Genomic DNA, 113,151 nt, shown 5'->3' on the forward strand with positions numbered 1-113,151 from the left:
ACACCGCCGCTGCGTCCGCGACTACGAAACCCGACCCGACCACCACGAAAACATGGTGTACATCGCCCTCATCGCTACCATGTCACGACGACTGGCCAAACTTGCCTGAGTTTTCAAACACGCTCTCAGGGACCGGGGTGAGGTTTGCAGGCTCGCTCGTCGGGGACCGGGGTGGGGTTCGCAGGCTCGCTCGTCGGGGACCGGGGTGAGGTTCGCAGGCTCGCTCCTCAGCCTCGATCTTTCATGTGGTGGTGGGTTGGGGGTTTCGGCGGCTGGGTGTGGGGTTGGTGTGGTGTGGGTGTGGGTGATCGCCGGCGCTGGTGTTCGCCGGTTCTTCGGGTCCTGGGTTGAGGGGCAGGGGCTGCTGTGTGGTGTGTCAGGCGGCGTGCAGGGCGGTGTAGCCCTGGTAGATGAGGTCGTTGTAGGGCCAGCCGCGGGGTAGTCGTAGCAGGTGGCGTCGGCCGGTGTGGATGGTGCGTCCGGCCACGGCGAGGATGCATAGGCGCATGCGTTTGGGTTCGAAGAGGCGCGCGGGGTGGTGTTCGGGCCAGCATAGGGTTTGGGTCCAGGCCAAGAGTTCGGCGGCCAGGCAGACGATTTCGAGCCAGATCTGGTTTTTGGTGAACTCGTGGAAGGGCAGGTTGGCCATGCCGGTGTCTTTGAGGTTGCGGATGCGGTCTTCGGCGCGGGCGCGTTGGCGGTGGCGTAGTTCCAGGACCGGCAGGGTCCAGCCGGTGCCGCGGGTGTTGGTGGCGAACGCAGTGTAGCGGCGGCCGTCGATGTCGGTCAGGCGTAGTTGGGCGCCGGGGTCGGGGTATTCGCGGCGCACGATGACGCGCATCCCGGCCGGCCAGGGGTCGGTGGGGTCGGCGGCGGGGACGATCAGGTCGGTGAGCTCGGCGACCTGGGCGCCGTTGCGGGGTTGTTCGTCACCGTTGAACGCATCGCGCCAGGCCTGCTCGGGCAGCGCGGCGATGGCGGTTTTGACGTTGTCGTAGAGGGTGAACCCGATCGAGTACGCGAGTTTCTCGGCGCGCAGGAACCTGAGGAATTTTTTGGAACAGCCGCCGGCGTCGGTGCGGAGCAGCACCTGGGGGCGTTCGGCGGCGGGCAGTTGGGCCAGCGCGGCGGTCGTGGTGTTGATGTGCAGGTCGGCGCCTTGTGGGGAGGCGCCGCCGCGGCGTAGATCGATGATCAGTGGTTCGCCGGTGCCGTACTGGCCGTGATCGACGAACGCGCACATCGGGGAATGCCCGAACTGGCGTTTGTAGGTCAGTTGGGCGTGTTCTTTGAGTGAATGCGCACCGATGGTGGTGGCGTCGAGATCGACGATCACCTGCCCCCCATCGCGGGTGCCGGGTGTTCCGGCCAGCGGGCGCGCCCGCGTCCATACCCGGGTGCGGGCCGCGGCACGCGCGGCGCGGATCGCCGGTAGCGCCGTGCTCAGGTCGTCGGCCAACACGCTGATCAGCCGGGAGAACGTCGCATCCGAGGCCACCGGCCCGAACAGGTCGGGTTGGGCTCGCACGATCGCCACGTCGGCCGCGCAGTCACCGCCCAGAGCCAACGCGATCGCCAGATCCAGCAGCATCAGGCCCGGATCATGGGTGGCCCGCGGCGAGGTCCACGGCGCCAACGCCGCCGATAACGCCTCGTCCAGGCCCGCGACCTGCGCCGCGTCACGCAGCAGCAACGCCCCCGACGAACTCGTCAGCGACTCGCGGCGTTGATCATCGACAACCAGACGGGGATAGCGGTTATGCTTCACCTGCGAAGTGCCTTTCTGCCAGGAATTATTGTGTTGTGGAGATTCAATAATCCCTTGCCAGGTAGGCACTTTCGCATTTCCCACGCCGAACACCCCAAACAAACATGAAAGATCCAGGCTCAGGGACCGGGGTGAGGTTCGCAAGCTCGGTCCTCAGGGACCGGGGTGAGGTTCGCAGGCTCGCTCCTCAGGGACCGGGGTGGGGTTCGCAGGCTCGCTCCTCGGGGACCGCGGTGAGGTTCGCAAGAGGAGATACACGGGGGAAGAACTGTCCGGCGAGTCAATCCTGCAGGATCACCAGCTCCCGCGTGGCACGGGTCATCGCCACATATCGGTCCACCGCGCCGGTGATCCCGGAACCGAAACGCTCCGGATTCACGAGGACGACGAGGTCGAACTCGAGGCCCTTGGCGTGCTCGGGTGACAGCGATCGAATTCGCGACGTGCCCGCGAATTCCGGATCGCCGATGACGCAACCGATTCCCTCGTCATTGTCGGCCAGCCACGCGTCGACGACCGCCCGCAGGTCGGACGTGTCCCGTTGTGCGACAGGGATTCCGCTGCTCCGGATGGAGGTCGGCACGTTCGCGTCGGGAAGTGCCGCGCGGATCACCGGCTCCGCCTCGACCATCACCTCCTCCGGCGTCCGGTAATTGACGCTCAGCGATGCCATCGTGACGTGGCGGAGTCCGACGCGCTCGAGTCGCTCGCGCCACGATTCGGTGAATCCGCGTCGCGACTGAGCCCGGTCGCCGACGATGGTGAAACTTCGCGAGGGGCAGCGCGACAACAACATCTGCCATTCCGCATCTGTCAGCTCCTGCGCCTCATCGACGATGATGTGCGCGAAGGGCCCGGCGAGCAGGTCCGGTTCCGGGTGTGCGACAGCCGATTCGTCGACGAGGCTGTCGCGCAGATCGCCCTGGCGCAACATGCTCATCAGGCCCTCGCCGTCGTCGTAGGTGTTCGAGTCGATGAGGTCCGACACCACGTCATCCATGCGTTCGCGCTCGGCGGCCAGCACGGCGTCGCGCCGACGTCGACGACGTGACGACTCCGGATCGCCCAGCCGCCGGCGCGCTGCGTCCAGCAGAGGGAGGTCCGACATGGTCCACTCGTAGGGGGCATCTCGTTGCAGTGCGGTCACTTCTTCGCGAGACAGCCACGGAGCGCACATCCTGAGAAATGCCGGCACCGACCACAGGTCCGCGATGAGGTCCGTCGATTCGAGAAGTGGCCATGCCCGGTTGACCGCCTTGGACAGTTCAGCGTTCTGCCCCAACGACTTTCGTAGCATGGTGACAGACACGTCCGGGTTGCGGTGCCTGTCGAGCACGGTGGTGACCAACTCGTCCCAGATCTGATCGCGGGCCTCGTTGTGCGGTGTGCCCGGTTCGACGACGTCGAAGATGGCGCGCCAGTCCGTCGCGCGGAGTGTCACCTCATCCCAGTAGGTCTCGACGACGAAGCTCTCGTTCGGGGGCTCCTCGTACCATCTCGCTGCGGTTTCGACGGCGTCCACCATCCGGGCGTCCGACTTCAGTTGCACGACCAAGGGATCGGAGTCAATCGTCGCGCTGTCGCCTTCGGGCAGCATGTCGCGCAAAGTGCATGTCTGCACGCCTTCCTCGCCCAGGCTGGGCAGGACGTCGGCAACGTAGGCGAGATACGGGTCGTGTGGACCGACGACGAGCACTCCACCCCGGTTCCCGGCAAGTCGTGGATCGGCGTAGAGCAGGTAGGCGGCGCGATGCAGGGCGACCACGGTCTTGCCGGTTCCGGGACCGCCGTCGACGACGAGCGCGCCACGCGATCCGGCGCGGATGATGGCATCCTGATCGGCCGCGATGGTGCCCAGCACATCGCGCATGCGCGGCGAACGGCTGGTCCCGAGACTGGCGATGAACGCGGAATCGTCGTCGAGCGCGACGTGCCCGTTCAGCCCACCCGGCGTGAACACCTCGTCCCAGAAATCTCTGATCCGTCCGTGCGCCCAGCGGTAGCGGCGGCGGCTTGCCAACCCCATCGGGTTGGCGGAAGTCGCCGCGAAGAAGGGCTCCGCCGCCGGCGTGCGCCAGTCGATCAGCAGCTGCTCGCCGCTCGGATCGGTCAGGCCGAGTCGGCCGATGTAGCGGGATGCACCGTCCTCGCCGACCATCCGGCCCAAGCAGAGGTCGAGGCTGAAGCGCCGCAGGGTCCGTAGGCGCTTGGTGACCTCATGGATCTCCAGGTCACGTTCGATGGCTTGCTTGCCCTTGCGGCCGGGGGCCTTCAGCAGGACATCGAGGCGCTCGGACAGTTCGGCGATCGACTCCGCCATCCGCCGGCTCATGGCACGGAAATGGCGTTCATCGTCGACGACAAACGCCGGGTCCGCCTTGGCGGGGTGATCGAGGAGATTGAACACACCGGTGGTGTCAGGGGTCATGTATGCGGCTCCAGGCAATGGTCAGAAGTAGGTGTTCAGCTGCGAGGACACGATTCTGCACCGCCACGGGGGCCTTGCCGCAAGCCCCCATCCACGCTATAAGTTAGAAGGGGCAAGGGGATTCGTTCAGTCCGCAATCATCGGCCGATCGGCCAACTCACACTTCTCCGAACCGTACCCGCACCGTGGGCGTCGGAGGCTGACGTTCGGCCGCGACCTCGGCCAGCGCCTCGCGGAACGCGACGACCGCGGGATGCCGCGCCCGGCCAGCACGAACGGCCGTGTAGAGGATGCGCTGCGGATCACCGGGCAGCGCGACCAACAGCGTCCCCGCCAGCCGCTCACCCTCCATCAGTCCGGTGGTGAACGCCAGGGCGTGCCCGGTCCGTACCAGGTGGGCATGCAGCACCGGGTCCGGACCCTCGAACCGGACATGCGGCTCGAAGCCGGCGGCCCGACAGGTCGCGCGAGCCCAATCGCCGCTGGCCGTACCGGGCGGGTCCAGCGCCCACGGCGCGTCGCCGAGCTCGGCGATCGTGGTCGGCTGCCGAGCATGCGGTCCGTGCGCCGGGATCGCGAGATGGATGGGATCGCGCACCAGATCTGTGCGATCGGTGCCGGCGCGCACCGGGTCCGGCAGGCCCGGGTACTCCTCCCCGAGGATCACGTCGAAGTCATGCGACAGCAGCCCGCTGTAGGCCGCGTCGACCTGCCGCTGGGTGATCTCCACCTGCAGGTCCGGGTGTCGTCGGCCCAGGAGCGTCAGGACCGGCGGAGCGATCTCCAGGACCACGGACTGAAACGACGCGATTCGCAGTGTGCCGCGCACCGCCGGGAGGGCGGCGGCAAGTTCTGCTTCCGCCTCTTCGAGGCGTGCCAGCACGACATCGGTATGGCCGACGAGGGCGATCGCGTCGTCGGTGAGCCGTACCCGGCGTCCCACGTGCTCGAGCAGCGTCACCCCCGTCTCGCGTTCGAGCAAGGTCAGTTGCTGGGAGATGGCCGAGGGACTGTAGGAGAGGGCTTCGGCGACCTGGGCAAGGGTTCCCCGCAGGTGCAGCTCACGCAGGATGCGTAGGCGCGAGACATTGAGCATCGACTTCCTCCCCAATAGGTAAGTAGAACTGATGATGAATGGGAAGAAACATTCACTGGACTGATGATAACCACCGGGGGATCCTGACAAGATGAGTTTTCGGTGGAGGTGGTCGTGATGGCCTCGCGTGCGGCAGTGGCGTCGCGCGTTGGTGACCGCACCGGGCCGGCGGTCGGGCTGATCCTGGGTTCCTGCGTGTCGTTGCAGTTCGGTGCCGCGCTGGCGGTGCACCTGTTCCCGGCCGTCGGTTCGTGGGGAGCCACATTCTTGCGGTTGGCGTTCGCCGCGATCATCCTGCTGGCCGTGATCCGGCCGTCGGTGCGTGACTGGACCGCTCGCCAATGGCGCTCGGTGATCCTGTTCGGCGTCGTGATCGGCGGTATGAACGGCGCGTTCTATGCGGCCATCGACCGACTGCCACTCGGGGTCGCCGTCTCGATCGAGTTCCTCGGGCCGTTGGTCCTGGCCGCCGTGCTGTCGCGCCGACCGGTTGATTTCGCCTGGGTGTCGCTCGCCCTCATCGGCATGGGCATGCTCGGACTCGAGAGTTTCACGAGCGCGGAGTCGCTCGATGTGGTCGGCGTCGGACTGGCGCTGGTGGCGGGAACGTTCTGGGCAGGCTACGTCCTTGCCAGTTCACGGGTGGGGCAGAGCATTTCGGGCACCGACGGCCTCGCGGTGGCGTTGGTGGTATCGGCGGTGGTCGTCGCCCCGATGGGTATCTCGGGGGCCGCCGCGGCATTGACCGATCCGACGATCATCGTTTTCGCACTCGGCGTTGCACTCCTGGCGTCGGTCATCCCCTACACGCTTGAGCTCGCCGCGCTACGTCGTCTGCCGAAACATGTCTTCGGCGTGCTGCTCAGTCTCGAACCGATCGTCGCGGCATTCGCGGGCTGGGTGCTGCTGCACCAGCCGATCGGGGCCTTGCGACTGGCTGCGATCACGTTGGTGATCCTGGCCAGCGTCGGCACGACCGTCACCGCGTCGAGAGTGCGCCGCGGCTCCAGAAGGCCTCGGCTGAGGCAAGTCTCAGTGCGGCAGCACAGCGGACCAGCCGCCGTCGATCATCAGGTTGGTGCCGGTGACGTAGCCCGATTCGTCGGAGGCGAGGAAGACGGCATAGTTGACGACGTCGGTGGGTGTGCCGATTCGGCCCAGTGGGATGGCCGAGGCGATCTCACGCATCGGGTGGCGGTCGTCGAGCAGGGTCGACTCCGACTGCGGGGTACGGATCATCCCGGGGCTGATGCAGTTGGCGCGGATGCCGACGGCGGCGCCCTCGGCGGCGAGTTGCTTGGTCATCGCGATGACGGCGCCCTTCGACGCGGTGTGTGCGAGACGGGTGTTGGTGACCGATCCGGTCACTCCGGCGGTTGAACCGACCAGGATGATCGAACTCGACTCCGCGGCGCTCAGGTATTTCCACGCGTGCTTGATCGGCAGGAACACCAGGTCGATCTCGTGGGACATGACGAACTGCCAGTCCTCGAGATCGATCTCGGGCACCGGCGCGAACGTACAGAGACCCGCGTTGGCGTACAGGATGTCGATGTGTCCGGCCGCCGCGCCGACGTCGTCGATCCAGCGGCGCACCGCGTCGTCGTCGGTCAGATCGACCGGATGGGTGCCTACCATCCGCCCACCGGCCGCGGTGACCAGTTCGACGGTCTCGGCGCCGCCGGCAATGTCGACGTCGCAGCCGTAGACGGTGGCGCCTTCGGCCGCGAATCGCGATGCGGCCTCCCGCCCCTGGCCGCCGGCGGTTCCGGTGATGACGGCGACCTTGCCGTCGAGGCGGCCCCGTGCTGGTGAGGCGGCGCTCATCGGGTGCTCCCGGCGAGCAATGCGTCGGAGATGGACTTGACGCCACCGTGTGACGTGGCGCCCCCGTCGACGGTGATCTCGGCTCCGGTGGTGTAGGCGGCGGCATCGCTGAGCAGGTATTCGACGGTACCGGCGACCTCATCGCGGCTCCCGGCGCGGCCGAGGGTGGTCTCGGCCACCGACGAAGCACGGAACTCGGGGGCGGCGGCGGCCGTCATCGGGGTGTCGATGAACCCGGGGTGGACGATGTTCACGCGTATCCCTCTGTCGCCGAGTGCAAGTGCGGCCGTGTGCGTCAGCCCACGCAGCGCCCACTTACTGGTCGTGTAGGCGACGGGGTAGTGCCCGGTGAGGGCGGCGATCGACCCGATGTTGACGATCGATCCACCCGCCGGCATGACCGGCGACAACGCCTGGATCGCCAGCGTCGGCCCGATGACGTTGACGGTGTAGGCGGCTGACATGTCCTCGACCGTCACGGTATCCAGGCGAGCGCGGCGGGTGATCCCGGCGCAGTTGACCAGGCCGTGGATGCCGGCGGTACGCAACTCGTCGGCCAGCGACGCCCACCGGTCGGGGTCGGTCACGTCGAAGGGGCGAACTCCAGTGCCCGGTGAGCGGTCGAGACCGACAACCTGTAATCCCGCTGCGGCCAGACGATCGGCGATCGCAGCTCCGATTCCTCCTCCGGCGCCGGTCACCACGACGGTTCGGACGCCGGTTCGTTCGCGGTCGGACATCGAACACCTCCTCGATCACGCTCAGAGTGCGTGCACGCCGACCCATTTGGGAACAGTCGATTGCCGATAGTCGCTATTGATCACACCTATGGTGAGGTGGATGCATCAGGGTTGTGGAGCTTCGGTGGTCGCTGCTCACCGGGTGTCTCAAGTCGACGCGATCTCCTCGACGACCCCGCGCATCCATTGATGGGCGGGATCTGTCGAGTGAATCGGATGCCACCACAATGCTTCTCGCAGCGGCGCGACATCGCCCGGGCATTCCATGACGCGAATACCGGCCAGTGGGCTCAGCCTGTCGGCGAGCGACTGCTGCAGCAGAGCGATCCGCCGGGTTCCGGTGACGAGGAAGGGAATCGCGAGAAACGATTCGACCACCACCTCGATGGTGGGCTCGACGCCGAGGATCTGCAGCTGGCGCAGGGCCGGGGTGAACGCGGTGGGCCCGTGAAAGGTCACCACCCACGGGGATCGGCGGAGATCGTCGAGGGTGAGTTGGTCTCCGAGGTCGGGGTTGTCGACCGAGCAGATCACGACCCACTCGTCGGTCGGGAAGTCGATCGACGGGGTTCCGGTGATGAAACCATGTGGCATCACGATTCCGTCGACCGCGCGAAGGGTGTCGTCGGCGTGATCGACTGCGTACGGTGTGTTCTGCTCGAGTCGAAGTCGTGCTCCCGGCGCTCGTTCGTGCAATATCCTCGCCAGCGGCTCGCCGACCCGCAGTGCCCCGTAGTCGGTCACGACGAGTGTGAAGGTTCGGTCGGCGGAGGCGGGATCGAAGGTCGGGGCGGCCTCGAACACCCGCTGGACGGACTGGATCGCGCTGGCGGTCAGTGGCCGCAAATTGGCGGCCAGGGGCGTCAGTTCGTAGCGATTGCCGGTGCGCCGCAACAGTTCGTCGTCGAAGTGTCGGCGCAGTCGGCCCAGTGAGGCGCTGGTGCTCGGCTGGCTGACCCCGAGACGCTCGGCGGCTCTGGACACATTGCGCTCGTCCAGCAACGCATCCAGCGCGACCAGCAGGTTCAGGTCGAGGTTGCGCAGCTGACGGGCCCCGCCGGCCGGCTTCGAACTATCAGTCATGACTATAGAGACTATCGGTGATTCGGTATTCCCTAATAGTGATCGGCGACTCATTGTGGGTGGGACCACATCAACAGGAGTTCTCACGATGTCATCTCTGAACGTTCTCGTCATCGGCGCCGGTGTCGCCGGGACCGCCACGGCGATCCTGCTCGCCGAGCAGGGTGTCGCCGTCGACCTGGTCGACGTCAAGCCCGACGTATCCACGCTCGGCTCCGGGATCACTCTGCAGGGCAACGCATTGCGTGTCCTTCGTGAAATCGGCGTGTGGGCGGAGGTTCGAGCCGAGGGCTACGCCTTCGACACGCTCGGCTTCCGAACGCCCGATGGCACCCTGCTCGCCGAACTGCCCGACTCGCACACCGGCGGCAACGATCTGCCGGCCACGATGGGCATGTACCGGCCCACGCTCGCGCGCATTCTCGTGGAGCGCGCCGCATCCGTCGGGGTCAAGGCCCGGTTCGGTGTCACCGTCACCGCGCTCGACCAAAGTGATCGCGAGGTGGCGGCCACGTTCGACGATGGGACCAGCGCCCGGTACGACCTCGTCGTCGGCGCCGACGGCCTGCGCTCGGCGACGCGTGCCCAGATCGGGATCGACGCGACGCCGCAGCCGACCGGGATGGGAATCTGGCGCGTGTTCGCGCCTCGCCCGGAGTCGGTGACCCGGACCGAGCTCACCTACGGTGGCGCCTGCTACATCGCCGGTTACTGTCCGACCGGTCACGACAGTCTGTACGCCTACCTCGTCGAAGACGTTCAGGATCACAGTGCTCTGAGCCCGGACGAAGCACTCGCCGAGATGCGGTTGTTGGCCGCCGAGTATCACGGCCCGTGGGACGACATCCGTGCAGGGATGACCGATCCGTCTCGAATCAACTACACGCGCTTCGAATCCCACGTGGTCGAGGGACCGTGGCATCGCGGCCGCGTGGTGCTCATCGGCGACGCGGCACACAGTTGTCCTCCCACGCTCGCGCAAGGTGCCGCGCAAGCGCTGGAGGATGCGTCGGTGCTGGCCGATGTCATCGGCAGGTACGACGCGATCGACGGCTCCATGTGGGCGGAATTCCATGCGCGACGCTTCGACCGCGCCAAGGCCGTCGTCGACGCCTCGGTCCAGCTCGGCCGCTGGATGCTCGACCACGAGCAAGGCGATGTCCCCGGCCTCATGGGTCGTATCGCCGCCATGCTCACCGTCCCAGCCTGATTCCGCACAAACATCCCACCCGGAGGAGATCATGACCACCGAAACGGTTCACGAATCCGCACCAGGCGCGCCGACCGACTACGCGTTCACCCACCTGCGCCACGTCGGCATCGCCGTGCCCGATTACCAGCAGCAGATCGACTTCTACACGAACAACTGGGGTCTCACCGAGATCGGCACCGACGGTGATGTCACCTACCTCGCCGCAGAGGGCTCACCGGAACGCTACGCGGTGCGCGTCCGTAAATCGGCCGACAAACGCCTGGACCTCATCTCGTTCGGTGCGGCCGACGCCGGCGCTGTCGACGACCTCGCCGTGCGCCTGGGCCGCGACGGCGTCGACCTGATCGGCGAACCGGACACACTCCAGACACCCGGCGGCGGTTACGGATTCCGCTTCTTCGATGCCGATGGCCGCACCATCGAGGTCTCCGCTGACGTCGGCGTGCGAACACACCGGAAAATCGAAGAGGGGGAATCGATCCCGGTCAAGCTGTCGCACGTCGTCATCAACAGCCCGGACCCGGAGAAGACTGTTGCGTTCTACGAACGCCACTTCGGATTCCGCGTCTCCGACATTCTCATGCACCCCCGGATGGGCCGGATGATGTGGTTCATGCGCACCAACGTCGCTCACCACTCGCTGGCGATCGCGCGCGGCCCACACGCTGCACTGCACCATGCCTCGTTCGAACTGCGTGGACTCGACGAGTACATGCGCGGCACCGGCCGGCTCCTGCGATCGGGCGCGGAGAAGATCTGGGGGCCCGGCCGACACATGGCCGGCAACAACACCTTCTCGTACTTCCTCGATCCCAACGGGAACACGATGGAGTACACGACCGAGCTCGAAACCCTCGACGAGGACACCTGGCACCCGCACCTGTACGACTTCAGCAACCCGGAGGTCGCCGATCAGTGGGGAACCGCGAACGCCATGAACGAATTCGTTGCCAGCAAGTCGTTCAATGACCCCGACAAGGGACTCTTCGTCGCCCCGCCCGTGTGAACGGCGGCGCTCCCCGAGGAGCACGGCGCCGGCCGGGCGTCGTTTCCCCGCGGTCCCGGAGGAGCGAGGCGCCAGCTGAGCGTCGTCGTCCCCCGGTCCCTGAGGAGCCAGAGGGCAGCCGAGCGTCGTCGTCCCCCGTGATGAGCCGCCGAGCTTGCGAGGTTGCGTCGTCCCCCCGGTCCCTGAGGAGCCGCCGAGCTTGCGAGGCTGCGTCACGAAGGGCCGCCCTTCGTGACGACCCTCCGCTAGCGCTCCGGGTCTCCTCAGGGACCGGAGACGGGGACGACCCCCCCGACCGAAGTCGCTCGCTGAGGAGCGATGCGCCAGCCGGGCGTCGCCGCCCCCGGTCCCTGAGGAGCCGCCGAGCTTGCGAGGCTGCGTCACGAAGGGCCGGACCCCAGAAAGGAACATCATGAAATTCGCAACCGTCACCGTCGACGGTGCATCACGTGCCGCGGTCGTCGCCGACGACGCCGTCCACCTGCTGCACCGGGGCCGGACGATGCTCGACGTCATCCGCGGCGGACTCGACGCGGCGTTGGCCGAAGGGGCGCGCGCCGTCGACCACGGCCAGGTCATCGCGTTGGCAGACGCGACATTCGAGGCACCGTTGCAGCCCCCCACGATCCGCGACTTCGTCACGTTCGCCGAACACGTCGAGGGTGTGCGGGCCTCGATGGAGGGTCAGAACGACGTCCCGGACGCCTGGACCGACGCGCCGCACTTCTACTTCACCAACCCCTACACCGTCACCGGGCCCGACGCGGTCGTGCGTGCGCCGGGCGGTTCGGTACAGCTCGACATCGAACTCGAGGTGGCGGCCGTCGTCGGCAGCGCGGGCAGCGATGTGACCGTGGAGGCGGCCGGGGACCTCATCTTCGGTTACACGATCCTCAACGACTGGTCGGCCCGTGACCTGCAACGACGTGAGATGGAGATAGGGCTCGGCCCGGCCAAGGGGAAGGACTTCGCGAACTCACTCGGTCCGGTCATTGTCACCGCCGACGAGTTCGCCGACCACGTTGATGCCGAAGGCTTCCTGGACCTGGCGTGCACAGTGCGGATCAACGGCGAGACAATCGGTACCGACGTCACCGCCAACATGGGCTGGTCGTTCCCGTCGATGATCGCGTTCGCCTCCCGCAACAGCGCCGTCCGCCCCGGCGACGTCCTCGGTTCGGGCACAGTCGGAAACGGTGGATGCCTCGCCGAATTGTGGGGTCGGCGTGGAACTCTCAACCCGGCACCGCTACAGGACGGGGACGTCGTGGAATTGACCGTGGAGGGCATCGGTACGTTGCGCAACGTCGTCGGCGAGCCGAGGCCGGCATCTGCCGGACTGCCCGCCCCCCGGATGACCGACCAGGACCGTCGTCGCGCCGAGCATGCTCCGCGCGAACTCGCGGCGTCCGCCATTGCAGGAGAAGCTCATGACCGCTGACATCACGACCTCGTCGACCACCGCGCTCGACCGGACCGATCCGGAGGGCGCCATCGCCGCGGCGGCGCAACGATGCTCCAACTGGGGACGCTGGGGCGACGACGACGTCCACGGCACGCTCAACCATGTCACCGCGGCCGATCGGATTCGCGCCGCCGGATTGGTCCGTACCGGCGAGACACTCAGCCTTGCATTGCCGTTCGACATGAATGGTCCGCAGAAGGGATGGCGTAGACGTACCAACCCGGTGCACACCATGCTCGACACCGGAGTCGACGCCGAAGCCGGGTTGCAGGGGTTCCCACACGGCATCGGTGGCGCCGACGACGTGATCGCCATGCCCCTGCAGTGCTCGACACAGTGGGATGGGCTGGGACACATCTTCGATCACGGGCGGGCCTGGAACGGTCGCCGCTCGGGTGCCGTGGTGACGTCGGAAGGTGATCAGGTGACCGGCATCGAGACCGCGGCAGAGCGCATGGTGGGTCGCGGTGTGCTCCTCGACGTCGGTCGGGTGATCGGCGACGACGGCGAACTCCCTGACGGTTTCGCGATCACCACCGAGCATCTCGAGCAGACGATCGCCGTTCAGGGAGCGACTGCGTCAATCGGACGTGCCGACTTCGTATGCGTGCGGACCGGTCAGCTCACCCGCGCCCTCCGCGACGGGTGGGGAGACTACGCCGGCGGAGCCGCGCCCGGTCTCTCGTTCACCACCGCCGACTGGTTGCACGATCATGAGATCGCCGGGATCGCCACCGACACCTGGGGATTCGAGGTTCGTCCGAACGAGTTCGACGTCGCCTTCCAGCCGCTGCACCAGGTGGTGATCCCGCATATCGGGCTTTACATCGGTGAGATGTGGAACCTCGACGCCCTCGCCTCCGCCTGTGCCGCAGACGGCCGGTACGAGTTCATGCTCGCCGCACCGCCACTACCCATCACCGGCGCCGTGGGCTCGCCGATCAACCCGATCGCCATCCGCTGAGCGGACCGGCTCACCCCAGCAACGATTTTCGATTCACCACAACAGGAGCAAGTGAAATGTTCGAATACTTCAAAGACAACAACTACGTCTGGAACTTCGCCGTCGTCGGCACGTTGAACAGCATGGGCCGCATCGACGAGGTCGACCGGGCCTGCCGTCCGCTGCTCGACATCGCTTCCGGTAACGAGGACGCGGGTACGGATGACTTCCTGCGGACCTGGACCGACATGGTCGACCGGCTGGTCGCGGCCGCCGAGGAGGACGAGCGCAAGGGCCACAACCGGACCGCCGGTCAGGCCTACGCCCGCGCGGCCAGCTATCTGATCTCGGCGGAGCGGATGCAGAAGGCGGGAACTCCGGAGCGAGAAGGCACCTATCAGCGCTGTATGGCCTTGCTGGAACGCTCCTTCGAGCTCAACGATCCGCTGACCCGTCGGGTCCAGATCCCCTTCGGCGACACCACACTCCCGGCCTACTACACCCGGCCGGCCACCGCCGATGGTCGTCCGACACCGGCGATGATCATGTGGAACGGCCTGGACAGCACCAAGGAGCACCAGTACCTGTCCGAGCACAGCCTCGAACTCGCCGCGCGCGGCATCGCGACGTTGATGGTCGACACCCCGGGATCGGGAGAGGCGTTGCGTGAGCAGGGCCTGACCTCGCAGGTGAACACCGAGGAATGGGCCGCTGCATGCGTGGATTTCCTCGAGAACGACCCGACGATCGACGCGTCACGGATCGGTATCGTCGGCTGGTCGCTCGGCGGCTACTACGCGCCGCGTGCGGCGGCGTTCGAGAAGCGTCTCGCGCTGTGCGTCGCCTGGGGCGCCAACCACAACTGGGGCAAGGTGCAGCGTCGGCGTGTCGAGCGTGAGGGCGAGCGTCCGGTGCCGCACTACTGGGACCACGTCATGTGGGTGTGGGGCGAGACCGATCTCGAGACCTTCCTCGACAAGGCCGACGACGTCCACCTCGACGGTGTCGTCGAGAACATCACCGTGCCGTTCCTGATCGCGCACGGCGCCAACGACCGACAGATTCCACTCGAGATGGCCCAGCGTTCCTACGATCAGGCGGTCAACAGCCCGAAGCGGGAGCTGCGGATCTTCACTCCCGAGGAAGGCGGCGCCGAGCACATCGGTCTCGACGACCTCGGGCATGTCAGCAGCTTCGTCGCCGACTGGGTGGCCGACACCTTCGCCGAACTCGGTGCGGCCGAAGGTCGTTCGATGGAGGTAGCCGCCGGCGCTCAATGATCTGCCCGCATCCGTGGTCTCGATACGCGACTCACTACGTTCGCTGCTACTCGACCAGCGGGGGCCTTTCCGTTGGTCGGTTGGCGACTGACTTCGTTTGCTGCTGTTCGACCGGCGGGGGCCTATCCGTTGGTCGGTTGGCGATTTACTTCGTTTGCTGCTATCCGGCCGGCGGGGTCTCTCCGTGGTCTCGATACGCGACTCGCTACGTTCGCTGCTACTCGATCAGCGGGGGCCTTTCCGTTGGTCGGTTGGCGATTTACTTCGTTTGCTGCTATTCGATCAGCGGGGGTCCATCCGTTGATCGAGTGGGTTGCGAGCCGCTAGGCGAGGAGCCGTATCGAGATCGCCGGGGGCCATCCGAGGATCCACTGGACTGGGGAATCGTGGCCGCGCATGTTGACCACTAGTGTTGCGGTATGCCGAGCCTGTTCATCCGCGCCCTGCAAACGCATCAGTGGATCTATGAGCATTCGGGTGGCTGGGTCGGTCACCGACTCCTGCTTGGCAACCCGACCCTGCTGCTGCGTCATACGGGCCGACGCACGGGTCAAACGCGGTGTTCCGCTCTCACCTACGCCAAGGATGGCGACACTTACTTGGTCGTCGCGTCGAACGGGGGCTCTCCGCGCCCACCGGCCTGGTTGGGGAATCTCACCGCGCATCCCGCGTGTGAGATCCAGGTCGGTCGTCGGCACCTCTCGGTGACCGCTCGGCCGACCTTCCCCGACGATCCGGACTACGCGCGTCGATGGGACATCGTCGATCGGGTGAACAAGGGCCGATACCGCGGCTATCAGCGAAAAACGTCACGTCCGCTGGCCATCGTCGAATTGCGTTACGGCCAAGATTCAGGCGAATGAGGGTGTATCCGGCAATCGACGCGTACGGTGAAATTGCTTGCAGCAGCGTCGAGCAGAACATACACCGGCCATCGGAGGCTTACCTTGATCATCCTTGGCATCATCCTTCTTGTTCTCGGCTTCATCTTCAGCATCCAAATCCTGTGGATACTCGGCATCATCCTGCTGGTGGTCGGCGCGATCCTGGCCATACTCGGGGCCACCGGGCGCGCGGTCGGCGGGCGCAAGCACTTTTACTGAGCAGGCGCCGCTCGGATACCGTTACTCCTGATCGAACCCGTCCATCCACTTCGCCGTCGGCAACGAAGAACTGTGTGACCGCGGCGCAGCCGCGGATCACAGACGCGGTGCGGTGAATGGAGGACGGGTTGATGGCCGAAGATCTCGTGGTACTCGTAGACGCCGAGAAGCGGCCGCGCGGGACGGCGTCACGCATCAGCGTGCACGGGCCGGACACCCCGCTTCACCTGGCATTTTCGTGTCACATCGTCGATGGTGCGGGCCAGATCCTGATGACTCGCCGCGCGCTCACCAAACGCACGTGGCCAGGTGTCTGGACCAACTCGTACTGCGGCCACCCACGTCCGGGTGAGGCAGTCGAGGACGCGGTGCGTCGCTACGCGCCACGCGAGCTGGGGATGCAGGTCAGGTCGCTGACCTGCATCCTGCCGGACTTCCGGTACCGAGCCGTCGACGCCGGCGGAGTCGTGGAGAACGAGGTCTGTCCGGTCTTCGTCGCCCAACCGACCGGACCGCCCAAGCCCAACCCCGATGAGGTGATGGATTTCATCTGGGCGTCCATCGACGACGTGCGTGTGGCAGCAGAGCGAACACCGTGGGCGTTTTCTCCGTGGTTTGTCGACCAGATGCGGGTGCTCGGGCCCGATTCGTATCACTGGCTCGCGGGGTGATCGCCATGACCTCATCCGTGCGTCGCACCACGCCCGATGTGCATTCGTTGCCCTACCGTCACTATGACGTCGTCGCCGAAGAGAGCGCGGCGCTGGTCATCCGGTCCTACTCCTCGTCGTTCGGGCTCGCGTCTCGACTGCTCGCCGCACCGATCCGTCGTGATGTGCACAATATCTATGCCCTCGTGCGGCTGGCCGACGAAATCGTCGACGCGCCGCGGCCCGGTCAGAGTGTCACACAGCGGCGGGCGGCACTGGACGCATTGGAGGACGAGACCCACGCGGCCATGTCCACCGGGTCCAGCACCAACCTCGTGGTGCACGCGTTTGCGCGAACCGCGTCAAGGGCCGGTATCGATACGGCGCTCACCGCGCCGTTCTTCGCGTCGATGCGAGCCGACCTCGACCAGTCCGTGCACGATGCGGAAAGCCTGGGCACCTACATCTACGGGTCCGCGGAGGTCGTCGGCCTGATGTGCGTGCATGCGTTCCTCGCCGACGAGCCCCACCGGAAAGCGCGCTACGACCAGCTGGCGCCGGGCGCCCGCCGACTCGGCGCGGCATTCCAGAAGATCAACTTCCTTCGCGACCTCGGGGAAGACAGCCACGACCTGGGGCGCCGATACCTGTTCGGTCTGGACCCCGACCACCCGTCCGACGAGGCCTGGCAGTACTGGCTCGACGACATCGACCGCGACCTCGCGGTCGCCGCTCGCGCCATCCCACTCTTGCCGAGCGGAACCCGGATCGCCGTCTGCACCGCGCACGACCTGTTTGCCGAACTTGCTCGACGACTACGCGAAACACCGCCGGATATGGCGTGTCGCAATCGAATTCGGGTACCCAAGCCCGGCAAGGCGCGAATCGCGGCGGCGGCAGCACTACGACGCGGAATGCCTCGGCGAGCGCAGGCGGCCCCGGCATCGGCGGTGGGCGCGTGAGTGCGGGTCCGAAGCGAGTGGTCGTGATCGGGGGCGGCGTGGCCGGACTGGCGACAGCGGCGCTCCTCGCGGCGGATGGCCACGACGTGGAACTCGTCGAGAAGAACTCGAATCTGGGTGGCCGCGCTGGATCGTGGGAACACGACGGCTTCCGTTTCGACACCGGACCGTCGTGGTGGCTGATGCCGGAGGTGTTCGATCACTTCTTCGAATTGCTCGGCACTTCCACCGACGAACAGATCGACCTCATCCGGCTTGACCCGGGCTACCGGGTGTTCTTCGAGGGTATCGAGGAAAGTGTCGACATCACCGACGATGAGGCGCGTAACCGGGCGGTGTTCGACGATCTGCAGCCGGGTGCCGGGGCGGCGTTCGCCGAGTATCTCGCGTCGGCTCGGCGTGCCTACGACCTGGCGGTGAAACGCTTCCTCTACACCAACTTCGACTCCGCGAAGGCCTTTCTGGGCCGCGATGTGCTGGTGAACGCTCGCGAGCTCGTGGGCCTGCTGACCCGAACACTGGACGAGCACATCGCATCTCGCTTCACCGACCATCGCATCCGGCAGATCCTCGGATACCCCTCGGTGTTCCTCGGGTCGTCGCCGGAACGCACACCCGCGATGTACCACCTGATGAGTTGGCTCGATCTCGCCGACGGCGTGCGCTACCCCGACGGTGGATTCGTCCGACTGGCCGAGGCGTTGGAGAAGCTCGCAGTGGAACGTGGCGTGCGGATCCACACCGATACCACGGCCACCGCGATCCACACCGCACGCCCAGACGGCCGGGCGAAGATCGGCCGCCGTCGTGCAGCGGTGGCCGGTGTCGCAGTCCGTGACGGTGCAGGGCAGGCGCGGGTGCTGCCGGCGGACGTGGTGATCGGTGCGGCGGATCTGCATCACATCGAGACCCGGTTGCTGCCGCCCGAGCAACAGACGTTCGACCAGAAGTGGTGGGGTCGCGCCGTTTCCGGTCCCGGTGCCGTGTTGGTGTTCCTCGGTGTGCGTGGCGGTATGGGTGAACTCGCCCATCATTCGTTGTTCTTCACCAGGGACTGGACCACGAACTTCGACGCGATCTTCGAAAGCCCCACGCGTGTACCCGATCCTGCCTCGATCTATGTGTGCCGTCCGTCGGCGACCGACGAGACGGTTGCCCCACCGGGCCACGAGAACCTGTTCATCCTCGTGCCCGTTCCGCCCGACCCCGGACTCGGCGGCGGGGGAGTCGACGGCGCGGGCTCCGAGGTGGTCGAGCAGACCGCCGACCGTGCGATCGACCTGGTCGCGAAGTGGGCCGACATTCCCGACCTGCGCGATCGGATCACGGTCCGAAAGACCATGGGGCCGGCCGACTTCGACCGCGACTTCAACGCCTGGTGTGGGGGCGCATTGGGGCCCGCTCACACGCTGCGCCAGAGTGCGTTCTTCCGGGCGACCAACCGGTCGCGCAAGGTGGACGGCTTGTTCTACGCGGGCGCGAGCACGACTCCCGGGATCGGGCTGCCGATGTGCCTGATCAGCGCGGAACTCGTGCGCAAGCGACTGCGCGGAGACCGATCTGTCGGGCCGTCGCGTCGGTGACCCTTCGCTCGTTCGCTGGAAGTTGCTGCGGAGAAGGAGTTCCCGGTCCCTGAGGACGGAAGTGCTAGCGGAAGGTGAGTTTCTCGATCCCTGAGGAGATCCGGAGCGCTAGCGGAAGGTGAGTTTCTCGATCCCTGAGGAGATCCGGAGCGCTAGCGGAGGATCGTCACGAAGGGTCGCCCTTCGTGACGCGTCGCTCGTTCCTCGCGAGGCTCCTCAGGGAGCGGGTGGTGACGCATCGCTCGTTCCTCGCGAGGCTCCTCAGGGAGCGGGGCGGTTGCGAATTCGCTGGAGGTTGTGGCCGGGGTGAGTTTCCGATCTCTGAGGGCGGAAGTGCTTGCGGAGGGTGAGTTTCCCGGTCCCTGAGGAGATCCGGAGCGCTAGCGGAGGATCGTCACGAAGGGTCGCCCTTCGTGACGCGTCGCTCGTTCCTCGCGAGGCTCCTCAGGGGGTGAAAGGGGTGACGCCTTGCTCGTTTCTCGCGAGGCTCCGCGGGGAGCGAGTGGTGACGCTTCGCTCGCTAGCCGCAGCGCTCAGGCCGACCCGATCAGCTCGGCGACGATCCGCGCCGACAGCATCACCAGAGGCAGCCCACCGCCGGGGTGTGCCGACCCGCCGACGAGGTAGAGGCCCGGCACCGGGGAAGCGTTGCGGGGTCGCAGGAATGCCGCCCGGGCGCCGTTCGATGAGGTTCCGTAGATGGAGCCGCCCGGCGTGAGGGTCCGACGCTCGAGGTCGGCTGGAGTCAGGATCATGCGGTGGCGCACCGAGGTTCGAATGTCGAGGCCGCGTTCGGCCATCACGCGCAGCACGAGGTCCGCGTAGCTGTCCGCCAGACCCGCGCGATCCCAGTCGACGCCGGCGGCCGGGTCGTGGCGTGGTGCATTGACCAAGACGAACCACGAGCCCGTTCCAGGGCCGGGGACGATCGCCGGATCGTCGGGGGCCGAGATGTAGACGGTCGGCCGCTCGACGGGACGCGGAGGGCCGTCGAAGCCGAACACCGCATCGAACTCGGCGTCGTAGTCCTCGGCGAACAGCACGTGGTGATGGGGTTGGTCGGCGGGCGGGGCGTCGAGCGCGAGCAGCAGGACGAATCCGGACAGCGACGCGGTGGACCGCCGGATACGCGCTGCCGGGCGGGCCGCAGCCTTGGCGCGGACGAGACGCTCGTAGATCTGCTGAGCATCGGCGTTGGCGACCACCAGGTCGGCGGACCGGTGCGCACCGTCATCGAGCACCACACCATCGACCCGACCGCCACCGTCCACGGTGATCTCCCGGACGCCGGTCTCGACCTCGACGCTGCCGCCCAGCTCGATCAGCCTGTCCTGCAACACCGTTGCGATACGTCCGAGGCCGCCGGGCACATACCAGGATCCCCAGGCCTGTTCGGTCCACGGCACCGATGCGAGCGCCGCAGGCGCCCGTCGGGGATCGGATCCGGTGTAGGTCGCATAGCGATCCAGCAGCATGCGCAACCTGGGATCGCGCAGGTACTGCCGGCCCAGTCCCCGCAACGTTCGCCAGGGTGCGATAGTCGCGATATCGGTCGGGCGCGCGTGACGCAGCATCGACCCCACCCCGAGCGGGGATTCCAGGAACGGACCGTGCGTCGCCGACCAGATGGCCTGTGCCCGACCGAGAAACGTCGACCACTGTGCCCCGGAGCCGGGTCCGAGTGCGGCGTCCAGTGCACTCGGTATCTCGTCGAGAGTGCCCGGGAGATCGAGTCGGGTGCTGTCCGGAAACCGGTAGCGTGCCGCCACATCGAGCCGCTCCAACGGCAACACCTCGTCGAGCGGGGCCCCGGTGGCGGCCAACAGATCCGCGAGGATGTGGGGCATCGTCACCAGGGACGGCCCGGTGTCGAACACGAATCCGTCGTGCCGCACCACGCCCAGCTTTCCGCCGACCTCGGGTGCCTGCTCCAGCACGGCCACCCGATGGCCGAGGGCCTGCAACCGCACCGCCGCGGCGAGACCGCCGACCCCGGCGCCGACAACGACGACATCCGTCATGCGTGAACCTCGAGGGCTCGGCCCTTCCATCGCAGCGATCCCCGCTGACGTGCCACCACGGAATCGGCGGTGAGCACACTGAACGCGATGATCGAGGCAGGGTGGGCGAGCACGTCGGGCCAGCATCGTCCCCCGGTTTGTCGGGCCACGACTCCCCGCGACGCGACACCGGCGACGTACCCGAGCAATCCGATCCGCGAACCGCGCAGCGCCGCCAGCGCGGGCAGTACGTACACGATGTTCAGCAGGGCCGTCACGGCGACGGTCCCGGGTAGCGATCCGAATGCCGACCACAGCGACTTCCGGTAGCCGGCACGGACTTCGCGCCACCCGTCATACATCCGGCAGGTGGCGACGTCGCTGCCCTCGGCGACCACCCCGCGACCACCGGATCGTTTGAGCGTGCGCAGCAGAGCGATGTCCTCGAGGACCTCGGCGCGGACAGCGGCATGGCCACCCGCACGCCGATACGCGTCCGCGTCGACCAGCAGCAGTTGCCCGTTCGCGGCCGCCAGCGACGGCCGCGCCGACGTCTCGGCTGGCCCGAGTGGCAGCGTACTCATGAACGACCACTGCAGCAGCGGCTGCACCAGACGCTCGACGAGACCGTCGACCTGCTGGCGCGGATACGGGGACAGCAGGTCGAGTCCGCTCTCACGCAGGACGGCCGCCGACGCGACAAACGCCTGCGGCGCAACCCGAACATCAGCGTCGACGAAGGCCAGGATTCCGGTGCTCGTCGCATGCTCGGCCAGTTGGTGGCAGGCCCATGGTTTGCCGAGCCAGCCAGCCGGGGTCGGGCGCCCACCGTGTACCTCGATGCGCGGGTCGGCAGCGGCGAGCGCCGCGAGCGCGGCGCCGGTGCCGTCGGTGGATTCGTCGTCGATCACCACGACCCGGGCGGGTCCCGGCCACCGGGCGACGGCAGCGGAGATGGCCGTGAGACAGGCGACGACATTGGCGGATTCGTTGCGCATCGGCACGAGGACGGTGAGCGGTTCCGGTGCCGGTACTGCCCGCGGGTCGGGTCGTCGGATGCGTCGTGTGTTGTCGAGGGTCAGCGCCAGCGATGCGAGTGCACCCCAGGTGCCCACGTGAACCAGGCTGCGCCACAGATCAGTTCGTTGCACGGGTGTCACCTCGGAACAGCTTGATCGCCAACGGAACCGCGACGACACCCATCAGCACACCACCGACGATCGCCACCGGGGGCCGCCCGAAGAACAGCGCGTGGGCGATCACCGACGACACATACGTCCACAGATAGATGGTGATCGGCAGCGTGTCCGCGCCGATGTCGGTGGGTGCCGGGGCACTGATCAGTCGGTCCAACGCGACCATCATCAGAAACGACACCAGCAGCCAGCCCAGGAAGTTGGTCACCGGAATGCCGGCCACGCCGGGGAGTGCGGGATGCGGGCTCGCCCAGATCCAGTGGCCCTGGTCCACCATCTGCGGATCGAGGAACACATCCCACGCGGTCAGCGCCCATGCCCCGACCACGGCGGTGAGCAGGCGACCGTTTCGGCCGACGAGACGACGTGCGACGGCCAGTGCCGGCCAGGCCATCATGATCCAGGCGAGCGGAACCAGCGCCGGCACCCCGGCCACCTCGAGGCCCAGCGTGCCGGTGTAGGTGTACTGGCCGAAGGGGATTCCGGTGTGGACGCCCACGGTTTCCGCCAGGAGGCCGCCGCCGCCCGCGACGACCGCCAGGGCGATCGCCGACCGCACTCCGCGGCTGACGACGACATGGGCGAGCACGGCGCCGGTCAGGAACAGCACGCTCGCCGCCGTGAGGAGCGAGGTCCCCCCGTCGGTGTACGGGAACGCGGCCTGCACGACGAACGCACATCCGAACAGCATCCATCCGGCCCACATCCGTGGTTGGGCCGAACCCCTCGCGGGTGCGCTCGCCGGACTGCTCGCCGTCCGGAACATGAACGGACTCACCGCTTGTCGCTCTCATACTCGCCGGTCATGTCGATCACCGCCAGGCGCGCGAAGAACTCCTCGGCGTACCAGCGCGCGGGCTCGGTCCGCCGCACCGCCGACCTGTGTGCGCGTGACCGGTAGGCGAAGTCGGTGAGATCGGCGGTGGAATCCCAGATCGAGAACGTGCCCTGCAGGCCGATCGGTGCCTCGCCGACGCCCAGCGCGAACATCAGTCCCGGCGCGTTGCTCAACTCGGACACCACCGGCGGGACCGAACGCCAGAAGGAGACCATCCGGGTGGGCCGCAGCCTGGCACGGGTGATGGCCGCGACCGGACCCGACCAGGTGGTGTCGGTCGGATGGTCGCCGAACGGTTCGACACCCGCCCAACGTCCACGGGATCGCAACGGTCGCATACGGACCCGCAGTTCCTCGCGGCTCGCCATCCGCCAGTCGTCGATGACGGCACTCTGCCCGCCCGCATCGGCGGCGGCGTCGTCGTCCCAGACAGTGAGCAGCGCCCAGTGCCGCGGATCGGCATCGCGCGGGGTGAAGCTGCGTGCCGACCCCGTCCCCAGGAGTTTGGCGAAGCGCAGACCCGGTAGGTCGCGCATCCGCCGACGATCCATGGCCATACGACGAAGTGCCGGCCCGACACGGTCCACACCCCAGACCCGTAACTCCACCGCCGGTGCGGTCATGCCGAACGCCACACGCACCGGGTGACCAGGGCGGTCAGTGCGTGACGGGCCACCTCGTCGATCTCGACCCGGTCGATGCGATCGAAGGCTTCGCCGGCGAGCTGGGTGATCCGGTCCTCCACCATGTCGACCGCTCCGGTGTCACGAAGCACCTCGCATACTTGCGCCACCTGGCAATCGGTGACGTCGGGATTGCCCAGGCTGTCATCGAGGATCCGCCGCTGCACCCGTCCGGCGTGTTCTTCGGCGAGGCCGATCAGCAAGGTGCGTTTGCCTTCTCGGATGTCATCGATCGTGGGCTTGCCGGTCACCTGCGGGTCCCCGAGGACGCCGAGGAGGTCGTCGCGCAATTGAAAGGCCTCGCCGGCGGCCAGGCCGATGTCGTCGTAGGCGGCGAGAATGTCGGCATCGGCGCCGGCCAGCGCACCACCCATGCGCAGCGGGTGCGAGACGGTGTACTTGGCGCTCTTGAACCGCAGGACCAGCCGTGCAGTCGTGACCGACGTCCACGCGCGGGTCTGGGCGTCGACGTCGAGAAACTGCCCGGCGATCGCTTCGTCGCGCATCGTCGACCACATCCGGCGTAGTGCGTCGCGGGTCGGACGCTCGAGGCCGGCAACACCGTCGGTGAGGACATCGTCGGACCAGGTGAGGCAGAGGTCGCCGACCAGGATGGCCACGGCCTCGCCGTAGGCTGCGGCGTCGCCGGACCGCCGGCCGTGGTGGTGGAGATCTGCGAAGTGGCCGTGCACGGTGCGCAGTCCTCGGCGGTGATCACTGTGGTCCATGACGTCGTCGTGGACGAGTGCGGCGAGGTGAAACAGTTCGATGGCGGCTGCCGTCTCGACGGCGCCCGGCGGCAACTCGCCCGCAGCGGCGCCTCGCGCACCCCACAGGCAGAAGGACGCGCGCAGACGCTTGCCGCGCGAGGCGGCCCGCTCGAGGGCTGCGGTCACCTCCGTGAGGTCGCCGTGCACGCCGGTGAGGACGGCGGCATGACCGTCCAACTGCTCGCGCAACAGGGCGTTGACCTGCGCCAGGTCGCGTTCACCGAGCGCGCGGATCGTACTGTCGCGGCGCTCTCCGGCGTCCGGGGCGGCGGCCACCGTGCCTGTTTGCGCACGCGGATGCTGGGTATGGATCGGCGTCACGGCAGGTGTTCGGAGCCGACGGCCAAATGGATGACCGTATGCGGGGAGATCGGTGGCCGGCGGTGTCGCGCCCAACTCAGTCCGCGAGTATCTCGGCGAGCATGTGCATGGCGGCGACGGTGGAGAGGCTGCGGACGTTGGCCCGGTCCCCGGGGAAGTAGCGCGTCCGCGTGGTGGTCGGTCGTCCGGCGACGGCCACACCGAAACAGACGGTGCCGACCGGCTTCGCATCGGTGCCACCACCCGGGCCGGCCACGCCTGTCGTGGAGACCGCGACGTCGGCGCCGAGGCGACGCACGGCACCGTCGGCCATCGCCGCGGCCACCTGTTCACTCACGGCACCGTGTTCGGCGATCAGCTCGGCGGGGACATCGAGCTGACCGGTCTTCGTCTCGTTCGCGTAGGCAACCACCCCGCCCACGACGTAGGCCGACGATCCGGGGCGATCGGTGAGGCGAGCCGCGACCATCCCGCCGGTGCACGATTCCGCGGTGGCGACGGTGCGGCCGGACAGGGCCGCGGCGACGAGATCGTCGATCGTCGAGCCGTCGGTCGAGAAGACCTGGTTCCCATGATGTTCGCGGATCACGTCGGACAGGTCGCGGTAGGCGCCCGCGGCGGCGTCCGGGAAGCGCGTGACCATCTCCAGTTCACCCATGCGCAGGCAGGTGGTGATCTCGAGCTCGGCGAATCCGGTCACCTGTTGTTCGGCCAGTCGCAGCGTCGCCGCGAGGTCGGGCTCGGACAAGCCGTACCCGCGGATGATCTCCTGCTGCAGCTCGATGCGGCCCGCCAACGCGTCGGCCACGGGCGCGGCGGCCATCGCCGCGGGCCACATCGCGCGCAACTCGCGGGGCGGCCCGGGGAGAACGAGGATGGCCGGCGTCGACCGGGCGTCGCCGGTGGTGGCCGGCACGGCGACTCCGGGGGCGGTACCGGTCGGCGGGATCGGTGTGGCGCCGACGGGAACGAGCGCCTGCTTGCGGGTTCCCGCACGCAGATTCTCCGAATCCGGGTCGGCGTTCCGGCGGCGCATCCACGCCCCGATGATGTCGGCGATATGGGCCTCGAGTTCGGTGTCGAGTTCGAGCGGACGCCCGCAGAACTCGGCGACCGCGGCAACGGTGAGGTCGTCGGCCGTCGGTCCGAGACCGCCGGTGGTGACGATGAGATCGACATGCTCATCGGTCAGGAACTGCAGCTGCGCGATCAGGTCGGCGGGCCGATCACCGCAGATGGTGATGTGTGCGACGTCGACCCCGGCATCCAGCAGCTGTCCGGCCACCCACGGACCGTTCCGGTCGGTGACCCGCCCCGACAACACCTCGGTCCCGGTGACCACGATCCCCGCGCGCACGCTCACCCGGTCGACTCTATCCATCGATCACCGGTGAGTCGCCCACTCAGGTGTGCTCGTCGACGATCACGCGACCTTTTGGATGTAGGTGACGATGCGATCGACGCTGATCAGTTCGCGGGTGTCCCGATGCGGGATGCGGATGTCGAAGACCTCTTCGAGCTGGACGGTCAGGTCGATCGCGGAGATCGAGTCCAGCCCGTACTCCGACAGCTCGGTATACGCGTCGAGAGCGGTGGGTGGCAGCCACAGCACGTCCGCGATCGCCTCTCTGACCAGCGACACGAGATGCTCTTTCGTCATGATGGTTCGTCCTCCCCCGAGAGCCACAATGATGGTGAGTCAACTGACTGATCCGGAGCCTAGCGCGGAAGTGCCGTGGATCACAACGTGCGTTGAGGAATGGTCGATCAGTGCAGCCCGCGCGCCGCCACCGCCTCGAGTACCGCCATCGGCGCCTTGTACGGTTCATCGGCGCGCGGCCAGTGCACGATGACGTCGGTGAAGCCGAGCTCGGTGGCGCGGCCCACCATCTCGTCGAAGAGTTCGACGCTCTCGAGCGCGTTGCGGGGTGAGGCGTCGAGGCTGAGATAGCGGTCCATCGGGCCACGACCGCCGACGGCCAACGCGTCGTCGAACACCGCGCAGTTCCGGGCGATGCCGGCGAACCAGTCCTCCAACGACGATGCCGCGGTTCCGGTGGTGACCCAGCCGTCCCCGTTGCGTGCGGCGAAACGGACGTTGCGCGGGCCGTTGCCGGCCAGCAGCAGCGGCACGCGCTCCCGGACACTGCCGCCGACCAGGCGCATGTCACGTGAGCTGTAGTACTCGCCGTCGAACGTCACATGGTCGTCGCGCAGCGTCCGGTCGAGCACATGAGTGAATTCCCGGAAACGATCGACGCGTTGCCCGACGGTGAGTTCCGGCTGGGCGAGCAGCGTGTCGTCGGGGGTGCCGCCGACGCCGAGCCCGAGCAGGAAGCGGCCGTCGGAGATGTCGGCGAGCGTCTGCACTTCGCGGGAGAACGACACCGGATGGCGAAAATTCGGTGACACCACGAACGCGCCCAACGCGATCCGCTCGGTCACGCCGGCGGCCGCGGTCAGCGTCGGGATGCAGGAAAACCATCGAGAATCGGGGAGCCCGCCCCAGACGAGGTGGTCGTAGGTCCACGCGTGGTCGAAACCCATCTCCTCGGCTCGTTGCCACAGGGGTCGCGACCGGGACCACCGCTGGTCGGGCAGGATGCAGATTCCGAAACGCATGGTGGCACGCTACCGGTCGCGCGGATACCCCTCCAGCATCAGTGTGCTCACCGCGGTCAATGCCTCGGTCCACGCCGCGGCCATCGCAGGTGTCCAGGCGTCCCCGCCGATCTCGGCCATCGCCGAGATCATGCACTCGCCGACGGCGTCGAACATGGGTGCGGTGACCCCGAGTTCGGCGTGGCGCCGTCCCAGTGAGCCGAGTTCCGATGTCAGCCAGTCACCGTCGTCGAGATGATCGAGTACCGAGACGATGGCGGTGCGCAACATCGCCGCTTGAACCCGTGTGTCGCGCCCGAACATCGGCCGCACCGAGGGATAGCGCTCGAACAGGATGTCGTAGAACCGGATGGTCAGCCCGTTGTCGGGCAGATCCACCAGGGCGAGGCTGTCTTCGAGAACTTTGTTGTCCACGGCTCAGGGCTTCTCGTGGTCGTGCCCGATCGGCTGCTGCCGTTCGGAGGGCTCGTGCAGTTCGGCCATCTCACTCTTGAACACCCGCAATGACCGCCCGAGGCCGCGGGCGGCATCGGGAAGGCGGCCGGCGCCGAAGAGCACGACGAACGCCACTCCCACCAGGACGATGTGCCAGGGTTGCAATGCCCCCATGTCGTTCTCCTCACTCCTCGACGTGAATCATCCGGTGCGACTGCGGGACCGGACGGTGTGGCGGCCGCGTCCGACGCGCCCGCCACACCACCGATCCCCACCACCGCGGCGCAGGTCCGACGGCGCCACGCATCCGGCGCCTCATCCCTGCCCCCGACATCCGAACCGGTTGGACCGGTAGGTGTTCAGCGATAGCCGCCCGACTGCTTGCCGCCGCTGTTGCCGGGGTAGTGCGGGTTGTTGATGACCGGCATCTGGATGTTGATCGGCATGTGCAGTTCGGACATGTAGAAGAGCACGAACTGTCGCAGGAACTCGTCGAAGAGCCAGTACGCCTCTTTGGGCACGCCGACATTGAGAGCGCCCTCCCGTACGGCCACATAAGGGCCCCAGGCGGTCTCCAGCAGCGGGGTCCACACGGGCTCCCGGGGGATGTCGAGCCAGCCGGCGATCTTGTCGCCCAACATGAATCGGGTCAACGCCCCGAGGACTCCGCGGGACAGCAGCGAGAGGTCGAGGTTGTAACCGAGGCCGAGCAGGATGTCGGCGAGCTTCTTGCCTTCCGGCGTCGGCGCCAGGATCGGGTCGAGTACGTGCTTGGCCTGTGAGTCGGCCGCCGCCCACGACTTGGGGATGTACTGATCCTGCACACCGAGCATGTGGGCGCTGACCTGCCAGGAATGCAGGAAGCCCTCCGACTCGTCCGGCGCGATCGGCACATTCCACTTCTGCAGGTTGCGCATCACCGTGGTGGGCAGGCTGTGCCAGGTGACCATGATGTCGGCCTGGCTGATCGGCGTCTTCTCCGGAGCCGCGTGTTCCCACCACGGGGATTGCGGCAGGAGGTGGCGCACCGCGGCATGGGCCAGGCGGGTTTTCACGCAGGTCACGACCATCTCGCCGTCGGGCTGATAGGCGTTGAGTGAGCCGATGTCGTAGCCGAGTTTCGCGGTCTTGGTGATGCGGTCCTTCATGTCCGCGCCGCCCTTGGAGTAGTAGACCGCGCGCGCCTCTTTCGGGATGACGGTGCTCATCATGCCGCTGGCGAACCCGTAGAGCACGCCGAGATAGGTGCCGCGTTTCTCGTTGAACTTCACTGCGGTCGCCAACTTGCCACGATCGGTCCACGACGGAAGCTGACGCGCATGCTCCATGAAATCGCGCAGTTCCTTGGGCAGCCCGGCCGGCAGCGGCTGCCCGTTCTTCGTCCACGATCGGAGCAGCCGGTTGACCTCGGGCACCTGTCCCCGGTCCAGCAGTCTGGCGACCACGGGGTCGGCGTCGTCATCCCAGACACCTTTGGGGTCCGCGCCGCTGCCGCGCCCCGGCAACGATTCGGCCGGCGACCATGTCCAGGGTGACGCCTGTGTGACGGTGGCCAAAGCGCCCACCGCACCTACCGTGCCGCCTGCCTTCAACAGAGTTCTCCTGTTGACGTTCTCCATCTTTCTCACTCCCGTCTATCGCCACCCGACTCGATGACGCGATGTAACAATCGCTGTATCGCTGTTTCATAGGTGTAGCACGGAGTGATTCTGGATACACACGTTTTCGGATGATTGGAGCGATGCGCGGTATGCTTCGCCAACGAGGGGCGGAGGAGATCGAGTGAAACCTGGCCAGGCCGCCACGCCGCTGGAGCTGCAATCTCCATCGCCGCAGCCGCAGTCGTTGCTGCAGCGGGCATACGTGGCCGTGGTCGGGGGAGACCTGCACGAACCCGACGACGATCCGACCCGGACCCGATTGCTCGACGCTGCGTTCGAGCAGTTCTGTCGGATGGGTATCCAGCGCTCGTCGATGGAAGAGGTCGCCCGTCGCGCCGGACTGTCCCGGATCACCATCTACCGGAAGTTCGACACCAAGGACGCGCTCGTCGAGCAGGTGATCCTCCGCGAGTTCCGACGCTACTTCCTCCGGTTTCTCGCCGACATCGAGAAGGCCGACACGGCGGCGGAACGGGTCGTGCTCGGCTTCGTCAGCTCCCTGCGCTCGATCCTGAGCAACCCCCTCATCGGCGGTCTTCTCGAGACCGAGCCGACCCTGTTGGCCGGGTCGATCGGAGCCGACGACGGCCGAATGCTGGTGGCCGTGCGCCAATTCGTCGCACAGCAACTCCGCCGGGAGCAGGACGCCGGGAACATCGACCCCGACCTCGACACCGAGTTGACCGCCGAGATGATGGTTCGTATCTCGAACTCGTTCCTGACGGTGCCCAGCCAACTGATCGATGTGCACGACGACGAACAACTGGCCGACATCGCCCGTCGATATCTCGTCCCCATGCTGGATTCCGGTCCGTCGATGCCTCGTTGAACCGGCCACGGGACGAGGCGAGATGACACACAGGCGAATCTGCTCGATGGCCGTCATCGCCCTGACCTCCGCCGCGCTGATGCTCGTCGCACCGACCACTGATGTGCTCGCGGCGCCGTTTCGGACCACTGCGATCGCGCCTGATCTCGCGGCATGCACGGCCGACCAGAAACCGTCGAGGAACACGGCGTGCGCGGCGGCGATGACCCAGTTGTGGCTCGCGCACCGGGGCAGGTCCGGCGTCGTCCGCGAGACCGTGCGGGTCGACAACCCGGCGTTCGGGCTGTCGTGGAATCCGCAGAACCGCGACATCTGCGTCTACGCCGAACTCGGCAAGCTGCTCAACCTCGGGCTGCACCACTGTGATCGGATCACCTTCGTCAACCCGGAGACCGACGCGGACCTGATCTCGACCCGCACTCGGGCGATCGCCACCTTCCTGCACGAATCGAGTCACGGCGTCCAGGAGGCGGCGGGTCTGAAACCGGTGTCCACCACCATTTTCGGTCCCGCCGACGAGCTGCGGCGACTGGAACTGGCGAGCGACTGCTGGTCGGGTGCGGGCATGGCCTGGCTGGTCACCGATGGTCGCCTCGGCGCCGCCGACCTCGCCGAGGCGACCGCGTTCATGTACGCGCTGCCCGACAACGCCACGCACGGAAACGGCGACGACCGTGGGCAGGCGTTCACGCGGGGCATCGCCGAAGGCCCGGCGGCCTGCGATCAGATTCTGAGTACGCGTGTCTACACTTAGCTCGACGACGACACCCGCGCATCCGCAGAGGGAGACATGACCACCGCTTACGAATTCACCGCAGCCGACATCGACGGCAACACCGTTCCGCTGTCGACCTTTGCCGGGCTACCGCTACTCATCGTCAACACCGCGTCGAAGTGCGGGTTCACGCCGCAGTACGAGGGTCTGGAGGCGCTCAACCGGCAATACGGCGACCAAGGGCTGCGCGTGCTCGGCTTCCCGTGTGACCAGTTCGCCCATCAAGAACCCGGTGACGCGGAGGAGATCAAGAACTTCTGCTCGCTGACCTACGACGTCAGCTTCCCGATGTTCGCCAAGATCGACGTGAACGGACCCGACGCACACCCGCTGTATGCCTGGTTGCGATCCGAGAAGCGCGGACTGCTGGGCGGACGAATCCAGTGGAACTTCACCAAGTTCCTCATCGGCCGCGACGGCAAGGTCGTCGACCGCTTCGCGCCGACCACCAAGCCGGAGAAGCTGACGGGCGCGATCACGAAGGTGTTGTGACGCGGTCCCTCACGAGATCAGCGTTGCCAGCGCGACGTCGGGATCACCCAGGCGCGCGGTGTCGACCGGCCGGCCCGACGAGATCAGTGACTTGATGTCCTCGAGCTGATCCCAGACGTTCACCTGCATGCCCGCCTGGACGTGCGCGTCGTCGTCGAGCCAGAACACCACGAACTCACGTCCCTGGACGTCACCGCGGAACACGACCTTCTCGTACCCGGACGTACTGCCGGTGAACTCCATGCCGAGGTCGTATTGATCGGTGAAGAAGTAGGGCAGATTGGTGTATTCGGCGTCGCCGCCCAGCATGTTCACGACCGCGATCGCCGGCTGGTTCAGGGCGTTCGCCCAATGCTCGGTGCGCACCCGGGTCCCCAGAGTCGGATGCTCGGCATTGGCGATGTCACCGACGGCGTAGATGTCCGGGTCGCTGCTGCGCAGACCGGCGGTGACGAGGACACCGCCGCCGCCGGTTTCGAGGCCGGCCGTCTCGGCCAGTTCGAGATTCGGTATCGCGCCCGCCGCGACCAACACCAGGTCGGCGTCGACCGTGTCGCCTCCGGCGAGTCGCAGGCCCTGCGCGTGGCCGCCGCCGTCGTCGGTCATCACGGCCTCGACCTCGACCCCGGTCCGCAGGTCGACGTCGTGGGCGCGATGGAGGTCGGCGAACACCTGCGCCACCTCGGCACCCAGTGCGCCGAGCAGCGGCTGTGGTGCGGCCTCGGCGACCGTCACCTGTGCGCCACGCTCGCGGGCACCTGCCGCGACCTCGAGGCCGATCCAGCCGCCGCCGACGATCGCGACGCGGGAACCGTCATGGATCGCCGCGTTCAGCTTCTGGGCGTCGTCGATCGTGCGGAGGTGGTGAACGTTGTCGGCGTCCGCCCCGGCGAGATCGAGATGCCGTGAGCGAGAGCCGGTGGCGAGCAACAGCTTGTCGTAGCTCACGGTGGAGCCGTCGGGCAGCTGCACGGTCTTCGCGGACGGGTCGATCTTCTCGATCGTGGTACCGGGGCGTAGGTCGATCCTGTTGTCGCGGTACCACTCCCCGTCGTGGACGGTGAAGTCGGCGAGTTTCTTCTTGCCGGCCAGGAATTCCTTGGACAACGGCGGTCGTTCGTACGGCAGGTGTTCCTCGGAACCGAAGAGGATCACATGTCCGTCGAAGTCGTGTTCACGCAGTTCCTGAGCGGCTTTCGCGCCGGCCAGGCCGCCTCCCACGATCACCATGGTTGTCATGAGCGTCGCCTCCCTCGTGCTTCGGGGCAGATCTCTGTTCTGCCTGCGCTGTTGGGATCGTGTCTCACCTTACTCGGGTGCACGCCGCGGCACGGTTGTCTCCAGGTAATGCCCGAGCGGTCACCGGCTGCCCCATCGCGCCAGCGATTCCACGGTGGTGATGTGATCGACGCCGAAGGCCGCGGCGCCGTACAACGGTCCGTCGTCCCCATATATCCCGTCCAAAACTGCTGGGGGAGAGTCTTTTCGATACGACATGAGACCGGCCCGGTAGGCGTCGTCGAAGGATTCGCGCGCACCGGCCCGCAGCGGTGCGGCCAGCCCGCCGAGCGTGACGACGTCGGGGTCGTGGATGTTGACCAGTCCGGCGACGCCTCGACCGAGTGAGGCGGCGACTGCGGCGAGGGCCGCGCCGGTGCGGGTGTCGGCCACGGATGAGCCGCGGTACTCGTCGAGGACCGTGTGCATGTAGCCGGGTGCGTTCTCCGGTGGTGGGTCGCCGCGATGTTCGGCGAGGGCACGCCCGTCCAGCGTGAGATCCCAACATCCGTGGGCGCCACAGGGGCACAGTCGCGACGGATCGCCGAACGGCACATGGCCGTACTCGCCGGCGCTGCCGTGCGCCCCGGTGGCGGGTACGCCGTCGACGATGAGCGCCCCGCCGATCCCGGTGGTGATGATCAGATGCAGGGCGGTGCCGACGCCGCGGGCCGAGCCGGTCCGCGCCTCGGCCAGACCCGCGAGTGTCGCGTCATTGCCGACGAGGACCTGCAGCTCGACGTCGGCGGGCAGATCCGACGTCAACCGCGACAGGTCCACGTCGCGCCACCCGCGCCGGGTGAACTGCACGAGGCGATCGTCTCGGACGGTGCCGGCGACCGACACCGACACCGCCCGCACCCGGTCGGCCTCGCGCACATGGATCGCCCGGATCGCCTCGGCCATGTCGGCGAGTACCCGCTGCGGGTCGCGACCCAGGTCCGGGGTGCTCGCCTCGATGTTCGGGGCCCCGGTGATGTCGGCGGTCGCGACCCGCCAGCCGGTCGTCGTCAGGTCCGCGGCGACGACGACCGGTCCGTTCGGGTGGGGACGAAGAACGGTGGAGGGCCGGCCGCGTCCGTGGGCGGGGGCGGGACTCTCATCGAGGAGTTCGATGCGGCGCATCCGGCTCAGCAGTTCGGTCGCCGCGCCACTGCCGATGCCCAGCTCCTGAGCCGCCGAGGCGCGGGTGATACCCGGCTGCGTGCGGACCAGATCGATCAGCCGCGCGGCGGTGAACCAGCGCGCCGGTGTCGCGCTGCTCGGCTGTGAGGTCACCGGGTCATCCTCCCATTTTCATTAAACTCTGATCACGAGTATATTCGTCGCGTGGCCATCTCCACCGACTCGACCTCGACCCGGCGCGGTGTTCGTCAGAACCTGCCCGCGTTGATGGCGCTTGCCCTCGCCGGGTGCCTCGCCGTCACCACGGAGATGCTCCCGGTGGGTCTGCTGCCGGCCATCGGCGACGCCTTCGACGTCGACGAGCAGACCACCGGTCTGCTCGTCATGGTCTATGCCGCGATGGTCGCGATCTTCTCGGTGCCGCTCACGATCGCGACCCGACGGCTCCCGCGCAAACCGCTGATCCTGGCCACGGTGTGTGCCTACCTCCTGAGCAACCTCATGATCGCGGTGGCGCCGACGTTCGCGTTCCTCGCCGCAGGGCGGGTGGTCGGGGGGCTCTCGCACGCGCTGTTCTTCTCGGTCTGTATCGGTTTTGTGCCGCTGCTCGTCGAACGTGGCCAGGTGGGTCGCGGCCTGGCGCTCGTGTCCGGTGGGGCCACCGCCGGTTTCGTGCTCGGCGTCCCGGTGTCGACGACTCTCGGCTCGTTGGTGGGATGGCGGGTGGCGTTCGCGATCCTGGCGGTGTTCGCGGCGATCACCCTAGTGCTGGTCGCGCGGACGCTGCCCGCGGTGGGCGGGGCGCCGGCCGGCCGGCGAATTCTCCCTCCTGGGACGCGAACGGATCTCGGTGTCGTCGTCGCGTCCAACACCCTGACCTTCGTCGGGCAGTACACGCTGTACACCTACGTGACGGTGGTGTTCCTGACCGCCGGCGCACACGAGGCGTCGATCGGCCCGATCCTGCTGCTGTGCGGGGTGTGCGGTCTCGTCGGACTCGCGTGCCTCGGCCGCACGATCGATCGCCATCCCCGCTCGACGGTGCTGGCCGTTCTGGGGTTGCTGGCGGCCGCAATGCTCGGTGTCTGGGTGACCCACGAGTGGCTGCCGGCACTCGTGCTCGCGGTTGCGCTGTGGAACGGGGTGTTCGGTGGTGTGCCCTCGATGTACCAGTCCGCCGCGGTCCGGGCCATGCCCGACGCCCCGGAGATCGCCGGGGCCTGGATCAACTCGACCTCCAATGTCGGCATCGCCCTGGGTGCGGTGATCGGTGGTGCGCTCCTGACGACGGCCGCGGGCACGTCGGCACTGGCGTGGTTCGGGTCGGCGCTGGTGGTCCTGGGACTGGGCGTCGCCGTGGTGGGGACGAGAGCGTTCCCGCACGCCACCGTCAGCCGGTGATCAGGGCCCACAGTCCATCGGCGCCCACGTCCAGCGCGGCCGACGCGACGATCTCATCCCAGTGGTGTGTCGAACCGAACTCCGATCGCCAGGCGAGCGCGGCCAGCGTGAACTCGTGGAGGCGATGCTCGCGGGTCGTCCCGATCGCGCCATGCACCTGGTGGGCATTGCGGACCGCCACCGACGTGGCCTGACCGACACACGAACGCGCCACGGCAACAGCGAACTCCAGGTTCTCGCCGGTCCAGTCGCCGCGCACGGCCGAAGCGAGTGCGGCCTCGGTCGCGGCCCGTGCGAGTGAGGTCTCGGCCGCGATGTCGGCGATCAGATTCGTGACGGCCTGGAACCGTGCCAACGGCCGACCGAACTGGTGGCGCTCGGTGGCATGAACCACCGTCAGCTCCAGGGTGCGTTCGAGCGCTGCGCAGATCTGGACGGCCCGCGCCAGCGCGCCGCGGAGCACGAACTGGCCGGCGATCGATTCGTCGAGGTGTGTCCCTGTCAACGCGGCGATGTCGGTGGTGACGGTGTCGCGTGGTTCGCCGGCGACATTGGTTCCGGGCCTGATCGTGAGATCCGCGGCCGGCACATCGGCGAGAAGAGAGGTGTCACCGGATCGCCAGATGACCACGACTCGTTCCGCGCTCGCCGCCCAGCCGACGTCGCGTGCGACTCCGTGCTGGTCGAGGATGCAAGCGGTGCGTCGTCGGTTGTCGATCGGTAGGCCGGCAGTCTCCAGGAGCCAGCCGGCGAGCAGATCGTGTTCGACGATGGGCGCCGACACCCCGTGCGTGGCGGCGGCGGACAACAATTCGGCGGAGGCGAACCAGTCGGCGCCACTGCCGCCGGTGTCCTCACTGCCGGTCAGCCGGGCGAGGCCCACCTCGGACAACTGCTCCCACAGTTCGAGGTCCCATGCGGCCGAGCGGGTTTCGGTGTCGGCGCCGGAGGTCTTCTCGCGATGAGAGGCGAACACCGCCGACATCATGTCGACGAGGTCACGGTCGACGGCGGTCATCAGCGCAACCCCAATCCGCGCGCGATCACACCGCGCAGCACCTCGTTCGTGCCGCCGCGCAACGTGAATCCCGGGCGTTGCACCACCGCGGCGTCGACCATGCGGGCGAAATCGTCACCTCCAGGCGCCGCGGCGTCGCGGAGCTGGTCGGCGAAGTCGGCGATGTCGCCCTCACCGGTGGTGCCCAGGACTTTCACGACGGCCGCGGCGGTGTCCGCGGGTTCGTGACGGGCGAGCGCACCGGCCACCGCGCTCGACATCTGATGCAGTGCGGCGATGCGGGCGACGTGCCTGCCCAGGTCGGGATGCGATGGCACCGCGCCTGTCCGCATCTCGTCGACCGTCTCGGCGAGCAGCGGAAAGGTGGACAGAAATCGTTCCGGCCCACTGCGTTCGAATGCCAACTCGGAGGTCACCTGCGTCCAGCCCTCGCCGATGGTGCCGAACACCATGTCGTCGGGCACGAACACGTCGTCGAGGATCACCTCGTTGAAGTGATGGCTGCCGTCCATCGACCGGATCGGGCGGATGTCGATCCCGGGCCCGCGCAGGTCGACGATGAACTGGCTCAGACCGCTGTGGCGATGAGCCGGGTCGAGCGGCTCGGACCGGGTCAGGCAGATGAATGCCTCGGCCCGGTGGGCGCCGGAGGTCCAGACCTTGGTGCCGGTGATCGACCACCCGCCATCGACTCTGGTGGCCCGGGTGCGCACGCTCGCGAGGTCGGAGCCCGAGTCGGGTTCGCTCATGCCGATGCCGAAGAAGCAGGTGCCGGCGGCGATGCGGGGCAGGTACCGCTGCTTCTGCGCCTCGGTGCCGTACTTGAGGAGGGAGGGCACGATCTGACGGTCGGCGATCCAGTGCGCGGCGACGGGTGCACCGGCGGCCAGGAGTTCTTCGGTGACGACGAAACGCTCCACGAAGCCGCGCCCGCGCCCGCCGTAGTCGACGGGGACCGTCATGCCCAACCAGCCGCGTTCCGCGAGGGCCGCGGTGAACTCCTCATCCCACCCCGTCAGCCAGCTGTCGACCCGGCGCCCGATGCGACCGGCGGCGCGCTGCTCGTCGACGAACTCGCGGACCTCGAGGCGTAGGGAATGGAACTCGGACGGATCGTCGACGGTCTGTGGGACCAGACGGAGTTCGGACATGTCTTGGACGATAACCCGAGCCGCGATCCGTGCCGGCATCGTCGCTCCCCCGTTCCGGATGCGCTCCTTCGATCGAGGGAGCAGATTCGCAACGGAGGAGCGAGGTCGGGACGACGCGGCAGGACGGGTCAGGGTGGCGATCGCCGATATCCGGGCAGTCGTCCTCGATACCGGCGATCATGGGATGACGTGACACGAAAGGCGGGCGATGAACGGGCGGACGATCGCGACGGCGGCATTGGGACAGTTCAAGAGGGCGCGGGTGGCGTACCTGAAGCTGCGGGGACAGACACCCGACAGTGTCGCCGAGCAGCGGGTGGTGAGCGGGACGTCGTGGGACGAGTTCTGCGACACGCTCAAGTCGGCCGGGGCGGCGATCGTCTTCCCCGGCACCCCGACCGACCCGCTCACCCAGGCCGAGGGCTACCGCTACCTCAGTCGACTCACCCGTGCCGGCCTCGAGGCCTTCGTCGAATACGCCGACCCGAAGGCCCCGGTCCTGCGCCGCATGATCCACGAGACGGCGAAGATGGGGTCGGACAACCCGGACAACTACTACATGAACGCCACCATCGACGGATCTCTCGAGTACCGCATCACCGGGACCCGCGGAACCGTCGACTATCTGGGCTTCGGTACGCAGGAGGGCAATTACGGCGAGGGTGGGCAGATGCCGACCACCGGCTACGTGGAGGCCGCCGACCTCGAGATCGGGCCGGACGGCCACTTCGAACTCATCCTGAGCGCCACCGAGCACGACGGCAACTGGTTGTCGATGACACCGCAGACCGGCCTGTTGATCGTGCGGCAGACGTTCGCCGACCGCAGCACCGAGGTCCCGGCGGATCTGCGGATCGAACTGCTGACCGGCTCGGCCGCGCCTGCCCCGCTCACCCCGGCGCAGCTGGATGCCGGTCTGGGCAAGGCGAGCCTGCTGGTTGCCGGAGCCTCGATGTTGTTCGCCAAGTGGGCGCGCGACTTCTCCCGGCACACCAACGAGCTGCCGATGTTCGACCCGGAGCGCTCGACCAAGGCCGGCGGCGACCCGAACATCATCTACTACCACAGCTATTGGCGGCTGGGCCCCGACGAAGCGTTGGTCATCGACAGCGAGATCCCGGACTGCGACGGCTGGAACTTCCAGCTCGACAACCACTGGCTGGAGTCGCTCGACTACCGGTATCACACGATCCACGTCAACAAGCACACCGCGACCTACCGCGACGACGGCTCGGTACGGATCGTGGTCGCCCACAAGGATCCGGGTGTGCCGAACTGGATCGACACCACCGGACACGACTGCGGCGCCATGACGTTCCGGTGGATCCGCGCCGCGCGACACCCGCAGCCGCGCACCCGCGTGGTCACGACCAGCGAACTCGCACAGCTGGATTGACCGGGCCGGTCGCGATGAGTGCCTCGTTCACACCGTTCCGGCGTCGGCCGGTGCGCGCGATCAACCGCGTCGGCCGGATGCTCGATGCGCGTGGTGTGTCGGTCGTGGACCTGTCTGCCGACTGCCTGCGGCGACGCGCGCAGAGGGCCACCGGACTACCGTGGGTCGACGATGCGCAGGCCGACGAGGCCCTCGATGTGTTGTGCGCGTCGATCGTCGAGGAATCGGAGCTGAGCCTGTTCGGGGCGCTGGTGATCCGCGCGCGTCTGCACGGCCTTCTCACCACTCGCCTGCGGGTCGCTGATCTGATCCGACGGGAACCGTCGATCCTGCGGACGGACATCTCCCCGCCGATCGTGATCGCCGGCCTCCAGCGCAGCGGAACGACGATGCTGCATCGGCTCATCGCCGCCGACCCGGAGATGCGCGCGGTCGGATCGTGGGAGGTCATTCATCCGCTGCCGCGGAAGCGGGAGAAGGCCGGCAAACCGACAGTTCGGGTGGCACAGACGACATTGGCCGAATGGTCGCTGCGCTATCTGAATCCCCAGTTCTTCGCGATCCACGCGGTGGAGGCCGACGGCCCGGAGGAAGACGTTCTGCTGCAGGAGTATTCGCTGCTGTCGCAGGTGCCGGAGGCCATGCTCGACGTGCCGTCCTACGCCTTGTGGCTGCAGCAGCAGGACATGCGGGCATCCTACGAATACCTCAAGACGCTGCTGCAGATCCTGCACGCGCAGAATCCCCGACCCCGCTGGGTGCTCAAGACCCCGGCGCACCTGGAGCATCTCGACACCGTGCTCGACGTGTTTCCCGAGGCCGTCATCGTGCAGACCCACCGCGATCCGCTGCGCACCACCGCGTCGTTCTCCAGTATGCTCGCACACGGTCATTCCATGTTCAGCGACCACGTCGACGCAGAATCCGTTGCCCGGCATTGGCTTGACCGCAACGGCGCGATGGTCGACCGTGCGCTCGACGTGCGTGCTGCACGACCGGACGTGTTCGTCGACATTCACTATGAGGATCTCATCGACGATCCGATGGCCCAGGTGAAACGCATCTACGACGCCGCCGGATTCGATCTCACCGACACCATCCGCACTCGCATGGACGAGCATCGTGCCGGGCACGCCCAGAATGCCCACGGCGTACACACCTATGCGCTTTCCGACTTCGGCCTCACCGAGGACGAGGTCAACGCGGTGTACGCCCGCTACCGTGCCGCATTCAATCTCTGACCCCGGCTGAGTGCAACACGGTTCGGTGAGGCGCCGGCCCGAGATTACGAGCGTCACTACTCGCTCCCTGAGGAGCCTCCGAGCTTGCGAGGATGCGTCACGAAGGGCCTCGTCACGCTCGAGCGTGCACGCGTCACCCCCCGCTCCCTGAGGAGCCTCCGAGCTCGCACGCGTCCCCGCTCCCTGAGGAGCCTCCGAGCGTCCCCCCGCTCCCTGAGGAGCCTCCGAGCTTGCGAGGATGCGTCACGAAGGGCATCGTCCCGCCCGAACTACCCCACCGGCCAGCTGGTGCCGGTGAGCTTCTCGGCCGCGGCCCACAGACGCGCGGCGTTCTCGAAATCGCATGCCGCCGTCGATCGTCCGAACAGCACCGGTTCACCGCGCAAGGCCCAGATGCCGTCGACACCAACATAGCTGCCGGGGGCGATGGGGTGTGTCAGGCAATACAGAGTGGTCGCGGCGCCGGCGTCGATGTCGTTGGCGAATCGTGTTGCGGCACCCTGCACCACCTTGTGAGCGATTCCCAGGTGTGGCTTGTTCGAGATGTTGGAGGCCACCCAGCCCGGCGTCGTGAGCATCGCCGTCACCGGCGAACCGGCTGTACGCAGACGGCGATCGAGTTCGAGGCCCCACAGCATCACCGCGAGTTTCGATCGTGCATAGGACCGCGGCGGGCTCCAGCGCGCCCTGCTGAGGTCGAGATCGTCGGGGTCGAGTTCCTTGGCGCCACGATGGGCGTCGGAGGCCACGCAGACGATCTGACGTTCGATGCGCGGCAGCAGCAGGTTCGTCAACGCGAAGGGCCCGAGGAAATTCGTACCGATGCCGAGTTCGAAACCGTCGGTGGTCTGTCGGTGCTGATGAGGGAAGACGCCGGCATTGTTGATGAGGTAGTCGATTGAACCGTCGAGCCTCTCGGCGAAGGCGCGCACAGACGACAGGTCGGCGAGGTCGAGTGGGAGGACTTCGCAGTCGCCGCCGAACTCGCGGGCTCGTTGCTCGCCGAGCTCGACGTTGCGTACGGCCAACACGACGCGGAGGCCGGCCCGGGCCATGGCGCGGGCCGTCGCCAAGCCCAGGCCGTTGGTCGCTCCGGTGACGACGGCGCGTCGGCCGGCGAGGGCTGTCAGTTGGTCATCCATGACACGAGGGTATTGGCGACAGGACACAACCGTCACGACTCGCTCCCCGAGGAGTCTCGCGAGGCGCCGCCCTTCGTGACGCATCCTCGCAGGCTCGGAGGCTCCTCAGGGATCGGGGGAGGCATCCTCGCAGGCTCGGAGGCTCCTCAGGGATCGGGGAGGCATCCTCGCAGGCTCGGAGGCTCCTCAGGGATCGGGGGAGGCATCCTCGCAGGCTCGGAGGCTCCTCAGGGATCGGGGGAGGCATCCTCGCAGGCTCGGAGGCTCCTCAGGGATCGGGGAGGCATCCTCGCAGGCTCGGAGGCTCCTCAGGGATCGGGGGAGGCATCCTCGCAGGCTCGGAGGCTCCTCAGGGATCGGGGGAGGCATCCCCGCACGCTCGGAGGCTCCTCAGGGAGCGGGGGGGGGGATCCTCGCGGCTCGGGGCTCCTCAGACCCAGGGTGGAGGGTGGTTCGCGAGTTCGTTCTGTCAGAACAGCCGGGACTCGCGTACCTCGGCCGGTTCCTCGAGCTCCAGCAGGTGTCGTTTGCGCTCGAGCCCGCCGCCGAATCCGGTGAGGGAACCGTCGGCACCGATGACCCGATGGCACGGGATGATCACGCCGATCGGGTTCTGTCCGACAGCGCGGCCCACCCGTCGGGCCAGCGCGGGATCGCCGAGTCGTGCTGCGATCTCGCCGTAGCTGACCGTGTGTCCGAACGGAATCTGACGCAATACGGCCCACACCTGTTCCTGGAAGTCGTCGCCGTCGGTACGCATCGGCAGATCGAAGGTCGAACGGTCGCCGGCGAGATACTCCTGCAGCTGGTCAGCGGCCGGGCCCAGAACGGTGTCGTGACGGGCCTCCACGGCGTCGCCGAGTGAGGAGGTGTCAGTGGGTGGGAAGCGGCATCCGACCAGTTCGGCGCCATCGGCGACCAGCGTGAGATCACCGAGGACGGTGAGGATCGTCGCGTGTCGTCTCGGGCCCATCACGCTCTCCTTGCTCGGCTCCTCATCACACTACGACGTCGCTCTGACAGTGCACCGTTGTCGCCAATGAGACGAATTGGTAAATTAGTCTCATGTCCACCACGACGGAGGCTGCCACATCTGCACCGGTGCCCGCACCCCCCCGACGGCATCGCGCCGCCGACGAACGGGGACGCAGGATGGGACGACTGCTCCGGATGTACTGGCGTCTGACCGAGCCGACCGAAGCAGAATTCGATCTCCTCGGGCGTCGCCTGTTGATGCGCGACGAACCGGCCGCCGCGCTCGTGCGGGCAATGCGGCTGCCCACAGACGACCCGGGCCGGCTCACGATGGCCCAGTTCCAGGAGGCGCTCGAGTCGGGGGTGTCCGACGACAGCCCGCCGGCGCTGCGGACCTTCTTCGATCTCGTCGAGGACACACCGGCCTGGGTCGACGCCGAGCTGTGCGAACGCGGGGCCACCGTGTTCCGCCGATTCGGCCAGAACGCCGACGACGTCCTTCTCCAGCTGTCGTTGATCGGTGGCTACCGCTTCGGCGGGCCGGTCGATCTGCTCGCCGAGACCGGCGGATTGTCCGGAGGCACCACCAAACGGCGCCTGGGCGAGACCCAGACGTGGGCGATCGCGGTCGGGCAACCGGGAAGTATGCGGCGACATAGTGATGGTTGGAAACTGACGGTGCACGTCCGCCTGATGCACGCGCTGGTCAACGAGGCCTTCGAACGCAACGGCCGGTGGGACAGCTCCGAGTGGGGGCTGCCGATCAACCAGACCGACCTGGCGTCGACACTCAATCTGTTCAGCGGTGCGCTGATGATGGGCGTGCGGGCGCTCGGCGTGCCGATCTCGCACGACGATTCACGGGCTTTGATGCATCTGTGGAAATACGTGGGGTGGCTGATCGGCGTCGACGACGACTGGCTGTTCGACGACGAACGCGATCAACACCAACTGAGCTACGCGATCCTGCTGTCGCAGACCGACGTGACCGATGCCGGTGCGCAACTCGCGAACGCGCTCGTCGACGTTCAGAAGGATCTGCACTATCGCCATCTGCCGGCGCTGTCGGCGGGCTACACGCGCGAGCGGCTGCTGAGCATGTTAGAGGGCTTTCTGGGCAGTCATGGCATGCGTGATCTTCGCCTGCCGCAACGCCTTCCGTGGGCGTTCGGGGTGGCGTGGGTGCGCAACACGATCAGCTATCGACTCATCGGCCACACGCCGGTGGGTGGCCGCTATCTCGAGTGGCGGGGACAGAAGGCGCGCCAGCGAGCCCGTTTCCGGCACTTCGGGGAAGGTGGCGCCGAGATCGGAGCGCTCCCCGTCGGCACACACGGCTGAACAGACCACCGGCCCACACTGTCGGTCGGGCCGGCGGTATCACCCGTCGGCTGCGGACGCTGTTGTGGCCGGCAGATGCCCGCTCGCCACGTTGCGGGCGCTGGTGGAGCGATGCAACGCGGCGACCTCGGCGTCGACGCGACCGAGGTGGCGAGCGGCGACATCGGCGAGCTGCCGGTCCATGATGCGGGACGCCAGGACGGGTTTGAGCCAGGCCGTGACCGCAATCCACCGCGGGACATAGACGCGGCGACTGCGCTGCGCCAGTCCCTTCGTCATCGCGGCCGCACAGTCATCGAGGGAGACGATCTTGCGCATCGACGTCGGAAGTTCGTCGAGAACGGCGAAATACGACGGCAGATCCGCGGCGATGTCCGCGACGAGCGGTGTATCGATCATCAGCATGTGAGCCGACCCCACGGCGACGCCTCGATGCCCGATCTCGGCGCGCAACGAGGTGGCGAGATGCTCCGTCGCCGCCTTGGTTGCGTTGTACGGGGACTGGCCCAACAGGGGAATGAACGCGGCAGCGGAGGAGACGATGAGGATGTACCCCTGACGTTCGATCACCGACGGCAGCGCGGCACGGAAAGTGTGGAAGACACCCTTCAGGTTGACATCGACGACGCGCGCGAAGACCGCCGGATCCACCTGTTGCAGAGAACCGTACGACGCGATGCCGGCGTTGGCGAGCACCAGGTCGATCCCACCGAATCGTGCGATGCCCTGTTCGACGGCGTCGCGCACCTCATCGAAGTCGGTGACATCGACGCGGTGGGCCACCGCGTGATCCGCGCCGATCTCGTCCGCAAGTTCGCGCAGCGGTTCGTCATCGATGTCCAACAGGATGAGATCCGTGCCGCGCTGGGCGAGCGACAGCGCGGTGGCCCGGCCGATGCCGCTCGCCGCGCCGGTGATCAGCGCGACCTTCCCGGACAACGAGGCCAGCGCGGCCGTCGACGAACGTTTGCGCAGCACGGGCATGGTCGGCTCCTCGCGGAGAATCGTCGGACCGTGCCAGTATGCCCGTCGGTGCGTTACCTGTACATGCTGGTGAGGACGGCTAAACAGCACGATCTACATCGGCGCTACGTGTACTTGTCGACATACGCCGCCATCGTCTCACGCTGATACCGCGACACCTCCGCGGCGTTCTCGTTCTCCGCGAACACCGACGACACCATCACGGTGTCGTCGCGGTCGTAGAAGCCGAGCGAGGCGAGCCCGCCGAAGAACTCATCCCAGTCGACGTCGCCATCACCGATCTTGAGGTGCTGATGCACGCGTACCGCGTTGCCGGGCGGATTGGTGATGTAGCGCAAACCATGTGACCGATGATGATCCATCGAGTCGGCCACGTGGACGAGGCGGAGCCGGTCGCCGGCGGCCGCCATGATCTCGGACATGTTGCCTCCCATGTGGAAGGTGTGACAGGCCACGTAGACCATGCCGAGATTTGGCGAGTTCACCCCTCGGATGATCCGGAGTGCTTCGAGACCGTCCTCGACGAAATCGTCGGGGTGCGGATCGATCCGGACGTCGATGCCCTCCCGCTCGATGATCGGCATCAACTCCTCCATCGACCGGAAGAACGCGCGCTCGGATTCCTCGGGAAGTTCGGGCCGGCCGGAGAATTCGGTGTTGATGACGTTGACACCCAGGTCGACGGTGATCTGGATGACGCGCTTCCAGTTACGCACCGCGGCTTCGCGCGCATCCTCGTCCGGCCCCGACCAGCGCAGCACCGGCAACACCGACGCGATGCCGACGTCGGCGTCGGCGCAGGCCTTGCGGAATCGGGCGACGAGGTCGTCGTCGGCGCGGGGGTGATTGAAGAACGGGATGAAGTCCCGGTGCGGGGTCAGCTGAAGGTAGTCGTAGCCGAGATCGGCAACGAGAGCGGGAAACTCCAGCAAGTCGTGGCTGTGGTGGAAAGGGGTGGGGTCCAACGCGATCTTCATCAGCGGGTGCCCTTCTCGGCGTAGTCGGCGATGGCGTCGATGTTGCTCTTGTCGATGAATGCCGGCCCGGTCAGCGTGGGAAGTCCACCACCGATCACGTTGCGGTTGTTGAGATACAGCCACAGCGAATCAACCGCCAGGTAACCCTGCAGGAAGGGCTGCTGATCCACCGCCCACTGCACCGAGCCATCCTTGATGGCGGTGACCAGGGCCGCGTTGGTGTCGAAGGTGGCGATCTTCGCGTCACTGCCGGCGTTGTCGGCGGACGTGACCGCCGTCAGCGCGATCGGTGCGCCCAGGGTGATGATGTGATCGATACTCGGGTCCTCCTGCAGCTTGGCGGCAATGGTGGACTGGACGCTGGGCAGATCGGTCCCGTTGACATTCAGGTTCTGTACATCACCGGCACCGGACATGCCCTTCTTCACTCCCGCGCAACGGGACTCGAGCGCGACATTGCCCTGGTCCTGGATCACGCAGATCACCTTCTCGGCACCCTCCTGCTTGAGCCGCTGACCGGCCGCCTCGCCGGAGACCTGTTCATCCTGACCGAAGAAGGACTTCGCGCCCATGGCCTTCCAACTGTCGATGCCTGCGTTGAAGGCGACGACCGGCAGGCCTGCATCGGCAGCCTTCTTGACGTTGGGCGCCAACGCCTCCGGCTTGGCCAGCGTCACCGCCAACGCATCGACCTTGCTGTCCAAGGCGTTCTGGACGAGGTTCGCCTGATTGGGCGCCTCCAACTCCGACGAGTACTTGAGATCGATGTTGTCCTTGGCCGCAGCGGTTTCCGCACCTTTGCGGATGAGGTCCCAGAAGGTGTCGCCGGGCGGGCCGTGGGTGATCATCGCAACGGTGAAACGGGGGGTGTCGGCAGAGCCGGCGTTCATCCCTCCGCCACTGGAATCCGGTTTGCCACCGGTGGACGAGCAGGCGGTGATCAGGGCCAGAGCGGCGATTGCGGAACCGGATACGCGCAGCAGTCTGCCACGCATCTGTGAGCGGCTGGTCTTCATCGTTGTCTCTTTCGGGTGCCCGGTCTCAGTGGACCAGGGTGGAATTGGCGGACTGCAGACTGTCGGCCGCGACCCGCAGCCCCTCGAGCGCGTCGAACTCGACGTCCTCGTGTTCGATGTTGACCCACATGTTCGGGTCGACCTTCTCCAGTGCTTGCAGGAACCGGCCCCAGAAGTCGACGTCGTGACCGCGTCCGACGGCGACGAAGTCCCACGCCGAATCCTCCGGCCACTTGTTGACGACGTGCTTGCCGCCCAGGCCGGTCGGGTTCTCCGACAACGGGATACGGGTGAAACGCTCGTCGAGGACGCCGTAGATCTTGCAGTTGTCGTTGATCCGGGTGTCCTTTGCCGCGGCGTGGAAGACCAGGGGCCCCAGCCATTCGATGGCGGCGACCGGGTCGATGCCCTGCCAGAACAGGTGCGACGGATCCATCTCGGCGCCCACGTTGGTGGCGCCGACCTTGTCGACCAATCGCTTGAGCGTGGGCGGGTTGAACACCAGGTTCTGCGGGTGCATCTCGATCGCGACCTTCACCCCGTGCTCCCGGGCCAGAGCGTCGATCTCCCGCCAGAACGGCACCGCGATCTCGTCCCACTGGTAGTCCAGCGAATCCAGGTACCCCGAATCCCAGGTGTTGACGTGCCAGGCGGGCCACTGACCGCCAGGATGTGCCTGCGGCAGGCCGGACATGGTGACAACACGGTCGACACCGAGCAGCCCGGCCACGCGGATCGCCTTGCGCAGGTCGTCGGCATCCTCGGGGCCGACCTCGGGGTCGGGATGCAGCGGGTTGCCGTTGCAGTTCAGGCCGGCGATCGAGACGCCGGTGCCGTCGAAGGTGGCCAGGTAGGCGGCCGCGGTGACCGCGCCGGACAACAGATCGTCGACCGGCAGGTGTGGGGTGGGCAGGAATCCGCCGGCATTGATCTCCGCACCGGTCAGGCCGAGGGAGCCGATGATCTCCAGGGCCTCACGCAGTGGCTTGTCGTGCAGGATCGCGGTGTAGACGCCGAGTTTCATTGTTCGTAGACCTTTCGAAGTGTGTGCTGGGAGGGTTTTCAGGAGATCTTCACGGTGGCGCCACCACCGAGGGCCGATTCGGTGATCGCCGCGACGGTGCGCATGCTGTGCACGCCGGTGGCGAAATCGGGGACCGGGGAGAGACCGCCGTCGATGCCGGCGACCTGGTCGAGGAAGGCGCGTGCCTGATAGGCGAAGAACTCCGCCTTGCCGTGGCCGACGCCGCCGGCATCCATGGGTAGACCGCTGCGGATGTAGGGGTGGTCGGGTCCGATGATGACGCGGCGCGGACCGGACAGCTCGGGGCGGTCGCCGACCACGGAGATCTCGTACTCGCTCGCGCGGAACAGCTGCCACGACGCAGACCCCTGTGAGCCGAAGAGTTCGAAACCGAGGCCGTCGGGCAGCGCGTGGGCGACGCGCGAGGCAGAGAAGGTGCCGACGGCGCCGTTGGCGAAGGTTGCCGTGAAGGTTGCGACGTCCTCGTTCTCGACGGGCGCCATCTCACCGGTGACCTCGGCCTTCGTGTGCCCGTACGTGGTGCCGACGGGAACGGGACGTTCGGTGATCACGGTGCCGAAGGTGGCCCCGCTGACCTCGGTGATCGGTCCGCACACGAACTCCGACAGATCGATCAGGTGACTGCCGACGTCGGCGAGAGCACCGGTGCCGGGTCCGCCGCGGTAACGCCAGGTGATCGGCGAGGTCGGGTCCAGCCCGTAGTCGCACCAGTAGTGGCCGTTGAAGTGCACGAGATCGCCGACGGTTCCGGTAGCCAGTTCACGGCGGATCTGTTCCACGGCGGGTGAGCGGCGGTAGGTGTAGCCGACGCCGGCGACGGTATCGGCTACCTCCGCGGCCGCGAGCATCGCCTCGGCGTCCGAGGCGGAGCCGGCCAGTGGCTTCTCGCACAGAACGTGTTTGCCTGCGGCAAGCAGTCCCTCGACCATCTCGCGGTGCAGGTGATTGGCGACGACGACGCTCACGACGTCGATGTCTGCTGCGCCGGCGATCGCCTTCCAGTCGTACTCGGCCCGCTCGTAGCCGTAGCGTTTGGCGGTGTCGTCGGCGACGGCCGGATTGGCGTCGGCGATGGCGACAAGTCGCACGTCGGGTCGGTCGGTGCCGAACAGGGTGCTCGCCATCCGGTAGCCCGCCGCGTGGGCGCGGCCTGCCATTCCGCCACCGATCACGGCGACTCCGATCGATTTCTGGGTCACTGGGTCGGCTCCTTCTGCTGTGCCGGCGATACCGGCGTGGTCGATGTCTCAACTTGTCCGGTCTACTAAACCGGTCTAGTTCAGCTACTATGAGCCGAGTCACAGGGGTCTGTCAAGCCCTCGCCGGATCGATCAGTGCACACGAGAGGAACGTTGGTGAACGCGTCGAGTCGACCGACCATGCAGGACGTCGCGGACAAGGTCGGCGTGTCCAAGGCCACCGTGTCGCTGGTGTTCCGCAAGGCCCCCGGCGTCGGAGACGCGACCCGGCACGCGGTGCTCCAGGCGGCCGAGGACCTCGGGTACCGGATGAACCGGGCCGCCGCCCTGATGACCGCCCGGCGAACGCATCTCATCGGCGTGGTCGCACAGATCCGCAACAGTTTTCACTCGGAGATCGTCGAAAGCATGGTCGCGGCAGCGGATATCGCGGGCTACGAGATCGTGCTGGGAGCGGTCACGCCCACCCATGATGAGGCCCGGGTCATCGAGACCCTGATCGACTTTCGTTGTGAAGGAATGCTTCTCATCGGACCTGAATTGGAGACCAAGGCGATCTCGCAGCTGGGCGAGCGGGTGCCCACGGTGGTCGTCGGGCGGCGTATCGGCGCGGCGTCGGTCGACGTCGTCCGCAGCAATGACGGCCGGGGGATCGGTGGGGTCGTCGACTACCTCGCGGGGCTCGGCCACCGGCGCGTCGTGCATGTCGCCGCCGGTCCGGGCGTGATCGCCGCGGACCGTCGCAACGGGTTTGTCCGCGCCATGGAGCGCAACGGCCTACAGGCCGATGGCGCTGTCGTCGACGGCGGCGATTTCACCGAGGAGGCCGGGATGCGGGCTGCCCGCTCCATCCTCGGCGGATCGTCGGCCGGCCCGACCGCGATCGTCTGCGCCAATGATCGCCAGGCCGTCGGTGTGCTCGACGTGTTGCGCCGGGCGGGCCTGGATGTGCCAGGCGAGGTGTCGGTGACCGGATACGACGACAGCGTGCTGGCGCGGATGAGCAATGTGGATCTGACGACGGTGAGTCAGCAGCCGAGGGCGCAGGCCTTCCAGGCGATCGACGATGTGGTGGGACGACTCGACGGCAATCGGACCGAACGCAGCGCATCCACGCTGATGCCGAAACTGGTGGTCAGGGCCACCACGGCCATGCCGCGCACCGATCGGGCCCTCGACGCGACGTCGGAGTCGCGATAGTTCCGATGCGGCGATCTCGCGATTCCGGCGGTGAGCTTGGGACGATAGTGTAAGTTTGTCTCAATCCCGAGACGGGGACGAGGAGGTCCCATGGTCTGTTGCGTGGTCGCGGCCTTGATGGTGCTGGTCATCCACCGATTGATGCCCTGGCGAGTCGGCTCCGACGACGGCGGATTCGCGCCGATGGCTGTGCGCCCGGCGCCCGTGGAGCGGCGACGTCATGTCGGCAGCGGACAGTCAGTTGCGTGGCTCACCCGGCGAGATGCGGCGCGCTCGTGGACGGCACGGTTCGCAACTCTTGCCATCGCCGCCTACCTCCTGGGCGCCGGAATCCTGGTGGTGAGCGACGCTGCCGCGGACACCGGAGCCGCGGGTTTCTGGGTGCTGCGCTCCGCCGTGCTCGCCGTGCTGGCGTTGCTCCTGTTGCGCGTCTCGATCCGCGTCCGGCGTAGCGGTTGTGACCCGTCGACGAGGCGTGAGATCGCTGGGTATGCCTGCCTCGCAGCCGGCGTCACGTTTCTTGCGCTGATGATCATCGACATGCACGTCGTGCACCTCTATCACGTCCACATCGCATCACTGCACACGGCGATGCAGGGACTACCGCTCGTCGCTGTCTTCACCGGCATGCTTCTCGTCGCACGGCCCAGACTGCCCGCCACGCCGATCCCGCGCACTCGCGGAGGCGCGCCGAACTTAGGATGACCTTGTCCGACAGAACTTCTCCCAGTATCGCCGTGATCGAATCGAGCGTCGACGACCTCGCCTCGCAGCGGTATCTGCTCGATCTCGCCTTGCAGCCGATCGACCGTTTCGACGGATTCACCCGGCTCGAGCAGATCGGCGGCAGCGCGCTGCGGTATCAGCTGAACTACGTCGGCTATGCCCTGTCGATGGCGCAATACACGCGCACGCCGGCGTTCACCGGGTATCTCGCCGAGGCACAGGCAAACATGATCCACAAGATGTGCGACAAGCGCGTCTGGGGGTATTGGGCGGCAGAGCGACTCGCCGGCTATCTGCGCTGGAATCCGGACCCGATGGTGTTCGCCAACGTCATGTACACCGGGTTCTTCGCCGCGATGCTTTCCTTCTACGAGACCATGAACGACGACCGCGGGTTCGACGACGACGGCGCTCTGCCGTTGGTGTGGAGTCGGAACACCACGTACGACTACGGTTTCGGCTCCGTCGCCGCCGCCATCGAGCGGAACATGCGCGCAAGCAAGCACACGCTGTATCCGTGTGAGCCGCACCTGGTCTATCCGATGTGCAACACCATCGCGGTCACCGGGCTGGCCGGCTACGACCGGCTGCACGGCACGGATCTGACGGGTGATCTGGTCGACCGGATCCGTGACTCCTTTCACCGCAACGGCTATCTGTTGCCCAGCGGGCGCTTCCGCTTCGGTCTGGGCCCGGCCGGACTCAAATTGCCTCCGACGCTCTCCAACGACGCGGTCATGACCTACTGGCTCAATTGCGTGATGCCCGACCTCGCCCACGAAACCTGGGAGACGCTGCGGGAACGTCGTGTCTGGGTGCGCAACGGCCGGGCGCACCTGGTCACGGCACCGATCGACAATCTCGATGTCGGGTCCTATCGCATGGGGGACGCGTGGGCCTGGGTCAACGTGGCATGCGCGGCACGTGAGATGGGTGACACCGAGATCGCCGATGCCGTCTCGTCGAGCATCGACGACCGATTCGACTCCGAGTACAGCGACAGCGGCGCCCGGAAGCTCTCTGGTGTATCCACCTGGGCCAATTGCGCTTTCGCCTTCTCTCGGTTCATCGCGGAGAACTCTCTGCGTGGCCTGGCCAACGGTGACCTACCCGCCGAATGGCGGAGCGGACCGATCCTGTCCGAGGCGCCGTATCCGGATGTACTCGTCGCGAAGGCCGTCACGGACGGACGAGCGTTGGACCTTGTTCTCCGGCCGGGCAATGGGGGTCGGCACACCGCTGTGCGGATCTCGCGACTGATACCGGGCGGCCGGTATCGAGTGATCGGCGCGGACGGTGCCGAGGTCGTCGCGGACGCAGCCGGAGAGGTTCTTCTCGGGGTCACCGTGACCGGTCGGCACGAGGTCCGTATCGAACCCGAATGACGGGGCGAGCGCGCCTCACCCGGTGCACAACTCGCGTGTGTCGATGGGGATCAGCGGTTGTGGATCGATCGCCTGATGTGGGTACCCTCCGGCGGCCTCGAGTGCGTGAAGCACGCGCACCAGGAGGGCGGTCGGTGCTCCGACAAGTCCGTCGTTGCAGCGGGTTTCGGTTGTGCGCGTGTGGGCCACCTCGGTGATGGGCAGGTGTCCGCCCGCGGGCACATCGGAGGTGCTCCAGGGAGAGCATGCCGCGACGCCGAGTGTGACCACTCCGGCCGTCGCCACCATTCGCCAACCTGCCGCGGAGTGCGATCTTCCTGGTGCCCAGCACACTCCGTTCGCGTGTGAGGTCGAGAGGATGTTCATGAGAAAACGCTAGTTCCGAAATGCCGGCCGGCCATGCGTAGTGGGCTACCCCAAAATCTCGCGGTGTGTCGCGATTACTCAGGCGCCCTCAGCTGCGGGGCTGTCCCGACGAGATGTACCTGCGCGGACTGGCGCCCATCTCCTGGGCGAAGGCGGCGACGTAGCCGGACGGCGTCGAGTAGCCGCAGTCCACCGCGGCTCGGGTGACCGAACCGAAATCGTTCAGGACCGTCAATGACGCGAGAATCCGGGCGCGGCGGCGCCAGGCCCCGACGCTGATGGCGGTCTCGGAGCGCATCATCCGCTCGAGCGTGCGGCGAGACACGCCGACGCGGTGAGCGAGTTCGTCGGTGGTGGCAGCGGGGTCGGCGAGCGCGGCGTCGGCGAATGCGCGTGCGGGATTACGCGTCGGGATCGGCAGCGCGAGGTCGGCGGATTCCCACTGCGCCACCTGGTCGAGCAGCACGGTGGCGAGCGCGGCGTCGACGGGCCTCGTCGAATAGAGCGGAGCGACCCGGACGATGTGATGCAGTAGCGCCCGACCGAAGGCGGGCACGTGCATCGTCCGCGCCCGGTCGTTGCCGGGCATCTGCCGCTCGTCGACGTACAACGCCCGAACGGCGACATGGCGGTGGTTGTCGATGACCGCCTGCCGGCCCGACGGAATCCAGATCACCTTGTCCGGTGGCACGGTCCACAGCACGTCCAGGGCACGGACCGTGAGAACGCCGCGGGCTGTGTAGAGCAGCTGGTGCCATCCGGGCTCCACCGGGATGCCGGCCCGGCCAGGCGGATGCGTGACCGCGTAGCCGCGAATCAGCGGTTCATCATGGCGTGAATTCGACATTTATCGTCAGAATATGCGCTGCGCGCCACCGGCCGTCGGCGCACTCTGAAATCCATGGACACCAATCTCTCGCATTTCGCGATCAACGCCGACGACGTCTCGACCAGCCGGTCCTTCTACGAATCGGTGTTCGGCTGGACGTTCACCGCGTGGGGGCCGCCGGGGTTCTACAAGGTGACCACCGGCTCCGGCGGCGTCGAGGGCGCACTGCAGCAGCGGCGCCAACTCGGCGGTGTGGCGGTCAACGGGATCGAGGCCACGTTCGCCGTTGATGATGTCGACCGGATTGCCGCGTCGGTGGAAGCCGCCGGCGGACAGATCGTGTTGCCTCGCCATACCATCGCGGGCGTGGGTCACGTTCTGTTCTTCTCCGACCCGGCGGGCAACATGATCGGAGCCATGCAGTACGACACGTCGGCTGAGTGACGTTTGGTGCCAGGCGAGACGATGTCATCGAGATCTGTTGATTCCAAGTCGAATCCGAGTCGACACTGGCGGTCGATTCTTGGTTGGTCTGGTGTCAGTTGAATCTCACACGCGGGCTCTGGTTGTGATGACGAGCTGATGGTGCAGTCCTGTCGGCGGCATTGCGCAAGAGCGCTCCTCAGGGACATGTTGGGGTACGCTCGCTACCCTCGAGACGCCCTTCGAGACGCCCTTCGTGACGCATCCTCGCAGGCTCGGAGGCTCCTCAGCCTCGATCTTTCATGTGGTGGTGGGTTGGGGGTTTCGGCGGCTGGGTGTGGGGTTGGTGTGGTGTGGGTGTGGGTGATCGCCGGCGCTGGTGTTCGCCGGTTCTTCGGGTCCTGGGTTGAGGGGCAGGGGCTGCTGTGTGGTGTGTCAGGCGGCGTGCAGGGCGGTGTAGCCCTGGTAGATGAGGTCGTTGTAGGGCCAGCCGCGGGGTAGTCGTAGCAGGTGGCGTCGGCCGGTGTGGATGGTGCGTCCGGCCACGGCGAGGATGCATAGGCGCATGCGTTTGGGTTCGAAGAGGCGCGCGGGGTGGTGTTCGGGCCAGCATAGGGTTTGGGTCCAGGCCAAGAGTTCGGCGGCCAGGCAGACGATTTCGAGCCAGATCTGGTTTTTGGTGAACTCGTGGAAGGGCAGGTTGGCCATGCCGGTGTCTTTGAGGTTGCGGATGCGGTCTTCGGCGCGGGCGCGTTGGCGGTGGCGTAGTTCCAGGACCGGCAGGGTCCAGCCGGTGCCGCGGGTGTTGGTGGCGAACGCAGTGTAGCGGCGGCCGTCGATGTCGGTCAGGCGTAGTTGGGCGCCGGGGTCGGGGTATTCGCGGCGCACGATGACGCGCATCCCGGCCGGCCAGGGGTCGGTGGGGTCGGCGGCGGGGACGATCAGGTCGGTGAGCTCGGCGACCTGGGCGCCGTTGCGGGGTTGTTCGTCACCGTTGAACGCATCGCGCCAGGCCTGCTCGGGCAGCGCGGCGATGGCGGTTTTGACGTTGTCGTAGAGGGTGAACCCGATCGAGTACGCGAGTTTCTCGGCGCGCAGGAACCTGAGGAATTTTTTGGAACAGCCGCCGGCGTCGGTGCGGAGCAGCACCTGGGGGCGTTCGGCGGCGGGCAGTTGGGCCAGCGCGGCGGTCGTGGTGTTGATGTGCAGGTCGGCGCCTTGTGGGGAGGCGCCGCCGCGGCGTAGATCGATGATCAGTGGTTCGCCGGTGCCGTACTGGCCGTGATCGACGAACGCGCACATCGGGGAATGCCCGAACTGGCGTTTGTAGGTCAGTTGGGCGTGTTCTTTGAGTGAATGCGCACCGATGGTGGTGGCGTCGAGATCGACGATCACCTGCCCCCCATCGCGGGTGCCGGGTGTTCCGGCCAGCGGGCGCGCCCGCGTCCATACCCGGGTGCGGGCCGCGGCACGCGCGGCGCGGATCGCCGGTAGCGCCGTGCTCAGGTCGTCGGCCAACACGCTGATCAGCCGGGAGAACGTCGCATCCGAGGCCACCGGCCCGAACAGGTCGGGTTGGGCTCGCACGATCGCCACGTCGGCCGCGCAGTCACCGCCCAGAGCCAACGCGATCGCCAGATCCAGCAGCATCAGGCCCGGATCATGGGTGGCCCGCGGCGAGGTCCACGGCGCCAACGCCGCCGATAACGCCTCGTCCAGGCCCGCGACCTGCGCCGCGTCACGCAGCAGCAACGCCCCCGACGAACTCGTCAGCGACTCGCGGCGTTGATCATCGACAACCAGACGGGGATAGCGGTTATGCTTCACCTGCGAAGTGCCTTTCTGCCAGGAATTATTGTGTTGTGGAGATTCAATAATCCCTTGCCAGGTAGGCACTTTCGCATTTCCCACGCCGAACACCCCAAACAAACATGAAAGATCCAGGCTCAGGGACCGGGGGTACGCGGGCAGGCGCTTCCATTCTCTACGCGGTGGTCTCGGCGAGCCGCCGGAGGAGATCGGCGAGCCGACGGACCTCGTCCGGGTCCCAGCGGGAGAGTCGGTCACGCCAATCGGCCAGTGCGGTGGTGGTGACCTCGTCGAGGCGGCGGCGCCCGTCCTCGGTCAGCGCGACGAGCCGTGCGCGGGCGTCATCCGGGTCGGCATGACGTTCGACGAGCCCGAGGCGGACAACCGAATCGATCTGGCGGGTGAGTGTCGACTTCTCCAGCCCCAGTTCGACCAGCAGATCCGACATCGGCACGGCGTCGTGGCGGGAGAGCAGGACGAGCAACGCGTAGCAGGTGGGGTCGAGTCGGGGATGGATCATGCGTGAGCGCTCACGGATCTGGATCCGGGCGCGTCGCCAGATGTCGACGAGCTCGGCCTCCAGGTCGGTGATCGGATCCGGGCCCATCGTCGGCTGCATCCTTCCCACGCTCCGTGATCGGCGAAGTCGCCGACTGAACCCACCCAGGTTACCGAGGCGGATGGCCGCTCGGGGTCGGTGGCGAATGGTCGGTCGGAACATCTTCGACGTATGAGACGTTGACCCGGCTGGTCGGCGACCTCCGGAGCCGACGGAGAGGATCTGGGATGAGTGTCACCGTCGATATCTGGACCGATATCAATTGTCCGTTCTGCTACCTCGGCAAGAAGCGTTTCGAGATGGCGCTCGACGAGTTCGCGTACCGGGACGATGTGACGGTGGTGCATCGATCCTTCGAGCTCGATCCCCACGTGCCCGCGGACACGACCGGTTCGGTCGCCGAACACATCGCCGAGAAGTACGGAATCTCCGTAGACCAGGCGCAGGCGAACGAACGAGGTATCGCAGCGCAGGCTGCCGAGATCGGACTGGCATATCAGACCGAGGGCCGTGACTACGGCAACAGCTTCGACATGCATCGGCTACTGCATTTCGCTCTGTCCCGCGGCAAGCAGGAAGCCCTGATCGACGCGCTGTATGCCGGGAACTTCGCCGACGACGAACCCCTGTTCGGTGACCGCGACCGACTCGTCGAGGTGAGCGTGCGCGCCGGGCTCGACGAGGACGAAGTCCGAGCCGTCGTCGATGATCCGAATGCCTACGCCGACGCGGTTCGTCGTGACGAACAGCAGGCGGCGGCGCTCGGGGCGACCGGCGTGCCGTTCTTCGTCTTCGCAGGTAAGTACGCGGTCTCCGGTGCACAGCCCACCGAGACCTTCGCGCGGGCACTGCAACTCGCCTGGGGCGAGCAGGTCGTCCCGGTCGCCGCGGATTCGGCCGAGGTATGCGGGCCGGACGGCACGTGCTGATCGAGACCCCTGACTGAAACGGGCATTTCGGGCCCGTTGGGACACGATGTGATCCGCGGATGACGAATCCCTGCGGAACCGGTACCCCACTCCTACAGTTATGTGGAGTTGCCAACGCACCGGATTCGTTCGGGTAAGGGGTCGCCGTCATGTCCATGTCAGGCTCCACGATCAAGGGTTCCTCGTCCGCCGGACTCCGGGAACTCACCATCCGGGGAATCATCCTCGGTGGCCTGATCACGTTGGTGTTCACCGCCGCCAACGTCTACCTCGGCCTCAAGGTCGGACTCACGTTCGCCACCGCGATCCCCGCCGCGGTGATCTCGATGAGCCTGCTGCGGTATTTCGCCGACCACTCGGTCGTGGAGAACAACATCGTTCAGACGATCGCGTCGGCGGCCGGAACGCTGTCGGCGATCATCTTCGTGCTCCCGGGCCTCATCATGATCGGGTGGTGGACCGGATTCCCGTATTGGACGACGGTGGCGGTGTGCCTCATCGGCGGCATCCTCGGCGTGATGTACTCGATCCCGTTGCGCCGAGCCCTCGTCACCGGATCGGATCTGCCGTATCCGGAAGGCGCCGCGGCAGCAGAGGTTCTCAAGGTCGGCGACACCGCGCAGGGCGCCGAGGAGAACCGCCGCGGACTCCGCGTGATCATCGTGGGAAGTGTTGTCTCCGCAGTCTTCTCGATCCTCACCCAGACCAAACTCATCGCCGGGACGATCTCCGGGACGATCCGGGTCGGCTCGGGCGGAACGATGTTCGGTGCCGGACTCTTGTTCTCGCTGATCGGTGTCGGACACCTCGTCGGCATCACGGTCGGTATCTCGATGCTGATCGGCCTCGTCATCTCATACGGGATCCTGCTGCCGATCCGGACCTGGGGAGACGTACCGGCCACGGGTTCGATCGACGAGGTGGTCAGTGATGTCTTCACCAACGACGTGCGATTCATCGGCGCCGGTGCCATCGCGATCGCCGCGATCTGGACCCTGATCAAGATCATCGGACCGATCGTGCGCGGCATCAAGGACGCGCTCGTATCCGCACGGGCCCGGAAGGCGGGGTCGACCGTCGACCTCACCGAGCAGGACATCCCGATCACGATCGTCGCGGGAGTCGTACTCGCCTCGCTCATCCCGATCGGATTCATGTTGTGGGACTTCGCCTCGGGCACCGTCCTGCACGGCAGTGCCGCCGGGATCATCACCGTCAGTGTCGTCTTCGTCTTCGTGATCGGGCTCGTCGTCGCATCCGTCTGCGGCTACATGGCCGGCCTCATCGGCTCGTCCAACAGTCCGATCTCCGGTGTCGGGATCGTCGTCGTATTGGTGGCCGCCGTCCTCATCAAGATCACCTTCGGTTCTGCCGACGACTCCCAGTCGACGGCGTTGGTCGCCTACACGCTGTTCACCGCCGCCATCGTGTTCGGTGTCGCGACGATCTCCAACGACAACCTGCAGGATCTCAAGACCGGCCAATTGGTGGGAGCGACTCCCTGGAAGCAGCAGGTGGCGCTGGTCATCGGCGTCATCTTCGGCTCGGTCGTCATCCCGCCGGTGCTGCAGCTCATGCAGACCGCCTTCGGGTTCGTCGGCGCACCCGGCGCAGGCGAAGATGCGCTGCCCGCACCGCAGGCCGGCCTGATCTCGTCGCTGGCCGAAGGTGTCTTCGGCGGGGATCTGGACTGGGCGCTGATCGGCCTGGGCGTGCTGATCGGCGCCGTGGTGATCCTCGTCGACGAGGTGCTCGCCCGGACGAGTACCAAGTGGCGGGTGCCACCGCTGGCGGTCGGCATGGGCATGTACCTCCCGATGTCGGTGACCCTCATCATCCCGATCGGCGCATTCATCGGACGTGCGTACAACAAGTGGGCCGAGAAGACCGGCAAGGACGTGGAACGCAAGAAGCGGATGGGCGTGCTGCTGGCCACCGGCCTCATCGTCGGTGAGAGCCTCTGGAACGTGGTGTTCGCCGCGATCGTGGCGTCGACCGGCAACGACGGCGTGCTCAATCTGCCGTTCATCGGCGACGGCTGGGAGACGGGCTCCGAGATCCTCGGCGTTGTCCTCTTCGTCGCGGTGACCGCCTGGCTGTACCGCTGGACCCGGAAATGGGCGTCGAAGGAGACGACGACGGGCGGCGACCCCGTGCCCGAGCAGCCGCCGCGCTAACGCACGGTAGCGCCGAAACCTTCTGCGCCGAAACCCTCTGCGCCGAAACCCTCAGCGCCGAAACCTTTTGCGCCAAAACCTTTTGCGCCGAAACCTTTTGCGCCCAAACCTTTTGCGCCGAAACCCTCATCGCCCAAACCCTCAGCGGCCGAGCACTCCCCGATGGCCTGATCGAGCATCTCGAGACCCAGTCGCAACTCGTCGTCGGAAGCTGTGAGCGGCGGGGCGATACGGAAGATGCCGCCCATACCGGGCAGCTGTACGACGTTCATGTGCAGGCCCAGCTCGAAGCATCTCCGGGTCACCGCTGCACCGAGTTCATCTGCTCCGGCTTTGGTTTCGCGGTCCGTGACGAGTTCGATGCCCTGCATGAGACCTCGGCCGCGGACGTCGCCGACGACCTCGTGACGTCCGGCGATGTCGAGTAGACCGTCGCGCAGGACCGTGCCCGCCTGCCGCGCACGCTCGTCGAGCCGCTCCCGGATCAGGACGTCGAGCACGGTGTTGCCGACGGCCGCGACGAGCGGGTCGGAGACATGGGTCGTGAAGAAGAGGAAACCGCGGTCGTGGGCGGTCTGCTCGATCTCGGTCGACGTGATCGTTGCCGCCAGTGGCAGTCCGGCGCCCAATGTCTTCGACAGCGTCAGGATGTCGGGCACCACGCCGTCACGTTCGAAGGCGTACCAGGTGCCGGTCCGGCACAAGCCGGTCTGCGCCTCGTCGAGGATCAGCAGCATCTCGCGTTCGTCGCACTTGTCCCTCAGCGCGCGAAGGTACCCCGGCGGCGGTTCGATGACCCCTCCCGAGGACAGGATCGGTTCGACGATGCACGCCGCCAGCGAACCGACCGATTGGGCGTCGATCATCTCGAACCCGAAGTCCAGCTGGCGCCGCCAATCAAGGGTGCCGTCGGCGGTCACGAAGTCGGGGCGGTAGGCGTTGGGTGTCGGCAGCGCCAGGTTGCCGGCGGCCACCGGGCCGTAGCCTTTGCGACCCGAACTGTAGGTGGCGGCCGCCGCGGCGTGGGTCATCCCGTGCCACGACCGCGCAAAGGACACGATCTCGTGTTTGCCGGTGACGAGCTTGGCCATCCGGATCGCGGCCTCATTGGACTCGGCGCCCGTGGTGAGCAGCAGCACCTTGTCCAGCGGGTCGGGCAGCGAGTCGGCGAGGCGTCGGGCGAGTTCCACGACGGGCTCGGACAACATGCCGCTGAAGAGGTGGTCGAGGGTGCCGATCTGGCGCTGCACGGTGGCGACGATGTCGGGATGCGAGTGACCCAGGATCGCCGACATCTGGCCCGAGGTGAAGTCGAGCAGCGGCCGGCCCGACACCGTGTACACATAACTGCCGGCCGCACTCCCGATGAGCTCGGGGGAGAAGGTTCCGCCGTAGCGGATGAGGTGACGTTCCGGATCGTCGCTGCTCGTCATGGTCCCACGGTACGGGTGCTCGGGCGTCGGGCAACTCGGCGATCATCCGTCGCCGGGGTGGTCGTAGTGTGCAGGGGAGTCCATTCTTCGAGAAAGGCGAGAGCTCGTGAACGAACCCTTCGACATCAGCATCCACGAAGGCATCGCCGTGTGGACCCTCAATCTCCCGCAGGTCGGCAACGCGATCACCAATGCCGAGGTGATCGCGGCGTTCGAGGCTGCCGTCGACTCGGCGAACTCCGACGCCGATGTCCGCGTGGTGATCCTCACCGGTGCCGGACATATCTTCTCCGCCGGGGGCAATGTGCGCGAGATGGCCGACGAGGAGGGGCTCTTCGGGCTCGACGCCGTCGAACAGCGACACGGCTACGCCGATGGGATTCAACGGATTCCGCGGTCGATGCAGCGCTGCGAGGTGCCGGTGATCGCCGCGGTCAACGGTGCCGCCATCGGCGCCGGATGCGACCTCGCGATGATGTGCGACATTCGGATCGCCTCCGAAAAGGCCTTCTTCGCAGAGAGCTTCGTTCAACTCGGCCTGATCCCGGGCGACGGTGGGTCGTGGCTCCTGCAGCGCGCGATCGGCTATGAGCGGGCGGCGGAGATGACCTTCACCGGCGATCGGGTGGACGCCGCGACAGCGCGTGAGTGGGGACTGGTCAGTCGCGTGGTGCCCGAGGGCGAACTCATCGACGAGGCCATGGCCCTCGCCGCGCGGATCGCCAAGAATCCGCCGCATGCGCTGCGGATGGCCAAGCGACTGCTCACCGAGTCACGGACCAGTTCCCTCGACTCGGCCCTCAGTCTGGCCGCAGCGATGCAGCCGCTCGCCCATCAGACCAGCGATCACAAGGAGCGGGTGGCGCGCTGGGCCAAACGGTGACGGCGGCGTGGCCGGTCGAGGAATTCCGGGCTGAGGCCGATCGTCATCCGGTCTTCGAACCGGTGTCGACCGGCTGACCTATTGCCCGCGTGGCCGCGAGACGAAATCTGTTGCAGCCCCGGCAGATTGTCCGGCAGCGTCGAAGAAGTCCACACCGCGCGCCAGATGTCCGGCCAGCGACCCGGCGAACAGATCCCCGGCGCCGGTGGTGTCGACGGCGTCGACACGGGCGACGTCGATGCGGCGCATGGCGTCGTGCGTGGCCGCCACAACACCGTCGGCACCGAGGGTGATCACGATCGAACGTGACACGGCGAGCAGTCGACGTGCCAGATCCATCGGGTCATCGTCGGGGCTCGCCTGCGCATAGAACGCGGCCTCACCCTCGTTGACCACCAGCGGATCGGCGGTCGCGAGCACCCGGTCATCGAGTTCGGTGACCGGACTCGGGTTGAGCAGCAGGCGTTTCCCGTTGCCGGCGCACCACTCGGCGACCGCCACGGTGACCTCGGGTGGAGATTCCAGCTGCGTCAGGACGATCGACGGCTGGAGCGAGTCGAGTCCTCGGAGGGTGTCCGCGCCGGTCAGCAGCGCGTTGGCTCCCGACAGCACGACGATCCGATTGTCGCCCGCGTCGTCGACCTCAATGATCGCCTGGCCGCTGCGCCCTTCGGCGCGGAGGACATACGAGGTGTCGACGCCTCCGGTTCGCTGGTTCTCGACGAGCCGCGTGCCGGCGTCGTCGCGGCCGGCGGCAGCGATGAGGGCGGTTCGTGTGACCGTCGCAGAGGCGAGCGCCTGGTTACCACCCTTGCCGCCGGGCCGCTCCGACATCGACCGTCCCATGACGGTTTCGCCGACGTCGGGCATTCGCTCGACACCGACGATCACATCCATGTTCAGCGTGCCGACGACAGCGACGTGAACGGGTTCCGACGCGTCCATGTGAGAAGGGTATCCACCGTGCCGGTGGCTCCGGGGCGACCGAGCATGCCGCGTCTACCTGCAGTGAACCATGTTTTACATCAATAAACGGTCGCGTCACACCGCCGTAACACCTGACCCGTTTCATGAGATCGAACAGAGTCCACTGATGTTACTCAGTGAATCTGTGGTTCACGACCAACGATCCGGAGGACCCAACATGACCGTCGAGAGCACCGACACCGCCACCCCGTTCCTGGTGACCAGCGGGGCTTGGGAGAACCTGCCCAAAATGCCCGAGTCAGAGTACCCCGGGACCGAGGGCTTCATCGGGGACGTCTACGAGAACCCGCAGAACAGTGTGATGTGCTCCGGCTACTTCGAGCTGCGCCACACCGACGAGCCGCTGTACTACGAGTACGAGTACGACGAGATGAAGGTCGTCCTCGAGGGCGAGTTCTTGCTGGAGAACAAGGAGACCGGCCAGAAGCAGGTCGCCAAGGCCAAGGACGCCATCTTCTTCCCCAAGGGCTCGAAGATCTACTTCAGCACCCCGAGCTACGCGCTGGCCTTCTACGCCGGACACCGCGACGCCGACCTGCTCTGAAGCACCATGTCGCAGATCGCATTCTCGAGCATCCCGGTCTGGGCGCGGCCGCACGCGACGGTGGAGGCGTCGCCCGATCCGTCGGGTCGTCTCCACGTCGTGATCGGCGTCGGGCCCGACGCCGGCGACGGCATGCGGCGTTGGGTGGATGCCCTACCCGCCGACGTCGCGCTGCGGCCCCTGACCTTCGACGACGTCGACCTCGCGGCCGACGCGTTGCGCGACGAGATCACCGGCGCCCGTGTGGGTATCCGGGTGGTCATCGTCGCGTCACCCGGTGCGGCACTCGCATTGCGGGGCGTGGCCACCTCGGCAGGGCTCGAGGATGACGAGATCCACGTCGTGGCGTCGTCGGACGGTCCCATCGAGGTCTTCTGTTCGCACTGTCGCGCGGTGACCTCGACGGAGTCCGGGGTGGACGACGTCATCGACTGCGTCGGCTGCCGACGGCACCTACTCATCTACCATCACGTCTCACGTCGTTCCGGCCGATATCTGGGCTTCATGGTCGACGCCGAGACGTCGGCGATCGCAGGAGAGTCCACACAGTGACCGTCACCATCCCCGGACCGACCGCTCGCGACGATCGGTCGCAGAGCACGAGCCGCAAGCTCGTTGTCACCGAGATCGACGATGCCGCACCGGGAATTCGTAGCTTCACCTTCGCCGCACCCGACGGCTCGGTACTGCCCGGATTCGTTCCGGGAAGCCACCTCGTGATCACGGCGGGCGACCGTGCCAACGCGTACAGCCTGACTTCGGAAGGTGTCGCGCCGACCCACTACGCCATCTCGGTGTTGCGGATCGGCGACGGCAACGGCGGGTCACGCTGGATGCACGACACGCTGGCGGTCGGCGACGTGGTCGCCGTCGAGATCCCGCGCAGCGCGTTCGCCCCGGCCGCCCGCGCGACAAAGCATCTTCTCGTCGCGGGCGGTATCGGCGTGACACCGATCCTCTCGCACCTGCGCGCCGCACGTCGTTGGGGGCGAGAAGTCCAGGTGCTCTACACGTTCCGTGAAGGCCGCGCCGCCCACGTCGATGACATCATCGACGTGGCCGGGCGGCGAGCCGAGCTGTTCACCGAACAAGATGACTTCACCGAGCGGCTCGCCACGACGCTCGCGGACCAACCGATCGGCACGCATCTCTATGTGTGCGGGCCGGCCCCGATGATCGACCACGTCCTGGAGACCGCGCGCGAGCTCGGCTGGCCGGAATCGAGGATCCACTTCGAACGGTTCGGCGCGGATGCCCTCGACGCCGGCGACCCGTTCGTCGTTCGCCTCACCGAATCCGATGCGACGCTGAATATCCCGGCCGGCACCTCGGTGCTCGAGGCACTGGAGGAGCACGGGCTGGCGATCCCGAATCGCTGCCGTCAGGGGGTGTGCGGCGAATGTCGCATACCGCTGTCCGGTGGCAACCCGGTGCACCGGGATCTGTACCTGACCGATGACGAGAAGCAGGCCGGGGACACGTTCATGCCCTGTGTGACCCGCGCCGACGAAGGCACCACGCTGGAGGTACCCCTGTGAGCACCGCACTGTCCGAAGCGGCATTCGTGGCCGGCTTCCCCTTCCCGTTCGTCGACGACCACTATCGCTACAGCACCAATGTCGAACCCGCCGCCGGCGTGGTCGCGACCGCGGCAGGCCAGTGGGGCGACCGGATCATCGACATCGACGCCGACTATCACCACGAGATCTCCGAACGCGAAGCCGTCCTCGCCGTGGACGACTCGCGACACGCGGTGTTGCCGCACATGCGGCCGGCGAGCTGGGACGCCATGTTGACGATCATGCGCGAACTGGCCACCGCCTACCCGGAGGACTTCGCGCTGCGTCGCTCCGGCGACCAATGCTCCGGTGACGAATGGCACTGGGAGAACGGGCTGCTCGACATCACGCAGACGTTCACCTATGGCGACGACGCGACTCTGCCCGACGACCCGCTGGGATACATCTGCGCACAGATCCAGGAAGACGTGGTCCTGCTCGACCAACGCGACGGCCAACTGTTCGCCGACGCCGGCGTGGTGACCTTCGCCGCGGACTGGAGCTTCGGATTCGACGTCGGTATGAGCTTTCTCGAGATCCACGGACCGGTCCCGCGCGTGCGCAACGAAGGGGTGATCACCCGCGCACACGAATTCCTCAAGCGCCTACAACCACATCAGCCCTATCGCCGGACCAACTGGACGATGACCATCGGACGGCGATTCGACGTGTCCACCGAGCGTTACCCCGAGTGGGGACCCGATCGGGAGATGATCCAACACGTCGACGATGAGACATTCGGTCGGCTCGTCCACCTGCGCGTCGAGGTCCAGCACCTGATCCGTCTGCCCGACTCCGGCGCGGTGATGTTCCTCATCCGCACCTACATGCTGCCGCTGGAAACCCTGGCCACCGTCGAACCCTGGCGGCGACGGGCCGCCGAGGTCTTCGACGAACTCCCCGACGACATGGCCGATTACAAAGGAGTCATCAAATACAAGGCGCGAGCGGCACAGTGGCTCCGGCAGGTGTCACCCCACGTTGCGGGTGCCGTACCCATGACCAGCGATGCAGACGACCGTCCGGGCAACGGGTTGCCGGTCTGGCCCTCGACCCCGGATCCGATCGATCCCGTCGGAACATCGTTCCTGGTGATCGCGATCGGTACCGAGCGGCGAATCGCCGAGGTCTCGCGCAAGTGGGTTGCCGCTGCCGAGGCCGCCGGCCCCACACGGATGCTCGTGCTCGACTCGCTGAGCGTCCAGCATGATCGGGACACCTTGACCGCTGCGCTCGCCGACGCGCTCACCGGCGTCCGGGTGTATGTGGTCGGTGGCCAGTACGACGTGCTCACCGCGCTCGCCGCCGCGCGGGGCGGCGGAGCGCTCGCAGAGGAACTGTCCGCGTTCGTCGTCCACACCCGCGACCTGCCGGTCTACTGCGCGCACTGTCGTGACACCTTCCGGGTCGAGGGAACCCCGGGTGGCGAGGTCGACTGTCCCGGCTGTGCCCGACGGCTCGAGGTTCACGCGCATCACTCGGCGACGCGGGGCAGCTTCCTCGCCTCGTCGGCCGGAAGCGCAGAGTCATCATGACCGTCACTTCCGAGCCGGTGCTGACAGGCTCACGACACACCCTGTACGACAACGGAGTACGATTCGTTCGCGTGGCGGCAGTGGTCTCCGTCACCGCCGACATCACGCACTTCCGCTTGCTGCCCGTCGACGGCGGTAGACTCGCGCCGTACCAGCCGGGCAGCCACCTCATCGTCACCGCGGGTGAGCATCGCAACGCCTATTCGCTCGTCGACGACGGCTTTCTGCCGACGAGCTACGGCATCTCGGTGCTGCGGCGCGGTCTGGGTGGAGGGTCGGACTGGTTGCACGACAACGTGTCCGAAGGTGACTTGCTCGAGATCGAGGGCCCCCGATCGATGTTCGCCCCGATCTGGAACCAACGGCATGCGCTGCTGGTGGCAGGTGGCATCGGTGTAACGCCGATTTTGTCCCACGCCCGGTCCGTGCTCCGGCAGGGTGGCACCGCCGAGATCATCTACTCGTATCGGCCCGGACACGCAGCACACCTCGACGAACTCCGCGGCCTCGCCGCGAACCCGGGCATCACGCTGTACGAGGTCTCCGGTGTCGACCAAACGGCGGCGGTGCTCGCCGAGCGCTTCGCCGTGCAACCGCTGGGCGCCCACGCCTACGCGTGTGGTCCCGGGCCGATGCTGGAGGCCTACACGGTTGCCGCGCGTGCCGCCGGCTGGCCGTCGGCACGCATCCATCTCGAACGCTTCACCGCACCGGAACAGGAACCGGGAGAGCCCTTCTCGGCCACCGTGGCATCCACCGGAGAAGTGATCGAGGTCCCGGCAGGTGTGTCGTTGCTACAGCGCCTGCTCGACGCGGGTCTACCGGTGCCGAACCTGTGCCGGCAAGGAGTCTGCGGCGAATGCCGGATTCCGGTCCGCTCCGGGACGATGGAGCACCGCGACTTCGTACTCTCCGACGACGAACGTGCCGCCGGCGACAGCATGCTCTGCTGCGTCTCGCGCGGCCAGGACATCGAGGTGGACCTATGACGATCACCACCGGCCGCATCGAATCCGTCGACCATCTGGCCAACCTCCCGTGGCCCTTCCCCGACGAACTCGACGAGTTCCGCTACAGCGTCAACGTCGAACCGGCACGCATTCCCCGGGCCACCCGCGGCGGTGAATGGGGTCGGCACATCGTCGACCTCGGCGGCGCCGAGTACACGACGATCATGGCCGAGCGCCGTCGGATACTCGACGCCGATCCGCACCGCGTGAAGGTACGGCCCGGAATGGAATTGGCGTGCTGGGACCTGCTGCTCTACTACCTGCGGGACCTGGCCCTGACCTACCCGGACGTGATGCGTCTGACCGAGCACGACGACGGTCGGTTCCAGTGGCGCAATGACCTTCTCGGAACCGACCAGTACTTCGTCCCGGGCTCCGACGACACCTTGCCGCACGGCCCGCTGGACTTCCTGGCCCGGGAGATACCCGACGATCTCCTGCTGGTCATCGAGCGTGACGGCCGCCTCTACTTCGACGCCGGGGCGGTCACCTTCGCAGCCGCCTGGTCGGTGTCGTTCGATGTCGGCATGGACATGGACGAGATCCATGCGCCGGTACCGGGACTCATCCGCCAGGGCATCGTGTCGCGGGCCGAACAGTTCCTGCGGCGACTGCCTGCCGATCAGGTCTACCGGCGGGTCAACTGGACACTGTCGGCATCGGATTCGCCGAAGCTGGATGTCAGCCTCGAAGAGCTCCCCGAATGGGCGGGCGATATCGGGCGGATGGTGCGCGAAGGCGACTTCGGGCGCGCGCAGCTGCGAATCGAGCTCGAGCACTTCATCCGCCTGCCGATGACCGGTGCGGTCACCTTCAACATCCGCACCTTCATGGCCTCGTTGGAGGAGGTCAGGCGCATCCCGGCGTGGTCGGAACACCTGGCCACCGTCATCGAGACACTCAGCGAACCCATCGCATCGTACAAAGGATTCCTGGACTACCGCGACGATGTCGTCGCATACCTGCGCGAACGCTGAGTCCGTCGAATCACACACCACCCGTTCTCAATTCCGCGATCCATTCCCACCTCACCGAAAGTTCTCCCATGGAATCCGTACTCTCCGCGCACGCGGACCTGTCCTGGATGTTGGCGGCATTCGTCTTCGTCCTGCTCATGTTTCCCGGCCTCGCCCTCTATTACGGTGGCATGGTCGGCTCCAAGAACGTCCTCAACATGATGACGATGGTGCTGGCCACCCTCGGCATCACCTGTGTGCTGTACGTCCTGTTCGGCTATGGGTTGGTCTCCGGACCGTCGGTGAAGGGCTGGGGGATCATCGGGAACCCGGCCGACTACCTCGGACTCGGGAAGTGGATGTCCGACGACGCGTCCGGGGGAATCCAGGTGCTCTACGTCGCGGCCTGGTTCATCCTGTTCGCCGCCATCACCGTCGCGATCGTGGCGAGCGGCGCCGCCGGCCGGATGAAGTTCTCGGCATGGTTGGTGTTTGCGCCGATCTGGCTGACCCTGGTGTATTTCCCGGTGGCGCACTGGGTGTTCACGGCAGACGGTGACGGCTTCAGTGGTGGCTTCCTGCTGAACGACGTCGGTATCCATGACTTCGCCGGCGGTACGGCGGTGCACATGAACTCCGGTGTGGCCGCGCTGGCTCTGGCTCTCGTGCTGGGTGCCCGACGCCGTCGGATGGAACGGCCGCACAATGTCCCGCTTGCCCTGCTCGGCGGCGGCATCCTGTGGTTCGGCTGGTTCGGGTTCAACGGCAGTTGCGCCGGTGGCGCGAACTTCGTGACCCAGGTGGTCATCCTCAACACGCTGCTCGCCGGTGGCGCGGGCATGATCGGCTTCGCCATCATCGAACGCATCCGCGAGGGACATGTCACATCGCTCGGCATGATGACCGGTGCCATCGCCGGATTGGTGGGAATCACTCCGTCCGCGAACACGATGAGCCCGGTCGGCGCGCTCGGTGTCGGCATCCTCGCGAGTGGTGTGGTGGCCTTCTGCCTGAGCTTCAAGAACAAGTTCCAGGTCGACGACACCCTCGACGCGTTTGTCGTCCACGGTATCGGCGGCATCGTGGGCACCCTGTGCATCGTGCTGTTCGCCACCGAGTCGGCCCCCGCCGGCGTGGAGGGCATCCTGCTCGGCGGTGACTTCGGCATCCTGTGGCGTGAACTCGCCGGCATCGTGATCACCTGCACGTTCTCGTTCGTCGCCACCTATCTGATCGCCAAGGCTCTGGACAAGACGATCGGGCTGCGGGTCGACGAGGAAACCGAGGTGGCCGGCCTGGACTCGACCGTGCACGCGGAGTCGGCGTACGAGATCCCGGCTGCCGGGGTGGGACATGCACCGGGGCTGTCGGCGACCGTGCCGCCGCGGGTTGGTACGGCCGCGACCGGATCGTCGGAGCCGATCCCGGTATCCAGCTGATCTATTCCGTCCTGCGGGGGTCCACCATGACGGTGGGCCCCCGTTGTGGTGTCCGGTGGGCGGCCCTTCGTGACGCTCGCAAGCTCGCTCCTCAGGGACCGGGGTGGTGACGCTCGCAAGCTCGCTCCTCAGGGACCGGGGTGGTGGCCTGTCGAGCACGACGAGACGGGGCTTGGGTAATTCGTTGTGGCGCTGTCATTTACCGCAGTCTGCCACCACGCGCCCTGAGCCTGAGGAGCTCCGGAGCGCTAGCGGGAGATGCGCTGTCACCACGCTCCCTGAGGAGCTCCGGAGCGCTAGCGGGAGATGCCTGCCACCACGCTCCCTGAGGAGCTCCGTAGCGTTGGCGGGAGATGCGCTGCTACCCGCTCCCTGAGGAGCTCCGGAGCGCTAGCGGCGCGCTAGCGGAGGAGCGTCACGAAGGGGCGGCCCTTCGTGACGCATCCTCGCAAGCTCGGAGGCTCCTCAGGGACCGAGGTGGCGACGCTCGCAAGCTCGGAGGCTCCTCAGGGACCGAGGTGGTGATGCTCGGAAGCTCGGAGGCTCCTCAGGGACCGAGGTGGTGATGCTCGGAAGCTCGGAGGCTCCTCAGGGGGACCGAGGTGGTGATGCTCGCAAGCTCGGAGGCTCCTCAGCCTGGATCCACCGATGTTGTGGGTTGTTGGGGGTGTTGGTGAGACGAAATGCCCTGTCGGAGTGAGAGGATGGGACTTGTCGAAGGTCTGTCCAGTCACTCAGAAAGGGCATCTCGTAGATGCAATTGTGTCATACCGCGCCGGTGCGGTCGGTGAGGTTCGATGACCCGAATTTGCTGGCGGCGGCCGGGGTGGTGCCGGTGATGGCGTTGGCGCATCGCTGCGGGCTCGATGAGCTGGTGGATCAGTTCGTGCAGCTGCCCACCGATAAAGGTGCGCACGCGGGGGCCAAGGTGGCCTCGCTGATCGCCGGGATGGTCATGGGTGCTGACAGTATCGATGACATGGCGGTGCTGCGCCATGGTGCGATGGGCTCGGTGTTCGACCACCCGTATGCGCCCTCGACGTTGGGCTCGTTCCTGCGGGCCTTCACCTTCGGTCATGTGCGCCAGCTCGATGCCGTGGCCTGCCGGCTGCTGGCCGGGTTGTGTGAGACGACCCCGGCCGGTGGTAGCGGCGAGGAGCCGACGATGCTCGACCTCGACGACACCGTGGTGCAGGTCCATGGCTATCAGAAACAGGGCGCCGGGATCGGCTACAACGGCACCCGTGGTCTCAACGCGCTGCTGGCCACGGTGAGCGCCACCGACGCCGCACCGCTGATCGTGGCGCAACGATTACGTGCAGGTCCGGCAGGCTCGGCGCGCGGGGCGGGCAGTCTGCTGACCGAAGCGCTGCACACCGCCGCAGCCTGCGATCACCGCCGGATCCTGGTGCGTGCCGATTCGGCGTTCTACAGTCGCAAAGTCATCGCCGCAGCGCGGCGTGCCGGCGCCCACGTCTCGATCACCGCGCGCATGAACCCCGACGTCAAACGCGCCATCACCCAGATCGACGAGCGCGACTGGACCCCGATCCACTACCCGCGGGCGGTGACCGACCCCGATACCGGCGAGCTGATCTCGGATGCCGAAGTCGCTGAGATCGCGTTCACCGCCTTCGCGTCCGACCCGGCATCCGCGCAGGTGCCCGGACGACTGATCGTGCGCCGCACCCGCGCACTGCGACCCTCGGCCACGCCGGTCGAGCAACAATCCCTGTTTGAGCTGTGGCGTTTCCACGCCTTCTTCACCACCACCCCCAGCGAGGATGCCGACACCGTCACCGCCGACAAGATCCACCGCCGCCACGCCATCATCGAACAAGTCCACGCCGATCTGAAAGCCTCCGCACTGGCCCACATGCCCTCGGGGTGCTTCGCGGCCAACGCGGCCTGGCTGACGTGCGCGGTCATCGCGTTCAACCTCACCCGCGCGGCAGCCTCGATCGCCGGCCCACGCCTGGCCGCGGCCACCACACCCACCATTCGCCGGACCCTGATCCAGGTACCCGCCCGCACCGCCCGATCCGCGCGCACCCTGACCCTGCACCTGCCCGCCGACTGGCCCTGGCACAACGAATGGCAACGCCTGTTCGCAGCCACCCACCACCGACAACCCGCCGCAGCCTGACCTATCCACCCGCCACCCCGGCCCAACACGAGGACCCAGTGAAACAAGCCGAACTCAGAGATCGGCGAATACCCCCTACTCACCACACCTCAACGCGCACAACACAAGTCACGAAAACACAAAAGTCCACCCCACCCACCAATCGGTGGATTCAGGCTCAGGGACCGAGGTGGTGACGCTCGCAAGCTCGGAGGCTCCTCAGGGACCGGGGGTGACGCTTGCAAGCTCATCACCTCAGGGCTCGACGCACACATAGAAGGGCACCCCGCCGCTGACGGGGTGCCCTTCTCGTATGTGCGCCGGTCGATCTCAGCGCATCTCGCCGGCCCCCTCATACGGGTTGAGGCTCAGCAGGAGATCGTTCTCGGCGAATCGCGAGTACCGGAAGTCCTGCGGATCAACGTTCTTCAGCGTCGTCGAACCGCTGAGCAGCAGGTCGGCGACCAGCTTGCCGACGGCCGGGGAGATCTTGAAACCGTGACCCGAGAAGCCGGTCGCCAGGAACAGGCCGTCCACCGGGGACGGGCCGATGATCGGGTTGTAATCGGGCGTGACATCGTAGGCGCCGACGTAGCTGCTGGTGATGCGCGGATCGGGCATGTCGGGCAGGCGGTGACCCATCTTCATGATGATCTTGTCGATGGTGCTCTCGTCGGCGCGGTTGATGTAGTTGTCCGGGTCGATGTACTGCGGCGCGGCGTGGTCGGAGTTGCCCACCAGCAGTTCGCCGTTGGGTTCGCGGCAAACGTACGACAGACCGGCGAGGTCCGAGAGCACCGGCACCACCGGGGTGGGCTCGCCCTGGTCGATCAGCACGAGTTGGGCCCGCTGGGCGCGAACGTCGACCGGTGCTCCCACCGGTTCGGTCAGTGCGGGGGTCCACGGACCGGCGGCGACGATCACGGTGTCGGCGTGGATGGTGTCGCCGTCGGCGAGCTCCGCGCCGATGACGCGGCCATCCGCGCCCTGGAGCAGCTTCGTGACGGTCGTCGACTGACGCACCTTCACGCCGAGTTTGCGTGCCGCAGCGGCAAAAGCCATGCCCGCCATGTACGCCTCGCCCCGGCCGCCGAGAGACTCATAGGCGAACGCGGCGAAGTCGTCGAGATGCAGGCCCGGCCAGAGCTCGGCCATCTTGTCGTGGCCGATCAGGTCGACGTCGATGCCGAGACCCTGCATCATCTCGACGTTGGCGTGCAACGGGGCCACGTTGTTCTCGCCGACGCCGACGACATAGCCGCACTGCTGGAAGGCCATGTCATCGCCGAACAGTTCGGTGGCGCGGGTGAAGATGTCGACGCCGTACCAGGACATCGCGGCCAGCGACGGGTTGCCGTAGTGGCAGCGGACGACGCCGCTGGACTTGCCGGTCATACCCGAGCACAGAGTGTCGCGTTCGACGACGAGGACGTCGGTCTCGCCCTGGTCGGCCAGCGACCAGGCGATGGCCAGGCCTTCGAGGCCGCCGCCGACGATGAGGAAACGGGTGGTGGTGGAGGTCATGTCAGGGTTCGCTTTCAGTGAGTGGAGGGCTGGTTGGACGGTTGGGTGATCAGGTCTGCGAGGACTGTGGCGAGGGCGTCGCCGCCGGCGTCGGCGTCCGGATCCTCGACGTACTCGTCGGGAGAGTGGGAGACGCCGGTGGGATTGCGGACGAACAGCATGGCCGTCGGGATCTCCTCCTTGAGGACGCCCGCGTCATGGCCGGCACCGGTGGGCAGGATGGGCGCATCAGGCAGGATCGTCGACAGCCGACCGCGCAGCCCGGGATGGAAGTCCACGCGGGGACTCATCGATGCTTCGGTCAGGGTCATCGAACAGTTCTCGGCCACAGCGTGTTCGCGGGCAGCGGCGGCGATGTCGGCCACCAGTGAGGCGACCACGGCATCGTCTTCATGGCGGACGTCGAGCCAGACGTCGACCCGCGAGGCGATCACATTGCTGCCACCCGGGACCGGATCGAGCTTCCCGACGGTCGCGCGGGCGCCATCGACGGCGCGTCCGAGACGACGGACGTCGAGAACCGTTGCGGCTGCGGCCAGCATCGGATCACGCCGGTCATCCATCAGGGTGGTGCCGGCGTGATTGCCCTGGCCGCTGAACGACAGGCGCCAGCGCCCGTGTCCGAGGATCGACGACCCGATCGCGATGGCACGATCCTGATCGATCAGCCCGCGGCCCTGTTCCACGTGGAGTTCGACGAAACAGCCGAGCTGCGCCAGGCGCTCGTCGTCGCGGCCCATCCCGCGGGGATCGAGCCCGTTGCGGGCCGCCAGATCCGCGAAGGTCGTGCCGTCGGCGTCGACGAGTGCTGCGGCGCGTTCGGGGGTTACCGCGCCGGTCATCAATTGCGAACCGAGGCAGGCGAGCCCGTAGCGTGAGCCCTCTTCCTCGGGAAACACGGCCAGGGCGAGCGGTCGGGTGGGGCGAATCCCGCTTGCCTGCAGCGCATCGATGGCGGCCAGCGCCGACGCGACGCCCAGCGGACCGTCGAACGCGCCGCCGCCGGGGACCGAGTCGAGATGGCTACCCGTGACCACCGCGTCGACGAGGGCCAGCCGTGCCGGGTTCCACCATGCCCAGATGATGCCGTTGCGGTCCATCTCGATCTCGAGTGAACGCTCCCGCGCGGCCGCGACAAACCACTCGCGCAGTTCGAGTTCGGCGGATGAATAAACGGGGCGGCTGTAACCGCCTCGGGCGGTGTCGGTTCCGATGTCGGCGATCTCGGCGAGCAGTCGGCTCACCGATGTGGTTCGGGTGGTGGTGGACTCGGTCACGAGTGGCTCTCCTCTGTCGGCTGGGCTGTCGGTGGTCGGATGTGGGCTACCGCGACGGTCGCGGCGCCGGAGACCTCGCACGGCTCGCCCATCAGAAGGACTGTGTCCCAGCGGCGTAACTCCTGATGGTCAACGGTGAGAGAGCCGGCGAGGACCGTCACCGCGACGCCGTCATCCGCGCCGATCGTGTGCGTGCCGCGCAGATTGCGCAGGCTCAGCGTGCCGTCGCAGACATCGCGGTGGGTCATCAGGTTCAGCAGTCTGGTCGCGCCTCGGGTGGGGGTGGCGCGTACGTCATCCACCCCGTCGAAGGTGGCGCGGTCCAGCAACGCGAGGGTGCGGGTGGACCCGTTGATGGTGAGATCCACCGGGTCGTCGCCGACGACGACTGCGGTCCTCAGCATCGCCGGGAAAGTCGAGAACCGGCATCCGGTTTCGATGTCGGCGAGGCTGAGTGTCCAGTCGGGAGTGGCGGAGTCGGTCCCACCGACGGCGATGCGCCGGGTCACGCCTGCGCCGTTGCGCCACGGTGTCGGCGGGAGTTCTGCCGCACGGATGATTCCGCCAACCGCCTCCGCGGCGAGGGGATATACGGGAGCCCCGTGGTCAATCGTCATGTGTCTCAGTAGACGACGATCATTGCCAAAACTCCAATATGTATTTGACGCAGATTATTCTTACAAGCAGAATGATCTGCGTGGAGCTCCGTCACCTGCGCTACTTCCATGTCCTGGCCGAGGAGCTTCACTTCGGGCGGGCGGCCGCGCGACTGCACATCTCGCAGCCGCCACTCACCGCGCACATCAAGGACCTCGAGCGGGAGGTCGGTGCGCGACTGTTCGACCGGACCACGCGGCGCGTCGCTCTGACCGGCGCGGGCGAGATCTTTGCGGAGCGGGTGGGGGAGCTACTCGACCGACTCGACGATGCCGTCGTCGAGGTGCGCGATCACGCCGAAGGCCGGCGCGGCCGGATTCGGGTCGGCTTCGTCAGTTCGGCCAGTGGCACCGTGCTGCCACCCGGACTGCGGATCTTCCGTGAGATCCATCCCGATGTGCGTGTCGACCTGTCGCCGTTGACGACGCGCGAGCAGCTGGATGCACTCGCGGCGGGGGCCCTTGACGTCGGACTCATCCGGTCCGGCGGCGCCGAGCCGGGGCTGGTGGTGGAGCCGTTGCTCGCCGAGGAGATGGTGGCCGTCCTCCCGGTCGAACATCCCCTCGCGTCCCATTCCGCAATTCGGGTCTCCGACCTGGTCGACGAGCGCCTGATCCTTTTCCCGAACGACCTGATGCCCGCCTATGTGGCGCAGATCTGGGCGCTGTTCGCCACCGTCGGGGCTCAACCGCAGGTGGTCCAGGAGGCGATCCATCACGAGACGGTCGTTGGGCTGGTATCGGCGGGGGTGGGGATTTCGATCCTCCCCGCGTCGGTGTCGCGGTTTCGTCCGGCCGACGTCGTGATCCGCCCCATCGAGGGTGCGCCGACGACAGCACTGCTGATCGCACGAGCCGAGGAGTCGTCGAACCCGACGGTCGACGGCTTCGTCGAATGTCTGCGCGCGGCGCAGCGAGTGGACGACTGAAACGCCCCAATCTCGCGGTGATCGACACACAGCACTCACGACTCCGTAACAGGGTGGAAATATTCAAAGCGTCTACTCGTTGTAGACAAAGTTTCCCAACAGCAGACATACTGATCTCGACACCCCACTGACGGAGAACCACCATGACCGACCGCACCGAACTCGCCGACCTGTGCGCGGCCTCGGGAACCAAGTTCATCCTCGCCCTGTTCGTCGACCTGCGCGGTAAGCCCTGCGCCAAGCTCGTACCCGTCGAAGCCGTCGACGAACTGGCCACCGACGGTGTCGGCTTCGCCGGCTACGCGGTGGGTGCCATCGGCCAGGAGCCGAAGGACCCCGACCTCATCGCGATCCCCGACCCAGCGTCGTTCACGCCGATCCCGTTCATCAAAGAGGGACTCGCGATCGTGCACTGCGATCCGCACGTCGAGGGCAAGCCGTGGCCGTTCGCACCGCGCAACATCCTCAAGTCGCTGATCGCGCAGGCCGCCGACGCCGGGTTCGAGCCGTGGGTGGGCGCGGAGGTCGAGTACTTCCTGCTCAAGCGGGACGCCAACGGCGAGTTGGTCACCGCCGACGATGCCGACGACTCCAATCAACCCTGCTACGACGTCCGCGGCCTGACCCGCATGTACGACCATCTGACCGCGGTGTCCACCGCGATGAACCAGCTCGGCTGGAGCAATTACGCCAACGACCATGAGGACGGGAACGGCCAGTTCGAGCAGAACTTCAAGTACGCCGAGGCGCTCACCACAGCGGATCGGGTGATCACGCTGCGCTACCTCCTCTCCACGATGGCGGCCGAGCGTGGCATGGTCGCCACCTTCATGCCCAAGCCGTTCGCCGAGCGCACCGGTTCCGGTCTGCACTTCCACCTGTCCCTGACCTCCGGCGGCGCCCCGGTGTTCCCCGAGTCGGCCGAGGAAGACCAGCGTGGGCTCGGATTGTCGCCGACCGCTTACGGATTCGTCGGCGGCGTGCTCGAGCACGCCTGTGCGTTGCAGGCGGTGATGGCGCCGACGGTCAACTCGTACAAGCGAACCGGTGCCACCGCCACCCGCTCGGGTGCTTCGTGGGCGCCGCGTCGCCCCACCTACGGCGGCAACGACCGCACCCACTTCGTCCGCGTCCCCGACGACCAGCGCGTCGAACTGCGTGGCGGCGACGGCTCGGCCAACCCGTATCTGGCGATCGCGGCCGCACTCGGTGCGGGACTCGACGGCATCAAGCGCAGCCTCGACCCGGGCGAGATCGGCAGCTGTCCATCGCATATCGACTCGTTGCCGCTGACCCTGCTGCACGCCGTCGAGGCCATGGACGCTGACGCTGTCGTCACCGGCGTACTCAACGCCGCGGTTCCCGAGACCGGAGCCGGTGATGCCGGACTCGTCTCCGACTACTTCTCCCGGCTCAAGCGCGAAGAGTTCTTCGCGTGGCACTCCGCGGTGTCCCCGTGGGAGATCGACAACTACCTGACCGCCTTCTAACCCTTCCGGACCGACCCAGACAGACAGACAGACAAGGACAGACGACATGTGCGGAATCGTCGGGTTGCATCTGCGCAACCCCGAACTCCACCCCCGCCTCGGTGAGCTGCTCGGCCAGATGCTCGGCGAGATGCAGGACCGCGGCGCCGACTCGGCCGGCATCGCCATCTACGGTGACCCGACCTGGTCACCGGCCGGGCAGGGCTGCGTTTCGCTGCTCGAAACCGGTGTCACCGCAGACCAACTCGACGCGGCCGCGGCAACTGTCGGCGCAGAACTGGGCAGCGAGGTCAGCGGACAGCTCGTCGACGACACCCTGGTGCTCAGCGCGGCGGTCGACTCGGAAACACTGCTCGCCGCCGCCACGGCGGTGTACCCGCAGGCGCTGGTCGCCGGCTTCGGCGCCGACCTCACCGTCCTCAAGGGCGTCGGTGCGCCGCGAGACCTGGTGCAGGCATGGGGACTTCCGAACGCCAGCGGCTGGCAGGGGGTCGGCCACACCCGGATGGCCACCGAATCCGCGGTGACCCCATCGGGGGCACATCCGTTCGCCGTCGGGCCCGAACAGTGTCTGGTGCACAACGGTTCGTTCGCCAACCACGCGACGATCCGGCGTGAGTTGCGCGCCGAGGGTGTGCATTTCGACTCCGAGAACGACACCGAGGTCGGTGCACGCTTCGTCGCACATCAGCTCGCCCAGGGCAAGGACGTGGAGACCGCGCTGAAAGAGGTGTGCGCCACCTTCGACGGCTTCTACACCCTGCTGGTGTCCAACCACGACTCCTTCGCGGTGGTGCGCGACGCCATCGCCTGCAAGCCGGCGGTCATCGCCGAAACCGACGACTGGGTCGCCATGGCCAGCGAATACCGTGCCCTGGCCCACCTGCCCGGCGTCGAGAACGCACGTATCTGGGAACCCGAGCCTGAGGTGGTCTACGCATGGACACGCTGAACCCCAACCACACCTTCGATCTCGCGACGACGTCTCTGCGCGAGGTGAACGCCGCGCTGCACAGTGACGACATCTCCGGTGAGATCGTCATCGATCACCCGTCAGGAGCGCACAGCGTGGCCGCCGGTGTGAATGCGCCGGTCAAGATCACCGTCAACGGGCACGTCGGCTACTACGCCGCCGGCATGAACCAGCGGGCCGAGGTCACCATCAACGGCAACGCCGGCACCGGTGTGGCCGAGAACATGATGAGCGGCACCGTCGTCGTGAAGGGCAACGCATCGCAGTCGGCCGGGGCAACCGCACATGGCGGGTTGCTGGTCGTCGAGGGGGATGCGGCTGCGCGCTGCGGCATCTCGATGAAGGGTGTCGACATCGTCGTCGGCGGCAACGTCGGCCACAACAGCGCCTTCATGGCCCAGGCCGGCCGGCTGGTCATCCGCGGCGATGCCGGTGACGGCCTAGGGGATTCGATCTACGAGACCCGGATCTACGTGCGCGGTCAGGTCGGCTCGCTCGGCGCGGACTGCGTCGCCAAGCCGATGCGCCCCGAGCACCTCGAGGAGCTTGCCGGACTGCTCAAGGCCGCCGGCTTCAAGGGCGACGACCCCAAGGACTACACCCGTTACGGCTCGGCCCGCGAGCTCTACCACTTCCACGTCGACAACACCTCGGCGTACTGACGCTCTTCGCTGATCGAGTAGCCGACGAACGAAGTGAGGAGGCGTATCGAGATCGCGCACCAGGCTTCGATACGCGTCGGGCTCGCAAGCTCGCTCGTCGCTACTCAACCCGCGAGCAGATGCGTTGCCACACCCTAATTGCAACGGAGAACACCATGACCAACCCAAGCATCGAGCAGCGAGGGCTCCGCGAGTCCGCCACCTTCGACCGCACCACCATCGCCGCCATCCAGCGGGCCGCCGAGACCGGGATCTACGACATCCGCGGCTGGGGCGCCAAGCGTAAGCTGCCGCACTTCGACGACCTGCTGTTCCTCGGTGCGTCGATGTCGCGCTACCCGCTGGAGGGCTATCGCGAGAAGTGTGACACCGACGTCGTCCTCGGCAGCCGAAATGCGAAGTACCCGTTGCACCTCGACACCCCGGTGACAATCGCCGGGATGAGCTTCGGCGCGCTGTCCGCCGGCGCCAAGGAAGCACTGGGGCGCGGTGCGTCGGAGGTCGGCACGTCGACGACCACCGGCGACGGCGGTATGACCCCGGAAGAGCGCGGGCAGTCCAAGAATCTCGTCTACCAGTACCTGCCGTCGCGCTACGGGATGAATCCCGACGACCTGCGCAAGGCCGACGCCATCGAGATCGTCCTCGGTCAGGGCGCCAAGCCGGGTGGCGGCGGAATGTTGCTGGGCCAGAAGATCTCTGAGCGGGTCGCAGCGATGCGTACCCTGCCCGAGGGGATCGACCAGCGCAGCGCGTCGCGCCATCCCGACTGGACCGGACCCGACGACCTCGCGATCAAGATCAACGAGCTGCGTGAGATCACCGACTGGGAGAAGCCGATCTACGTCAAGGTCGGCGCCACCCGCACCTACTACGACGTGAAGCTGGCAGTACATTCCGGCGCTGACGTCGTCGTCGTCGACGGTATGCAGGGCGGCACCGCGGCCACCCAGGACGTGTTCATCGAGCACGTCGGCATCCCGACGCTGGCCGCGATCCCGCAAGCCGTTCAGGCGTTGCAGGAGTTGGGTGTTCATCGTGAGGTCCAACTCATCGTCTCGGGCGGCATCCGCAATGGAGCCGACGTGGCGAAGGCGATGGCGCTGGGTGCCGATGCGGTTGCCATCGGCACCGCGGCCCTGATCGCTCTGGGCGACAACGACCCTCGCTATGCCAAGGAGTACGAGGCCCTGGGCTCGGCAGCCGGTTATTACGACGATTTCCAGGAGGGCAAGGACCCGGCCGGTATCACCACGCAGGACCCCGAACTGTCGGCACGGTTCGACCCGGTCGAGGGCGGTCGTCGGCTGGCGAACTTCCTGCGCGTGATGACCATGGAGGCGCAGACCATCGCCCGCGCGTGCGGCAAGGCGCACCTGCAGCACCTCGAACCCGAGGACCTGGTGGCGATCTCCATCGAGGCGTCGGCGATGGCGCGGGTTCCGCTGGCCGGCACCAGTTGGATTCCGGGCGCGGGGTTCTGAGCCGGGTTCTGAGCCGGGTGCGCTCGAGGCGGCGGGCCGGCTTTTGCGGGAGTGCTCAATCCACAGCACCAGAAAGCATCCCCGGGACCGGCCTCGGGTCCGTGAAAGGGTCGGAATCTCCCCGACACTGACCGGCGGTTTTCGTTACGGGCGGGCCGGAGGCCAGCGGGTGGGCCGCAGGCCCAGTGGCTCAGGGGTAGCCCTGTCACAGGTGCCCGTACGCAGTCTCCGGCGGCGGGCCGACCATCGTCACATCGAGGTCGGAGATCTGACCGAGCTTCGCCATCAGCGAGGCCGGGTTGATCAGACCTTCGGTGTAGACGTTGTCGGCGGTCGGCTCGCCGGTCCGGTCGAAGAAGGGCTCGAACACGTCGGTGGTGAGGACGCCGAGCATGCGGGTGTTGTGCGCGCCGAGGGCATAGCTGTGGATGGTGCCGGGCGGTGCGTGGACGAAGTCTCCGGGGGTGAGCAAGACCTCGGTGCCGTTCACCCACAGCCAGATCCGGCCGGAGAGGCAGAAGAAGTTCTCGGTGTGGAGCTGGTGGAAGTGCTGCGGGATGTAGGGCTGCCGGTTGCCGAGGGTGGTCACCGAGAAGTAGCGCCGGTCGGTGTTGACGCCCCGGGCCGAGAACGTGTTGATCGCGTCCGGCCAGGCCCGGTGGTCGCCGGTGTGCGCGCGCTGGAAATAGGCCTCGGTGCCGGCGGGTAGGGCGTCGTCCCAGACGTCCGACGGTTCGGTGAAGTCGATGTCGGCGACAGTCCAGGCGGCGGGTATGCCGGGTGCTTCGACGGCGCCGGTCGCGCGGTAGATATGCTGGGCCGCAGCGCCGTCGGTGTCACCGAGCGCATCGAGTGCTCCGCCCGGGGCGGAGAACAGCAGGAACCGCGACATGTGGTGCAGGAATCGGTAGGCCACGGGCGTGCCGGCGGGTACATGCACGGAGTCGCCGGGGCCGAGCACCCGACTCTCGCCCGGCAGCCAGAACTGGATCGACCCGTCGAAGACGTAGTACGACCGCTGATGCGCGAGACGGTGGAACGGCGCGCCCGAACCGCGGGGTCCGAGGACGAAGGCCGCATCGAAATCGCCTCCGCTGTCCGATGATCGGGCCACGACGGTCCACAGTTGACCGCCGATCTCATGGCGTTCACCGTCCCCGCTGGGCATCAGGTAAGGGACCTGCTCGCCGGGCAGGGCGCCGACGACGGGTGTCAGGCGGTGGATTGCGTCGAGGTCGTTGACGGTCATGCGTTCTCCTGTGTGGCAGTGGAATCGATGGGTGTGACGGAGGTCGGGTCGAGGTGGCGCTCGAAGAATCGGCCGACGGTGTCGAAACCGAAGCCGACGTCGCGCGTGCTCGCGGGGGCGGATGACCGCAGGGTTGCCGAAGCCGATCCCGCCGCGGCGAGGCGGCCGTCGTCCATCACCGTCGCCATCGCGACGTCGAGGCGACCGGCCGGGTTGAGGAAGCCGTGCCGGTAGTCGTCGACGAGGTACAACTCGGCTGGGACATCGTGAGCGAGAAGAGAGTCGAACAACAGCGCGCTGTGGGAGGACGGGACCAGCACGTCGCCAGTGCCGTGCGAGATCTGGAACGGCGGTGCGGACGCCGTCACGCGCATGTGCGGGCTCGCCATTCGGGCGAGATCGGGATCGTCACCCGGCAGGCCACCCAGCAATCTCGACTCCGGCGAGGTACGCGGATCTGTGCCCGGGAGTGCGGCTCCGGGTCCGATGCTCTCCTGCGCCAGGTCCACCGGAGCGTACGACTCGGCGACCGCCTGGACGGCGGCGCTCGCGACGTCGGCGTCCACCATCTCTCCCGCCAGTCGCGCCACGTGTCCGGTAACGCCGGCGAGCGCGGCGAGATGTCCGCCCGCCGACGCACCCCAGAGCCCGATGCGGCGGCCGTCCAGCCCGAATCCGGAGCCCCGGACTCGCAGGAAACGGATCGCGGCGCGCACATCGTGGAGTTGGGCCGGAAACAGCGCGTCGCCGCTGAGGCGGTAGTCGATGGCCGCCATGGCGATGCGACGAGAAACGAAGTGGGTCCACAGGTCAGGTGCGAGGGTGCGGTCACCGGTGAACCAGCCGCCACCGTGCAGCCACAACACCACCGGCACCGGCGCCGACGTCGATGCGCTGTCAGGCAGGTAGAGATCGAGCAACAGCGGGCCGGACTCGCGTTCGATGTAAGTCATCGTGCGCGGGCGTACATGCATCGGAGTGGTCGGATTCACCCGACCATCGTGCGGTCCAGGTCACAGTGGAGTCCATCAGGAATCGATGAACAGGCATTCGGGAAACCCGAACATCTCAGACGTCGACTGTGCGGGCCTCGTAGATGACCACGTCGACGAACTCGCGGATTGTCGACGTCGGACGGCCGGTCAGACACAGATACGTGGTCAGGCGCGGCACGTCGACGATCGGGACGAAAGCCAGTCCGGGACGTGCATACGCTTCGGCCGCCGATTCGCCGGCGATGTTGATGCCTGCCCCGACGCCGCAGAGTTCGAGGATCTCCTCGAAGTTGTGCGCGATCGGACTCACCCGGACATCCGCCGTATCGCCGAGAAGCGCGGTCAACCATCCGGCCGACGACTCGGCGGTGCGACCGACGATGAGGGTCTCGCCCGCCATGTGCTCCCGGTCGACGGACTTTCGGCGCGCCAGCGGGTGATCGTCGCGCAGGACCAGGACGCAGCCCTCGTCCCAGAGCGGCACCGCACGCACATCGTCGGGTGTCGGACCTGCCTCGGTCACAAACGCGCAGTCGACCTCCCCGTCGGCGAGCGCGCGGTAGCTACCGTCGAAGCCGAGATGCTTGATCTCCCAGTCGACGCCCGGTAGCGCCGCCGTCGCGGCGGCCATCACGGTGCGAAACCGCCGACTGGACACCATCAGTCCGACTCGGATCCGCGACTCGTCCGGCCGCGCGGATCCCCAGTCACTCACCTCGTCCATCGACGCCAGCGCGCGGCGGGCCAATGGCAGGAGTTCCTCGCCGGCGGCCGTCAGGGCCACACGGGGCGACCGTACGAGCAGTGGCCGTCCGGAGCGCTTCTCCAAGGTGGCGACGTTCTCGCTGAGCGTCGACGGACTGAGGTGCAACGCTGCGGCCGCGCGCCCGAAGTGCAGATTCTCGGCCACGGCGACAAAGCATCGGAGTTGTTGCGTCGTGATGTCCATGAGTTGGTTCACATCGTAGGCGCTTTCACTGAGTGAAAGCAGAAGATCGACTTCTGTGATCCCGACCTCCTACCGTCAACGCATCGCATCACCTCACAGAAAACGGAGCCGGTAGATGAGTACAGCCTCCACCCGGACACAGGTGGCCATCGTCGGCGGTGGCCCGGCGGGCCTCATGCTGTCGCATCTGCTGCATGTCGCAGGTATCGACAGCGTCGTTGTCGACAACCGGACGGTGCATCAGATCGAGACCACCCATCGCGCCGGCATCCTCGAGCGCGACAGTGTCCGGCTGCTGGTCGACTCCGGGGTCTCCGACCGGGTGCTCACCGACGGGCACGAGCACGAGGGCATCTCGCTTCGCTTCGGTGGTGTCAGCCATCGCATCGACTTCCAGAAGCTCGCCGGTGTCTCGTGCTGGCTGTACCCGCAGACCGAGGTGTTCATCGACCTCCATCGGGCACGGACCCGCGACGGTGGCGATCTGCGCTACGGAATCACCGACACCGAGGTGAGCGGCGTCCTCGATTCACCGACCGTCCGTTACACCGACGCCGACGGCGCACGCCACGAGATCACTGCCGACCTCGTCGTCGGCGCCGACGGTTCCCGCAGCATCTGCCGCAAACTCGTCGCCGACCCGCACATGTACTTCCGTGAGTACCCGTTCGCCTGGTTCGGTGTGATGGTGCAGGCGCCACCGAGCGCGCCGGAACTGATCTACAACCGGTCGCCGCAGGGTTTCGCCCTGATCAGCCAACGCACCGACACCGTGCAGCGCATGTACTTTCAGTGCGACCCGACCGAAGACCCGGACACCTGGTCCGACGACCGGATCTGGGAGCAGCTGCACACCCGCCTGTCCGGGTCGGACGGCTTCCGTCTGAAGGACGGCCCGGTGATCGAACGCACGGTGCTGCCCTTCCGCAGCTTCGTGCAGTCGCCGATGCGTCACGGCCGCCTCCTGTTGGCCGGCGATGCCGCGCACACGGTTCCACCGACCGGTGCCAAAGGTCTGAACCTCGCCCTCTCCGATGTGCGGGTGCTGGCCGAGGTCATCGAAGCGGCAGTGAACAAGAACGACGACGATGCGCTCGACACCTACACCGATCGTGCGCTCGCACGCGTGTGGAAGGCCCAGCACTTCTCCTACTGGATGACCACGATGCTCCACAATGTCTCTGGCGCATCCGATTTCGACGAACAACGCCAGCTCGGCGAACTACAGACCCTGGTCTCCTCGGAGGCCGGCTCCACCTATCTCGCAGAAGGGTACACAGGATGGCCACACCACTGATCACCGGCAAGGAGGAGGAGTCGGAGGTGTTCACCGAACACGGCCATGTCTCCTCGGATGCCGCGGCGGGCACACAAGCGCAGATCAGCGACGAGATCGCGCGGATTGGCGCCGAGTACGCTGCGGCCCAATCGGCTGGTGCGGCACCGGAAACGGCACCGCGACTGAACTACGCGCCCTACCGGTCGAGCCTGCTTCGACACCCCACCAAGAACTTTCATCACAGCGATCCCGAGGGGATCGAACTCTGGACGCCTGCGTTCGGGCACCGTGACGTCGACCCGCTCGAGGCGGACCTGACGATCCAGCACGGTGGTGACCCCGTGGGCGAGCGGATGATCGTCACCGGTCGCGTGCTCGACAGCTCGGGGCGGCCCGTGCGCAAGCAACTCGTCGAGGTGTGGCAGGCCAACGCGGCCGGGCGTTACATCCACAAGCGGGATCAGCATCCGGCGCCGATCGACCCGAACTTCACCGGCGTCGGTCGCTGCATCACCGATGACGACGGCTGGTACAAGTTCACCACCATCAAGCCGGGCCCGTACCCGTGGAAGAACCACCACAACGCGTGGCGGCCTGCCCACATCCACTTCTCGGTCTTCGGCACGGCGTTCACCCAGCGGCTGGTCACCCAGATGTACTTCCCGGGTGACCCGCTGTTCGCCTTCGACCCGATCTATCAGGCGATCGTCGATCAGAAGGCCCGCGATCGGCTGGTTGCGAACTACGACCACGATCTGACCCAGCACGAGTGGTGCACCGGATACCGTTGGGACATCGTCCTCAACGGCACCGGCCAGACCCCGATGGAGGAGCAGCAGTGACTCTCGCACCCACCCCGGGCCAGACCGTCGGCCCGTTCTTCCACTACGCACTCCCGTTCGACCGTGGCGCCGAGCTCGTGCCCGCCGGACATCCCGATCGGATCAGGCTGCACGGCACGGTGTTCGATGGGGCCGGCGACCCGATTCCCGACGCGCTGATCGAGATCTGGCAGGCCGACGGCGACGGCAACGTCAGCCAGGAGCCCGGGTCGTTGCGTCGGGATGGTTTCACGTTCACCGGCTTCGGACGCGTACAGACCGATCGCACCGGGCATTACACCTTCGCGACCGTTGCACCTGGTGCGATGACCGAGGGGGCGGCCCCGTTCTTCGCCGTCTGCGTGTTCGCCCGCGGCCTGCTCGATCGATTGCTCACCCGCGCCTATCTCCCCGGGGACGCGCTGGCCTCGGATGCGCTGCTGAACTCGCTGCCGGAGGATCGTCGCGCCACGTTGACCGCTACCAAGGAGGACGACGGCTACCGGTTCGACATCCATCTACAGGGTGAGGGCGAGACCGTCTTTCTCGATCACGGTGGACGATGACAAGCGGTGGCCGATGAGCGATCTGCTCTGGCCGGGGGACCACCACGCCGGTGACATTCTCACAGATGCGGCATTTCTCGACGCGATGCTGCGTGTGGAGGCGGCGTGGACGACGGCGTTGGTGAAGGCCGGGGTCGCGCCCCAACCTGCCGCGTTGTCGATCGAGAACGTCCGTGGGTTGGTGGGCGAGGGTGACGCGGAACAGATCTCCATTGATGCGGAGTCGGGCGGCAACCCGGTGATCCCGCTGGTCCGCGCGCTGCGTGACGGCCTCGGATCGTCGGATGCGGCCAGCTGGCTGCACCGGGGTTTGACCAGCCAGGACGTCGTCGACACGGCGCTGATGGTTTGTGTCGCCGAGGCTTTCGTTGCCATCACCGGCGAGCTCGACCGACAGATCGCGATCCTCGCGCAGCATGCTGCGGCGCATCGCGAGACCCCGATGGTCGCCAGAACGCTGACGCAGCAGGCCGTCCCATTGACGTTCGGGCTCAAGGCCGCACTGTGGTTGCGCGGCGTCCTCGACGCGCGGGAGCAGGTCGACGCGTTGCGCTTTCCGGTACAACTGGGCGGCGCGGCAGGTACGTCGGCCGCCGTCGTCGAACTCGCCGGTGCCGGCGTCGATCCCGGGCACCTGGTCGCGGAAACCGCGACCGTCGCCGCGCGGGAACTCGGGCTCGAGCCCGCGACGCCGTGGCATTCGGTGCGCACCGCAGTCACCCGCATCGGCGATGCCGCGGTGGGCTGCACCGACGCCTGGGGTCACATCGCCAATGATGTACTTACGCTGTCGCGGCCCGAGATCGGCGAGTTGACCGAGGGAGCGGGGGGATCGTCGTCGACGATGCCCCACAAGGCCAATCCGGTGTTGTCCGTGATGATCCGGCGCGCGGCGATCTCGACACCGCAACTCGGCGCGACCCTCCATCTGGCCGCGGCCGATTCCGTCGAAGAACGAACGCCAGGTGGTTGGCATGCGGAATGGGAGGCGCTCCGGAGTCTCATTCGGCGAAGCGTCGTGGCGGCGCGCCAGACCACGCGGCTCGTCGAGGATCTGCGCGTGCACACCGACCGGATGGCCGGCAATCTCGCCGCGGCCGGCGAGGCGGTGCGATCCGAACAGGCCTCGATGGCCACGATCGCCGGACACGCACCGGGCGGGGAGTACCTCGGCGCGACAGGCTATTACATCGACACACAACTCGAACGGGCGCGTGCGATGACAGCGACACTTTCATCATCGACAGGAGAGGGCAGATGAGTCGATACGACGACGGTATGACGGTACGGCGCGAGGTCCTCGGTGACGCCCACGTCGACCGGGCGACCGACGCCATCACCGACCTCACCCGCGACTTCCAGGAACTCATCACCGAGTATGCGTGGGGCAGCATCTGGACCCGCCCGGGCCTGGATCGTCGCAGTCGGTCGATGATCACGCTGACCGCACTGATCGCACGAGGCCACCACGAGGAACTCGCCATGCACCTGCGGGCAGCACTGCGTAACGGCCTCACCCGCGACGAGATCAAAGAGGTGCTGCTGCAGTCGGCGATCTATTGCGGTGTGCCGGATGCGAACACCGCGTTCCGCATCGCGAACGGTGTGTTCGCCGAGGTTGATGCTGCCGACGCTCAATCCTGATCGGCCTCGCGTCGTCTGCGGTTGCGCATCCGTTCTTGTCGTCTGCGGTTGTGTTTGGCTGCCAGTCGGGTGATCGGTCGGGTGGGTGGGGTTGGGGGTGGGGTCGGGTGGTCCGCCGATCCCGCGGGTGCGCCGGGTGGGTTGGGTGTGGCGAATCCGATGCGGAGTAGGCCGGGGAACAACGGTTCCATGGTGTTGGGGTCACCCGCGATGATCAGGCCTTCGGGGGTGGTGAACTCGGTGCGTAACCGGCCACACCGGTCGCGGTACTGGTCATCGATCCAGGTGCCGAACGTTTTGATGAGGTGGAAGAACCGGTCTTTGATGTTCAGATTCTCCGGCACCGTTTGCCCGCCGGCGGCGGGGTGGGTGTGGTCGTATTCGGCGACATGCTCCACATCAGCCCCCGGAGCGAACGCCGAGGTGTCGGTGCCGGGCACCACGCTGTAGCCATCCCGAATCCGGATGTAGGTGTCCAGGGCGGTTGAGGGCCGGTAGGGGTTCGACGGTAGATGTGCGGGCAGGGTGTAGGTGCCGTCCGGATTCTGCGGGGTGCCCGTGGGCACCAGAGGTTTGACGATCGCGTCCGGGCGGGCCGCCAACTCGCGGACGTGCTCATCGGAGATGACTCCGTGCCCGGCCATCCACCCGGCATGCGCGGCGTCACCGGTCAGGGTGGATTCGTCGCAGACGACGTGGATGACGATCGTGGCGTCCACCGGCGGCACCGTACCCGGTTCCGGGATCTGGGCGGTGCAGTCCTCGCGTCCGCACCGGCATTCGAACCGGGTTCCGGACAGCAATGCGAACATCGCATCCGAGGCGCGTTGCTGTGTGGTGCGCGGATCGTGCGCACAGGCTGCCGCGGCGAGCGCGGTGACGGCGGCGGCGGCGATGCGCACATTCTCCGCCGCCATCGAGGCGGTGATGGTTGCCATGCCGTCGGGTTTGGGGGTGGTCCACATGCGGCGCTGGGCCAGGGCGCGGCGGCGGTGTTCGCGGACCGCGTCGGGGTCGTGGCGGAACACGATCCGATCGACCATGTCGCGCAGCCGTTCGGCCGACCACGCGCCGCGGTGCAGGTCGAGTTCGGCGGCGATCTCGGCATCCACGTCGGGCATGGCGTCCTGCCCGGTGAGGAGGTCGGTGCGGGCGATGATCGAGGCCACCCGCGCCGGCGAGATCTGGCCGTGGCGCAGCCGTTCGGCCACCTGGGGGAGCCGATCACGCAGGGCCAGTGCCTCACGCACCAGCTGTTCGGCTGTCGTCTGGGAGATGCTCAACGCCAACGCGATCCGGGCGGCGCAGTCGGCGAACCCGTCGACCACCAACAGATCGTCGGGGCGCGGCTGTTCACCGACCACACGCTGGTGTAGTTCGGCGGCCAGCTGATAGTTGTGCCAGGCCAGATACGCCACACCGCGCTGGGTGGCGGCCATCGAGCCCAACAGGTCGTTGGTGTCGGCGTCGCCGATCTGTTCGGCGTGCAGACGGCCGGTGAAGATCGGCGCCAGGTCGGGCCAGGGGGAGGCCTCACCCCACCACGACGACAACGCCCAATCCGAACCCGAACCCGACACCGCACAACATCTTTCAGAGAGATGGACACGGCGAAACCACACGTCCCACATATCTCTGAAAAGTGACCGACCCCCTACAGGGCCGATCCGGCATCACATCACTGCTTCGATTTCGCTGGGTTTCAATCTACGACACCGGTCCGACAAAAATGATCGATGCAGGTCAGGGCGGGTATCGGGGTCTCGATACGCATCCTCGCCTAGCGGCTCGGAGGCTACTCGACCAGCGGAAAAGGGGCGTGCCCGACGACCAGAGGAGTGGTGCCCCTCACCCAGCGGAAGAGGACGTGCCCGACGACCAGCGGAAAAGGGCGTGCCCGACGACCCGCGGAAAAGGGCGTGCCCGACGACCCGCGGAAAAGGGCGTGCCCGACGACCCGCGGAAGAGGGCGTGCCCGACGACCAGCGGAAGAGGGCGTGCCCGACGACCAGCGGAAAAGGGCGTGCCCGACGACCCGCGGAGTGGTGCCCCTCACCCAGCGAAAAAAGGGGGGTGCCTTCCCATCTGCTGATCGAGTAGGTGACGAGCGGCAGCGAGGAGCCGTATCGAGATCACCGGGAGCCGAGTGGTCCGCCCGCCGCAGACTTACGCAGCCTGATGAATCGCGCGCACAAAAATCTCGATGAGCTCCGACTCTTCCTTCGGATCCTTCGGGGGAAAGAGCAACATCGCGAGGAAGGTGCGGATCGCGAATCGGATGGTGGTCACTTCGGTGGGGTCGAGTCCCATGAGGTCGGCGGCGATGCGGTTGATCGTGGCGGAACCGATGACGGTGTCGGCGGCCTCGGCGGTGAGGGCGTGCCGTGATCGGACAAACTGTCGGATCACACGATCGGACCGGATCTCCCGCAAGGCGACCGTGATCGCGACCTCCGCGCGACGCGGACCCGCTAACCCGTCGACTGCCTTCTCGACCTCGGCGACGACGCCGGCCGACGACAACGCCCACACGGACTCCAGCAACCTCGCCTTGCCGCCGACGTGGCGGTAGACGGTGGCTCTCGAACAATGTGCTCGGCGAGCAAGCTCGTTGAGTTCGAACCGATCGACCCCGTGCCGGCCGATCATCTCCGTGGCGATGGCGTAGAGCCGATCCCGCGCAGCTTCGCTGCGGTCACCACTCACCAACCAATCTTCGGTCATGTTCTCAGTCTGAGACATCTCAGCGATATGTTGCACCGATTTCCCGAGGTCGCACAGGCGGAGTGAGACTTGGCCGATACCGGCTCAAACGCGGTTGTGTCGACTTCGCCGCAGCGGGTTGAACTGAACGCAGCCCGGGGTCGACGCTGGTCAGGTGCATGACCTCGACAACCCGTATCCGTACTTCGACCAACTGCGAGCCGAGTCGCCCGTCGCCCGCCTCGACGGATCGCCGTTCTATCTGGTGACGAGCTGGGAACTCGTCACCGAGGCGATCGCGCGGCCGGAGGATTTCTCATCGAATCTCACCGCCACCATGGTGTGGAATGCCGACGGCACGGTGTCAGCGTTTCCGATGCTCGAGCTGGGTTCGCCGCTGCATGTGCTGGCCACCGCGGACGACCCGGTGCATCGTGAGCATCGCACGGTGGTGATGCCGTCACTGGTGGCCAAGCGCATCCGGGAGCTCGAACCGTTCATCGCCCACACGTTGAAACGGCTCTGGGACAACGGGGTCGAGGACGGCCACATCGATTGGATGACGGCGATCGCACAACGGCTGCCGATGGCCGTCGTTGCGGACCTGTGCGGATTTCCGCAGTGCGACATCGACGACCTGATCCGATGGTCCTTCGCAACCACCATCCTGCTCGATGGCGTGGTGACCACCGAACAACTCGAGGCAGCGACAGCGGCGGCGGGCGAGCTCACCGCGCACATCGACAAAGCGTTCAGCTCGGCTCTCGACAACCCCGGTGACGGCATCATGGCCGACCTCGCGGCCTTGGTGGAGCAGGGCAGGCTCGATCGGGCCGAGGCCACCTTCATACTGGTCCAACTCGTCGCCGCCGGTGCGGAATCGACGGTCAGCCTGCTCGGCAGCGCTGTGTGGCTGCTCGGCGAGCAACCAGGACTCGTCGGCCGGCTGCGTGAGGATCGCAGTCTCGTACCGACATTCGTCGAGGAGGCGCTGCGCCTGGAGTCGCCGTTCCGCGGCCACTATCGCCACGTCGTCCGCGATACCACGCTGGGTGACGTCGAACTGCCGGCCGGCTCACACCTTTACCTGCTGTGGGGTGCGGCCAACCGCGACCCCGCGCACTTCGACGAGCCGGGCACCGTGATCCTCGATCCGACGCTGCGCCGATCCCATGTGGCGTTCGGCAAGGGGCTGCATCTGTGTGTCGGCGCGGCGCTTGCCCGCCTCGAGACGCGCTCGGCGATCGACTTTCTCCTGGATTCCACGGTCGACTTCACCGTCGATCACGAGAACCCGCAGTGGGAACGCAGCCTGCTGGTGCGCCGACTGCGCACCCTGCCGCTGACGGTCAACCCATCTATGTGAGACACATCGGCCCACTACACTCGATTCCACTGAGTGAAAGATCGGGTGATGGTGATGGCGGGTAACACGAGCACTCCCGGCCAATCCGTGGCGTCCCGGGTGCTCGCGGTTCTCGGGGCCTTCGATCGATCCCACCGCGCGCTCACCCTCACCGAGATCGCCGAGCGCGCCGACCTCCCGTTACCGACCGCCCACCGTTTGGCCCGCGAACTCGAGTCGTGGGGAGCACTCACCCGCCGGCCCGACAACCGATTCGTCGTCGGCCGCCGGATGTGGGACCTGGGTCTGCTCGCGCCGATCCAGTCCGGTATCCGGGAGGTGGCGGCGCCGTTTCTGCAGGACCTCTACGCGGCAACCTTTGCCACGGTCCACCTCGCGGTCCGCGACGGAAACCAGGTGCTCTATCTGGATCGGTTGTCGGGTCGCGCATCGGTTCCGGTCGTCAGCCGCGTCGGCAGTCGACTGCCGCTGCACTGCACCGGGGTCGGAAAGGTCCTGCTCGCGCACGCACCCGATGACATCCGGCGTGCGGCGATGGCCGACCTGCGTCCGATGACGCGCTACACGATCGTCGCGCCGGGCGTGCTCGACCGCCAGCTTCGCCAGATCCGCCAGCAGGGATACGCCACCACCTCCGAGGAGATGACGCTCGGCGCCTGCTCGATCGCGGTTCCCGTCCGCAACGGTGACGACGTGGTGGCCGCCCTCGGCGTGGTGGTCCCGTCGCTGGGGCGCAATCGGGCATCGCTGGTGGCCGCGGCCCAGGTGGCCGCGCAGGGCGCGGGACGCACGCTGTACGGGATCGCACCGGCTGCGGGGGCGTGAGGCGCAAGAGTCTAAATGATTGACAAACTCAATCATTGTCAAATACGGTGATTGGCGACACATTCGTGATCGACGAGGAGTTCCAATGCGCAACATGGGTGTGGGCACCTGGCCCTTTCGCACCTCCCGGCAGCGCCCGGACGCCACCGCCATCATCTTTCGGGACGAGGAACTCACCTATCGGGAACTGTCGGAACGCACGACTCGCCTGGCTCACGCGCTCGCCGATCTCGGTGTCGGACGCGGTGACCGGGTGGCGCTGCTGAGTGCCAACCATCCCGCCTACCTCGAAGGGCTGTTCGCGGCAGGCCTGCTGGGCGCGATCCTCGTGCCCTTGAACGCACGGCTGACCGCGCCCGAGGTCGCCTACGCACTGCGCGATTCCGGCGCACGGGTGCTGATCCACTCGGCGCAGCTCGGTGCCACCGCGATCGCGGCGGTGGGCGACGAGCAGAATCCGATGCGGGTTGTCGTCGATGGGGAACCCGATGCGGGCGCGGTCGGGTACGAGGCCATCATCGCCTCGGCAGGTTCCGAGCGCATCGATGAACCGGTGGGCACCGACGATCCCTGCTTCATCATGTACACGTCGGGGACGACCGGGAACCCCAAAGGCGTGGTCCTCACCCACGGCGGCGTCACCTTCGCCGCGCTCAACCCGGTCCTCGACCTCGACCTGTGCAGCGACGAGGTCTCGCTGGTCGCCGCGCCGCTGTTTCACACGGCTGCACTGAACTTCGTCTCGCTGCCGACGATCCTCAAGGGTGGCACGCTGGTGATCGACGAAGGATTCGATCCTGGTCGTGCGTTGCGGCTGGTCGCCGAGCGTGGGGTCACCTATTCCTTCGGGGTGCCGACCATGCTGGACGCGATGAGTGCCCATCCCGACTGGGCGCGAAGCGATCTCACATCGATCCGACGGTGGATCGTCGCGGCGGCACCGGTGCCGCCGCGTACGCTTCGTACCTTCGCCGAGCGGGGTGTCAAGTTGTGTCAGGCTTACGGTCTCACCGAAACCGGTCCCGGTGCATTGGTTCTCACGCCTGATCGGGTCGAGGAGAAACTCGGGTCCGCCGGCATCGCACATTTCTTCACCGACGTCCGCGTCGTCGGACCCGACGGTGCCGAGGCGGAGTCGGGTGAGCGGGGCGAGATCCAGATCCAGGGGCCGAATGTCATGCGGGAGTACTGGGGTCGGCCGGATGCGACGGCGGCCGCGTTCACCGACGACGGCTGGTTCCGCTCCGGCGACGTCGGCGTACGCGATGACGACGGCTGCGTCACGATCGTCGACCGGCTCAAGGACATGATCATCTCCGGCGGGGAGAACATCTATCCCGCCGAGATCGAGGCCGTGATCCTGGAGATCCCCGGCGTCGTCGGATGCGGCGTCTTCGGCGTCGCCGACGAGAAATGGGGTGAGGTGGGCTGCGCCGCGATCACTTTTGCGGATGGGGTCGAGCTCACCTACGACGAACTCCGCGAGTTCCTGGAGACACGGCTGGCGCGCTACAAGATCCCCCGGTCGATGGTCGTGCTCGACGAGATCCCACGTAACGCCACGGGCAAGATTCGTAAGGACCGCCTGCGGTCGATGTTCGCGCCGGTCGGCTGAGGCTTTCGGATCAGTTGCCGGGGAACGTGACCCGGGACAACAGGGCGCGTAGTGCATCGGAATCGGCGGATTCGGGGAAGTACTCTGCGGCGACGTCGTCACTGATCGCGCGCGCCCTGCGGCAGAGGTCACGCCCGGCGTCGGTGGCCAGGATGAGTTTGTTGCGTCGATCGCCGGGATCGGTTGTGCGGACGACGAACTCGCGGCTCTCGAGGTCGTCGACCAGGGCCACGATCTGACTCGGATCGAGTCCGACGTCGGCGGCAAGACGTCGCTGTGTGATCCCGTCGGCCTGATCACAGACCGCCGCCAGGACGCTGTAGGCGCGCACCTTGAGCCCGAGTGGTGCGAGCGCGCGATTGGTTGTCTTCACCAGCACGGCGGATGCGCGGGCCAGGAGGAATCCGAGGTCGTCCTCGAGTGTCCGCCGTTGTGCCATGCGCTGTCCTTTCATCAGCCGAAGAGTACCAGTGACACAATGATTGACAAACTCAATTATTGTTGTTGTACTTCAATTTGAGGTCGACACCCGGCATCAGGAGGAACACATGGATCTGAGCGGCAAGGTCGCCATCGTCACCGGCAGCGGCCAAGGGCTGGGTCTGGCGTACGCACGTGAACTCGCGCGCTGCGGAGCGGCGGTGGTGGTCAACGACGTCCGGCAGGAGGCAGCCGACGCCGCCGTTGCCGCGATCACCGCTACGGGAGGTCGAGCGGTCGGCGTCGTCGCGCCGGTGGGCAGCGCCGAGACGGCACGCGCGCTGGTCGCGGCCGCCGTGGAGAAGTTCGGCCGTCTCGACGTGCTCGTCACCAACGCCGGCATCCTGCGTGACAAGGTGCTGTGGAAGATGTCCGACGAGGACTTCGATGCGGTCATCGACGTCCATCTGCGCGGGACGTTCACGTGTGTGCGTGAGGCGGTGAACCGGTTCCGGGAACAGGGCGAGGGCGGGCGCGTCATCTGCATCGGTTCGCCGGCGGGTCAGCGCGGCAACTTCGGCCAGACCAACTACTCGGCGGCGAAGGCGGCCATCGTCGGTATGGTCCGCACCTGGGCGATGGAACTGGCCAAGGCCGGCATCACCGCGAACGCGGTCTGCCCGGTCGCGGCCACCGCGATGACCGAGACGATCCCGTTCCTTGCCCCGCACATCGAGGGCATGAAGAACGGAGAACCCCTCCCCGACATCATCCGCCGAGAGGTCGGTATGGGTACACCCGAAGATGCCGCCGGAGTCGTCGCCTTCCTGGCCTCCGATGACGCTGCCGGTGTCACCGGGCAGGCCATCTCGGTCGGCGGTGACCGGCTTGCGCTGTGGTCGCATCCGCAGCTGACCGCAACTGCGTTCCACGACGGGGGCTTCGGCGCCGATGATGTCGCCGCCGAATGGCCCACGACGTTCGCCGATCGGCTCGAATCCGTGGGCGAAGAATTTCCCGCCGAGGTGATGGCACGATGACCAGGTATGAGTACGGCGTAGATTTCGACGCCATCGATGCGATCGACATCCACACGCACGTGGAGATCGACGGCTGCGGGCACCGCTCCATGGACGACGAGCTGATGGCCGCGTCGGAGAAATACTTCAAGTCCGGCGAGGAACGCACGCCGGCGATCGAATCGATCGCACAGCACTACCGGGACCGCAACATGGCGGCGGTGGTGTTCACCGTCGACGCGGCATCGGCGTCCGGCCACGCGCCGAATAATGTGGAGGAGATCGCCGAGCGTGCAGCGGAATTCAACGATGTGTTGATCCCGTTCGGATCGGTCGACCCGCTGCAGGGCAAGGCGGCGGTCAAACGCGTCCATCGGCTCGTCGACGAGTTCGGGGTCAAGGGTTTCAAATTCCATCCGAGTATGCAGGGGTTCGAACCCAACGATCGGCAGTTCTACCCGCTGTACGAGGCCATCGTCGAATGCGGCGTGCCGGCACTGTTTCACACCGGACAGACCGGGATCGGTGCCGGACTCCCGGGTGGGCACGGCATCAAGCTGAGGTACTCGGACCCGATGCTGCTCGACGACGTCGCCGCCGACTTCCCGGACCTCACCGTCGTCATGGCCCATCCCGCGGTGCCGTGGGTGGACGCGCAGATCTCCATCGCCACCCACAAGGCCAATGTCTACATCGATCTGTCCGGATGGTCGCCGAAATACTTCCCGGCCCAGTTGGTGAAGGCCGCGAATTCGATGTTGCGCCACAAGGTCCTGTTCGGATCGGACTTCCCGGTGATCCAGGTGGACCGCTGGCGCTCCGACTTCGAGAAGCTCGACATCAAACCCGAGGTCGTGCCACTGATCTTCAAGGAGAACGCCAAGCGCGTGCTCGGAATCAAGAGCTGAAAACCGTAACGACTCAGGAGATTGTCATGACCACAGCCACCGCCACGCATGTCGCCACGCTCGCCGATCTCGACGGACTCGTCGGCACGACCATTGGCGTCAGCTCATGGATCGCCGTCGAGCAGGAACGGATCAACACCTTCGCCGACGCCACCGGCGACCACCAATGGATCCATGTCGAGCCGGAGCGGGCCGCCGCGGAGAGCCCGTTCGGCGGACCCATCGCCCACGGGTATCTGACCCTGTCGCTGATCATCCCGATGTGGGGCGAGGTGCTCACCATCGACAGCGTCACGATGGCGGTCAACTACGGGCTGAACAAGGTGCGCTTCACCAGTCCTGTGCCCGCCGGTGGGCGGGTACGTCTGAATGCGACGCTGAAGTCCGTCGAACAGTTGCCAAAGGGTGGTGTCCAGGTCACCGTCGACGGCGTCATCGAACTCGAGAACAGCGACCGGCCGGCGGTGGTGGTCGAGGCCGTCTATCGGTTCTTCGAGTAGGTGACAGACGCTACTGTCGGCTCCGGTCGTCCAGCGCACTCAGGAACCCATCGATCCGCGGCCAGGTGTGCGCGGCCGCGTCGCTGCCGGCGATCAGGCCGAGGTGACTGGTCTCGACGGTGGTGAAGTGGACTTCCGGCGAATCCGCGAAGATCTCCACGCCGTGACGTGCCGCGGCCCAGCTGACGATCGCGTCCCGGTGACTGCCGAACAATTGGATCGGCACCGCGACCGACGTCAGATCCACCTGTCGGCCATCGAAATCGAGTACACCGTGGGCGATTTCATCCCGGTAGACCAGGTTCTCCCACATCTGTTCGGACAGTTTGCCGGGGTAGCCGGGCAGCGCGTCCTGGAACCAGTCGATGACCTGCATCCGTGCAAGCGCCTCGGTGTTGTCGGCGTTGCGGAGTATGTAACCGGGCTTCTTGATCTCGCGTTCCCACGCGGTCGCTCGATAGGCGACACGTACCAGCGGCGCCGGGATACCGCCCATCGCCTTCAACGTATACCTGACCGGTGCCGGACCGATCGGGCGGACAATTCGTTTCACCAGCGGATATGGCTGCACCAGAGAGTAATTCAACGGTGTGCCGACGGCGGTGATCGATCGGACCGGCAACTCGGGATGGGCGCCGACGGTCAGGAACGCCACCGTCCCGCCCAGGCTCCACGCGGCGAGGTCGACCTGACCGGCCACAGTGGTGTCGTCGGCGAAGTAGTCGGTGATCACGCGGCCGATCGCCTCGGGCACGATGTCGTCGAAGAAGTCCGCGAAGCCGAGATGACGGTCGGCGTAACCCATCTCGCCGAAGTCGACGACATACGGAATGCGCCCCGTGGACCGCAGGAAGGCCACCAACGACATGTCCGGTGACAGGTCGTAGCAGCGGGCCGGAACCGCGAGCGGCGGCACCAGCAGCACCGGCGTGTGTCCGGCCGACCGGGCCGTGGTGACGTCGGCGTCGGTGCCGTATCGCCGCAGGGTACGGTGCGAGCCGTCGGCGATAGTCACGTGGCCGGTCGGCTGATCCTCGACCATCCGTTCACCCCGGGTGATGCGGTACAGGGTGCGTACGCCGTCAAACATCGTCGGCACCTGTGCTCGTCGTGTTCACGACGTGCGATCCTACGGGTAGCCGATGTTCACCGATGACGGACGCCCGTGGAGGAGACCGATATGTTCTACATCGTGGGACTCGTGGTCTTTGCGCTCGAGCTGGTGGCGTGGGGTGCGATCGCATCGTTCGGCCTGATCTGGCTCGGCAACAGCGTGGCCGGCTGGGTTCTCGCGGCGGTGCTGCTGATTCTGGTGATCGCCTTCTGGAGCGTGTTCATGGCGCCGAAGGCGCGGCGACGGCTGAGCACCGTGCCGTATTACGTCGCCAAAGCGATCATCTACCTGGCCGCAGCGTATGCGCTGTGGCAGGTGAGCCCGGTCGCAGCGACGGTGTTCGCTGTCGTCGCGGTGATCGCGGAGCCGTTGTTCCGACGTGTCGAGACGTCCGGACCCGAGGGTGGTCAGTCCGCGAGTGACGACAGGACCGCCCGCAGGTAGGCATCGGAACGATCGGACCCGATGATCCCCGGCGCCATCTTGTTCATCACGTAGGAGAAGGTCACCTTCTGCAGCGGGAACATGACCGTCATCGAGCCGCCCCAGCCGCCCCAGAAGCAGATCCGTTCGTCGGGCAGCGACGGCACCGTCTCGGGCTCCGGCAGTCCGAAGCCGATGCCCCACCGCAACGGGACGCCGAGGACCAGGTCGACGCCGTGCATCTGTTCGTCGAAGATCTGGTCGATCGTCTTCTCCGACAACAGCGTCACACCGTCGACGCTTCCGCCCCGCGAGATGGCCGACATGGTGCGTACGAGTGCGCGCGCGTTGGTGTGCCCGTTGAGGGCGCCCATGTCGGCGCGCCGCCACTCGATGGTGTTCGCCGCATCGGCCCTCGCGGCAGGGCCGGTGAAGGTCTTGAACATCGGGGAATCGGTGGGTAGCGACGCGAAGTCGATCGGCAACGGTGGCGGCGGGATGAGTTCGGCGATCCGGTCGTCGTCGGCCTCGGTGGCGCCGATCTGCAGGTCGGTCCCCAGTGGACCGGCGATCTCGTCGGCGACGAATTGCTTGAGGTGTTTGCCGGTGACCCGTCGGACGATCTCACCCAGCAGGTGGCCCTGGTTCTGCGCGTGATAGCCCGATGCGGTGCCCGGTTCCCACCACGGGGCCTGCCGGGCGAGGTGTTCGACGGCCTTGTCCCAGTCGTACATGTCGGGGACGGTGAACGGCTGATCCCAGCCGGATACGCCGGAGGTGTGGGCCATGATGTGACGCACCTCGATCGCGTCCTTGCCGTTCTGGGCGAACTCGGGCCAGTAGGTGGCGACCGGGGCATGCAGGTCGACGAGTCCGCGGTCGACCAGCATGAGCACCGACAGCGCCGTGATCTCCTTGGTCGTGGACCACACGTTCACGATGGTGTCGCGCTCCCACGGCACGGTGGCGGCGGCGTCTCGATGTCCACCCCAGATGTCCACGACGACCTCACCGTCGATGTCGAGGGCGATCGCCGCGCCGAGTTCTTCGCCGGAGCCCAACTGGGTGGCGAGTTCGTCGCGCACCCGCGCGAACCGGGGATCGGTGTGGCCGTGGATCTCGGGTGTGTCGGACATGTCGAACTCCTCGCCGGGCGACGCCGATGCCGCCCCTCGGCCGACCGTAGAACATGGCACGACGGTCCGGTTGTGGTTTGCGCCGGAAATCGGTACAAACCACAACCGGTGCCCGGACTACCGGGCGTCGCGCAGTTCCCGGCGCAGGATCCTGCCGGTAACCGTCTTCGGCAGCTCGCCGACGACGGCAGCCTCCCACACCGCGGGGTCCGAGTGATCGGAGTGTCCGGTGGAGCCAGGCGGTGTCACAACACCTTGTTCCCGTACATCTCGCCGAGGGGATCGGCGATCAGTTCGAGCCGTGCGCCGTCGGGGTCGCGGAAATACAGCGAGACCTCGCTGTGTTCGATCAGCTCGATCCCGGCGGCGACGAGCTTGTCACGCAGATGCTGCCACCGTTGGGGTTCAACGCTGATCGCGACGTGGTGTAGGCCGCCGAGTACCTCCTGATATGGGCCGACGTCAAGGCCGGGAAAGTCGAAGAACGCCAACAAGTTGTGGTTGCCGATGTCGAAGAAGAAATGTGACGACCCCGGGTAGTCCCGATTCTCGATCAGTTCGGTCAGCGGGAACTCCAGCAGCTGCTGGTAGAAGCGTATGGTTCGTTCGACATCGCTGCTGAGAAGCGCGGTATGGTGCAGCCCGCGAGCGGCAGACGTCGGGCGACTCGTCTCTGGCTGGAGGTAGGTGGCCCGCAGTCGATCGCGTTGGGCGGTAAATTGTTGTGCCCGCTCGGTTTCGGTAGCCATCGATCGCACGCTCCTGATTCGAGATCGAAATGTAGTTTCGATGTCAACGACTTTCAGGATAGCGCGCGAGAAGATGCCGCCCGCTCGTCGTCACGGAGGACTCCTTCACAAGTAAAGCATGATGGGCTGATCGTTCTTTTTGTCTGGGACGACGACTGAGCGGGTGGTTGCGGGGTCTCGATACGTCCTCGCCTAGCGGCTCGGACTACTCGACCAGCGAGTGAGATGTCGTTGTCTGGCGGTTTGGGCTATTTGACCGGCGAGTGGGATGTCGTTGTGTGGCGGTTTGGGCTATTTGACCGGCGAGTGGGATGTGTCGTTGTGTGGCGGTTTGGGCTATTCGACCGGCGAGTGGGATGTCGTGGTCTGGCGGTTTGGGCTATTCGACGGGCGAGTGATGAAGGCGATGACCACAATCGGCCCCGTGAGCACAGTCCAAGGGAATGCTCCCTCGGGCCTGCGTCACGGGGCCGATTGTGGTCAGTCGTCAGGGTTTCTGTCCTACAGACCCATGTCGCGGCCGATGAGATCCTTCATGATCTCGGTGGTGCCGCCGAAGATGGTCTGGATGCGAGAGTCCTTGTAGGCGCGCGCGACCCGGTATTCGTTCATGTAGCCGTAACCGCCGTGCAGCTGGACACACTGGTCGATGACCTTCTTGGCCAGCTCGGTACACCACCACTTGTTCTTGGAGGCATCCACGGCGGTGAGCTCGCCGTCGACCACGGCGCGCAGGCAGCGGTCGATGTACTGCTCGGCGATGTCGAGCTCGGTGGACATCTCGGCCATCACGAAACGGTTGTGCTGGAAGGTGCCGATCGGCTTGCCGAAGGCCTTGCGGTCCTTGACGTACTGCAGTGTCTCCTCGAAGACGGCACGCGCGCCGGCGATGGCACCGATGCCGATGGACAGTCGCTCCGACGGCAGGTTGTGCATCAGGTGGTAGAAGCCCTTGCCCTCCTCGCCGAGGAGGTTCTCGGCGGGCACCCGCACGTCGTTGAAGTGCAGTTCCGCGGTGTCTGCCGCGGCCAGGCCCATCTTGTCCAGCTTGCGTCCGCGCTCGAAACCCTCCATGCCGCGCTCGACGACGAGCAGCGAGAACGCCTTGTGACCGGCGGCGGGGTCCGGGTTGGTGCGGCACACCACGACCACCAGGTCGGAGTTGATGCCGGCGGAGATGAAGGTCTTGTTGCCGTTGACGATGTAGTGGTCGCCGTCGCGCTTGGCCGACGTCTTGATACCCGCGAGGTCGCTGCCGGCGCCGGGTTCGGTCATCGCGACGGCGAGGATGGTCTCGCCGGTGGCGATCCCGGGCATCCAGCGCTTCTTCTGCTCGTCGTTGGCCAGATGCATGAAATACGGTCCGACGACGTCGTTCTGCAGGGACAGCCCGGGTGCCGCTCCACCGAAACGCGCGAACTCCTCGACGATGACGGCGTTGAACCGGAAGTCGTCGGTCCCACCGCCGCCGTACTCCTCGGGCATGTTGAAGCCCAGCAGGCCGACGTCGCCGGCCTTCTTGTAGACCTCGCGGTCGACCACGCCGTTGCGCTCCCACTCCTCGACGTAGGGTGCGCATTCGCGCTGCAGGAACTCACGGGCGGTGGCGCGCAGCTGCTCGTGCTCGGGTTCGAAGACGGTGCGTTTCATGGTGGTTCGTCAACTCCTTGTTCGTGGTGAGGATGTTGTTGATGTGATCGATCAGCCGTCGGTGAGTGGTGTGCCGCCGACCGCGCGAAGCGAGGTTGCCGCATACGATTCCGCGACCTCCGCCGGTGACCTCGGGCCGTCCGGGCGGTACCAGGTCGTGACCTCCTGGCAGGCGCCGAGCAGGTATCGCAACACCTCTTTCAGATCACCGGGGATCTCGAAATCGCCGGAGGTGATGCCGCGGCGCAGGACGTCCTCGAGTAGCTCTTCCATCTCGGTCCGCATGCCCACGTAGTGCTGGCGATGCGGGTTGTCGGTGTCGAGATAGCGGAGTTCTCTTCCGACGCTGGCCAACTCGAGATCGGCGGTCATGTGCAGGACGATCGTCTCGATCGAATATGACAGTTGCTCGCGTGGGGTTTTCCCGTCGGCGATCGCCGACCGGACCCGGTTCAGCACGGCGCCCATACCCGCTTCGAGCAGTGCGACGAGGATGCCCTGTTTGTTGTCGTGATGGTAGTACAGCGTCGGCAGTGAAACCCCTGCACGGGAGGCGATGTCGCGGATCGAGGTGCCGTGGAAGCCGCGATCGTGAAAGGCGTCCTTGGCGGCGGCGAGGGTGACGGGCAATTCGAGCGGGACGACCCGCCGCCAATCACCCGGAGGATTCCCGACCGGCTCGGATTCGCCGGTCGGGAACACCGTTGTCGTATCAGACACGTTCGATGATGGTGGCGTTCGCCATGCCCGCACCCTCACACATGGTCTGCAGGCCGTAGCGGCCGCCGGTCGCCTCGAGGTGATTGACCATCGTGCTGAGCAGCCGGGTGCCCGACGATCCGAGCGCGTGGCCCAGCGAGATGGCACCACCGCGGGGGTTCAGCTTGGCCGGGTCGGCGCCGAACTCGTGCGCCCAGGCGAGCGGGACGGGCGCGAACGCCTCGTTGACCTCGTAGGTGTCGATGTCGTCGATCGACAGCCCGGAGCGCTCGAGGATCTTGCGGGTTGCCGGGATCGGCGCGGTGAGCATGAACACCGGGTCGTCGCCGGCCACCGAGAACGAATGGAAGCGGGCGCGGGGCGTCAGGCCGAGCTTCGAGGCCATCGTGTCGCTCATGATCAGGGCGCCGGATGCGCCGTCGGTCAGGGGCGAGGAGTTGCCGGGCGTGATGTGCCAGTTGATTTCCGGGAAGCGCTGCGCGTACTCCTCGGAGTAGAAGGACGACTTCAGGCCGCCGAGTCCCTCGGCGGTGGTGGAGGCCCGCACGGTCTCGTCGACGGTGTGGGTGAACCGCTCGCCGTCGGCGTTGGCGACCTCGATCGGGACGATCTCCTTCTCGAAGAAGCCGTCGGCGGCGGCCTGTGCCGCGCGCTGATGAGACTGCGCCGCGAAGGCGTCGAGGGCGTCGCGATCGAACTTCCACTTCGCCGCGATGAGCTCGGCGGAGATGCCCTGGCCCACCAGGCCGTCGGGGTAGCGGGCGGCGATGCTCGGGCCGTAGGGGCTGCGGCCGACGGTGGTGAAGCCCATCGGCACGCGGCTCATCGACTCGACACCGGCGGCGATGACGATGTCGTAGGCGCCGGCGATGACGCCCTGCGCCGCGAAGTGGGCCGCCTGCTGGCTGGAACCGCACTGGCGGTCGACGGTGGTGGCCGGGACCGACTCGGGGAACCCGGCCGACAGCAGCGCGGTGCGGGAGATGTTGAGTGCCTGCTCGCCGGCCTGTCCGACGCAGCCGCCGATGACGTCGTCGACGAGGGCGGGATCGAGATCGTTACGCTCGACCAGCGCTTTCAGGATGTGCGCCAGCAGCTCGACAGGCTGGGTCTCCGACAGGGCGCCACCCGGCTTTCCCTTGCCGACGGCGAGGCGGGCGACGTCGACGATGACGGCTTCGGGCATGTGGTTCCTCCAAGTGATGTGCTGATCGGAATCTGCGGATGACAAGCGCAAACGCGCGCCGATCTAACGCTCGTTCTACTTGTCTAGCACGACGGAACCCGCAGAATCAACAGCTCTGCGGGTTCCGTCTGGAGGGCGAGGGGCCTAGATGGCGCCCTTGTCGGCCTCGCCGGCCGGGACCGCGGTGAACGTCTTGACGTCGAGCGGGCCCGCGAGCAGGGATCCGATCGCCGCGCCGAGTTCGGCCAGGGCGGGGGCGCTGCCGTGGGTGGCCAGAGCATCCATCGATTCCCACTTCTCGATCATCACGAAATCGGTCGAGTCACCCGTGGCCTCGTGCAGCGCGTACTCGATGCAACCCGGTTCGGCGTGAACCTTCGGGATGGCGGTCAGGATGGCTTCCTTGACGGCGGCTTCCTCGCCTGCTTTCGGCGAGATGGTGGCGACGACGATCACTTCAGACATGCGTGTTGACTCCTGGTTCGACTTCGTGTGGTCCGATCACCGACCGACGGTAGGTGATTTTCTCTCGTACTGTTCCAGATACGCGACAATGGCTTTCGCGAACCCGCGGCGAGCCAGGTACTCGTCCTGGTAGCTGCCGAGCTGTGCCTCGGAGACCAGCCCGCGCATCGCCCCCGGAATGAAGGCCGCGACCTCGCGGACCCGTTCGGGATCGACGTCGAGGTCGGCGAAGGCCTTCTGGCACGCCCTGGTCCAGGTGTCGTTCCAGGAGGCGAACTCCGCCGCGGTCTGCGGGTAGGACCGTTCGAGTTCGTCGTGATCACGCGGCAGGGCGGCCCGGAGATTCTCGATGGCGCGCGAATCCACGGAGGTCAGTCCGAGGAAGAGCATCTCCACGATGTCGGCGACCCGTTCCGGTAGCGCAGCGCTGTTGTTCTCCCGGAAGGGAAGCTCGCCGCGGCGTTCGGCGGTGCGGCGCAGCACTGCGGACCACAGCCCGTCGACGTCGCCGAACTGGTATTTCACCGTTCCCCAGGTGGCGCCGATCTTCTTCGCGATGCGGTTGGCGGACACCGAGCCGGGCTCGCCGGACGCCAGCGCGACCAGTGCCGCGTCGAGAATCGCCTCCCGGGTCGCGGTGCCCCGGCGATTGGTGCGCCTGCCGGTGACGGGGGCGTCGGCGGTCATGGGTACCGATCCTATCCCCGCCCCGGGAAGTTTCGCAGAACCCACTGTCATTTTTTCGTAGAACCCACTATGGTTCTGGTGCATGGCCAGAACCCCGCTGTCGATGGAGCCGACCGGCTGGTTCCAGGTCGCCTGGTCGGCGGAGCTGCCGGTCCGGGCGGTGCACACGATGCACTACTTCGGCCGCGAGATGGTCGCCTGGAGGGCGTCGTCGGGACAGGTCTCGGTGTTCGACGCCTACTGCGAACACCTCGGTGCGCATCTCGGCTACGGCGGTCACGTCCAGGGCGAGCACCTGGTCTGCCCGTTCCATGGATGGGAATGGAACGTCGAGGGACGCAATGTCTGCATCCCGTACGAGAATCACCCGAACAAGGGACGCCGCATCCGCAGCTATCCCGTCGTCGAACGCAACGAGGCGATCTGGATCTGGTACGACGTCGAGAACCGGCCACCGTACTTCGACGTCCCGGACATCTTCACCGACTTCGGCGACGACACGACCGCCGACGACTACTACCCGCCGTATCCGGCCGCCACGCTGTTCCGCCCGGGCCTGGAGATCCACCCGCAGTACATCATGGAGAACGGCGTCGACTTCGCGCATTTCAAGTTCGTGCACAAGACACCCTTCATGCCGGAGTTCACCCGTCACGACTTCGACGGTCCGGTGTCCCATGTGGACTTCACCATCGCCTTCGAGGAGGGTGCGACGCTCGAGAACGCCACGAGCGGTGTCGAATCCATCAATGCGGGTCTCGGATGTTCCGTCACCAAGAGCTGGGGTATGGTCGACAACCGCACGATGCCCGCGGTCACCCCGGTCGACGACCACACCTCCGACGTGCGGTTCACCGTGTGGATCGGCCGCAAGCCCGGGGATGACTTCGACGGCATGACCGACTACGGAAAAGCGATGGCCGACTTCGTCATCGAACAGTTCGAGGCCGACATCACCATCTGGGCGCATCAACGCTACTCCGATCCGCCGGCCCTGTCCCGCAAGGAGTATGAGGGGTTCACCGCTCTACGGAAGTGGGCGACACAGTTCTACCCGGACGGCGCGACGGGTGATGTCGGCGCCGCTGAGCGAAAGGTTCTGTCATGACGACGTCCGCACAACCGATCCGCGTCTTCCAGGTGGCGACCGGCAACGTCGGCTCCGAGATGATCGGGCGTATCCGGAACCATCCGGATTTGGAACTGGTTGGCCTGCATTGCTATTCGCCGGACAAGATCGGCCGTGACGCCGGCGAGATCATCGGCGGCGACCCGATCGGTGTGATCGCGACCGGCACTGTGGACGAGATCATCGCGGCCCGTCCCGACGTGCTCACCTTCCACGGCGTGTTCCCCGACGAGGACCTGTATGTGCAGATCCTCGAGGCGGGCATCGACATCGTCACCACCGCCGACTGGATCACCGGCTTCCACCGCAACACCAATCATCCGCACCCCAGTGGCCGCAAGACCACCGAGATCCTCGAAGAGGCCTGCCGCACAGGCGGGTCCACCTTCTACGGGACCGGGATGAATCCCGGCGCGTGCCAGGTCATCGGGGTGGTGCAGTCCATGGACGTCGCCGACATCGAGAACGTCACCGTCACCGAATCCGTCGACGTGTCGTGCCACCACTCGGCCGAGACCTGGCAGGCCGTCGGATACGGACGGCCCGTCGACGACCCGACGATCCCGGAATCACTGCGCAAGTACACCGAGGTGTTCGCCGACTCCGTCTATCTGATGGCCGACTGTTTCGACCTCGCGCTCGACGAGGTGGCCTTCAGCTACGAGCTCGGTGCGTGCACCAAGGACATCGACCTGGGCTGGTACCACCTGCCGCAGGGATCGCTCGGCGGCAGCTACATCAAATATCAGGGCATGGTCGACGGTGTGGCCCGCGTCGAGTCGCATCTGGAATGGCAGATGACCCCGTACACCGACCCGTCGTGGGACATCAAGGGCTGCTACATCACTCACATCACGGGTGACCCGTCCATCTACAGCAAGCACATGATCTTCCCCAAGGCCGGGGTCGACCTGTCCGACCCCGACTCGTTCGCCTCGATCGGCATGACGGTCACCGGTATGCCCGCACTGAACGCGATCCGATCCGTGGTGGCGGCGCGGCCGGGGATTCTCACCAGCGCCGACCTGCCGCTGCGCGGGTTCGCAGGTCGGTTCCGGGTGTCGTGAGGCGGGCGTAATGTCGGCACCATGGCCAGAACAGTTGCGAAAGCCGATGCGGTGGGACGATCCGAACTCCTCGACTTCATCCGCCCACGGCATCACATGATCCTGAGTACGGTGCGTTCCAACGGGAGTCCGCAGTTGTCGCCGGTGTCCGGTGGAGTCGATGACGCGGGCCGGATCGTGATCTCCAGCTACCCGGATCGAGCCAAGGCCGCGAATGTCCGCAACACCCCGGTGGCCAGTGTCTGCATCCTGTCCGACGAGTGGAACGGCGCGTGGGTGCAGGTCGACGGCGACGCCGAGGTGCTGGACATGCCCGACGCCGAGGAGGCTCTCGTCGACTACTTCCGCAGCATCTCCGGCGAGCACCCGGACTGGGACGAGTACCGCGCGGCGATGCGACTGCAGGGCAAGTCGCTGATCCGGATCACACCCACCCGGTGGGGCCCGATCGCCACCGGCGGGTTCCCGGCCGAGGTCGCCGAGCGGCTCGACGCCCAGGACGCCTGAACCGCCCGGCGGGCCACCGTCAGACCCGCGCCTTGCCGAACTCGACGACCAGGCTCGCGTTGAACGCCGGCAGATCATGCGGGTTTCTGCTGGTGATCAGCGTGCTCGGACCCGAGGAGTCCACCACGACCTCCTCGTCCACCCAGGTGGCGCCGGCGTTGCGGATGTCGGTCTGCAGGCTCGGATAGGACGTGAGTGTCCGGCCGTCGACCACTCCGGCCTCGATCAGCGTCCACGGCGCATGGCAGATCGCGGCCACCGGTTTGCCGGCGTCGACGAAGGCTTTCACGAAGGCGACGGCACCGTCGTCGGCGCGAAGAAAATCGGGGTTCGCGACGCCGCCCGGCAGGACGAGTGCATCGAAGTCGTCGACACGTGCGTTCTCGGTCGTGACGTCGACCGGGAACGTATCGGCTCGGTCGAGATGGTTGAAGGCCTGCACGGTGCCGCTCTCGGTCGAGACCAGTGTGGCTGTACCGCCGGTCGCCTCGATGGTCTTCCATGGCTCGGTGAGCTCCACCTGTTCAGCACCCTCGGGTGCGACCAGGAAGGCGACGGTGATTCCGTTGAGTTCGTCGGGCATGTCGAGTCCTTTCAGCGCTCGGACAACGATCAACCCCCCTCTGCTCGAGAAGTCTGTGTCCGACGGTACCCGCGTCGGGCGAACTGTCCAGCAGATCGCGGACGCGACGGCGATGCGGGCGTAGCGTGGGCCAGATGTCGCCCACCACCGATGTCACCCGGTCCGACGTCGCGGTCATCGGGGCCGGGATCGTCGGGCTGTCCGCTGCGTATCACGCAGCCGAACAGGGCCTTTCGGTCACCGTCTACGAGCAGGGCGTTCCCGGGTTCGGTCAGTCTGCCGGACAGTCGCGAATCTTTCGTCACGCCCATGACGATCCGCGGCTGATACGGCTGGCGGTCCGCGCGCGCGACCAGTGGAACCGGTGGACTGAGGAGTTCGGGACGTCGTTGGTCTCCGACGACGGGGCGATCGCGTTGGGCGACGCCGCGCGGCGTCGGCTCCCACTGCTCCGGGAAGCAGGCGTGGCCGTCGAGGAGGTGGGCCCGACCACCGTGCGAGATCTGCTGCCGGTGATCGCGGACTACGACGGTCCCGCGGTGTTCGATCCGGGCGGCGGTTCGATCCACACGCGCGCCGCGATCGACGCGTTGTCGGCGCGCTTCGCCGACCGCATCGTCGGCGAGCAGGTGATCACGCTGTCTCCCGACGGAGACGGCGTCGCGGTCCGCTCGCCGACGACGCTCGGTCGCCACGGTGCGGCGATCATCTGCGCCGGCCGTGGCAGCAACGCACTCGCGCGGGGCGCCGGCCTCGCGGTGCCGGTCCGACTCGGTGCGCATGTGCGCGTCTCGTTCGCGTTGCGCCATCGCGTCGACCGGCTGCCCACCCTGCAGGACGGGAGCGGTGCGTTCGGTGCTACGGGCGTGTACGCGGCGGCCTACCCCGATCGGTCGGGCTACGGACTCGGTCTGTCCGAGAGCGTCGACGCCCACGACGACGGCGCCGTCGACGACGGACCGCGGCTCGCCTCGTTCGCCGATGCGGCGGCGGACTACGTCGCGACAGCGCTGCCCGGCCTGGACCCGACCCCGCGGGAGATCGTGCACTGCTGGGTGACCAGCCTGCCGTGGGGAGACGACGGCGTCGGGATCTGGCAGTCGGAGAGGATCTTCGCGCTCGCGGGCCACAACCTCTTCAAGCATGCGCCGGTGCTGGGGGAGGCGCTCGCGACGTCGGTGACGACCGGTCGGGTCCCCGCGGAGTTCGCACCGGATGCCCGGCTCGGTGCAGCGCAGTGAGTTCGGTGCAGCCCCGTGAGGATGCTGTCGAGAACATTTCGGGTTCTGTCGGCGTGAATCCGGGTTCTGTCGGCGGCTTTTCGGGTTCCGTCGGCGACCCGGTCAGCGGGCGGTGTCGGGGGCGCGCCACCGCAGGATTTCCAACGCGGCCGCGACGTCGACGAGGTTCTCGGCGACGGGACGTGGCAGCAGCTCGTCGGCGCGGGCGAGTCGTCGGATGACCGTGTTGCGGTGGGTGTAGAGGCGCTCTGCTGTCCGTGACGTGTTGCATTGTTCGGCGATCCAGGTGCGCACGGTGTCGATCGTGTCCGGGTCCGCGGTACCCAGGGCGCCGAGCGTGTCGTCGACGAACTCCTCGCTCGCGGCCGGGTCGGCCGTGAGCAGCGCGACGAGCCGGATGTCCTCGTGTCGCGCGATCTGCTGCGGTGAGATCAGTTGCGCCATCAGGCGCTGGGTGGCGAGCGCCTGGAAGTGGCTGCGGCGGAATCCATCCAGATCGTGGCCCGGACGGCCGAAGGCGACGTGGACGTGGGGGTGATCGGTGAGCTGTGTCATCGTCGGCACCGCGGTCGTCGGCAGCCAGACCCACAATGCCGCCGCACTGGCCACCACGACGAGTCGGTCCCGGCTCCCGGTGGCCTTGCTCAGCACATCGACGACGGCCTCGAGTTCTCGCGCGGTCGCGGCGCCGGTGTCGGTCCAGATCACCGCGGCCGCGTGGGACCCGTGGAGCCGGTAGCCGAGCTGGGCCTCCGCCCGGGCGATGGGGATGGGTGCGCCCTCCAACAACAGGGCAACGGTGGCACGACGTTCCGCGTGGGTGCCACGGGTCAGGTCGGCGCGCTCGGCCTCCATCCGTTCGGACATCGCCGAGACGGTGTCGTCGATGAAGGTCGAGATCGACAACGACGAGATATCCAGGAGTTCCCGGAGTTCGGCCGGGTCGTCGGTGAGTCGGAAGCAGATGTCCATCCAGCGGCGCCACGCCACGCTCTGCGCCGTGCGATAGGAGTCCAGCGAGGACTCACCCAGTCCTCGACGCACCAGATCGCGTGCGGTGTCAAGGATCTCGCCGGACAGATTCACCGGTACCCGCTGCCCGGGTTCCCGGACGTTGGCGGCCGCCCAGTGCAGCAGGTTGGCGATGTTGGTGCGGCGGGTGCCTTCGGCGAGTACCGGATCGTCGGCGACCACGGACATCCGCACGCCGCCCAGCGCGGCCTCGTGCATCTCGTCGATCCATTCCTCCGGGGGATTCAGGGCGATCTCGGCGCCGCGACGCAGAAGCTCCCGAATCCGAACCGAAGGTGTCGGCCAATCCGCCATGTGCACATTCTGCACCACAGCTACACGGCTGGCGAGGCATTTTGCCCCTGGATTCGGCGCTGGCGATTCTTCATGCTGGAAGCACCTCACGAATGCCGTCGATCACAGGAGCGTTTGGGTGACCACTTCGACCACCACTGACACCGTTGACGTGTTGATCGTCGGCGCCGGCATCTCGGGAATCGGCGCCGCGCGCTACCTGACCACCGAGCACCCCGCCCGATCGTTCACGATCGTCGAGGGCCGTTCCGTCTCGGGCGGAACATGGGATCTCTTCCGGTATCCCGGCATCCGGTCGGACTCCGATCTGCAGACCTTCGGCTACGCCTTCAAACCGTGGCGCGACAAGGAAGCCATCGCCGACGCGCCCCGGATCCTGAACTATCTGCACGAGACCATCGACGAGAACGGACTCGCCGAGCACATCCGGTATCACCACAAGGTGGTGTCGGCGGCGTGGTCGTCGGACGATGCGCGGTGGCTCGTCGAGATCGATCGGACCGATACCGGCGAACGCGTCCAGATCAGCGCCGGCTGGATCTTCTGCGGATCGGGGTACTACGACTACGACGAAGGCTTCACCCCGGAGTTCGCCGGCACCGAGCGTTTCGGTGGGCAGATCATCCATCCGCAGCACTGGCCCGATGACTTCGACTGCCAGGGAAAGCGTGTGGTGGTGATCGGTAGTGGCGCCACCGCGGTGACGCTGCTACCCGCGCTGGCCGACGACGCCGAACACGTGACGATGCTGCAGCGCACCCCCACCTACATCATTCCGCTGCCGCGTGAAGACGCGATCGCCAACGCGCTCCGGCGGTGGCTGGGTGACGAGCGGGGCTACGCGCTGACCCGGCAGAAGAACATCGCGCAGCAGCGCCTGCTGTTCGAGTTCTGCCAGCGGTTCCCGAAGGCGGCGCGTCGAATGATCCGTCGTATCAACGTATCTCAACTTCCCGAGGGATATCCGGTCGACAAGCATTTCAATCCGCCGTACAACCCGTGGGATCAGCGGCTGTGCGTGGTGCCCGACTCGGACCTGTTCCGCACGATCCGCAAGGGCAAGGCCTCGATCGTCACCGACCGGATCACGTCCTTCACCGAGAACGGCATCCTGCTCGAGAGCGGCGAGGAACTCGAGGCTGACATCATCGTCACCGCAACCGGTCTGAACATCAAGGTGGTCGGCGGCATCGACCTCAGCGTCGACGGCCGCGCGGTGTCGCTGCCGGAGACGGTCGTCTACCGCGGGATGATGCTGTCCGGGGTGCCCAACTTCTCGCTCGCGATCGGCTACACCAACGCCTCGTGGACGCTGAAGATCGGGCTGCTGTGCGAGTACTTCTGCAAGCTGTTGCGCCACATGGACGAACTCGGCGACGACA

Annotated in this window: 109 protein-coding genes and 1 pseudogene (2 of these 110 cut by a window edge); 56 read left to right on the forward strand and 54 right to left on the reverse strand. The window is 66.8% G+C overall.

Features of this window, described 5'->3' with window-relative positions; all coding sequences use genetic code 11:
- On the forward strand, positions 1–109 hold the final stretch of the coding sequence (locus ACVT6V_RS05905; protein ID WP_489898876.1) for an IS5 family transposase. The gene continues 761 nt to the left of window position 1, outside the view; the window shows 109 of its 870 coding nt (coding positions 762–870); its start codon lies off the left edge, out of view; it ends in the stop codon at positions 107–109.
- A gap of 267 nt (positions 110–376) precedes the next feature.
- On the opposite strand, the gene ACVT6V_RS05910 is transcribed toward ACVT6V_RS05905, so the two are convergent.
- The 3 genes from ACVT6V_RS05910 to ACVT6V_RS05920 form a co-directional block, all read right to left on the reverse strand.
- Positions 377–1,768, reverse strand: a complete 1,392-nt coding sequence (locus ACVT6V_RS05910; protein ID WP_489897037.1) for an IS1380 family transposase — start codon at positions 1,766–1,768, stop codon at positions 377–379.
- Positions 1,769–2,048: 280 nt separating this feature from the next.
- Positions 2,049–4,196, reverse strand: a complete 2,148-nt coding sequence (gene helR, locus ACVT6V_RS05915) for an RNA polymerase recycling motor ATPase HelR (protein ID WP_489898877.1) — start codon at positions 4,194–4,196, stop codon at positions 2,049–2,051.
- A gap of 157 nt (positions 4,197–4,353) precedes the next feature.
- Entirely contained in the window at positions 4,354–5,292 is a 939-nt protein-coding gene (locus tag ACVT6V_RS05920; RefSeq protein ID WP_489898878.1) for a LysR family transcriptional regulator, read from the reverse strand.
- A gap of 531 nt (positions 5,293–5,823) precedes the next feature.
- Between ACVT6V_RS05920 and ACVT6V_RS05925 the strand changes: the two are divergent.
- Positions 5,824–6,207, forward strand: a pseudogene (locus tag ACVT6V_RS05925) (EamA family transporter); the annotation flags it as partial.
- A gap of 117 nt (positions 6,208–6,324) precedes the next feature.
- On the opposite strand, the gene ACVT6V_RS05930 reads toward ACVT6V_RS05925, so the two are convergent.
- From ACVT6V_RS05930 to ACVT6V_RS05940, 3 genes are all read right to left on the reverse strand, one after another.
- The gene (locus ACVT6V_RS05930; RefSeq protein ID WP_489898879.1) at positions 6,325–7,119 is read right to left on the reverse strand and encodes an SDR family NAD(P)-dependent oxidoreductase; all 795 of its coding nucleotides are present in this window, start codon (positions 7,117–7,119) and stop codon (positions 6,325–6,327) included.
- A complete protein-coding gene (locus ACVT6V_RS05935) occupies positions 7,116–7,859 on the reverse strand; it encodes an SDR family NAD(P)-dependent oxidoreductase (protein WP_489898880.1) in 744 nt (247 codons plus the stop codon). The genes ACVT6V_RS05930 and ACVT6V_RS05935 overlap by 4 nt, the downstream gene beginning before the upstream one ends.
- Positions 7,860–8,006: 147 nt before the next feature.
- Positions 8,007–8,942: a LysR family transcriptional regulator gene (locus tag ACVT6V_RS05940; RefSeq protein WP_489898881.1), complete on the reverse strand. Its 936-nt coding sequence runs from the start codon at positions 8,940–8,942 to the stop codon at positions 8,007–8,009.
- Between the two features lie 88 nt (positions 8,943–9,030).
- Here ACVT6V_RS05940 and ACVT6V_RS05945 point away from each other — a divergent pair, with 88 nt between their 5' ends.
- The 10 genes from ACVT6V_RS05945 to crtI all read left to right on the forward strand — a co-directional run bounded on the left by ACVT6V_RS05945 (position 9,031) and on the right by crtI (position 19,147).
- Positions 9,031–10,152 carry an FAD-dependent oxidoreductase gene (locus ACVT6V_RS05945; RefSeq protein WP_489898882.1) on the forward strand — a complete coding sequence of 374 codons (1,122 nt, stop codon included), beginning with the start codon at positions 9,031–9,033 and terminating at the stop codon, positions 10,150–10,152.
- A gap of 31 nt (positions 10,153–10,183) precedes the next feature.
- Positions 10,184–11,161, forward strand: coding sequence for a VOC family protein (locus tag ACVT6V_RS05950; protein ID WP_489898883.1), 978 nt, complete (start codon positions 10,184–10,186; stop codon positions 11,159–11,161).
- Positions 11,162–11,573: 412 nt separating this feature from the next.
- Complete coding sequence (locus ACVT6V_RS05955; protein ID WP_489898884.1) at positions 11,574–12,602, forward strand: fumarylacetoacetate hydrolase family protein; 1,029 nt, start codon at positions 11,574–11,576, stop codon at positions 12,600–12,602.
- Entirely contained in the window at positions 12,592–13,590 is a 999-nt protein-coding gene (locus tag ACVT6V_RS05960; RefSeq protein ID WP_489898885.1) for a cyclase family protein, read from the forward strand. The genes ACVT6V_RS05955 and ACVT6V_RS05960 overlap by 11 nt, the downstream gene beginning before the upstream one ends.
- Before the next feature lie 56 nt (positions 13,591–13,646).
- Positions 13,647–14,849: an alpha/beta hydrolase family protein gene (locus tag ACVT6V_RS05965; protein ID WP_489898886.1), complete on the forward strand. Its 1,203-nt coding sequence runs from the start codon at positions 13,647–13,649 to the stop codon at positions 14,847–14,849.
- 419 nt (positions 14,850–15,268) lie between these two features.
- Entirely contained in the window at positions 15,269–15,712 is a 444-nt protein-coding gene (locus ACVT6V_RS05970) for a nitroreductase/quinone reductase family protein (RefSeq protein ID WP_489898887.1), read from the forward strand.
- A gap of 84 nt (positions 15,713–15,796) precedes the next feature.
- Positions 15,797–15,952 carry a DUF6131 family protein gene (locus ACVT6V_RS05975; RefSeq protein WP_489900716.1) on the forward strand — a complete coding sequence of 52 codons (156 nt, stop codon included), beginning with the start codon at positions 15,797–15,799 and terminating at the stop codon, positions 15,950–15,952.
- Between the two features lie 131 nt (positions 15,953–16,083).
- Positions 16,084–16,623: an isopentenyl-diphosphate Delta-isomerase gene (idi, locus tag ACVT6V_RS05980; RefSeq protein ID WP_489898888.1), complete on the forward strand. Its 540-nt coding sequence runs from the start codon at positions 16,084–16,086 to the stop codon at positions 16,621–16,623.
- A gap of 5 nt (positions 16,624–16,628) precedes the next feature.
- On the forward strand, positions 16,629–17,564 hold the full coding sequence (locus ACVT6V_RS05985; RefSeq protein ID WP_489898889.1) for a phytoene/squalene synthase family protein: 936 nt from the start codon (positions 16,629–16,631) through the stop codon (positions 17,562–17,564).
- Entirely contained in the window at positions 17,561–19,147 is a 1,587-nt protein-coding gene (crtI, locus tag ACVT6V_RS05990; protein WP_489898890.1) for a phytoene desaturase family protein, read from the forward strand. The genes ACVT6V_RS05985 and crtI overlap by 4 nt, the downstream gene beginning before the upstream one ends.
- A gap of 533 nt (positions 19,148–19,680) precedes the next feature.
- On the opposite strand, the gene ACVT6V_RS05995 is transcribed toward crtI, so the two are convergent.
- The 11 genes from ACVT6V_RS05995 to ACVT6V_RS06045 all read right to left on the reverse strand — a co-directional run bounded on the left by ACVT6V_RS05995 (position 19,681) and on the right by ACVT6V_RS06045 (position 29,631).
- Positions 19,681–21,168: a phytoene desaturase family protein gene (locus ACVT6V_RS05995; protein ID WP_489898891.1), complete on the reverse strand. Its 1,488-nt coding sequence runs from the start codon at positions 21,166–21,168 to the stop codon at positions 19,681–19,683.
- The gene (locus ACVT6V_RS06000; RefSeq protein WP_489898892.1) at positions 21,165–22,298 is read right to left on the reverse strand and encodes a glycosyltransferase family 2 protein; all 1,134 of its coding nucleotides are present in this window, start codon (positions 22,296–22,298) and stop codon (positions 21,165–21,167) included. The genes ACVT6V_RS05995 and ACVT6V_RS06000 overlap by 4 nt, the downstream gene beginning before the upstream one ends.
- On the reverse strand, positions 22,285–23,049 hold the full coding sequence (locus ACVT6V_RS06005; protein WP_489900717.1) for a carotenoid biosynthesis protein: 765 nt from the start codon (positions 23,047–23,049) through the stop codon (positions 22,285–22,287). The genes ACVT6V_RS06000 and ACVT6V_RS06005 overlap by 14 nt, the downstream gene beginning before the upstream one ends.
- A 68-nt stretch (positions 23,050–23,117) precedes the next feature.
- On the reverse strand, positions 23,118–23,804 hold the full coding sequence (locus ACVT6V_RS06010; protein ID WP_489898893.1) for a monooxygenase: 687 nt from the start codon (positions 23,802–23,804) through the stop codon (positions 23,118–23,120).
- Positions 23,801–24,910, reverse strand: coding sequence for a polyprenyl synthetase family protein (locus ACVT6V_RS06015; RefSeq protein ID WP_489898894.1), 1,110 nt, complete (start codon positions 24,908–24,910; stop codon positions 23,801–23,803). The genes ACVT6V_RS06010 and ACVT6V_RS06015 overlap by 4 nt, the downstream gene beginning before the upstream one ends.
- Positions 24,911–25,031: 121 nt before the next feature.
- Positions 25,032–26,318 (reverse strand): competence/damage-inducible protein A, encoded by a 1,287-nt coding sequence (locus ACVT6V_RS06020; protein WP_489898895.1) that lies wholly within the window; start codon positions 26,316–26,318, stop codon positions 25,032–25,034.
- Positions 26,319–26,378: 60 nt separating this feature from the next.
- A complete protein-coding gene (locus ACVT6V_RS06025; RefSeq protein WP_489898896.1) occupies positions 26,379–26,615 on the reverse strand; it encodes an acyl carrier protein in 237 nt (78 codons plus the stop codon).
- Between the two features lie 107 nt (positions 26,616–26,722).
- Positions 26,723–27,577, reverse strand: a complete 855-nt coding sequence (locus ACVT6V_RS06030; protein ID WP_489898897.1) for an LLM class flavin-dependent oxidoreductase — start codon at positions 27,575–27,577, stop codon at positions 26,723–26,725.
- A 9-nt stretch (positions 27,578–27,586) separates the two neighbouring features.
- Positions 27,587–27,991 carry a globin domain-containing protein gene (locus ACVT6V_RS06035; RefSeq protein WP_489898898.1) on the reverse strand — a complete coding sequence of 135 codons (405 nt, stop codon included), beginning with the start codon at positions 27,989–27,991 and terminating at the stop codon, positions 27,587–27,589.
- Between the two features lie 3 nt (positions 27,992–27,994).
- The gene (tatA, locus tag ACVT6V_RS06040; RefSeq protein ID WP_489898899.1) at positions 27,995–28,186 is read right to left on the reverse strand and encodes a Sec-independent protein translocase subunit TatA; all 192 of its coding nucleotides are present in this window, start codon (positions 28,184–28,186) and stop codon (positions 27,995–27,997) included.
- Positions 28,187–28,371: 185 nt separating this feature from the next.
- Positions 28,372–29,631, reverse strand: coding sequence for an oxygenase MpaB family protein (locus ACVT6V_RS06045; protein ID WP_489898900.1), 1,260 nt, complete (start codon positions 29,629–29,631; stop codon positions 28,372–28,374).
- Positions 29,632–29,794: 163 nt separating this feature from the next.
- Here ACVT6V_RS06045 and ACVT6V_RS06050 point away from each other — a divergent pair, with 163 nt between their 5' ends.
- The 3 genes from ACVT6V_RS06050 to ACVT6V_RS06060 are packed head-to-tail and all read left to right on the forward strand — an operon-like array spanning position 29,795 to position 31,769.
- Entirely contained in the window at positions 29,795–30,502 is a 708-nt protein-coding gene (locus tag ACVT6V_RS06050) for a TetR/AcrR family transcriptional regulator (RefSeq protein WP_489898901.1), read from the forward strand.
- Positions 30,503–30,524: 22 nt separating this feature from the next.
- A complete protein-coding gene (locus tag ACVT6V_RS06055) occupies positions 30,525–31,256 on the forward strand; it encodes a hypothetical protein (protein WP_489898902.1) in 732 nt (243 codons plus the stop codon).
- 36 nt (positions 31,257–31,292) lie between these two features.
- The gene (locus ACVT6V_RS06060) at positions 31,293–31,769 is read left to right on the forward strand and encodes a glutathione peroxidase (protein ID WP_489898903.1); all 477 of its coding nucleotides are present in this window, start codon (positions 31,293–31,295) and stop codon (positions 31,767–31,769) included.
- A gap of 9 nt (positions 31,770–31,778) precedes the next feature.
- Here ACVT6V_RS06060 and ACVT6V_RS06065 read toward each other — a convergent pair whose 3' ends face one another.
- Together ACVT6V_RS06065 and ACVT6V_RS06070 are read right to left on the reverse strand one after the other, a co-directional pair.
- On the reverse strand, positions 31,779–33,008 hold the full coding sequence (locus tag ACVT6V_RS06065; RefSeq protein ID WP_489898904.1) for an NAD(P)/FAD-dependent oxidoreductase: 1,230 nt from the start codon (positions 33,006–33,008) through the stop codon (positions 31,779–31,781).
- A gap of 120 nt (positions 33,009–33,128) precedes the next feature.
- On the reverse strand, positions 33,129–34,325 hold the full coding sequence (locus ACVT6V_RS06070) for an ROK family transcriptional regulator (RefSeq protein ID WP_489898905.1): 1,197 nt from the start codon (positions 34,323–34,325) through the stop codon (positions 33,129–33,131).
- A gap of 57 nt (positions 34,326–34,382) precedes the next feature.
- Here ACVT6V_RS06070 and ACVT6V_RS06075 point away from each other — a divergent pair, with 57 nt between their 5' ends.
- A complete protein-coding gene (locus ACVT6V_RS06075; RefSeq protein ID WP_489900718.1) occupies positions 34,383–35,573 on the forward strand; it encodes an MFS transporter in 1,191 nt (396 codons plus the stop codon).
- Here the strand turns inward: ACVT6V_RS06075 and ACVT6V_RS06080 are convergent.
- Together ACVT6V_RS06080 and ACVT6V_RS06085 are read right to left on the reverse strand one after the other, a co-directional pair.
- The gene (locus tag ACVT6V_RS06080) at positions 35,563–36,591 is read right to left on the reverse strand and encodes an acyl-CoA dehydrogenase family protein (RefSeq protein WP_489898906.1); all 1,029 of its coding nucleotides are present in this window, start codon (positions 36,589–36,591) and stop codon (positions 35,563–35,565) included. The genes ACVT6V_RS06075 and ACVT6V_RS06080 overlap by 11 nt on opposite strands.
- Positions 36,591–37,742, reverse strand: coding sequence for an acyl-CoA dehydrogenase family protein (locus ACVT6V_RS06085; protein WP_489898907.1), 1,152 nt, complete (start codon positions 37,740–37,742; stop codon positions 36,591–36,593). Before ACVT6V_RS06085 ends, ACVT6V_RS06080 begins: the two co-directional genes overlap by 1 nt.
- A gap of 208 nt (positions 37,743–37,950) precedes the next feature.
- On the opposite strand from ACVT6V_RS06085, the gene ACVT6V_RS06090 reads away from it, so the two are divergent.
- On the forward strand, positions 37,951–39,138 hold the full coding sequence (locus ACVT6V_RS06090) for a DUF1214 domain-containing protein (protein WP_489898908.1): 1,188 nt from the start codon (positions 37,951–37,953) through the stop codon (positions 39,136–39,138).
- A gap of 14 nt (positions 39,139–39,152) precedes the next feature.
- A complete protein-coding gene (locus ACVT6V_RS06095) occupies positions 39,153–40,379 on the forward strand; it encodes a sulfotransferase family protein (RefSeq protein WP_489898909.1) in 1,227 nt (408 codons plus the stop codon).
- Between the two features lie 269 nt (positions 40,380–40,648).
- Here ACVT6V_RS06095 and ACVT6V_RS06100 read toward each other — a convergent pair whose 3' ends face one another.
- Positions 40,649–41,521, reverse strand: a complete 873-nt coding sequence (locus ACVT6V_RS06100) for an SDR family NAD(P)-dependent oxidoreductase (RefSeq protein WP_489898910.1) — start codon at positions 41,519–41,521, stop codon at positions 40,649–40,651.
- Between the two features lie 469 nt (positions 41,522–41,990).
- Positions 41,991–42,494: a methylated-DNA--[protein]-cysteine S-methyltransferase gene (locus ACVT6V_RS06105; protein WP_489898911.1), complete on the reverse strand. Its 504-nt coding sequence runs from the start codon at positions 42,492–42,494 to the stop codon at positions 41,991–41,993.
- 92 nt (positions 42,495–42,586) lie between these two features.
- On the opposite strand from ACVT6V_RS06105, the gene ACVT6V_RS06110 reads away from it, so the two are divergent.
- A complete protein-coding gene (locus ACVT6V_RS06110; RefSeq protein WP_489898912.1) occupies positions 42,587–43,837 on the forward strand; it encodes an oxygenase MpaB family protein in 1,251 nt (416 codons plus the stop codon).
- 39 nt (positions 43,838–43,876) lie between these two features.
- On the opposite strand, the gene ACVT6V_RS06115 is transcribed toward ACVT6V_RS06110, so the two are convergent.
- From ACVT6V_RS06115 to ACVT6V_RS06135, 5 genes are all read right to left on the reverse strand, one after another.
- On the reverse strand, positions 43,877–44,785 hold the full coding sequence (locus ACVT6V_RS06115) for an SDR family oxidoreductase (RefSeq protein ID WP_489900719.1): 909 nt from the start codon (positions 44,783–44,785) through the stop codon (positions 43,877–43,879).
- A 140-nt stretch (positions 44,786–44,925) separates the two neighbouring features.
- Positions 44,926–45,798, reverse strand: coding sequence for a sugar phosphate isomerase/epimerase family protein (locus tag ACVT6V_RS06120; RefSeq protein WP_489898913.1), 873 nt, complete (start codon positions 45,796–45,798; stop codon positions 44,926–44,928).
- A complete protein-coding gene (locus tag ACVT6V_RS06125; protein WP_489900720.1) occupies positions 45,798–46,793 on the reverse strand; it encodes a sugar ABC transporter substrate-binding protein in 996 nt (331 codons plus the stop codon). Before ACVT6V_RS06125 ends, ACVT6V_RS06120 begins: the two co-directional genes overlap by 1 nt.
- 46 nt (positions 46,794–46,839) lie before the next feature.
- Positions 46,840–47,838 carry a sugar phosphate isomerase/epimerase family protein gene (locus ACVT6V_RS06130; RefSeq protein ID WP_489898914.1) on the reverse strand — a complete coding sequence of 333 codons (999 nt, stop codon included), beginning with the start codon at positions 47,836–47,838 and terminating at the stop codon, positions 46,840–46,842.
- Positions 47,839–47,876: 38 nt separating this feature from the next.
- A complete protein-coding gene (locus ACVT6V_RS06135) occupies positions 47,877–49,058 on the reverse strand; it encodes a Gfo/Idh/MocA family protein (RefSeq protein WP_489898915.1) in 1,182 nt (393 codons plus the stop codon).
- Positions 49,059–49,238: 180 nt separating this feature from the next.
- On the opposite strand from ACVT6V_RS06135, the gene ACVT6V_RS06140 reads away from it, so the two are divergent.
- The 3 genes from ACVT6V_RS06140 (at position 49,239) to ACVT6V_RS06150 (ending at position 52,369) form a co-directional block, all read left to right on the forward strand.
- On the forward strand, positions 49,239–50,258 hold the full coding sequence (locus ACVT6V_RS06140) for a LacI family DNA-binding transcriptional regulator (protein ID WP_489900722.1): 1,020 nt from the start codon (positions 49,239–49,241) through the stop codon (positions 50,256–50,258).
- 102 nt (positions 50,259–50,360) lie between these two features.
- Entirely contained in the window at positions 50,361–50,963 is a 603-nt protein-coding gene (locus ACVT6V_RS06145) for a hypothetical protein (protein ID WP_489898916.1), read from the forward strand.
- Positions 50,964–50,995: 32 nt separating this feature from the next.
- Positions 50,996–52,369 (forward strand): linalool dehydratase/isomerase domain-containing protein, encoded by a 1,374-nt coding sequence (locus ACVT6V_RS06150; protein WP_489898917.1) that lies wholly within the window; start codon positions 50,996–50,998, stop codon positions 52,367–52,369.
- A 15-nt stretch (positions 52,370–52,384) separates the two neighbouring features.
- Here ACVT6V_RS06150 and ACVT6V_RS06155 read toward each other — a convergent pair whose 3' ends face one another.
- A complete protein-coding gene (locus tag ACVT6V_RS06155) occupies positions 52,385–52,657 on the reverse strand; it encodes a hypothetical protein (RefSeq protein WP_489898918.1) in 273 nt (90 codons plus the stop codon).
- A gap of 166 nt (positions 52,658–52,823) precedes the next feature.
- Entirely contained in the window at positions 52,824–53,582 is a 759-nt protein-coding gene (locus tag ACVT6V_RS06160) for a helix-turn-helix domain-containing protein (RefSeq protein ID WP_489898919.1), read from the reverse strand.
- 54 nt (positions 53,583–53,636) lie between these two features.
- On the opposite strand from ACVT6V_RS06160, the gene ACVT6V_RS06165 reads away from it, so the two are divergent.
- Positions 53,637–54,008: a VOC family protein gene (locus tag ACVT6V_RS06165; RefSeq protein ID WP_489898920.1), complete on the forward strand. Its 372-nt coding sequence runs from the start codon at positions 53,637–53,639 to the stop codon at positions 54,006–54,008.
- Between the two features lie 414 nt (positions 54,009–54,422).
- Here the strand turns inward: ACVT6V_RS06165 and ACVT6V_RS06170 are convergent, their stop codons facing one another.
- Both ACVT6V_RS06170 and ACVT6V_RS06175 read right to left on the reverse strand, forming a co-directional pair.
- A complete protein-coding gene (locus tag ACVT6V_RS06170) occupies positions 54,423–55,814 on the reverse strand; it encodes an IS1380 family transposase (RefSeq protein ID WP_489897037.1) in 1,392 nt (463 codons plus the stop codon).
- Between the two features lie 157 nt (positions 55,815–55,971).
- Complete coding sequence (locus tag ACVT6V_RS06175) at positions 55,972–56,415, reverse strand: MarR family winged helix-turn-helix transcriptional regulator (protein ID WP_489898921.1); 444 nt, start codon at positions 56,413–56,415, stop codon at positions 55,972–55,974.
- Between the two features lie 167 nt (positions 56,416–56,582).
- Between ACVT6V_RS06175 and ACVT6V_RS06180 the strand changes: the two genes are divergently transcribed.
- Entirely contained in the window at positions 56,583–57,284 is a 702-nt protein-coding gene (locus ACVT6V_RS06180; RefSeq protein ID WP_489898922.1) for a DsbA family oxidoreductase, read from the forward strand.
- 149 nt (positions 57,285–57,433) lie between these two features.
- Positions 57,434–59,461 (forward strand): OPT family oligopeptide transporter, encoded by a 2,028-nt coding sequence (locus ACVT6V_RS06185; protein ID WP_489898923.1) that lies wholly within the window; start codon positions 57,434–57,436, stop codon positions 59,459–59,461.
- On the opposite strand, the gene ACVT6V_RS06190 is transcribed toward ACVT6V_RS06185, so the two are convergent.
- Positions 59,458–60,894, reverse strand: a complete 1,437-nt coding sequence (locus tag ACVT6V_RS06190; RefSeq protein ID WP_489898924.1) for an aspartate aminotransferase family protein — start codon at positions 60,892–60,894, stop codon at positions 59,458–59,460. The genes ACVT6V_RS06185 and ACVT6V_RS06190 overlap by 4 nt on opposite strands.
- A gap of 106 nt (positions 60,895–61,000) precedes the next feature.
- On the opposite strand from ACVT6V_RS06190, the gene ACVT6V_RS06195 reads away from it, so the two are divergent.
- Entirely contained in the window at positions 61,001–61,777 is a 777-nt protein-coding gene (locus tag ACVT6V_RS06195) for a crotonase/enoyl-CoA hydratase family protein (RefSeq protein WP_489898925.1), read from the forward strand.
- A gap of 78 nt (positions 61,778–61,855) precedes the next feature.
- On the opposite strand, the gene ACVT6V_RS06200 is transcribed toward ACVT6V_RS06195, so the two are convergent.
- Complete coding sequence (locus ACVT6V_RS06200; protein WP_489898926.1) at positions 61,856–62,722, reverse strand: ribokinase; 867 nt, start codon at positions 62,720–62,722, stop codon at positions 61,856–61,858.
- A 199-nt stretch (positions 62,723–62,921) separates the two neighbouring features.
- Here ACVT6V_RS06200 and ACVT6V_RS06205 point away from each other — a divergent pair, with 199 nt between their 5' ends.
- The 8 genes from ACVT6V_RS06205 to ACVT6V_RS06240 all read left to right on the forward strand — a co-directional run bounded on the left by ACVT6V_RS06205 (position 62,922) and on the right by ACVT6V_RS06240 (position 71,953).
- Positions 62,922–63,308 carry a cupin domain-containing protein gene (locus ACVT6V_RS06205; RefSeq protein ID WP_489898927.1) on the forward strand — a complete coding sequence of 129 codons (387 nt, stop codon included), beginning with the start codon at positions 62,922–62,924 and terminating at the stop codon, positions 63,306–63,308.
- A gap of 6 nt (positions 63,309–63,314) precedes the next feature.
- On the forward strand, positions 63,315–63,860 hold the full coding sequence (locus tag ACVT6V_RS06210; RefSeq protein WP_489898928.1) for a dimethylamine monooxygenase subunit DmmA family protein: 546 nt from the start codon (positions 63,315–63,317) through the stop codon (positions 63,858–63,860).
- Complete coding sequence (locus tag ACVT6V_RS06215) at positions 63,857–64,846, forward strand: PDR/VanB family oxidoreductase (RefSeq protein ID WP_489898929.1); 990 nt, start codon at positions 63,857–63,859, stop codon at positions 64,844–64,846. Before ACVT6V_RS06210 ends, ACVT6V_RS06215 begins: the two co-directional genes overlap by 4 nt.
- Positions 64,843–66,402: a heme-dependent oxidative N-demethylase subunit alpha family protein gene (locus ACVT6V_RS06220; RefSeq protein WP_489898930.1), complete on the forward strand. Its 1,560-nt coding sequence runs from the start codon at positions 64,843–64,845 to the stop codon at positions 66,400–66,402. The genes ACVT6V_RS06215 and ACVT6V_RS06220 overlap by 4 nt, the downstream gene beginning before the upstream one ends.
- Positions 66,399–67,391: a PDR/VanB family oxidoreductase gene (locus tag ACVT6V_RS06225; RefSeq protein WP_489898931.1), complete on the forward strand. Its 993-nt coding sequence runs from the start codon at positions 66,399–66,401 to the stop codon at positions 67,389–67,391. Before ACVT6V_RS06220 ends, ACVT6V_RS06225 begins: the two co-directional genes overlap by 4 nt.
- A complete protein-coding gene (locus ACVT6V_RS06230; RefSeq protein WP_489898932.1) occupies positions 67,388–68,389 on the forward strand; it encodes a heme-dependent oxidative N-demethylase family protein in 1,002 nt (333 codons plus the stop codon). The genes ACVT6V_RS06225 and ACVT6V_RS06230 overlap by 4 nt, the downstream gene beginning before the upstream one ends.
- A 68-nt stretch (positions 68,390–68,457) precedes the next feature.
- On the forward strand, positions 68,458–69,807 hold the full coding sequence (locus tag ACVT6V_RS06235) for an ammonium transporter (protein ID WP_489898933.1): 1,350 nt from the start codon (positions 68,458–68,460) through the stop codon (positions 69,805–69,807).
- A gap of 754 nt (positions 69,808–70,561) precedes the next feature.
- On the forward strand, positions 70,562–71,953 hold the full coding sequence (locus ACVT6V_RS06240; protein WP_489895676.1) for an IS1380 family transposase: 1,392 nt from the start codon (positions 70,562–70,564) through the stop codon (positions 71,951–71,953).
- Between the two features lie 309 nt (positions 71,954–72,262).
- Here the strand turns inward: ACVT6V_RS06240 and ACVT6V_RS06245 are convergent, their stop codons facing one another.
- From ACVT6V_RS06245 to ACVT6V_RS06255, 3 genes are read right to left on the reverse strand one after another with little or no spacing between them, the layout of a single operon-like run.
- On the reverse strand, positions 72,263–73,456 hold the full coding sequence (locus ACVT6V_RS06245; protein ID WP_489898934.1) for an NAD(P)/FAD-dependent oxidoreductase: 1,194 nt from the start codon (positions 73,454–73,456) through the stop codon (positions 72,263–72,265).
- A gap of 14 nt (positions 73,457–73,470) precedes the next feature.
- Complete coding sequence (locus tag ACVT6V_RS06250) at positions 73,471–74,733, reverse strand: allantoate amidohydrolase (RefSeq protein ID WP_489898935.1); 1,263 nt, start codon at positions 74,731–74,733, stop codon at positions 73,471–73,473.
- Positions 74,730–75,350, reverse strand: coding sequence for a HutD/Ves family protein (locus ACVT6V_RS06255; protein WP_489898936.1), 621 nt, complete (start codon positions 75,348–75,350; stop codon positions 74,730–74,732). Before ACVT6V_RS06255 ends, ACVT6V_RS06250 begins: the two co-directional genes overlap by 4 nt.
- 80 nt (positions 75,351–75,430) lie before the next feature.
- Here ACVT6V_RS06255 and ACVT6V_RS06260 point away from each other — a divergent pair, with 80 nt between their 5' ends.
- The 5 genes from ACVT6V_RS06260 (at position 75,431) to ACVT6V_RS06280 (ending at position 80,927) form a co-directional block, all read left to right on the forward strand.
- Positions 75,431–76,318 carry a LysR substrate-binding domain-containing protein gene (locus ACVT6V_RS06260; RefSeq protein ID WP_489898937.1) on the forward strand — a complete coding sequence of 296 codons (888 nt, stop codon included), beginning with the start codon at positions 75,431–75,433 and terminating at the stop codon, positions 76,316–76,318.
- Positions 76,319–76,461: 143 nt separating this feature from the next.
- Entirely contained in the window at positions 76,462–77,808 is a 1,347-nt protein-coding gene (gene glnT / locus ACVT6V_RS06265) for a type III glutamate--ammonia ligase (RefSeq protein WP_489898938.1), read from the forward strand.
- 46 nt (positions 77,809–77,854) lie between these two features.
- Positions 77,855–78,760 (forward strand): class II glutamine amidotransferase domain-containing protein, encoded by a 906-nt coding sequence (locus tag ACVT6V_RS06270; RefSeq protein ID WP_489898939.1) that lies wholly within the window; start codon positions 77,855–77,857, stop codon positions 78,758–78,760.
- On the forward strand, positions 78,748–79,443 hold the full coding sequence (locus ACVT6V_RS06275; RefSeq protein WP_489898940.1) for a protein glxC: 696 nt from the start codon (positions 78,748–78,750) through the stop codon (positions 79,441–79,443). Before ACVT6V_RS06270 ends, ACVT6V_RS06275 begins: the two co-directional genes overlap by 13 nt.
- Before the next feature lie 155 nt (positions 79,444–79,598).
- Positions 79,599–80,927, forward strand: coding sequence for an FMN-binding glutamate synthase family protein (locus ACVT6V_RS06280; RefSeq protein ID WP_489898941.1), 1,329 nt, complete (start codon positions 79,599–79,601; stop codon positions 80,925–80,927).
- Positions 80,928–81,132: 205 nt separating this feature from the next.
- Here ACVT6V_RS06280 and ACVT6V_RS06285 read toward each other — a convergent pair whose 3' ends face one another.
- The 3 genes from ACVT6V_RS06285 to ACVT6V_RS06295 all read right to left on the reverse strand — a co-directional run bounded on the left by ACVT6V_RS06285 (position 81,133) and on the right by ACVT6V_RS06295 (position 84,120).
- Positions 81,133–82,176 (reverse strand): quercetin 2,3-dioxygenase, encoded by a 1,044-nt coding sequence (locus ACVT6V_RS06285; RefSeq protein ID WP_489898942.1) that lies wholly within the window; start codon positions 82,174–82,176, stop codon positions 81,133–81,135.
- Positions 82,173–83,168 (reverse strand): alpha/beta hydrolase fold domain-containing protein, encoded by a 996-nt coding sequence (locus ACVT6V_RS06290; RefSeq protein WP_489898943.1) that lies wholly within the window; start codon positions 83,166–83,168, stop codon positions 82,173–82,175. The genes ACVT6V_RS06285 and ACVT6V_RS06290 overlap by 4 nt, the downstream gene beginning before the upstream one ends.
- Before the next feature lie 76 nt (positions 83,169–83,244).
- Positions 83,245–84,120 carry a LysR family transcriptional regulator gene (locus tag ACVT6V_RS06295; RefSeq protein WP_489898944.1) on the reverse strand — a complete coding sequence of 292 codons (876 nt, stop codon included), beginning with the start codon at positions 84,118–84,120 and terminating at the stop codon, positions 83,245–83,247.
- Between the two features lie 115 nt (positions 84,121–84,235).
- Between ACVT6V_RS06295 and ACVT6V_RS06300 the strand changes: the two genes are divergently transcribed.
- The 5 genes from ACVT6V_RS06300 to pcaC are packed head-to-tail and all read left to right on the forward strand — an operon-like array spanning position 84,236 to position 88,430.
- Complete coding sequence (locus ACVT6V_RS06300; protein WP_489898945.1) at positions 84,236–85,417, forward strand: 4-hydroxybenzoate 3-monooxygenase; 1,182 nt, start codon at positions 84,236–84,238, stop codon at positions 85,415–85,417.
- A complete protein-coding gene (gene pcaH / locus ACVT6V_RS06305; protein WP_489898946.1) occupies positions 85,402–86,241 on the forward strand; it encodes a protocatechuate 3,4-dioxygenase subunit beta in 840 nt (279 codons plus the stop codon). Before ACVT6V_RS06300 ends, pcaH begins: the two co-directional genes overlap by 16 nt.
- Complete coding sequence (gene pcaG / locus ACVT6V_RS06310; protein WP_489898947.1) at positions 86,238–86,786, forward strand: protocatechuate 3,4-dioxygenase subunit alpha; 549 nt, start codon at positions 86,238–86,240, stop codon at positions 86,784–86,786. The genes pcaH and pcaG overlap by 4 nt, the downstream gene beginning before the upstream one ends.
- A 13-nt stretch (positions 86,787–86,799) precedes the next feature.
- Positions 86,800–88,047, forward strand: coding sequence for a lyase family protein (locus tag ACVT6V_RS06315; RefSeq protein ID WP_489898948.1), 1,248 nt, complete (start codon positions 86,800–86,802; stop codon positions 88,045–88,047).
- Positions 88,044–88,430, forward strand: a complete 387-nt coding sequence (gene pcaC / locus ACVT6V_RS06320; protein ID WP_489898949.1) for a 4-carboxymuconolactone decarboxylase — start codon at positions 88,044–88,046, stop codon at positions 88,428–88,430. Before ACVT6V_RS06315 ends, pcaC begins: the two co-directional genes overlap by 4 nt.
- Here the strand turns inward: pcaC and ACVT6V_RS06325 are convergent.
- A complete protein-coding gene (locus tag ACVT6V_RS06325) occupies positions 88,421–90,010 on the reverse strand; it encodes a DUF222 domain-containing protein (protein WP_489898950.1) in 1,590 nt (529 codons plus the stop codon). The genes pcaC and ACVT6V_RS06325 overlap by 10 nt on opposite strands.
- Positions 90,011–90,596: 586 nt before the next feature.
- The gene (locus ACVT6V_RS06330; RefSeq protein WP_489898951.1) at positions 90,597–91,154 is read right to left on the reverse strand and encodes a TetR/AcrR family transcriptional regulator; all 558 of its coding nucleotides are present in this window, start codon (positions 91,152–91,154) and stop codon (positions 90,597–90,599) included.
- A gap of 154 nt (positions 91,155–91,308) precedes the next feature.
- Here ACVT6V_RS06330 and ACVT6V_RS06335 point away from each other — a divergent pair, with 154 nt between their 5' ends.
- The 3 genes from ACVT6V_RS06335 to ACVT6V_RS06345 all read left to right on the forward strand — a co-directional run bounded on the left by ACVT6V_RS06335 (position 91,309) and on the right by ACVT6V_RS06345 (position 94,939).
- A complete protein-coding gene (locus tag ACVT6V_RS06335) occupies positions 91,309–92,499 on the forward strand; it encodes a cytochrome P450 (protein ID WP_489898952.1) in 1,191 nt (396 codons plus the stop codon).
- 54 nt (positions 92,500–92,553) lie between these two features.
- Positions 92,554–93,324, forward strand: coding sequence for an IclR family transcriptional regulator (locus ACVT6V_RS06340; RefSeq protein ID WP_489898953.1), 771 nt, complete (start codon positions 92,554–92,556; stop codon positions 93,322–93,324).
- An 85-nt stretch (positions 93,325–93,409) separates the two neighbouring features.
- Complete coding sequence (locus ACVT6V_RS06345; RefSeq protein ID WP_489898954.1) at positions 93,410–94,939, forward strand: acyl-CoA synthetase; 1,530 nt, start codon at positions 93,410–93,412, stop codon at positions 94,937–94,939.
- A 10-nt stretch (positions 94,940–94,949) separates the two neighbouring features.
- On the opposite strand, the gene ACVT6V_RS06350 is transcribed toward ACVT6V_RS06345, so the two are convergent.
- Positions 94,950–95,378, reverse strand: a complete 429-nt coding sequence (locus tag ACVT6V_RS06350) for a MarR family winged helix-turn-helix transcriptional regulator (protein WP_489900724.1) — start codon at positions 95,376–95,378, stop codon at positions 94,950–94,952.
- 109 nt (positions 95,379–95,487) lie between these two features.
- Between ACVT6V_RS06350 and couN the strand changes: the two genes are divergently transcribed.
- Genes couN through couM form a run of 3 tightly spaced genes read left to right on the forward strand, consistent with a single transcriptional unit; the run spans position 95,488 to position 97,786 of the window.
- Complete coding sequence (couN, locus tag ACVT6V_RS06355; RefSeq protein WP_489898955.1) at positions 95,488–96,399, forward strand: 4-hydroxyphenyl-beta-hydroxyacyl-CoA dehydrogenase; 912 nt, start codon at positions 95,488–95,490, stop codon at positions 96,397–96,399.
- Positions 96,396–97,286 carry a 4-hydroxyphenyl-beta-ketoacyl-CoA hydrolase gene (gene couO, locus ACVT6V_RS06360; RefSeq protein WP_489898956.1) on the forward strand — a complete coding sequence of 297 codons (891 nt, stop codon included), beginning with the start codon at positions 96,396–96,398 and terminating at the stop codon, positions 97,284–97,286. Before couN ends, couO begins: the two co-directional genes overlap by 4 nt.
- A 26-nt stretch (positions 97,287–97,312) precedes the next feature.
- Entirely contained in the window at positions 97,313–97,786 is a 474-nt protein-coding gene (gene couM, locus ACVT6V_RS06365) for a p-hydroxycinnamoyl-CoA hydratase (protein ID WP_489898957.1), read from the forward strand.
- Between the two features lie 10 nt (positions 97,787–97,796).
- Here the strand turns inward: couM and ACVT6V_RS06370 are convergent, their stop codons facing one another.
- The gene (locus ACVT6V_RS06370) at positions 97,797–98,876 is read right to left on the reverse strand and encodes an alpha/beta hydrolase (RefSeq protein ID WP_489898958.1); all 1,080 of its coding nucleotides are present in this window, start codon (positions 98,874–98,876) and stop codon (positions 97,797–97,799) included.
- A gap of 90 nt (positions 98,877–98,966) precedes the next feature.
- Here ACVT6V_RS06370 and ACVT6V_RS06375 point away from each other — a divergent pair, with 90 nt between their 5' ends.
- On the forward strand, positions 98,967–99,344 hold the full coding sequence (locus tag ACVT6V_RS06375) for a YrdB family protein (protein ID WP_489898959.1): 378 nt from the start codon (positions 98,967–98,969) through the stop codon (positions 99,342–99,344).
- Here the strand turns inward: ACVT6V_RS06375 and ACVT6V_RS06380 are convergent.
- The 8 genes from ACVT6V_RS06380 to ACVT6V_RS06415 form a co-directional block, all read right to left on the reverse strand.
- Positions 99,308–100,459, reverse strand: coding sequence for a serine hydrolase domain-containing protein (locus ACVT6V_RS06380; RefSeq protein WP_489898960.1), 1,152 nt, complete (start codon positions 100,457–100,459; stop codon positions 99,308–99,310). The two genes, ACVT6V_RS06375 and ACVT6V_RS06380, sit on opposite strands and share 37 nt — an antisense overlap.
- A gap of 117 nt (positions 100,460–100,576) precedes the next feature.
- Complete coding sequence (locus tag ACVT6V_RS06385) at positions 100,577–100,708, reverse strand: hypothetical protein (protein WP_489898961.1); 132 nt, start codon at positions 100,706–100,708, stop codon at positions 100,577–100,579.
- The gene (locus ACVT6V_RS06390) at positions 100,705–101,208 is read right to left on the reverse strand and encodes a VOC family protein (protein WP_489898962.1); all 504 of its coding nucleotides are present in this window, start codon (positions 101,206–101,208) and stop codon (positions 100,705–100,707) included. The genes ACVT6V_RS06385 and ACVT6V_RS06390 overlap by 4 nt, the downstream gene beginning before the upstream one ends.
- Before the next feature lie 501 nt (positions 101,209–101,709).
- Entirely contained in the window at positions 101,710–102,858 is a 1,149-nt protein-coding gene (locus tag ACVT6V_RS06395; protein ID WP_489898963.1) for an acyl-CoA dehydrogenase family protein, read from the reverse strand.
- 51 nt (positions 102,859–102,909) lie between these two features.
- Positions 102,910–103,560 (reverse strand): TetR/AcrR family transcriptional regulator, encoded by a 651-nt coding sequence (locus ACVT6V_RS06400; protein WP_489900725.1) that lies wholly within the window; start codon positions 103,558–103,560, stop codon positions 102,910–102,912.
- A 10-nt stretch (positions 103,561–103,570) separates the two neighbouring features.
- Positions 103,571–104,764, reverse strand: coding sequence for a thiolase family protein (locus tag ACVT6V_RS06405; RefSeq protein WP_489898964.1), 1,194 nt, complete (start codon positions 104,762–104,764; stop codon positions 103,571–103,573).
- A 144-nt stretch (positions 104,765–104,908) separates the two neighbouring features.
- Positions 104,909–105,229, reverse strand: a complete 321-nt coding sequence (locus ACVT6V_RS06410; RefSeq protein ID WP_489898965.1) for a putative quinol monooxygenase — start codon at positions 105,227–105,229, stop codon at positions 104,909–104,911.
- A 36-nt stretch (positions 105,230–105,265) separates the two neighbouring features.
- Positions 105,266–105,916, reverse strand: a complete 651-nt coding sequence (locus ACVT6V_RS06415) for a TetR/AcrR family transcriptional regulator (protein WP_489898966.1) — start codon at positions 105,914–105,916, stop codon at positions 105,266–105,268.
- An 82-nt stretch (positions 105,917–105,998) separates the two neighbouring features.
- Here ACVT6V_RS06415 and ACVT6V_RS06420 point away from each other — a divergent pair, with 82 nt between their 5' ends.
- The 3 genes from ACVT6V_RS06420 to ACVT6V_RS06430 are packed head-to-tail and all read left to right on the forward strand — an operon-like array spanning position 105,999 to position 108,619.
- Positions 105,999–107,024: a Rieske 2Fe-2S domain-containing protein gene (locus tag ACVT6V_RS06420; protein ID WP_489898967.1), complete on the forward strand. Its 1,026-nt coding sequence runs from the start codon at positions 105,999–106,001 to the stop codon at positions 107,022–107,024.
- Entirely contained in the window at positions 107,021–108,112 is a 1,092-nt protein-coding gene (locus ACVT6V_RS06425; protein WP_489898968.1) for an NAD(P)H-dependent amine dehydrogenase family protein, read from the forward strand. The genes ACVT6V_RS06420 and ACVT6V_RS06425 overlap by 4 nt, the downstream gene beginning before the upstream one ends.
- A 21-nt stretch (positions 108,113–108,133) precedes the next feature.
- Positions 108,134–108,619 (forward strand): PPOX class F420-dependent oxidoreductase, encoded by a 486-nt coding sequence (locus ACVT6V_RS06430; protein WP_489898969.1) that lies wholly within the window; start codon positions 108,134–108,136, stop codon positions 108,617–108,619.
- Positions 108,620–108,638: 19 nt separating this feature from the next.
- Here ACVT6V_RS06430 and ACVT6V_RS06435 read toward each other — a convergent pair whose 3' ends face one another.
- Positions 108,639–109,202 carry a type 1 glutamine amidotransferase domain-containing protein gene (locus ACVT6V_RS06435; RefSeq protein WP_489898970.1) on the reverse strand — a complete coding sequence of 188 codons (564 nt, stop codon included), beginning with the start codon at positions 109,200–109,202 and terminating at the stop codon, positions 108,639–108,641.
- Positions 109,203–109,336: 134 nt separating this feature from the next.
- On the opposite strand from ACVT6V_RS06435, the gene ACVT6V_RS06440 reads away from it, so the two are divergent.
- Positions 109,337–110,443: an NAD(P)/FAD-dependent oxidoreductase gene (locus tag ACVT6V_RS06440; protein WP_489898971.1), complete on the forward strand. Its 1,107-nt coding sequence runs from the start codon at positions 109,337–109,339 to the stop codon at positions 110,441–110,443.
- A 102-nt stretch (positions 110,444–110,545) separates the two neighbouring features.
- On the opposite strand, the gene ACVT6V_RS06445 is transcribed toward ACVT6V_RS06440, so the two are convergent.
- Positions 110,546–111,769: a PucR family transcriptional regulator gene (locus ACVT6V_RS06445; RefSeq protein ID WP_489898972.1), complete on the reverse strand. Its 1,224-nt coding sequence runs from the start codon at positions 111,767–111,769 to the stop codon at positions 110,546–110,548.
- A 118-nt stretch (positions 111,770–111,887) separates the two neighbouring features.
- Between ACVT6V_RS06445 and ACVT6V_RS06450 the strand changes: the two genes are divergently transcribed.
- On the forward strand, positions 111,888–113,151 hold the 5' portion of the coding sequence (locus tag ACVT6V_RS06450; RefSeq protein ID WP_489898973.1) for a flavin-containing monooxygenase. 230 nt of this gene lie beyond the right edge of the window; the window shows 1,264 of its 1,494 coding nt (coding positions 1–1,264); it begins with the start codon at positions 111,888–111,890; its stop codon lies beyond the right edge, outside the window.

This window comes from Gordonia sp. LMA167 (genome assembly GCF_058130025.1).

Excerpts from the sequence above, each read along its gene's own strand:
- ACVT6V_RS06060 (WP_489898903.1), top strand. The coding sequence starts at position 31,293 with ATGACCACCGCTTACGAATTCACCGCAGCCGACATCGACGGCAACACC.
- ACVT6V_RS06100 (WP_489898910.1), bottom strand. The coding sequence starts at position 41,521 with ATGGATGACCAACTGACAGCCCTCGCCGGCCGACGCGCCGTCGTCACC.
- ACVT6V_RS06230 (WP_489898932.1), top strand. The coding sequence starts at position 67,388 with ATGACGATCACCACCGGCCGCATCGAATCCGTCGACCATCTGGCCAAC.
- ACVT6V_RS06245 (WP_489898934.1), bottom strand. The coding sequence starts at position 73,456 with ATGACCTCCACCACCACCCGTTTCCTCATCGTCGGCGGCGGCCTCGAA.
- ACVT6V_RS06005 (WP_489900717.1), bottom strand. The coding sequence starts at position 23,049 with ATGTGGGCCGGATGGATGCTGTTCGGATGTGCGTTCGTCGTGCAGGCC.
- ACVT6V_RS06210 (WP_489898928.1), top strand. The coding sequence starts at position 63,315 with ATGTCGCAGATCGCATTCTCGAGCATCCCGGTCTGGGCGCGGCCGCAC.
- ACVT6V_RS06095 (WP_489898909.1), top strand. The coding sequence starts at position 39,153 with ATGAGTGCCTCGTTCACACCGTTCCGGCGTCGGCCGGTGCGCGCGATC.
- ACVT6V_RS05945 (WP_489898882.1), top strand. The coding sequence starts at position 9,031 with ATGTCATCTCTGAACGTTCTCGTCATCGGCGCCGGTGTCGCCGGGACC.
- ACVT6V_RS06055 (WP_489898902.1), top strand. The coding sequence starts at position 30,525 with ATGACACACAGGCGAATCTGCTCGATGGCCGTCATCGCCCTGACCTCC.
- ACVT6V_RS05985 (WP_489898889.1), top strand. The coding sequence starts at position 16,629 with ATGACCTCATCCGTGCGTCGCACCACGCCCGATGTGCATTCGTTGCCC.
- ACVT6V_RS06405 (WP_489898964.1), bottom strand. The coding sequence starts at position 104,764 with ATGCCCGAAGCCGTCATCGTCGACGTCGCCCGCCTCGCCGTCGGCAAG.
- ACVT6V_RS06235 (WP_489898933.1), top strand. The coding sequence starts at position 68,458 with ATGGAATCCGTACTCTCCGCGCACGCGGACCTGTCCTGGATGTTGGCG.
- ACVT6V_RS06345 (WP_489898954.1), top strand. The coding sequence starts at position 93,410 with ATGCGCAACATGGGTGTGGGCACCTGGCCCTTTCGCACCTCCCGGCAG.
- ACVT6V_RS06445 (WP_489898972.1), bottom strand. The coding sequence starts at position 111,769 with ATGGCGGATTGGCCGACACCTTCGGTTCGGATTCGGGAGCTTCTGCGT.
- ACVT6V_RS06300 (WP_489898945.1), top strand. The coding sequence starts at position 84,236 with ATGAGTACAGCCTCCACCCGGACACAGGTGGCCATCGTCGGCGGTGGC.
- ACVT6V_RS06435 (WP_489898970.1), bottom strand. The coding sequence starts at position 109,202 with ATGCCCGACGAACTCAACGGAATCACCGTCGCCTTCCTGGTCGCACCC.
- ACVT6V_RS06190 (WP_489898924.1), bottom strand. The coding sequence starts at position 60,894 with ATGACGAGCAGCGACGATCCGGAACGTCACCTCATCCGCTACGGCGGA.
- ACVT6V_RS06185 (WP_489898923.1), top strand. The coding sequence starts at position 57,434 with ATGTCCATGTCAGGCTCCACGATCAAGGGTTCCTCGTCCGCCGGACTC.
- glnT (WP_489898938.1), top strand. The coding sequence starts at position 76,462 with ATGACCGACCGCACCGAACTCGCCGACCTGTGCGCGGCCTCGGGAACC.
- ACVT6V_RS06295 (WP_489898944.1), bottom strand. The coding sequence starts at position 84,120 with ATGGACATCACGACGCAACAACTCCGATGCTTTGTCGCCGTGGCCGAG.
- tatA (WP_489898899.1), bottom strand. The coding sequence starts at position 28,186 with ATGGGGGCATTGCAACCCTGGCACATCGTCCTGGTGGGAGTGGCGTTC.
- ACVT6V_RS06180 (WP_489898922.1), top strand. The coding sequence starts at position 56,583 with ATGAGTGTCACCGTCGATATCTGGACCGATATCAATTGTCCGTTCTGC.
- ACVT6V_RS06130 (WP_489898914.1), bottom strand. The coding sequence starts at position 47,838 with ATGAAACTCGGCGTCTACACCGCGATCCTGCACGACAAGCCACTGCGT.
- ACVT6V_RS06425 (WP_489898968.1), top strand. The coding sequence starts at position 107,021 with ATGACGACGTCCGCACAACCGATCCGCGTCTTCCAGGTGGCGACCGGC.
- ACVT6V_RS05940 (WP_489898881.1), bottom strand. The coding sequence starts at position 8,942 with ATGACTGATAGTTCGAAGCCGGCCGGCGGGGCCCGTCAGCTGCGCAAC.
- ACVT6V_RS05950 (WP_489898883.1), top strand. The coding sequence starts at position 10,184 with ATGACCACCGAAACGGTTCACGAATCCGCACCAGGCGCGCCGACCGAC.
- ACVT6V_RS06010 (WP_489898893.1), bottom strand. The coding sequence starts at position 23,804 with ATGACCGCACCGGCGGTGGAGTTACGGGTCTGGGGTGTGGACCGTGTC.
- ACVT6V_RS05955 (WP_489898884.1), top strand. The coding sequence starts at position 11,574 with ATGAAATTCGCAACCGTCACCGTCGACGGTGCATCACGTGCCGCGGTC.
- ACVT6V_RS06065 (WP_489898904.1), bottom strand. The coding sequence starts at position 33,008 with ATGACAACCATGGTGATCGTGGGAGGCGGCCTGGCCGGCGCGAAAGCC.
- ACVT6V_RS06200 (WP_489898926.1), bottom strand. The coding sequence starts at position 62,722 with ATGGACGCGTCGGAACCCGTTCACGTCGCTGTCGTCGGCACGCTGAAC.
- ACVT6V_RS05920 (WP_489898878.1), bottom strand. The coding sequence starts at position 5,292 with ATGCTCAATGTCTCGCGCCTACGCATCCTGCGTGAGCTGCACCTGCGG.
- ACVT6V_RS05930 (WP_489898879.1), bottom strand. The coding sequence starts at position 7,119 with ATGAGCGCCGCCTCACCAGCACGGGGCCGCCTCGACGGCAAGGTCGCC.
- ACVT6V_RS05960 (WP_489898885.1), top strand. The coding sequence starts at position 12,592 with ATGACCGCTGACATCACGACCTCGTCGACCACCGCGCTCGACCGGACC.
- helR (WP_489898877.1), bottom strand. The coding sequence starts at position 4,196 with ATGACCCCTGACACCACCGGTGTGTTCAATCTCCTCGATCACCCCGCC.
- ACVT6V_RS06340 (WP_489898953.1), top strand. The coding sequence starts at position 92,554 with ATGGCGGGTAACACGAGCACTCCCGGCCAATCCGTGGCGTCCCGGGTG.
- ACVT6V_RS06330 (WP_489898951.1), bottom strand. The coding sequence starts at position 91,154 with ATGACCGAAGATTGGTTGGTGAGTGGTGACCGCAGCGAAGCTGCGCGG.
- ACVT6V_RS05995 (WP_489898891.1), bottom strand. The coding sequence starts at position 21,168 with ATGACGGATGTCGTCGTTGTCGGCGCCGGGGTCGGCGGTCTCGCCGCG.
- ACVT6V_RS06205 (WP_489898927.1), top strand. The coding sequence starts at position 62,922 with ATGACCGTCGAGAGCACCGACACCGCCACCCCGTTCCTGGTGACCAGC.
- ACVT6V_RS06090 (WP_489898908.1), top strand. The coding sequence starts at position 37,951 with ATGAACGGGCGGACGATCGCGACGGCGGCATTGGGACAGTTCAAGAGG.
- ACVT6V_RS06175 (WP_489898921.1), bottom strand. The coding sequence starts at position 56,415 with ATGCAGCCGACGATGGGCCCGGATCCGATCACCGACCTGGAGGCCGAG.
- couN (WP_489898955.1), top strand. The coding sequence starts at position 95,488 with ATGGATCTGAGCGGCAAGGTCGCCATCGTCACCGGCAGCGGCCAAGGG.
- ACVT6V_RS05970 (WP_489898887.1), top strand. The coding sequence starts at position 15,269 with ATGCCGAGCCTGTTCATCCGCGCCCTGCAAACGCATCAGTGGATCTAT.
- ACVT6V_RS06380 (WP_489898960.1), bottom strand. The coding sequence starts at position 100,459 with ATGTCCGACACACCCGAGATCCACGGCCACACCGATCCCCGGTTCGCG.
- ACVT6V_RS06240 (WP_489895676.1), top strand. The coding sequence starts at position 70,562 with ATGCAATTGTGTCATACCGCGCCGGTGCGGTCGGTGAGGTTCGATGAC.
- couO (WP_489898956.1), top strand. The coding sequence starts at position 96,396 with ATGACCAGGTATGAGTACGGCGTAGATTTCGACGCCATCGATGCGATC.
- ACVT6V_RS06120 (WP_489898913.1), bottom strand. The coding sequence starts at position 45,798 with ATGAAGATCGCGTTGGACCCCACCCCTTTCCACCACAGCCACGACTTG.
- ACVT6V_RS06225 (WP_489898931.1), top strand. The coding sequence starts at position 66,399 with ATGACCGTCACTTCCGAGCCGGTGCTGACAGGCTCACGACACACCCTG.
- ACVT6V_RS06140 (WP_489900722.1), top strand. The coding sequence starts at position 49,239 with ATGCAGGACGTCGCGGACAAGGTCGGCGTGTCCAAGGCCACCGTGTCG.
- ACVT6V_RS06390 (WP_489898962.1), bottom strand. The coding sequence starts at position 101,208 with ATGGCTACCGAAACCGAGCGGGCACAACAATTTACCGCCCAACGCGAT.
- ACVT6V_RS06395 (WP_489898963.1), bottom strand. The coding sequence starts at position 102,858 with ATGAAACGCACCGTCTTCGAACCCGAGCACGAGCAGCTGCGCGCCACC.
- ACVT6V_RS06030 (WP_489898897.1), bottom strand. The coding sequence starts at position 27,577 with ATGCGTTTCGGAATCTGCATCCTGCCCGACCAGCGGTGGTCCCGGTCG.
- ACVT6V_RS06110 (WP_489898912.1), top strand. The coding sequence starts at position 42,587 with ATGTCCACCACGACGGAGGCTGCCACATCTGCACCGGTGCCCGCACCC.
- pcaC (WP_489898949.1), top strand. The coding sequence starts at position 88,044 with ATGAGTCGATACGACGACGGTATGACGGTACGGCGCGAGGTCCTCGGT.
- pcaH (WP_489898946.1), top strand. The coding sequence starts at position 85,402 with ATGGCCACACCACTGATCACCGGCAAGGAGGAGGAGTCGGAGGTGTTC.
- ACVT6V_RS06415 (WP_489898966.1), bottom strand. The coding sequence starts at position 105,916 with ATGACCGCCGACGCCCCCGTCACCGGCAGGCGCACCAATCGCCGGGGC.
- idi (WP_489898888.1), top strand. The coding sequence starts at position 16,084 with ATGGCCGAAGATCTCGTGGTACTCGTAGACGCCGAGAAGCGGCCGCGC.
- ACVT6V_RS06085 (WP_489898907.1), bottom strand. The coding sequence starts at position 37,742 with ATGTCCGAACTCCGTCTGGTCCCACAGACCGTCGACGATCCGTCCGAG.
- ACVT6V_RS06080 (WP_489898906.1), bottom strand. The coding sequence starts at position 36,591 with ATGACCGCCGTCGACCGTGACCTCGTCGACATGATGTCGGCGGTGTTC.
- ACVT6V_RS06440 (WP_489898971.1), top strand. The coding sequence starts at position 109,337 with ATGTCGCCCACCACCGATGTCACCCGGTCCGACGTCGCGGTCATCGGG.
- ACVT6V_RS06410 (WP_489898965.1), bottom strand. The coding sequence starts at position 105,229 with ATGTCTGAAGTGATCGTCGTCGCCACCATCTCGCCGAAAGCAGGCGAG.
- ACVT6V_RS06370 (WP_489898958.1), bottom strand. The coding sequence starts at position 98,876 with ATGTTTGACGGCGTACGCACCCTGTACCGCATCACCCGGGGTGAACGG.
- ACVT6V_RS06045 (WP_489898900.1), bottom strand. The coding sequence starts at position 29,631 with ATGGAGAACGTCAACAGGAGAACTCTGTTGAAGGCAGGCGGCACGGTA.
- ACVT6V_RS06155 (WP_489898918.1), bottom strand. The coding sequence starts at position 52,657 with ATGGTGGCGACGGCCGGAGTGGTCACACTCGGCGTCGCGGCATGCTCT.
- ACVT6V_RS06165 (WP_489898920.1), top strand. The coding sequence starts at position 53,637 with ATGGACACCAATCTCTCGCATTTCGCGATCAACGCCGACGACGTCTCG.
- ACVT6V_RS06280 (WP_489898941.1), top strand. The coding sequence starts at position 79,599 with ATGACCAACCCAAGCATCGAGCAGCGAGGGCTCCGCGAGTCCGCCACC.
- ACVT6V_RS06255 (WP_489898936.1), bottom strand. The coding sequence starts at position 75,350 with ATGACGATTGACCACGGGGCTCCCGTATATCCCCTCGCCGCGGAGGCG.
- ACVT6V_RS06275 (WP_489898940.1), top strand. The coding sequence starts at position 78,748 with ATGGACACGCTGAACCCCAACCACACCTTCGATCTCGCGACGACGTCT.
- couM (WP_489898957.1), top strand. The coding sequence starts at position 97,313 with ATGACCACAGCCACCGCCACGCATGTCGCCACGCTCGCCGATCTCGAC.
- ACVT6V_RS06125 (WP_489900720.1), bottom strand. The coding sequence starts at position 46,793 with ATGCGTGGCAGACTGCTGCGCGTATCCGGTTCCGCAATCGCCGCTCTG.
- ACVT6V_RS06270 (WP_489898939.1), top strand. The coding sequence starts at position 77,855 with ATGTGCGGAATCGTCGGGTTGCATCTGCGCAACCCCGAACTCCACCCC.
- ACVT6V_RS06430 (WP_489898969.1), top strand. The coding sequence starts at position 108,134 with ATGGCCAGAACAGTTGCGAAAGCCGATGCGGTGGGACGATCCGAACTC.
- ACVT6V_RS06315 (WP_489898948.1), top strand. The coding sequence starts at position 86,800 with ATGAGCGATCTGCTCTGGCCGGGGGACCACCACGCCGGTGACATTCTC.
- ACVT6V_RS05935 (WP_489898880.1), bottom strand. The coding sequence starts at position 7,859 with ATGTCCGACCGCGAACGAACCGGCGTCCGAACCGTCGTGGTGACCGGC.
- ACVT6V_RS06375 (WP_489898959.1), top strand. The coding sequence starts at position 98,967 with ATGTTCTACATCGTGGGACTCGTGGTCTTTGCGCTCGAGCTGGTGGCG.
- ACVT6V_RS06025 (WP_489898896.1), bottom strand. The coding sequence starts at position 26,615 with ATGACGAAAGAGCATCTCGTGTCGCTGGTCAGAGAGGCGATCGCGGAC.
- ACVT6V_RS05965 (WP_489898886.1), top strand. The coding sequence starts at position 13,647 with ATGTTCGAATACTTCAAAGACAACAACTACGTCTGGAACTTCGCCGTC.
- ACVT6V_RS06420 (WP_489898967.1), top strand. The coding sequence starts at position 105,999 with ATGGCCAGAACCCCGCTGTCGATGGAGCCGACCGGCTGGTTCCAGGTC.
- ACVT6V_RS06285 (WP_489898942.1), bottom strand. The coding sequence starts at position 82,176 with ATGACCGTCAACGACCTCGACGCAATCCACCGCCTGACACCCGTCGTC.
- ACVT6V_RS06105 (WP_489898911.1), bottom strand. The coding sequence starts at position 42,494 with ATGGGCCCGAGACGACACGCGACGATCCTCACCGTCCTCGGTGATCTC.
- ACVT6V_RS06350 (WP_489900724.1), bottom strand. The coding sequence starts at position 95,378 with ATGGCACAACGGCGGACACTCGAGGACGACCTCGGATTCCTCCTGGCC.
- ACVT6V_RS06160 (WP_489898919.1), bottom strand. The coding sequence starts at position 53,582 with ATGTCGAATTCACGCCATGATGAACCGCTGATTCGCGGCTACGCGGTC.